The organism is Xanthomonas sp. LF06-19 (assembly GCF_034105425.1).
In the GTDB taxonomy this organism is placed as follows: domain Bacteria; phylum Pseudomonadota; class Gammaproteobacteria; order Xanthomonadales; family Xanthomonadaceae; genus Xanthomonas_A; species Xanthomonas_A sontii.
This window is the reverse complement of sequence record NZ_JAXGGH010000012.1, coordinates 1-99,260: the sequence shown is the minus strand read 5'-3', so window position 1 is coordinate 99,260 and position 99,260 is coordinate 1. Positions and strand designations below refer to the sequence as shown.

70 protein-coding genes, 2 pseudogenes and 1 riboswitch are annotated in these 99,260 nt (G+C 68.4%); of the genes and pseudogenes, 45 read left to right on the top strand and 27 right to left on the bottom strand.

What is annotated here, in order from left to right:
* Positions 1-105: 105 nt before the first annotated feature.
* The gene (locus tag SLW55_RS19445; RefSeq protein WP_320745577.1) at positions 106-3,708 is read right to left on the bottom strand and encodes an ATP-binding protein; all 3,603 of its coding nucleotides are present in this window, start codon (positions 3,706-3,708) and stop codon (positions 106-108) included.
* Positions 3,709-3,776: 68 nt separating this feature from the next.
* The gene (locus SLW55_RS19440; RefSeq protein ID WP_320745576.1) at positions 3,777-7,343 is read right to left on the bottom strand and encodes an ATP-binding protein; all 3,567 of its coding nucleotides are present in this window, start codon (positions 7,341-7,343) and stop codon (positions 3,777-3,779) included.
* 231 nt (positions 7,344-7,574) lie between these two features.
* Between SLW55_RS19440 and SLW55_RS19435 the strand changes: the two genes are divergently transcribed.
* From SLW55_RS19435 to SLW55_RS19425, 3 genes are read left to right on the top strand one after another with little or no spacing between them, the layout of a single operon-like run.
* Positions 7,575-8,243: a YceI family protein gene (locus SLW55_RS19435; protein ID WP_320745575.1), complete on the top strand. Its 669-nt coding sequence runs from the start codon at positions 7,575-7,577 to the stop codon at positions 8,241-8,243.
* Positions 8,240-8,806 (top strand): cytochrome b, encoded by a 567-nt coding sequence (locus SLW55_RS19430; protein ID WP_320745574.1) that lies wholly within the window; start codon positions 8,240-8,242, stop codon positions 8,804-8,806. The genes SLW55_RS19435 and SLW55_RS19430 overlap by 4 nt, the downstream gene beginning before the upstream one ends.
* A gap of 12 nt (positions 8,807-8,818) precedes the next feature.
* Positions 8,819-9,388, top strand: coding sequence for a YceI family protein (locus SLW55_RS19425; RefSeq protein ID WP_320745573.1), 570 nt, complete (start codon positions 8,819-8,821; stop codon positions 9,386-9,388).
* Positions 9,389-9,465: 77 nt separating this feature from the next.
* Here SLW55_RS19425 and SLW55_RS19420 read toward each other — a convergent pair whose 3' ends face one another.
* Positions 9,466-9,705 carry a glutaredoxin family protein gene (locus tag SLW55_RS19420; RefSeq protein ID WP_017913647.1) on the bottom strand — a complete coding sequence of 80 codons (240 nt, stop codon included), beginning with the start codon at positions 9,703-9,705 and terminating at the stop codon, positions 9,466-9,468.
* Between the two features lie 86 nt (positions 9,706-9,791).
* On the opposite strand from SLW55_RS19420, the gene SLW55_RS19415 reads away from it, so the two are divergent.
* The 5 genes and pseudogenes from SLW55_RS19415 to SLW55_RS19395 all read left to right on the top strand — a co-directional run bounded on the left by SLW55_RS19415 (position 9,792) and on the right by SLW55_RS19395 (position 17,932).
* Positions 9,792-11,174 carry an L-serine ammonia-lyase gene (locus SLW55_RS19415; RefSeq protein WP_017913648.1) on the top strand — a complete coding sequence of 461 codons (1,383 nt, stop codon included), beginning with the start codon at positions 9,792-9,794 and terminating at the stop codon, positions 11,172-11,174.
* A gap of 195 nt (positions 11,175-11,369) precedes the next feature.
* Entirely contained in the window at positions 11,370-14,375 is a 3,006-nt protein-coding gene (locus SLW55_RS19410; RefSeq protein WP_320745572.1) for a two-component regulator propeller domain-containing protein, read from the top strand.
* Positions 14,376-14,443: 68 nt separating this feature from the next.
* Positions 14,444-15,448: pseudogene (locus SLW55_RS19405) on the top strand (alpha/beta hydrolase).
* Between the two features lie 432 nt (positions 15,449-15,880).
* Positions 15,881-16,342 (top strand): annotated as a pseudogene (locus SLW55_RS19400) (Ig-like domain-containing protein); the annotation flags it as partial.
* A 270-nt stretch (positions 16,343-16,612) separates the two neighbouring features.
* Positions 16,613-17,932, top strand: coding sequence for a glycoside hydrolase family 18 protein (locus tag SLW55_RS19395; protein WP_320745581.1), 1,320 nt, complete (start codon positions 16,613-16,615; stop codon positions 17,930-17,932).
* A 155-nt stretch (positions 17,933-18,087) separates the two neighbouring features.
* On the opposite strand, the gene SLW55_RS19390 is transcribed toward SLW55_RS19395, so the two are convergent.
* The 3 genes from SLW55_RS19390 to SLW55_RS19380 are packed head-to-tail and all read right to left on the bottom strand — an operon-like array spanning position 18,088 to position 21,421.
* Positions 18,088-19,137, bottom strand: a complete 1,050-nt coding sequence (locus SLW55_RS19390; RefSeq protein ID WP_320745580.1) for a homoserine dehydrogenase — start codon at positions 19,135-19,137, stop codon at positions 18,088-18,090.
* A gap of 32 nt (positions 19,138-19,169) precedes the next feature.
* On the bottom strand, positions 19,170-20,387 hold the full coding sequence (locus tag SLW55_RS19385) for an O-succinylhomoserine (thiol)-lyase (RefSeq protein ID WP_160946433.1): 1,218 nt from the start codon (positions 20,385-20,387) through the stop codon (positions 19,170-19,172).
* Positions 20,384-21,421 carry a homoserine O-succinyltransferase gene (locus SLW55_RS19380; protein WP_026144514.1) on the bottom strand — a complete coding sequence of 346 codons (1,038 nt, stop codon included), beginning with the start codon at positions 21,419-21,421 and terminating at the stop codon, positions 20,384-20,386. Before SLW55_RS19380 ends, SLW55_RS19385 begins: the two co-directional genes overlap by 4 nt.
* A 70-nt stretch (positions 21,422-21,491) precedes the next feature.
* A riboswitch (SAM riboswitch) is annotated at positions 21,492-21,610 on the bottom strand.
* Positions 21,611-21,854: 244 nt separating this feature from the next.
* On the opposite strand from SLW55_RS19380, the gene SLW55_RS19375 reads away from it, so the two are divergent.
* The 6 genes from SLW55_RS19375 to SLW55_RS19350 all read left to right on the top strand — a co-directional run bounded on the left by SLW55_RS19375 (position 21,855) and on the right by SLW55_RS19350 (position 27,785).
* On the top strand, positions 21,855-22,589 hold the full coding sequence (locus SLW55_RS19375) for a M23 family metallopeptidase (RefSeq protein WP_320745579.1): 735 nt from the start codon (positions 21,855-21,857) through the stop codon (positions 22,587-22,589).
* Between the two features lie 67 nt (positions 22,590-22,656).
* A complete protein-coding gene (locus SLW55_RS19370; RefSeq protein WP_320745571.1) occupies positions 22,657-23,046 on the top strand; it encodes a GntR family transcriptional regulator in 390 nt (129 codons plus the stop codon).
* Entirely contained in the window at positions 23,012-23,953 is a 942-nt protein-coding gene (locus SLW55_RS19365) for an ABC transporter ATP-binding protein (RefSeq protein WP_320745570.1), read from the top strand. Before SLW55_RS19370 ends, SLW55_RS19365 begins: the two co-directional genes overlap by 35 nt.
* Positions 23,950-25,323 (top strand): hypothetical protein, encoded by a 1,374-nt coding sequence (locus SLW55_RS19360; RefSeq protein WP_320745569.1) that lies wholly within the window; start codon positions 23,950-23,952, stop codon positions 25,321-25,323. Before SLW55_RS19365 ends, SLW55_RS19360 begins: the two co-directional genes overlap by 4 nt.
* A gap of 76 nt (positions 25,324-25,399) precedes the next feature.
* Entirely contained in the window at positions 25,400-27,004 is a 1,605-nt protein-coding gene (locus SLW55_RS19355; RefSeq protein WP_152237441.1) for a peptide chain release factor 3, read from the top strand.
* Positions 27,005-27,113: 109 nt separating this feature from the next.
* Positions 27,114-27,785 carry a hemolysin III family protein gene (locus SLW55_RS19350; protein WP_152181821.1) on the top strand — a complete coding sequence of 224 codons (672 nt, stop codon included), beginning with the start codon at positions 27,114-27,116 and terminating at the stop codon, positions 27,783-27,785.
* 140 nt (positions 27,786-27,925) lie between these two features.
* Here the strand turns inward: SLW55_RS19350 and SLW55_RS19345 are convergent, their stop codons facing one another.
* On the bottom strand, positions 27,926-28,270 hold the full coding sequence (locus SLW55_RS19345; RefSeq protein WP_320745568.1) for a hypothetical protein: 345 nt from the start codon (positions 28,268-28,270) through the stop codon (positions 27,926-27,928).
* A gap of 382 nt (positions 28,271-28,652) precedes the next feature.
* On the opposite strand from SLW55_RS19345, the gene SLW55_RS19340 reads away from it, so the two are divergent.
* Positions 28,653-30,608: an AsmA family protein gene (locus SLW55_RS19340; protein WP_320745567.1), complete on the top strand. Its 1,956-nt coding sequence runs from the start codon at positions 28,653-28,655 to the stop codon at positions 30,606-30,608.
* A gap of 151 nt (positions 30,609-30,759) precedes the next feature.
* Here SLW55_RS19340 and SLW55_RS19335 read toward each other — a convergent pair whose 3' ends face one another.
* From SLW55_RS19335 to mtgA, 3 genes are all read right to left on the bottom strand, one after another.
* Positions 30,760-31,188 carry a CBS domain-containing protein gene (locus SLW55_RS19335; protein WP_043090869.1) on the bottom strand — a complete coding sequence of 143 codons (429 nt, stop codon included), beginning with the start codon at positions 31,186-31,188 and terminating at the stop codon, positions 30,760-30,762.
* On the bottom strand, positions 31,148-32,170 hold the full coding sequence (locus SLW55_RS19330; protein WP_320745566.1) for a glycosyltransferase family 2 protein: 1,023 nt from the start codon (positions 32,168-32,170) through the stop codon (positions 31,148-31,150). The genes SLW55_RS19335 and SLW55_RS19330 overlap by 41 nt, the downstream gene beginning before the upstream one ends.
* A gap of 189 nt (positions 32,171-32,359) precedes the next feature.
* Positions 32,360-33,103 (bottom strand): monofunctional biosynthetic peptidoglycan transglycosylase, encoded by a 744-nt coding sequence (mtgA, locus tag SLW55_RS19325; protein ID WP_152237444.1) that lies wholly within the window; start codon positions 33,101-33,103, stop codon positions 32,360-32,362.
* Positions 33,104-33,184: 81 nt separating this feature from the next.
* Between mtgA and SLW55_RS19320 the strand changes: the two genes are divergently transcribed.
* The 3 genes from SLW55_RS19320 (at position 33,185) to SLW55_RS19310 (ending at position 38,201) form a co-directional block, all read left to right on the top strand.
* A complete protein-coding gene (locus tag SLW55_RS19320) occupies positions 33,185-34,078 on the top strand; it encodes an Hsp33 family molecular chaperone HslO (protein ID WP_026143742.1) in 894 nt (297 codons plus the stop codon).
* 115 nt (positions 34,079-34,193) lie between these two features.
* The gene (locus tag SLW55_RS19315; protein WP_148827644.1) at positions 34,194-35,054 is read left to right on the top strand and encodes a hypothetical protein; all 861 of its coding nucleotides are present in this window, start codon (positions 34,194-34,196) and stop codon (positions 35,052-35,054) included.
* 219 nt (positions 35,055-35,273) lie between these two features.
* The gene (locus tag SLW55_RS19310) at positions 35,274-38,201 is read left to right on the top strand and encodes a TonB-dependent receptor (RefSeq protein ID WP_267083633.1); all 2,928 of its coding nucleotides are present in this window, start codon (positions 35,274-35,276) and stop codon (positions 38,199-38,201) included.
* A 380-nt stretch (positions 38,202-38,581) separates the two neighbouring features.
* Here the strand turns inward: SLW55_RS19310 and SLW55_RS19305 are convergent, their stop codons facing one another.
* Complete coding sequence (locus SLW55_RS19305; RefSeq protein ID WP_017910473.1) at positions 38,582-39,193, bottom strand: TetR/AcrR family transcriptional regulator; 612 nt, start codon at positions 39,191-39,193, stop codon at positions 38,582-38,584.
* Between the two features lie 139 nt (positions 39,194-39,332).
* Here SLW55_RS19305 and SLW55_RS19300 point away from each other — a divergent pair, with 139 nt between their 5' ends.
* From SLW55_RS19300 to SLW55_RS19290, 3 genes are all read left to right on the top strand, one after another.
* The gene (locus SLW55_RS19300) at positions 39,333-40,253 is read left to right on the top strand and encodes an alpha/beta hydrolase (RefSeq protein WP_320745565.1); all 921 of its coding nucleotides are present in this window, start codon (positions 39,333-39,335) and stop codon (positions 40,251-40,253) included.
* A complete protein-coding gene (locus SLW55_RS19295) occupies positions 40,250-42,736 on the top strand; it encodes an acyl-CoA dehydrogenase (protein WP_320745564.1) in 2,487 nt (828 codons plus the stop codon). Before SLW55_RS19300 ends, SLW55_RS19295 begins: the two co-directional genes overlap by 4 nt.
* Before the next feature lie 67 nt (positions 42,737-42,803).
* Complete coding sequence (locus SLW55_RS19290) at positions 42,804-43,286, top strand: hotdog fold domain-containing protein (protein ID WP_295847248.1); 483 nt, start codon at positions 42,804-42,806, stop codon at positions 43,284-43,286.
* Between the two features lie 28 nt (positions 43,287-43,314).
* On the opposite strand, the gene SLW55_RS19285 is transcribed toward SLW55_RS19290, so the two are convergent.
* Both SLW55_RS19285 and SLW55_RS19280 read right to left on the bottom strand, forming a co-directional pair.
* Positions 43,315-43,668, bottom strand: a complete 354-nt coding sequence (locus tag SLW55_RS19285; RefSeq protein ID WP_295847250.1) for a DUF1304 domain-containing protein — start codon at positions 43,666-43,668, stop codon at positions 43,315-43,317.
* An 82-nt stretch (positions 43,669-43,750) separates the two neighbouring features.
* A complete protein-coding gene (locus SLW55_RS19280) occupies positions 43,751-45,097 on the bottom strand; it encodes an MFS transporter (RefSeq protein WP_017910468.1) in 1,347 nt (448 codons plus the stop codon).
* 209 nt (positions 45,098-45,306) lie between these two features.
* Here SLW55_RS19280 and SLW55_RS19275 point away from each other — a divergent pair, with 209 nt between their 5' ends.
* A complete protein-coding gene (locus SLW55_RS19275) occupies positions 45,307-46,905 on the top strand; it encodes a choline dehydrogenase (RefSeq protein WP_295974350.1) in 1,599 nt (532 codons plus the stop codon).
* A gap of 327 nt (positions 46,906-47,232) precedes the next feature.
* Positions 47,233-48,621, top strand: coding sequence for a serine hydrolase domain-containing protein (locus SLW55_RS19270; protein WP_026143743.1), 1,389 nt, complete (start codon positions 47,233-47,235; stop codon positions 48,619-48,621).
* A gap of 1,618 nt (positions 48,622-50,239) precedes the next feature.
* Here the strand turns inward: SLW55_RS19270 and SLW55_RS19265 are convergent.
* The 11 genes from SLW55_RS19265 to nudE form a co-directional block, all read right to left on the bottom strand.
* A complete protein-coding gene (locus SLW55_RS19265; RefSeq protein WP_010344200.1) occupies positions 50,240-50,695 on the bottom strand; it encodes a hypothetical protein in 456 nt (151 codons plus the stop codon).
* A 323-nt stretch (positions 50,696-51,018) separates the two neighbouring features.
* Positions 51,019-51,468, bottom strand: coding sequence for a hypothetical protein (locus SLW55_RS19260; RefSeq protein WP_152237215.1), 450 nt, complete (start codon positions 51,466-51,468; stop codon positions 51,019-51,021).
* 466 nt (positions 51,469-51,934) lie between these two features.
* Positions 51,935-52,330, bottom strand: a complete 396-nt coding sequence (gcvH, locus tag SLW55_RS19255; protein ID WP_017910465.1) for a glycine cleavage system protein GcvH — start codon at positions 52,328-52,330, stop codon at positions 51,935-51,937.
* Between the two features lie 92 nt (positions 52,331-52,422).
* Positions 52,423-53,529 (bottom strand): glycine cleavage system aminomethyltransferase GcvT, encoded by a 1,107-nt coding sequence (gene gcvT / locus SLW55_RS19250; RefSeq protein ID WP_267099170.1) that lies wholly within the window; start codon positions 53,527-53,529, stop codon positions 52,423-52,425.
* A 309-nt stretch (positions 53,530-53,838) separates the two neighbouring features.
* Positions 53,839-54,270, bottom strand: coding sequence for an NfeD family protein (locus SLW55_RS19245; protein ID WP_026144669.1), 432 nt, complete (start codon positions 54,268-54,270; stop codon positions 53,839-53,841).
* A 3-nt stretch (positions 54,271-54,273) separates the two neighbouring features.
* The gene (locus SLW55_RS19240; protein ID WP_267083793.1) at positions 54,274-55,239 is read right to left on the bottom strand and encodes an SPFH domain-containing protein; all 966 of its coding nucleotides are present in this window, start codon (positions 55,237-55,239) and stop codon (positions 54,274-54,276) included.
* Positions 55,240-55,304: 65 nt separating this feature from the next.
* The gene (locus tag SLW55_RS19235) at positions 55,305-55,607 is read right to left on the bottom strand and encodes a DUF962 domain-containing protein (RefSeq protein ID WP_017910461.1); all 303 of its coding nucleotides are present in this window, start codon (positions 55,605-55,607) and stop codon (positions 55,305-55,307) included.
* Positions 55,608-56,214: 607 nt separating this feature from the next.
* Entirely contained in the window at positions 56,215-56,538 is a 324-nt protein-coding gene (locus tag SLW55_RS19230) for a YnfA family protein (RefSeq protein WP_017916569.1), read from the bottom strand.
* Complete coding sequence (mazG, locus tag SLW55_RS19225) at positions 56,535-57,311, bottom strand: nucleoside triphosphate pyrophosphohydrolase (RefSeq protein ID WP_267099204.1); 777 nt, start codon at positions 57,309-57,311, stop codon at positions 56,535-56,537. Before mazG ends, SLW55_RS19230 begins: the two co-directional genes overlap by 4 nt.
* 129 nt (positions 57,312-57,440) lie before the next feature.
* Positions 57,441-58,241 (bottom strand): 3'(2'),5'-bisphosphate nucleotidase CysQ, encoded by an 801-nt coding sequence (cysQ, locus tag SLW55_RS19220; protein WP_017912917.1) that lies wholly within the window; start codon positions 58,239-58,241, stop codon positions 57,441-57,443.
* Positions 58,238-58,780: an ADP compounds hydrolase NudE gene (gene nudE, locus SLW55_RS19215; protein ID WP_295946885.1), complete on the bottom strand. Its 543-nt coding sequence runs from the start codon at positions 58,778-58,780 to the stop codon at positions 58,238-58,240. Before nudE ends, cysQ begins: the two co-directional genes overlap by 4 nt.
* Positions 58,781-58,866: 86 nt before the next feature.
* Between nudE and bioA the strand changes: the two genes are divergently transcribed.
* Both bioA and SLW55_RS19205 read left to right on the top strand, forming a co-directional pair.
* The gene (gene bioA / locus SLW55_RS19210) at positions 58,867-60,258 is read left to right on the top strand and encodes an adenosylmethionine--8-amino-7-oxononanoate transaminase (protein WP_295946785.1); all 1,392 of its coding nucleotides are present in this window, start codon (positions 58,867-58,869) and stop codon (positions 60,256-60,258) included.
* The gene (locus SLW55_RS19205; protein ID WP_152237210.1) at positions 60,249-60,980 is read left to right on the top strand and encodes a 16S rRNA (uracil(1498)-N(3))-methyltransferase; all 732 of its coding nucleotides are present in this window, start codon (positions 60,249-60,251) and stop codon (positions 60,978-60,980) included. Before bioA ends, SLW55_RS19205 begins: the two co-directional genes overlap by 10 nt.
* Positions 60,981-61,138: 158 nt before the next feature.
* Here the strand turns inward: SLW55_RS19205 and SLW55_RS19200 are convergent, their stop codons facing one another.
* Entirely contained in the window at positions 61,139-62,161 is a 1,023-nt protein-coding gene (locus tag SLW55_RS19200) for a glucokinase family protein (protein ID WP_295966061.1), read from the bottom strand.
* 873 nt (positions 62,162-63,034) lie between these two features.
* On the opposite strand from SLW55_RS19200, the gene SLW55_RS19195 reads away from it, so the two are divergent.
* The 20 genes from SLW55_RS19195 to SLW55_RS19100 all read left to right on the top strand — a co-directional run bounded on the left by SLW55_RS19195 (position 63,035) and on the right by SLW55_RS19100 (position 97,414).
* Positions 63,035-65,695, top strand: coding sequence for a TonB-dependent receptor (locus SLW55_RS19195; protein WP_026144664.1), 2,661 nt, complete (start codon positions 63,035-63,037; stop codon positions 65,693-65,695).
* 99 nt (positions 65,696-65,794) lie between these two features.
* Positions 65,795-67,489, top strand: coding sequence for an alpha-L-fucosidase (locus tag SLW55_RS19190; protein WP_320745563.1), 1,695 nt, complete (start codon positions 65,795-65,797; stop codon positions 67,487-67,489).
* On the top strand, positions 67,486-68,541 hold the full coding sequence (locus tag SLW55_RS19185) for a glycosyl hydrolase family 18 protein (protein WP_267119017.1): 1,056 nt from the start codon (positions 67,486-67,488) through the stop codon (positions 68,539-68,541). The genes SLW55_RS19190 and SLW55_RS19185 overlap by 4 nt, the downstream gene beginning before the upstream one ends.
* Positions 68,542-68,660: 119 nt before the next feature.
* A complete protein-coding gene (locus tag SLW55_RS19180; protein WP_295965938.1) occupies positions 68,661-71,153 on the top strand; it encodes a family 20 glycosylhydrolase in 2,493 nt (830 codons plus the stop codon).
* 16 nt (positions 71,154-71,169) lie between these two features.
* Positions 71,170-73,869, top strand: coding sequence for a glycoside hydrolase family 2 protein (locus SLW55_RS19175; RefSeq protein WP_295965935.1), 2,700 nt, complete (start codon positions 71,170-71,172; stop codon positions 73,867-73,869).
* Positions 73,869-76,598 carry a glycoside hydrolase family 3 C-terminal domain-containing protein gene (locus SLW55_RS19170; RefSeq protein ID WP_320745562.1) on the top strand — a complete coding sequence of 910 codons (2,730 nt, stop codon included), beginning with the start codon at positions 73,869-73,871 and terminating at the stop codon, positions 76,596-76,598. Before SLW55_RS19175 ends, SLW55_RS19170 begins: the two co-directional genes overlap by 1 nt.
* 632 nt (positions 76,599-77,230) lie before the next feature.
* The gene (locus SLW55_RS19165) at positions 77,231-80,203 is read left to right on the top strand and encodes a TonB-dependent receptor (RefSeq protein ID WP_295923631.1); all 2,973 of its coding nucleotides are present in this window, start codon (positions 77,231-77,233) and stop codon (positions 80,201-80,203) included.
* 616 nt (positions 80,204-80,819) lie between these two features.
* Entirely contained in the window at positions 80,820-82,739 is a 1,920-nt protein-coding gene (locus SLW55_RS19160) for a beta-galactosidase (RefSeq protein WP_320745561.1), read from the top strand.
* Positions 82,736-84,112, top strand: a complete 1,377-nt coding sequence (locus SLW55_RS19155) for an APC family permease (protein ID WP_320745578.1) — start codon at positions 82,736-82,738, stop codon at positions 84,110-84,112. The genes SLW55_RS19160 and SLW55_RS19155 overlap by 4 nt, the downstream gene beginning before the upstream one ends.
* A complete protein-coding gene (locus SLW55_RS19150; RefSeq protein ID WP_320745560.1) occupies positions 84,109-85,044 on the top strand; it encodes a carbohydrate kinase family protein in 936 nt (311 codons plus the stop codon). Before SLW55_RS19155 ends, SLW55_RS19150 begins: the two co-directional genes overlap by 4 nt.
* Positions 85,019-86,461 (top strand): 6-phospho-beta-glucosidase, encoded by a 1,443-nt coding sequence (locus SLW55_RS19145; RefSeq protein WP_152237200.1) that lies wholly within the window; start codon positions 85,019-85,021, stop codon positions 86,459-86,461. The genes SLW55_RS19150 and SLW55_RS19145 overlap by 26 nt, the downstream gene beginning before the upstream one ends.
* 170 nt (positions 86,462-86,631) lie before the next feature.
* Entirely contained in the window at positions 86,632-88,074 is a 1,443-nt protein-coding gene (locus SLW55_RS19140) for a glycoside hydrolase family 125 protein (protein WP_267101096.1), read from the top strand.
* 130 nt (positions 88,075-88,204) lie between these two features.
* Positions 88,205-90,547 (top strand): GH92 family glycosyl hydrolase, encoded by a 2,343-nt coding sequence (locus SLW55_RS19135; RefSeq protein WP_320745559.1) that lies wholly within the window; start codon positions 88,205-88,207, stop codon positions 90,545-90,547.
* Between the two features lie 134 nt (positions 90,548-90,681).
* A complete protein-coding gene (locus SLW55_RS19130; protein WP_320745558.1) occupies positions 90,682-92,532 on the top strand; it encodes a beta-galactosidase family protein in 1,851 nt (616 codons plus the stop codon).
* Between the two features lie 302 nt (positions 92,533-92,834).
* Complete coding sequence (locus tag SLW55_RS19125) at positions 92,835-93,335, top strand: hypothetical protein (RefSeq protein WP_320745557.1); 501 nt, start codon at positions 92,835-92,837, stop codon at positions 93,333-93,335.
* Positions 93,336-93,430: 95 nt separating this feature from the next.
* On the top strand, positions 93,431-94,960 hold the full coding sequence (locus tag SLW55_RS19120; protein WP_320745556.1) for a TIR domain-containing protein: 1,530 nt from the start codon (positions 93,431-93,433) through the stop codon (positions 94,958-94,960).
* Between the two features lie 114 nt (positions 94,961-95,074).
* Positions 95,075-95,593, top strand: a complete 519-nt coding sequence (locus SLW55_RS19115; protein ID WP_320745555.1) for a hypothetical protein — start codon at positions 95,075-95,077, stop codon at positions 95,591-95,593.
* A 167-nt stretch (positions 95,594-95,760) separates the two neighbouring features.
* Positions 95,761-95,961, top strand: a complete 201-nt coding sequence (locus tag SLW55_RS19110; protein ID WP_320745554.1) for a hypothetical protein — start codon at positions 95,761-95,763, stop codon at positions 95,959-95,961.
* 408 nt (positions 95,962-96,369) lie between these two features.
* A complete protein-coding gene (locus SLW55_RS19105; protein ID WP_152245103.1) occupies positions 96,370-96,618 on the top strand; it encodes a SymE family type I addiction module toxin in 249 nt (82 codons plus the stop codon).
* Between the two features lie 622 nt (positions 96,619-97,240).
* Complete coding sequence (locus tag SLW55_RS19100) at positions 97,241-97,414, top strand: hypothetical protein (RefSeq protein ID WP_267099153.1); 174 nt, start codon at positions 97,241-97,243, stop codon at positions 97,412-97,414.
* A 17-nt stretch (positions 97,415-97,431) separates the two neighbouring features.
* Here SLW55_RS19100 and SLW55_RS19095 read toward each other — a convergent pair whose 3' ends face one another.
* Both SLW55_RS19095 and SLW55_RS19090 read right to left on the bottom strand, forming a co-directional pair.
* Positions 97,432-98,148 (bottom strand): transposase, encoded by a 717-nt coding sequence (locus tag SLW55_RS19095; protein ID WP_267101099.1) that lies wholly within the window; start codon positions 98,146-98,148, stop codon positions 97,432-97,434.
* 279 nt (positions 98,149-98,427) lie between these two features.
* Positions 98,428-99,018 (bottom strand): hypothetical protein, encoded by a 591-nt coding sequence (locus SLW55_RS19090; protein WP_267099151.1) that lies wholly within the window; start codon positions 99,016-99,018, stop codon positions 98,428-98,430.
* Between the last annotated feature and the right edge of the window lie 242 nt (positions 99,019-99,260).

Sequence of the window (99,260 nt, the reverse complement as noted above, 5' to 3'; positions counted from 1 at the left end):
CCGGGTCCCGGGACCCGGGACCCGGGACCCGCAAAAGCCTAGAACGGAGCGCTTTCGGCTGTAAGGGCGAAGCCGTTTCTGTAGCGAAACCGCACCACGCACCGCCTACGTGCGGTCGCCGTTGCCGTCGCTCTCTCCGGGTCCCGGGTCCCGGGTCCCCGGTCCCGGCTTTCCCTCCACCGCATCGGCCAGCATCTCGCCCGTCACCGGCTTGCGCAGGAACCCGCTGAAACCGGCGGCACGCGCCTGCGGCTCGGCGTCGGCGTCGGCACGGGCGGTGACGGCGATCAACGGCATGCCGTAGCCGAAGGCGCGCAACTGCCGCGCCAGCGCCAGGCCGTCCAGGCCGGGCAGGTCCAGATCGAGCAGGGCGATGTCGAACGTGCTGGCCGCCGCTTCGGTCAGCGCGGCCAGCGCGTGCGCGGCGTGGGTGACGTGGTGGCCGCGTGCGCGCAGCAGGCCGCCGACCACTTCGGCCACGGTCGGATCGTCTTCGACCAGCAGGATCCGCCGCGGCGCCGCGGCACTGGCGGACGCGCGGGCGTCGCGTGGCGCCTGCGGCAGCGGCTCGGGCACCCACGGCAACGGCAGGTCGACCACGAAGCGGGTGCCGGCGCCGAGGCGACTGCGCAGTTCGATGCGCCCGCCCATCGCCACCGCCAGTTCCTGGCTGATCGCCAGGCCCAGGCCGCTGCCGCCGTAGCGTGCGGCGGTGCGCGGCCCGTCGGCCTGCTCGAAGCGCTGGAACAATCGCGCCTGCTGTTCGGCATTGATGCCCGGCCCGGTGTCGGCGACCTCGAAGCGCACGCCCTGCTGCGGCTGCAGCGGCGCCACCCGCAACTGCACGCTGCCGTGCTCGGTGAACTTGATGGCGTTGTTGAGCAGGTTCAGCAGGATCTGCCGCACCCGCGTGGCGTCGCCGCGCGCGGTGACCTGCGGCGGCATGGCGTTGTCCAGGGCGAACACCAGCCCGCGGCTGCGCGCCATCGGCCCCATCATCGCCTCCAGTTCGGCGATCAGCCGGCCCAGGTCGAACGGCTGCTGTTCCAGTTCCAGGCGCCCGGCCTCGATCCGCGCCAGGTCCAGCGCATCGTTGACCAGGCGCAGCAGGTGCGAGCCCGCGTCACGGATCGATTCGGTGTAGCGGCGCTGCCTGGTGTCCAGCGGCGTGGACAGCAGCAGTTCGCTCATGCCCAGCACCCCGGTCATCGGCGTGCGCACCTCGTGGCCGAGCGTGGCCAGGAAGCGGGTCTTGGCCAGCGAGGCCTGCTCGGCCACCTCCTGCTTGTGCACCGCCAGCTGCCAGGCGGCGCGCCGGCGCAGCCGCCGCCGGTACAGGTACGCGAGCAACCACAGCGCCAGCACCGCCAGCACCGCCAGCCCGGCGATGCCCCAGGGGCTGCGCCACCACGGCGGCAGGACGCGGAAGTGCAGGCTGACCACGTTCGACCAGACCTTGTCGGCGGTACGCGCCTGCATCTCCAGGGTGTAGTGGCCCGACGGCAGCCGCGAGAACAGACGCTCGCCGCTGGCGCCCACATCGACCCAATCCGGGTCGTAGCCGCTGAGGCGGAAGCGGTAGGTGTTGGCGTCGGTGTCGGAGAACGACAGCAGGCGCGCGACCACGTGCAGATCGCGGTCGCCTTCCTGCAGCACGATGCGGTCGGCGTGCAGCAGGTCCAGGCCGCGCTCGCCGCGGCGCACGCCGATGCGCTCGATCACCAGCGGCGGCTGCCGCCGCGACGGCACCACCTGCGACGGCTCGAACAGCACCACGCCGTCCGGGGTACCGCCGAGGATCTGCCCGCTGCGCGCCTGCACCAGGGTACGGATCTGGAACTCCTGGTTGGGCAGGCCATCGTGCACGCCGTAGGAGCGGATCGCCTTGCTCGCCGGATCGACCCGGATCAGCCCGCGCACGCTGCTCAACCAGGCCACGCCGCTGGCATCGACCACCAGGCCGTTCGGCGCCAGCGCCGGGAACTCCTGTTCGGCGTCGATGCGGTCGAGCAGGCTCAGCCGGCTGCCGTCCCACAGATAGCGCTCCAGGCAGCCGACGCTGGCCAGCCAGACCACGTTGCCGTCGCTGATCGCCAGGGCGCTCAGCGGGCGCTGCGGTGCACCGGGCACCGCTTCGAACCGCGCGCGCTCCGGGCTCCAGGCGAGCAGGCCGTGCTGCCCCAGCAACCAGGGCTGGCCCTGCGGCCCGAGGCTGGCCTCCTGCACGGTCAGATCCGCAGGCAGGCCGGCGCTTCCCGGCGCCATGGTGCGCAGCACGTGGCCATCGAGGTCGCGCACCTGCACGCCGGTGATGTCGCTGAAGATCCAGACGTGGCGGTCGCTGCTGAAGACGATCCGATCCACCTGGTCCATCATCGGCGCATCGGCCCCGGCGTCCTTGCCCCAGCGCCGGACCTCGCCGCTGGCCGGGTCGTAGCGCAGCACCGCCCCCGCGGCCGCCGCCCACAGCCGGCCCTGCGGGTCTTCGGCGATCGCGCGCGCCCAGTCCAGACCGAACATCGCGCGCATGTGCCGATGCACGGCGCCGGTGGCCGGATCGAGCTTGTCCAGCACGCCACGCGTGCCGGCCAGCCACACGCCGCCGTCGCGGGAAGCGGCGGTGGCCAGCACGTAGGGGTTGCCCATCGACTCCGGGTCGTCCACCCGATAGGACAGCACCGAGAACTGCTGCCAGTTGGCCGGCAGGTGCCACAGCCCGGCATTGCCGCTGGCGAACCACAGGCCGCCCTCGCGATCCTCGAAGGCCAGCGACCAGTTCGGCTTGACCAGTCCGTGCGCGGAGTTGCTGTACAGCGGCACGTTGCGGATCACCCCGGACTCGCTCTCGCGGCCCAGCCCGTCCATGGTGTCGAACCAGCGCGTGCCGTGGCGGTCGTGGACCAGCATGCCCAGCACGCTGTCGCCGGGCATGTTGCGCCAGTACGGCTCCACCACGCTGGCGTCGGCGCGCAGCAGGCGCACCCCGCCCAGGGTGGAGACCCACAGCGTATCGTCGCGCTCGGGCGTCAGCCCCTGCACCTCAGGTCGCGGCAGCGCGTCGGCGGCGACGCGCCGGAAATCGTGGCCGGTCCAGCGCGCCAGGCCGCCGCGGGTGCCCACCCACAGGGTGCCGTCCGGCGTGGTCGCCAGATGGGTGACGCTGGCCGAAGGCAGGCTGCGCGCGTCGCCGGGGATCGGCATGAAGCGGCGCAGGCGGCCGTCCGGCTGCAACTGGTGCAGGCCGCCGGCGGAGGTCCCGAACCAGACGCTGCCGTCCGGCGTGGACGCGATGGACCACACGGTGGTGGAGCCGATCTGCGGGTAGGTGCTGCGATCGTAGTAGCGGAACTGCCGACGATCGGCCGAGAGCATGCCCAGGCCGGCGCCGTCGGTCCCGAACCAGACCCGGTTCTGCGCATCGACGTGCACCGACCAGATCTTGTTGTGGTGCAGGCCGTCCTCGATCCGCCAGATGCGGTAGCCGCGTCCGTCGAAGCGCGCCAGGCCGTCGCTGCTGGCCAGCCACAGGTAGCCGAGCTTGTCCTCGGCGAAGCCATTGATGCTGTTGGACGGCAAGCCGTCGGCCACGGTCAGTTGGCGCGGCTGCGGCGTCGGCGGCACCGCCGCGCCGGCGACCGCGGACCACGCCAGCAGCAGCCATCCCAAGATCCGTCTCGACCGCATCGCCTCTGTCTCCCCGACGGGCATCCGTCCCGCGCCACCGACGCCATCGTCGGCGATAAGCGCCGGCGCTGGCAACCGCGTCCCGCATCGACTCAGAGCGGCGGTGGCGCCCCGTCCAGCACCGCGTCGATGGCCCCTTCCAGCATCTGCCCGGTGACCGGCTTGCGCACGAATCCGGCGAATCCGGCAGCGCGCGCGGCGGCCTCGGCCTCGCCGTCGGAGCGCGCGGTCACCGCCAGCAGCGGGAAGCCATGGCCCAGCGCACGCAACTGCCGCGCCAGCGCCAGGCCGTCGAGCGCCGGCAGGTCCAGGTCGAGCAGGCCGATGTCGAAGCTGCCCTGGCTGGCTTCGGTCAGCGCCTCCAGGCCGTGCGCGGCCCAGGCCACCTGGTGGCCGCGGCCGCGCAGCAATTCGACCATCACCTGCGCCACGGTCGGTTCGTCCTCGACCAGCAGGATGCGCAGCGCGGTGCGCGCGCGCGGTGCCGGCACCGGGACCGCCGCCGGTTCCTGCGCCGGACGCCAGCGCAGCGGCAGGCCCACGCGAAAGCGCGCGCCATGCCCCAGCCGGCTCTCGACCTGGATGCGCCCGCCCATCGCCATCGCCAGTTCCTGGCTGATCGCCAGGCCCAGGCCGCTGCCGCCCTGGCGCACCGCGGTGCGCGGGCCGTCGCCCTGTTCGAAGCGCTGGAACAGCCGCGCCTGCTGCTCGCTGCCGATGCCCGGGCCGGTATCGGCCACCTCAATGCACAACCCCTGGCCGTCCTGTCCCGGCGCCACCTTCAGCGCCACCGAGCCGCTGCTGGTGAACTTGATCGCGTTGCCGAGCAGGTTCAGCAGGATCTGCCGCACCCGCAGCGCATCGCCTTCCACCGTGGTCGCGCCGGGCATGCCGTCGTGCAGATCGAAGCGCAGCCCGCGCGCCTGCGCCAGCGGCGCCATCAGGTTGACCACTTCGGCGATCAGCGCCTGCAGCGCGAACGGCTGCGACTCCAGGCGCAGGCGCCCTGCCTCGATCCGCGCCAGGTCCAGCGCATCGTTGACCAGGTGCAGCAGGTGGGTGCCGGCGCGGCGGATCGACTCGGTATACCCGCGCTGCTTCGGATCCAGCGGCGTGGCCAGCAGCAGTTCGCTCATGCCCAGCACCCCGGTCAGCGGCGTGCGCACCTCGTGGCCGAGCGTGGCCAGGAAGCGGGTCTTGGCCAGGGAGGCCTGCTCGGCCAGTTCCTGCTTGTGCAGGGCCAGTTCCCAGGCGTGCTGGCGGCCCAGGCGGCGCCGGTAGGCGCGCAGCGACATCAGCAGCAGCAGGCCGGCCGCGGCGAGCAACCCGACGATGCCCCAGACGCTGCGCCACCACGGCGGCTGCACCCGGAACGGCAGGCGCAGCGTCGGCGACCAGACGCCGTTGCGGGTGCGCGCCTGGATCTCCAGCACCTGCGCGCCGTCGGGCAGCTGCGGCAGGGTGCGTTCGCCGCTGGCGCCGGTGCTGACCCAGTCGCGGTCGTAACCCGGCAGGCGGAACCGGTAGACGATGTGTTCCGGATCGATGTAGGACAGCAGCCGCACCGCCACGCGCAGGTCGCGGTCGTCCGAGCGCAGGGTGAAGTCGCCGCGCGTCGGCAGCGTCAGCAGTTGTGGGCCGCGCCGCACCTGCACGCTCTCCATGCTCAGCGCCAGCGGCACCGGCACCGGATCCGGCTGCTGCGTGTCCAGCAGCGCCACGCTGCCGTCCGCGGCGGCCGCCACCAGCACGCCGTCGGCGGTCATCAGCAGGCCGCGCCGCACCAGTTCCTGGCTGCCGAGTCCGTCGCGGGTGCCGAACGCGCGCACCGCCGGCGTGCGCCGCGGATCGACCCGGAACAGGCCACGGCGCATGCCCAGCCAGGCGCGCCCCTGCGAATCGGCGACCAGCGCGCTGGACTCGGTGGCCGGCAGCCCGTCGGCCACCGCGTAGCGCTGGCTGCGCTGCCAGTGCGCACCGGTGCGCCGCCACAGTTCCAGCCCGGACAGCCGGTGCACCCACAGCGTGCGCGCGTCGGCGAAGGCGAACGACTGCACCTTCTCGCCGGCCAGCTCCGGCGGCGTGCGGAACTGCCCGGCCGCGCCGTCCCAGTGCTGGAACTGTTCGGCGGCGACCCACGGCGTGCCGTCCGGCGCCATCGCGAATGCCGCGATATCGGTGCCGGCCAGGCCGTGCTGGCCGCCGGGGAGGTTCTGCAGCACGTGGCCGTCGCCATCGCGCACCTGCACGCCGTAGCCCGGCGCGGCGATCCACAGCCGCTGGCGTGCGTCCAGTTGCAGCCAGGCAAGCGTGCCGTCCGGGATCGCGTCTGCCTCGCCGGCGGCGCGGGTCCAGCGCTGCAGGGGGCCGCCGTCCAGCGGGCCACGCAACAGCACGCTGCTGCCGCCGATCCACAACGCGCCGCGCGGGTCGTCCAGCACCGACAGCGTGCGTCCGCTGGGCGCGCCGTTGGACCAGTGCGGCGCGCTCAGCGCACCGCTGGTGGTATCGAGGCGGAACACGCTGGCGCCGGCGCCGAGTAGCCACACGCCGCCGGCGCGCGCCGGCGCCAGGCCGACGTACTGGTCGGCGGGCAGCCCCTGCGCGGTGCCCAGCACCGCCAGGCGGCGCCAGTCCGGACGCAGGTAGCCCAGGCCGCGGGTCGGCAGCGGCACCCACAGGCCGCCCTCGCGATCGCGCAACAGCGTTTCCACCACGCTGGCGCCGGACACCGCCGCGCCGCCGGTGTCGACCCGCCGCGCCGGCCCGTCGGCTGGCTTGTGCCACAGGCCTTCGCCGTTGCCGAGCCAGTAGCCGCCGGCGCCGTCCTCGGCGATCGCGCTGGCCGCGCGATGCAGCGCGCCGATCCAGTCCGCACGCAACCAGCGCCCGGCACGGTCGCGCCGGAACAGGCCGGTGTTGCCGCTGAACCACAGGCCATCGCTGAGCCGGGTGATCGACATGATCACCTGCTCCTCCTGCGGCAAGCCGTCGTCGATGCGGTAGGCGCTGGCGTGGCGGCCGTCGTAGCGCACCAGGCCCTTGAAGGTGCCCACCCACAGCACCCCGGCATCGTCGAAGGCCAGGGTCAGCACGGCGCTGTCGAGCAGCGCGTCCACCGCCGGATCGCCGGCGCGGATGCGCTGCACGCGGCCGTCGCCGCCCAGCCGGTACAGACCGCCGCGGTAGGTGCCGAAGTACACCGCGTCGCCGCGGCTGGCGATGGCGAACACGTCGTCGCTGCGCATCGCCGGCTGCGTGGCCATGTTGAAGTGGCGGAAGCCGCGCCGGTCCGCGCCAAGCATGCTCAGGCCGCCGCCCTCGCAGGCCACCCAGATGCGGTCGCGCGCGTCGATGTGCAGGTCCTGCACGTAGTTGCAGCGCAACGAGGCTGGATCGGCCGGATCGTGGCGCCAGACCCGGAACTCGCGCCCGTCGTAGCGAGCCAGGCCGTCGCCGCTGGCGATCCACAGATAGCCGTCGCGGTCCAGCTGCAACCTGGAGATATCGCTGGACGGCAGCCCCTGCTCGCCGGAGAACACCCGGAAGCGCGGCAGTTCCGGCACCCCGGCGCTGGCATCGGCGCACACGGCGGCCAGCGCCAACAGGCAGGCCAGCCCCCAGCAGCGCCACCGGCGTGGGGGATGCGGGATGGGCATGGACATCGGCTCCGGCAAAGGACGTCGGCGGATGAACACCGGCGCACTGCCGGGGCCGGACGCGCGGCGCGCCCGCTCCGTGTGCCGCTCGCCGCGGCAGCGTTCTTATACCCCGCGGCCGCGGAAAAATCACACCTGCCACCGCGCGCAACGAACCGTTACGCGCCGCAGGTACGCAGCCGGCCCGGACTGTGACTAGAATCCGGCGACCTCCCAGCGCGGCCCCGCTCCATGTTCAGACCCTCTCTCGTGGCCCTCCTGCTGGCCTTGCCGGGCGCCGCCCTGGCCGCGCCGGCGCAGTACGCGCTGGACCCGGTACACACGCGGGTGCTGTTCGCGATCGAGCACGCCGGCTTCTCCAAGGCGCTGGGCACCGTGTCCGGCAGCACCGGCACCCTGGTGTTCGACCCGGACGACTGGCGCAGCGCGCGGCTGCAGGCGCGGGTGCCGTTGCAGCGGCTGGACCTGGGCGATGCCAAGTGGAACCGCGCCGCGCTGGCGCACAACCTGCTCGACGGCGACCGCTACCCCGAGGCGCAGTTCGTCTCCACGCGCGTGGAGCCGATCGACGCGCAGCACGCCAAGGTGATCGGGCAACTGACCCTGCACGGCGTCACCCGCGAGGTGACCCTGGACGTGACCCTGAACGCGGTCAAGCGCCATCCGCTGCCGCCGTTCCGCCGCACCGCCGGCTTCTCCGCCACCACGACCCTGCAGCGCGCCGACTTCGGCATCAGTGCCTGGCCGTCGGTGATCGGCGGCACGGTCGAGTTGCGCATCGAGGCCGAGGCCACCCGCGAAGGCGGCGCCAAGGCCGAGCCGGATCCGGCACCGGGCACCGCGCCCGCCACTCCCACCGACACCACCACCGCGCCGAATGCGCAGGACGGCACGCCATGAGCGCCCGCAACACCCCCGACCGCTGGGGCAGCGTCAGCCAGACCCTGCACTGGCTGATCGCCGCCCTGATCCTGCTGCTCGGCGTGGTCGGCCTGACCATGGGCGAGCTGCCGAAGACGCCCAAGTATTTCTGGGTCTACACCGCGCACAAGTCGCTGGGCCTGACCGTGCTGGCGCTGGTGATCGTGCGGCTCGGCTGGCGCCTGTACGCCGGTACGCCCAAGCCGGTGCCGGGCACGCCCGGCTGGCAGGAGCGCATCGCCGACGCCACCCACGCCTTGCTGTACGTGATGATCTTCGCCATCCCGCTGTCCGGCTGGCTGTACGACTCGGCCAGCGGCCTGCGCCCGTTCCGCTGGTTCGGCCTGGTCGCCGTGCCCAAGCTCAGCGCCCCGAACGAGCATCTGCGCGACCTGTCGCACACGGTGCACGAATGGGGCTTCTGGCTGCTGATCGCGGTGGTCCTGGCGCATGCCGGCGCCGCCTTCTACCACCACCTGTTCCAACGCGATGCCACCCTGGCGCGGATGTTGCCGCGCGGCTGGCTCACCCCCAAGTCCTGAGGAGCTGTTTCGATGTCCACCCGTTTCGCGTCCCCCGCCGCCGTCGCCGCCAGCCTGGTGGCCCTGCTCGCCGCCGCCCCCGCGGTACGGGCCGCCGACTATGTGCAGGCCCCCGGCTCCACCCTGGTGTTCGCCAGCAAGTACGACGGCGAAGTGTTCACCGGCCAGTTCCCCGGGTTCGACACCAAGCTCAGCTTCGACCCGGCCAACCTGGCCGGCGCCAAGCTCGACGTCACCATCCCCCTGGCCGGCGCCAAGAGCGGCAACAGCGACCGCGACTCCACCCTGCAGGGTGCGGATTTCTTCGACGTGGCCAAGTTCGCCACCGCGCACTACCGCGCCGACAAGTTCCGCGCGCTGGGCAACAATCAGTTCGCCGCCGACGGCACCCTGGAACTGCGCGGCGTGTCCAAGCCGGTGACCCTGACCTTCACCTGGACCCCGGGCGCGCAGCCGGTGCTGGCCGGCAAGGCCACGGTCAAGCGCCTGGACTTCGGCGTGGGCGGCGGCGACTGGGCCGACACCAAGACCATTCCCAACGAAACCGCGATCAGCACCAAGGTGGTGTTCAAGGCGAAGTGATTCGCCACAGGCCGCGGGCGCGCGGCCGCTGAGCGGCGGATTTCCTCGTCGGGTCCGCCGCTTTTTTTATGCGCGGCTCACGCGCATTCGGCCGACGCCGCCAGCCAGGCGCGCACGCCGGCAACATCGAACGGCCAGTCCAGCTCGCGCCCGTCCGCAGCGCGCAGCACCGGCACGCGCACCCCGTAGCGCGCCTCCAGCGTCGCGTCGTCGTCGATGAACACGCTGTCCGGCTCGGCCACGCGCGCCTGCGCCAGCACCTGCAGAGCCTGGTCGCACAGATGGCAGTCGTCGCGCTGGTACAGGGTCAGGGACATGCTCGCGTCCTATGCTGCGCTGCGGACCTGGGCCGCGCGCCGGAAGCATAGAATAGACGGTCTTTCGCCCACCCCTCGGCACGCGCATGGCTGTCAGCACCTTCGACCTGTTCAAGATCGGCATCGGGCCGAGTTCCTCGCATACTGTGGGGCCGATGCGCGCCGCCGAGCGCTTCGTGCACCGCTGGCTGTTCGACCAGGGCCGCCTGCAGGACGTGGTGCGCCTGCGCGCCGAAGTGTTCGGCTCGCTGGCCCTGACCGGACGCGGCCACGGCACCGACAAGGCGGTGCTGCTGGGCCTGGAAGGCCAGCGCCCGAACCTGATCGATCCGGACATCATCCCCGGTGCGCTGGAGCGGATCCGCAGCAGCAAACGCATCAACCTGCTCGGCCGGCACGAGATCGCCTTCGACGAGAAGCGCGACCTGGCGATGAACAAGCGACAGAAGCTGCCGTACCACACCAACGGCATGCGCTTCACCGCCTACGCCGCCAACGACGAAGTCATCGCCACGCGCGACTACTACTCGGTCGGCGGCGGGTTCGTGGTCAACCAGGACGACGCCGCCGACGACCGCATCGTCGCCGACGAGACGCCGCTGCCCTACCCGTTCAAGAGCGGCGACGAGTTGCTGGCGCAGGCCGCGCGCAGCGGCCTGAGCATCGCCGCGCTGATGTTCGAGAATGAGAAGTGCTGGCGCAGCGAGGACGAGATCCGCGCCGGCCTGCGCGAGATCTGGGGCGCGATGCAGGCCTGCGTGACCCGCGGCATCCGCGAGGAAGGCACCCTGCCCGGCGGCCTGCACGTGTCGCGGCGCGCGCCGGCGCTGTACCGCGAACTGTCGTCCAAGCCGGAAGCGGCGATGCGCGATCCGCTGACCACGCTGGACTGGGTCAACCTGTACGCGCTGGCGGTCAACGAAGAGAACGCGGCCGGCGGTCGCGTGGTCACCGCGCCCACCAACGGCGCGGCCGGGATCATCCCGGCGGTGCTGCACTACTTCGACCGCTTCTGCCCCGGCGCCGACGAACAGCGCGTGTTCGACTTCCTGCTCACCGCCGCGGCGATCGGCATCCTGTACAAGGAAAACGCCTCCATTTCCGGCGCCGAGGTCGGCTGCCAGGGCGAGGTCGGCGTGGCCTGTTCGATGGCCGCCGGCGGCCTGGTCGCCGCGCTCGGCGGCAAGCCGGGACAGATCGAGAACGCCGCCGAGATCGGCATGGAGCACAACCTCGGCCTGACCTGCGACCCGATCGGCGGCCTGGTGCAGATCCCGTGCATCGAGCGCAACGCGATGGGCGCGGTCAAGGCGATCAACGCCAGCCGCATGGCGATGCGCGGCGACGGCAAGCACAAGGTGTCGCTGGACAAGGTGATCCGCACCATGCGCGACACCGGCCGCGACATGCAGGACAAGTACAAGGAAACCAGCCGCGGCGGGCTGGCGGTGAACGTCATCGAGTGCTGAGCCAGCCCGATGGACGCTGGCCCGGGTGATCACCAGCGTCCTCGCTGCCGCGCGCATCAAGATCCGCGTGGCGTTGCCGCTAACGACAGAGACGTCGGCCGATCCGGCATGGGCATGCGATTGCGGTTTCCACACGCCTCCTGGCGCCTGCTGGCGCTACAGCTGGCCATGCTCTCGACGGCGTGGAGCGCATGTGTGCCGCAGGCGCGGGCACTGCAGCCGGACAAGCAGTTCCATCACTACGAGCGCGAAGGCTGGGGGCTGGACCAGGGCCTGCCGCAGCTGAGCGTGCAGGCGTTCGCCCAGGACCGCCAGGGCTATCTGTGGATCGGCACGATGGGCGGGCTGACCCGCTTCGACGGCGTGCGCATGACCTCGTTCAACGAGGGCGCGCCGGCGCACCTGCCCGGCAACCTGATCAAGGCGCTGCACGCGGACGCCGCCGGCACGCTGTGGATCGGCACCTACCGCGGCCTGTCGCGCTACCGCGACGGACGCTTCTCCACGCTGCTGCCGCAGGACCCGCAGGCGCCGTTGCTCAATATCGAAGCGATCGCGACCGACGCACACGGCAGCGTGCTGGTCGCGGCGCAGGATGGCGTCTACGCGGTGCAAGGCGATCGCCTGCAGCTGCGCCACCGCATCGCCGGCGGCGCCTACACGCTGCTGCCGCGCGCCGACGCGCTGTGGGTGGGCACGCGTGGCGCGGTGCTGCGCTTCGTCGCCGGCCAGGACGCGCCGGTGTCGCTGGCACTGCCGCAGGAGGCCGGCGCGACGCCGGTGCAGCACCTGCTGGAGGCGCAAGGCACGCTATGGGCCGGCACCCGCGACGGACTGCTGTTGCGCCGCGACGGGCGCTGGCAATGGCTGCCCGACCCGATCGGGACCAGCCGGCGCGCGGTGCAGGCCCTGTTCGAGGACAGCGACCGCAACCTGTGGGTGGGACAGCCCGGCGCGCTGCTGCGCGTGCGCGATGGCGCCATCGTTGAACGCACCCCGGAAAACAAGCCGAACGTCGGCGTCAACGCGATCTTCGAGGACCGCGAGCGCAACCTGTGGCTGGGCAGCAGCTGGAACGGCGCCACCCGGCTGTGGAACGGCTGGACCCGGCGCTACAGCACCCACGAAGGGCTGGACGACGCGCTGGTGTGGACCCTGGCGCGCGATCCGGACGGATCGCTGTGGGTCGGCACCGACAGCGGCCTGTCGCAGCTGCGCGATGGCCGCTACCAACCGCGCCTGAGCCTGGCGCAGTTGCACAACGAGGCGCCCTATACCTTACTGACCGAACCCGGCCAGCTGTGGATCGGCACCCGCCATGGCGCCGCCCTGTACCGCGACGGCCGGCTCAGCCAGCCGGACTGGCTGGCGCCGCTGCGCGACCTGCAGATCAGCGGGATCGTCCGCGATCGCGCGCAGCGGCTGTGGTTCGCCAGCACCGACGGCCTGTTCCGCGCCGACGGCACGCGGCTGCGCCGCTACGGCACGGCCGAGGGCCTGCGCGATCCGCGCGTGCGGCTGATCCACGAGACCCGCGACGGGCGCCTGTTGATCGGCGCGCAGTCGGGCCTGTACGCGCTGCGCGGCGAGCGCCTGGTCGCGCTGGCGCCGCCGGGCTCGGCGCTGGCCAGCGCCGACGTCACCGCGATCCACGAGCTGCCCGGCGGGCAATGGCTGGTCGGCACCCTCAACGAGCAGTTGTGGCTGTTCGACGGCGCGCACTGGTACGCGTTCGGGGAACAGGATGGGCTGCCGGTGAACGCCGCGTTCTTCATCGCCGACGACGGCCGCGGCGCGATCTGGGTGGCCGGACTGCGCGGGGTCTACCGCGTGCGCCTGGCCGACCTGCTGCGCCATGCGGCGTCGCCACAGGCGCCGCTGAACGCCGAACTGATGCTCACCGAGCGCGCGCAGCGCCATGGCGGCGTGCAGGGCATGTGCTGCAACGGCGCCGGCAACGGCAAGGGCTTCATCGAGCACGGCGCGCTGTGGCTGCCCAGCCGCGACGGCGTGGTCGCGCTCGACACCGCCGGCATCGTCAAGAATCCGGTGGCGCCGCAGCCGGTGGTGGAGCGGGTGCGTGCGCTGGGCCAATGGCTGACACCGCAGGCGCTGCCCGCACCGCTGCCGGAAGGCGCGCGCGACCTCGACTTCGAGTTCACCGCCGCCTCGTTCCAGGCGCCGCAGAACGTCGAGCTGCGCTACCGCCTGCTCGGCTACGACCGCGGCTGGCGCACCCTCGACGACATCCGCCAGCGCGCGGTCAGCTACACCAACCTGCCCGGCGGCGACTACGTCTTCGAAGTCACCGGCAGCAACAACGCCGGCGTGTGGGCGGCCGCGCCGGCGCGGCTGCCGCTGCGGATCGCGCTGCGCTTCCAGGAAACCCCGTTCTACAGGCTGCTGCTGACGCTGGGCGCGTTCGCCCTGCTGCTGTGCGCGGTGGCCCTGGCGCGGCTGCACAACCGGCGCCAGCGCGACATCCTCGAACGCCAGGTGCGCGAGCGCACCCAGGCGCTGCAGGCGGCCAACCAGCGCCTGCAGGAGGCCAGCTTCACCGACGAACTGACCCAGTTGCGCAACCGCCGCTACCTGTCGCTGCACATCCCCAGCGACATCGCGCTGTACCGGCGCATGGCCGCCAACGACGAGGACATGCTGTCCTCGGGCATGCTGTTCGCGCTGATCGACATCGACCACTTCAAGTCGATCAACGACAGCGGCGGCCACCACACCGGCGACGCGGTGCTGCAGCAGATGGCGCAGTTGCTGGTGCGGCTGACCCGCGAAAGCGACTACGTGGTGCGCTGGGGCGGCGAGGAGTTCCTGCTGGTGCTGCGTTCGGCGCCGCGCGAGAACCTCACCATGGCCGCCGAACGGCTGTGCCGCTCGGTCGCCGCGCACCCCTTCGTGCTCGACCACGGCCGCCAGGGCCGGGTCACCTGCTCGATCGGGCTGGCGGAATTCCCGTTCGTGCACGACCCGGACAACCTGCTCGGCTGGGAACAACTGCTGGTACTGGCGGACCGTGCGCTGTACCAGGCCAAGGCCAAGGGCCGCAACGGCTGGGCGGCGTACCGGCCGGTGCTCGGTGCGCAGGCCGAACAGGTGCTGGCCGCGCTGCAGGAACCGCTCGCGCGGATGCAGCACCACGCCTGCCTGACCCTGGTGCACAACGGCGGCAGCCTGCCGCCCGTGTAACGCGTTGACGCCTGGCAAGCGCAGGCCGGGCTAAGGTCGTGGTCCATCACGCCTGCCGCCCTGCTCCCATGCGCCACTGCCTGCTGCTCGCCGCCCTCGCCCTGTCGCCGCTCGCCTCCGCCACCGATGCGGCGCCGCGCTACGGCGCGCAACTGGAAGGCTTCGCCTATCCCTATCCGGTGCACTGGTACCGCTTCGACTCGCAGCGCCAGCCGCTGCAGATGGCGTACATGGATGTGGCCCCGACCGGCACGCCGAACGGCCGCACCGTGGTGCTGCTGCACGGCAAGAACTTCTGCGCGGCGACCTGGGAATCGACCATCGCCGCGCTGGTGGCACAGGGCTACCGGGTGCTGGCGCCGGACCAGATCGGCTTCTGCAAGTCGAGCAAGCCGCAGGCCTATCAGTTCAGCTTCGCGCAACTGGCGGCCAATACCCATGCGTTGCTGCAACAGGCCGGCGTGACCCGCGCCGCGATCGTCGGCCATTCGATGGGCGGCATGCTCGCCGCGCACTACGCGCTGCAGTACCCGCAGGACGTGAGCCAGCTACTGCTGGTCAACCCGATCGGGCTGGAGGACTGGAAGGCCGCCGGCGTGCCGTGGCGCAGCGTCGACGACTGGTACGCCAAGGAGCGCAAGACCGACGCGGCTTCGATCAAGCAGTACCAGCAGACCGTCTACTACGGCGGACAGTGGAAGCCCGAGTGAGACCGCTGGGTGAGCATGCAGGCCGGCCTGTACGCCGGTCCCGGCGGCGACCGCGTGGCCTGGAACCAGGCGCTGACCTCGGACATGGTGTTCAACCAGCCGGTGGTGCAGCGCTTCCCGCAACTGCGCGTGCCGACCACCCTGTTCATCGGCCAGCGCGACCGGACCGCGATCGGCAAGGACCTGGCGCCACCGGCGCTGGCGGCCACCCTGGGCGACTACCCGGTCTTGGGCAAGCGCGCGGCTGCGGCGATTCCCGGCGCGCGCCTGGTCGCCTTCGACGACCTCGGCCATTCGCCGCAAGTGGAAGCGCCACAACGCTTCAATGCGGCCTTGCTCGAGGCGCTGGACACGGCGCCCTGAGCGCGCGCACCCGCGACAGGTCCGGTCACTGACCTTGCACGGCGGCGCGAACGCGTCTTGCCGCGGAATCTCTCGGGTCGTCGCGGCAGCATCGACAAGCAGCGCGCGCTGCACGCATCCGCTCGGCGGTGTGCCTCACGCCCTGCACCACGCACGCTTCGGTACCTCGACACACCCACACTGCACCGCAGCATCGAACAATCATGAAAACGTTGTCATCGCAGCAATCCTGGATCTGTCTCGCATTCGTCGGATTTTTCGGTTGACAACGTTGTCTTCTCATTCGGACCCTGCGTGTGCCCGGTCCGCGTGCGAGTCAAACGACGTCGGCGCCACGCGTCTCCAAGCCCCCGGGTGATCGGACTCAAGGAACCAGATAGCGGCTCACCGCCGCTCCTCAGTCGCGCTACCTACCGCATCGGAGGCGTCACCATGAACACGAAATCCGCTGGATCGTGGTTGCTGTTCTGTTGTCTCGTTCTGGCCGGCCTCGCACCCGGCCAGGCCAGGGCCGCCGCGTGCACCGGCGTCGCCGCCTGGAACCCGGCCACCATCTACGCCGCCGGCGACACCCTGACCTACGCCGGCCACCTGTACCGCGCCAACGGTCCGATCTGGAACACCGCGCCGACCTACTGCACCAGTTGCGGCTGGTACCAGGACCTGGGCACCTGCGATGGCAGTTCGAGCAACCAGCCACCGAGCGTGGCGCTGACCGCGCCCACGACCGGCACCCGCTTCGTGGTCGGCACCACCATCGCCTTGCAGGCGTCGGCCAGCGATCCGGACGGCAGCGTGGCGCGGGTCGAATTCTTCCGCGGCAGCACCTCGCTGGGCAGCGTCAGCGGCGCGCCGTACACACTGGCCTGGAGCGGCGCGGCGGCCGGCGACTACAGCCTCACCGCCGTGGCCACCGACAACGCGGGCGCGCGCACCACCTCGGCCGCCGTCACAATCACTATCGCGGCGGCGTCCACCGACACCACCGCGCCGAGCGTGCCGACCGGCCTGGCCGCCGCCACGCGCGCCAGCAACGCCATCACCCTGACCTGGAATGCCGCCTCCGACAACGCCGGCGGCAGCGGCCTGGCCGGCTACGACATCCTCCGCGACGGCAATCGCGTGGGCACCTCCAGCACCACCGGCTACACCGACTCGGCACTGATCGCCGACACTGCGTACGCCTACGCGGTCCGTGCCCGCGACAACGCCGGCAACGTCTCGGCCAGCAGCGCCACGCTGAACGTGCGTACCCTGCCCGCCAGCGCCGGCGGCGGCAAGCGCGTGATCGGCTACTTCACCCAGTGGGGCATCTACGGCCGCAACTACCAGGTGCGCGACATCCAGACCAGCGGCGCCGCTGGCTACCTGACCCACATCAACTACGCCTTCGTCAATGTCCGCAACAACCGCTGCGAAGTCGGCGTCACCCAACCCTCCGACAGCAGCACCGGCGCCGGCGGCGATGCCTTCGCCGACTACACCAAGGCGTTCTCCGCCGCGCAGAGCGTGGACGGCGTGGGCGATACCTGGGACCAACCGCTGCGCGGCAACTGGAACCAGTTGAAGAAGCTCAAGGCCGCGCATCCGGGGCTGAAGGTGCTGATTTCGCTGGGCGGCTGGACCTGGTCGCGCGGCTTCTCCAGCGCCGCGCGCGCCGAGAACCGCCAGGCCTTCGTCGCCTCGTGCATCGATGCCTACATCCGCGGCAACCTGCCGGTCACCGACGGCGCCGGCGGCGCAGCGGCCGCGGCCGGCGTGTTCGACGGCATCGACATCGACTGGGAATACCCGGTGGCCTGCGGCATCGCTTGCGGCAGCGCCGAAGACCGGCAGAACTTCACCGCGCTGCTGGCCGAGTTCCGCCGCCAGCTCGACCAGGTGCGGCCGGGGCTGCTGCTGACCGTGGCGGTCGGCGCCGGCATCGACAAGATCCGCGTCACCGACCCGAACCTGTACGCGCAATACCTGGACTACCTCAACGTGATGACCTACGACTTCCACGGCGCCTGGGATCCGCAGACCAATCACCACTCCGCGCTGTTCGAGTCGCCGGCCGATCCGTCCAGCGGCGACCAGCGTTACTACAACAGCAACGACGCCATCCAGGCCTTCCTCGACCGTGGCGTGCCCGCCGCCAAGCTCAACCTCGGCATCGGCTTCTACGGGCGTGGCTGGACCAACGTGCCCAACGTCAACCATGGCCTGTACCAGAGCGGCAGCGCCGCACCGGGTACCTACGAGGCGGGCATCGAGGACTACAAGGTGCTGCGCGGCCGCGCCGGCACCAGCTACGTCGACGCGCAGGCGCATGCGCACTGGAAGTACGACGGCAGCACCTTCTGGAGCTACGACAACCCGGCGCTGGTCACCGAGAAGATGAACTACGTCAAGACCCAGGGCCTGGGCGGCGCGTTCTTCTGGGAATTCAGCGGCGACTACCAGGGCGAGTTGCTGAAGACCATGGGCCAGGGCCTGCAATGAGCTGCGGCGCGGCCGTCGTGCAACGCGCGACGGCCGTGCCGCGTGACCCGCACGCATCGGCGTGTAGGCGCGTTGCCTACACGCCGACTGCCGTCGGGATCGCCCCAGTCCGAACCGCGATGCCCGCACGTGATGGCGGGCGTCGTTCGCTTCGCTCAGCGCACCGCGATCCGCAGCACGTCGTCGAGCAAGGCCGCCGCGGTGACATCGGCGCCCGCACCCGGCCCCTGGATCAGCAGCGGCTGCTGCAGGTAGCGGTCGCTGTGGATGGCGACGCGGTTGTCGGTGCCGGCGCCGCTGGCCAGCGGATGCGTCAGCGGCAGCGCGCGCAGGCCCACCGAGGCGCCATGTGCATCGAAGCGACCGACGAAGCGCAGGCAGGCACCGGCGGCCTGCGCCTGCGCCAGGCGCGCCGCCAGCGGCGCGTCCAATTGTTCGAGTGCGGCATCCAGTTGCGCCAGCGGCATCGTGGCCAGCGCAGCCGGCACCAGCGACTCCACCTGCACCTGCTCGGCACGCAACGGCAGGCCGGCGGCGCGGGCCAGGATCAGCAGCTTGCGCCGCACGTCCTCGCCGGACAGGTCCTCGCGCGGATCGGGCTCGGTGTAGCCGGCGGCCGCGGCCTCGCGCACGCACGCGGAGAAGGCGCGGTGGCCGTCGTAGCGATGCAGCAGCCAGGCCAAAGAGCCGGACAGCACGCCTTCCACCGCATGGATATGGTCGCCGCCGGCAACCAGCGCGCGCAGGCTGCTCAGCAACGGCAGCCCGGCACCGACCGTGGCGCTGTCGCCGTAATGGGTGCTGGCGGCATGGCGGGCGGCCTGGATCTGTTCGGCCCGCGCCAGCGCGGCGCCCTGACCGAGCTTGTTGGCGGTGACCACGTGCACGCCGCGCCGCAGCCACTCGGCATGGCGCTGCGCCACCGCCTCGCTGGCGGTGGCGTCGACCACGATGTCGCCACGGCCCAGATCCTCCGGCAACGTCACCGCCTGCGCCGTGCGCGCGGCGGCATTGGCCGCGGCCAGCGCCTGCGCCGGCGTCACCGCGCAATCGGCAACGGTGCGCGAATTGGCCAGCCAGGCGAAGGTCGGCAGGCCAGGCCGGCGCTGCTGCAACGCTTGGTAGCGCGCGACGAAGGCGCGGCCGACGGTCCCGGTGCCGAGCAGGCCCAGCCGCGCGGTTGCCACGGCGGGCGCCGCACGCAGCGGCGCCGACGGCGCATCGGCCAACCCGCTGCTCACGCGTCCACCCGTTTGCGTGCCAGCGCCTCGCCGGCGCGCTGCGCGCGCTGCAGGCCGGCCTGCAGATCGGCGACCAGGTCCGCACTGGATTCGATACCCACCGACAGACGCAGCAGGCCGTCGGAAATGCCGGCCTTGGCGCGCGCCTCGGCGGTCATCGCCGCATGGGTCATGGTCGCCGGATGCGCGATCAGGCTCTCCACGCCGCCCAGCGATTCGGCCAGGGTGAAGTAGCGCAGGCCGTCGACGAAGGCGCGCACCTCGGCCTCACCGCCGGCCAGTTCGAAACTGATCATCGCGCCGAAGCCGCGCTGCTGCCGTGCCGCCACCGCGTGGCCCGGATGCGAGGCCAGGCCGGGGTAGTACACCTGGCGCACCGCGGCGTGCGTGGTCAGCAGTTCCACCACCGCCTGTGCGTTTTCCTGGTGCGCGCGCAGGCGCGCATCCAGCGTGCGCAGGCCGCGCAGGGTCAGGAACGCGTCGAACGGCGAGCCGGTCAGGCCCAGCGCATTGGCCCACCACACCAGTTGCTGGTGCAGCTCGGGATCGGCGGCGATCACCGCGCCGCCGACCACGTCGCTGTGGCCGTTGACGTACTTGGTGGTGGAGTGGATCACCAGGTCGGCGCCGAAGGCGATCGGGGTCTGCAGCGCCGGCGACAGGAAGGTGTTGTCGACCACCGCCAGCGCGCCGGCCTTGTGCGTGGCGTCGATGACGAAGCGCAGGTCGGTGATGCGCAGCAGAGGGTTGGACGGGGTCTCGATCAGCACCAGCTTCGGCGCCTGCGCCAACGCATCGGCCAGCGAGCGCGGATCGGTCAGGTCGGCGGTGATCAGTTCGAAGTGGCCCTTCTTCGCCAACGCGTTGAACAGGCGCCAGCTACCGCCGTACGCGTCGTGCGGCACCACCAGCTTGTCGCCTGGCTGCAGCAGCGCATTGAGCACCAGGTTGATCGCGCCCATGCCGGTGGCGGTGATCACGCCGCCGGCGCCGCCTTCCAGTTCCGCCAGCGCTTCGCCGAGCAAGTCGCGGGTGGGGTTGCCGCTGCGGGTGTAGTCGTACTGGCGCTTGTTGCCGAAGCCGTCGAAGCTGAAGTTCGACGACAGCACGATCGGCGGGGTCACCGCACCGTAGGCGGTATCGCGGTCGATGCCGGCGCGGACCGCGGCGGTGGCGGCACTACAGGGCAGATCGGTGTCGTGGGCAGTGCTCATGCGGCAACTCCGGTGGGGCGAAGGGCGGTGGCGAGAATCGCGTCGATGCGATCGGTTTCTTTCAGGAAGGCGTCGTGGCCGTAGGGCGAACGCAGCACGCGCAGGCTGCCGCGCGGGCCCAGGCCTTCGACCAGGGTGACCAGGTCCGACAGCGGCACCAGGCGGTCGCCCTCGACCGCCACCACCACGGTGGGCACGGCGACGGCAGCCGGCTCGATGCGATGCAGGTCGATGGATTCGGACAGGCGCAGGTAGGCGTTGACCTGGGTGCGCGCCACGTACTGCGCGCCGGCGGCGTCCAGGTAGTCTTCGGCGGCGACGCGGACGCGGCCGTTGATCACTTCCGGCGCCGCGTCGAAGCGTTCGCCGAATTCCTCCGGAGTGCGGTAGCTGAGCATCGCGAACTGCCGCGCCAGCGACAGCCCGTGGCTCTCGGCGCATTGCAGCTGGCCCAGCGCCACGGCGCGGCGCTGCAGCGCGCGCCAGGCGGCGGCATACGGATGCGCGCGGTGCGCGCCGCTGACCGCAATCAGCTTCTGCAGGCGCTGCGGATGCCGCACCGCCAGTTGCAGGCCGACCAGCGCGCCGTAGGAGTAGCCGACGAACCCGTGCAGTTGCGCGATGTCCAGCGCGTCCAGCAGCGCGGCGATGGCATCGGCCTGGTCGGCGCTGTCGATCGGCGCGTCCAGGCTGCCGTCGGCGCCGACGAAATCGAACGCCAGCAGCCGCCGCTGGGTGGGATCCAGCGCCCGCCCCGGCCCGACCAGGCCTTCCGCCCAGCCCTTCTCGGGAAAACTGGCGTTGGCGGCGAGATGGCGGTGCGCGGAGATGCCGCCGGCGACGAACACCACCGGCGCGGCAGCCGGGCCGCTCAGTTCGTAGCGCAGGCGCAACAGTTGCACGCCGGCATGGCGCAGCGGCAGCGCGACCGCGATCTCGCCACGCATCGCGTGCACGCCGTCGGCCGGCGCGGCAACGCGGTCGTGGGACGGAGTGGCGGAGGTGGGGCGATCAGGCGAGTTCACGAGGCGCATGGCGGTATCCGGAGAGGAACGGCCATCGAGCTTCGCGGAGCTCGCGTTCGCCATGCAGAAGGCATGGATCGAACCATCTTTCGGCGGACGCGGTGGTCCCCGCAGGATTTGGCACCTACACGGGCGCTTGCGCGTCCGCTGGCTGCCCCGGCATCAAAGGGCCTGTCCCTCCGCCGGTCTCGATGGTGGAGCCACGATGCCAGCGATTTTCGGCCATGTCAATCTCTTTATTCGGATGAAGCGATATGATTTTTCGATCCCTGGCCTCGGCCATACTCCGCTTTCCCCATCGCTGCCCCTGTCCGTGCGCCGACGCCGCTCCCGCCGCTGGCTTGCCGTGATCCTGTCGCTGGCACTGGCGACCGGCACGCCTGCGCAACCGCTGCTGCGCTGGAATGCTCCGCGGCCCGAACCACAGCCACCGCCGGCGTGGCTGCAGGTGACCGCCCGCGACAGCGGCCTGCGCGAGGTCGCACTGGGCAATCCGCTTGGCGGCCCGGTGCAGATCCGCCTGCTCGGCGACAGCGCCGGCTTCACCGCCGTCCCCGCGCTGCCGCTGACGGTGGAGCTGGCCGCCGGCGAGCGCCGCGTGGTCGCGCGCCTGTATCCCTCCGGCGACCTCGCCGAGACGGGCGGCGACGGCGCCCGGCTGCGCATCGAGGCGGTGCCCGGTTCGCCGCGCGCCCATGCCGACGCGGTGCTGTATGCCCTGCCCTTCGCCGATCGCCCGGTGCGCATCGACCAGGGCTTCGGCGGCGCCTTCAGCCATCGCGACCCGGCCAACGCCTATGCCCTGGATTTCGCCCTGCCCGACGGCACGCCGGTGCTGGCCGCGCGCGCGGGCGTGGTGATGGAGGTGCGCGACGACTTCCGCGAGTCCGGCACCGACCCGCGCCTGGGTCAGGCCGCCAATCTGGTGCGGGTGGTGCACGCCGACGGCAGCATGGCGATCTACGCGCACCTGGCCCCCGGCGGCGTGCAGGTGCGGGTGGGCCAGGCGGTGCAGCGTGGCGACCGCCTCGGCCTGTCCGGCAACACCGGCCTGAGCAGTGGCCCGCACCTGCATTTCGCCGTCCAGCTCAACCGCGGCCTGCGCCTGGAATCGGTGCCGTTCCGGATGGCCGGCCCGCTGGGCGAATTGCGCTTCGCCCACCCCGCCCCACCCTGAGCGCGCCGCCTACCGTTCGTCGGCAAACGCATTGACATTCGCCAAGTGTATTGATGTATTAATACACATGGATGCAACCCACCTCCACGTGCAACCCAGCGCCCCCGAGCCGATCTACCGGCAGATCGCCGAACAGATCCGCCGCCTGGTCGCCGCCGGGCAATTGCGCCCAGGCGACGGTCTGCCTTCGGTACGCGAGGTCGCCGCCGCCCACGCGGTGAACCCGATGACGGTCTCGCGCGCCTACAGCCAGCTCGAGGCCGAGGGCGTGCTGGAACGCCTGCGCGGCCGCGGCATGGCGGTGGCTGCGACCGCCGCCGCACCGCAACGGCAGCGCCTGGAGTTGATCGAACCCCGGCTGCAGGAACTGGTCCGGCATTGCCGCGAACTGGGCCTGCCGGTGCCTCCCGTGATCGAACGTCTTGAACAGTTGTTTGGAGAACCTGGCGATGAGTAGCGTGGCGATGCAGAGCGCAATCCAGACCGACCTGGACATGGACCTGCCGCTGGCGGCGCACGACCTGCACCTGGCGTTCGGTGCCAGCGACGTGCTGCGGGGCGTGGGCCTGCAGATCGGGCGCGGCGAGGTCGTCGGGCTGATCGGCCGCAACGGCACCGGCAAGAGCACACTGTTGGCCTGCCTGCTCGGCCTGCTGCAGCCGCAGCGCGGCCAGGCGCGCGTATTCGGCGGTCCGGCGCTGCGCCTGGACGACGCGCGCAAGGCGCGCATCGGCTTCGTGCCCCAGCAGCCCCAGGCCTTCGGCTGGATGCGCGTGACGGAACTGCTCGCCTTCGCCGCGCAGCTCTATCCGCACTGGGACCCGCAGCGCGCCGACACGCTGCTGCAGCGCTGGGAACTGGACCGCCGCCAGCGCATCGACACGCTTTCGCCCGGCCAGGCCCAGCGTCTGGCCCTGGTGCGGGCGCTGGCGGCGCGGCCGGCGCTACTGGTGCTCGACGAACCGGCCTCGGCGCTGGATCCGGTCGCGCGCCGCGACCTGATGCGCGAGATCGTCACCGAAACCTGCGATGCCGGTACCACCGTGCTGTTCTCCAGCCACATCGTCAGCGACCTGGAACGTGTGGCCTCGCGCGTGGCCTTCCTGCACCAGGGCCGGCTGCTGCTGGACCAGCCGCTGGACGAACTCAAGGACAGCGTGTTGCGACTCACGCTGCCGTCGGCCGCCGCCGCGCTGCTCGGCGACGCCGTGCTGCGCGGCGAACTCGCACGGCGCCGCAGCGCCGACGGCGGCACCGCCGTACTGCTGCACGCCAGCGAACCGCCTTCCGCCCTGCTCGGCGTGCCCGGTCTGCGCATCGACCGGCTCGGCCTGGAGGACCTGTTCATCGAGGTGGCGGGATGAAGCGCCTGCTCGCCGATGTGCGCCTGCTGTACGCGGCATCGGGCAGGACCCGATGGGTCTACCCCTGGGTGATCGCCGCGGCATTGGCCCTGACGTGGGTCGACAATCCGCCATCGCCGCTGGTGCTGACCTGTCCCATCGTGCTGCTGCTCTGGGCACGACTCGGCGCACGCTTGCTGAGCCTGCTCGAGCAGGCGCATCGCCTGCGCCTTCCGGGGCTACGCAAGCGCTTCGCGCGCCTGTTCGCACTGGCGGTGGCCGGCACCGTGCTGTTGCCGGTCCTGCTTTACACGCCGCGCGGCAGCGATCCCAGTCTGACGGCACCGACACTGCTGCTGTGCGCGTCCGGCGGGCTGCTGCTGGCGACAGCGCCAGCGTGGTCCAGTACCGCACTGCTGTGTCTGCCGCCCCTCGGCTTCATGCTGCACTACTGGGTCGGCGTGCCATTGGACGCGTACCCGCGCAGCACCATGCTGGTCATCGCTGCGGCGTGTGTGGCGGGCGCGACGTGGGCGTACCGCCGCGCCAGCACGCCTCGGCCCGTCGCGCTCGCGCCGTGGCTGCGTCCGCTGTGGATGAACCTGCAGCCGCGCCTGCCCAGCGATGGCGCGATCAGGCAGGTGGTCGCATCGCAAACCGGGCGCCGTGGGTGGATGCAGGGCATCGCGCGCCCCAGCGTTCCCTCGGACCTGCACGGCGCACCGGAACGCGCCATGCGCTTCGCACTCGGTCCAGGTTTCGCTCCCGGCAGCGCGGCCGGCACCGCGCTGGCCGTCCTCGTCATGCCGTCGCTGGTGTTGCTGTGGACGCTGCTGCTGGTGGGCACGCAATCGCCGACGCTGCCGCTGATCCTGGCCAACGTCATGGCCAACCTGTCCAGCGCGAAGTTCCTGCAACGACTGTGGCTGTGGCGCAAGCACGGCAACCTCGGCCTGATGGAAAGCGCCCTGCTGCCCGGCCTGGGCGCACCCGGGCAGATCGGCACGCTGTTCAACCAGGTGGTGCTGAAATGCGCGATCGCGGCGATGCTGCCGTGGCTGGGCCTGTCCTGGCTGCTCGGGCTGCTCAGACACGCCCCGACCGCCTACTACCCACTGACGGTGTCGATCACCCTGACCGGGACCCTGCTTGCCAGCACCATCCTGCTGGCCTGCCTGCGCTGGCCGCGCAGCGTGTTGGCGCTGGTCGTGGCGCACTGCGCACTGACGCTGCTGGGCGCCATCAGCATCGGCCAGGTCGGCCTGCCCCGCGCGGTGGCGCCGCACTGGCTGGCGCCGGCCTGGAGCCTGCTGCTGCTCGGCATGGTCATCGTCTACAACCTGGTGGCACGCCAATCCAGCAAGCGCCCGCACCCCTGGCTGCTCAACTGAACGGCCGCCGCGGGAAGCCCGCTATAATCGGCGGCTTCCTCCGTTGCCGATGACGCCCCTTGCGGGCGTGCCGCCCATGTCCGAAGTCGCCACCGAAGCTGCGCGCCGCCGCACCTTCGCCATCATTTCCCATCCCGACGCCGGCAAGACCACGCTGACCGAAAAGCTGCTGCTGTTCGGCGGGGCGATCCAGATGGCCGGCTCGGTGAAGGGCCGCAAGGCCGCCCGCCACGCCACCTCGGACTGGATGGCGCTGGAAAAGGAGCGCGGCATCTCGGTGACCTCGTCGGTGATGCAGTTCCCGTACGAAGGCAAGATCATCAACCTGCTCGACACCCCCGGCCACGCCGACTTCGGCGAGGACACCTACCGCGTGCTCACCGCGGTGGACTCGGCGTTGATGGTGATCGACGTGGCCAAGGGCGTGGAAGAGCGCACCATCAAGCTGATGGAGGTGTGCCGGCTGCGCGACACGCCAATCATGACCTTCATCAACAAGCTCGACCGCGAGGGCAAGGATCCGATCGACCTGCTCGACGAGGTCGAGACCGTGCTCGGCATCGAATGCGCGCCGGTGACCTGGCCGATCGGCATGGGCCAGCGCCTCAAGGGCGTGGTGCACCTGGTGACCGGCGAAGTGCACCTGTACGAGCCCGGCCGCAACTTCACCCGCCAGGACTCGACCATCTTCCCGTCGCTGGACGCGCCCGGCCTGGCCGAGAAGATCGGCGCACAGATGCTGGCCGACCTGCGCGAGGAACTGGAACTGGTGCAGGGCGCCAGCCACGCCTTCGACCTGGACGCCTACCGCGCCGGCAAGCAGACCCCGGTGTTCTTCGGCTCCGGCGTCAACAACTTCGGCGTGCAGCCGCTGCTGGACTTCTTCGCCGAGCACGCGCCGCCGCCGCAGCCGCGCGCCACCACCGGCCGCCAGGTGCAGGCCGGCGAGGACAAGCTGACCGGCTTCGTGTTCAAGATCCAGGCCAACATGGATCCGCAGCATCGCGACCGCGTCGCGTTCATGCGCATCTGTTCGGGCCGCTTCGCCGCCGGCATGAAGACCCTGCACGTGCGCACCGGCAAGGAGGTCAAGCTGGCCAACGCGCTGACCTTCATGGCCAGCGACCGCGAGATCGCCGCCGAGGCCTATCCCGGCGACGTCATCGGCATCCACAACCACGGCACCATCTCCATCGGCGACACCTTCACCGAAGGCGAGTCGCTGTCGTTCACCGGCATTCCCAACTTCGCCCCGGAACTGTTCCGCCGCGCGCGCCTGCGCGACCCGCTCAAGCTCAAGCAGTTGCAGAAGGGCCTGGCGCAGCTGTCCGAGGAAGGCGCCACCCAGTTCTTCCGCCCGCTGATGAGCAACGACCTGATCCTGGGTGCGGTCGGCACGCTGCAGTTCGACGTGGTCGCCTACCGGCTCAAAGACGAGTACGGCGTGGACGCCAGCTTCGAACCGGTGGGCGTGGTCACCGCGCGCTGGGTGCACTGCGACAACCCCAAGAAGCTGGAAGAGTTCCGCGAGAAGAACGCGATGAACCTCGGCATCGACGCCGCCGGCGAACTGGTCTACCTGGCGCCGACCCGGGTCAACCTGCAACTGGCGCAGGAACGCGCGCCGGACGTGCGCTTCGCCGCCACGCGCGAACACGCGCACAGCGTGGCGGTGGAATGACCGCCATGTGACCGCGGGCGTGCGCCGGCTGAGCGCACGCCCAACCGGCGGCGCGGTGTTGCGCCGCAGCGGATGCGAACCGCTCGCAATTGCGGTACCGTGCGGGCCCATGGATGCAGACCGGTCGCCCGCCTACTCGAACGCCGACGCGCAGCCTTCCACGGACTGGCGCGACGAACTGGCCAGCGCCCTGACCCACGGCCTCGGCGCCATCGCCGCGCTGGCCGGCGGCTCGGTGCTGATCACCCTGGCCGCCATCTACGGCGACGGCTGGCAGCTCGCCACCGCCATCGTGTTCAGCGTCACCTTGCTGCTGCTGTATGTGGCCTCGACGCTGTACCACGCCATCCCGCATCCCGGCGCCAAGGCGCGCCTGCAGATCTTCGACCACTGCGCGATCTACCTGCTGATCGCCGGCACCTACACGCCGTTCACCTTGATCGGCCTGCGCGGCCCGTGGGGCTGGGGCCTGTTCGCAGCGATCTGGACCATCGCCGTGGCCGGGGTGATCTTCAAGCTGTTCTTCACTGGTCGCTTCCGCCTGCTGTCGACCATCCTCTACATCGCGATGGGCTGGCTGATCGTGGTGGCGATCGAACCGCTGCTACGCTCCGTCGACGCCTGGACCCTGGGCTGGCTGCTGGCCGGCGGTCTGTTCTACACCCTCGGCACGTATTTCTACCAGCGCGACACCGTGCGCTACTTCCACGCCATCTGGCATCTGTTCGTCCTCGCCGGCAGCGTCTGCCACTTCGTGGCGGTGACCAGCCAGGTGCTGTAGGCAGACCATCGGCCGTTCGCCGGCGTCCCGAACACCCGCCATCCCAGGGCGGCATGACGGACCGCTCTGCCATCGCAACACCTATTCACGCACTCGCTTGGAATGTCGAGCGCATGGCGTGCGCTCTGCATCAACGCCGATCAGCTCTTGCGCTTCTGACACGCTCCAGCAGAGACGATCATGTGCGATGGATGCTGGTTGACATAGCGGTGCTTCGTCGCGAACGCCCCATCCGGTTCCGTTTCGAGGTTGTCGGAGACATGGATCGTGAAGGTTCCAACTTCCGAGAATGCGGCGACCACCTGCTCCTTGCCTTCCGCATCCCAATACATCCCGGCCGCGATGGCAGGCGTAATAACCACGCGCCCACCGGTTGCCGAAACGCCCTCGCACTGGGTCTCGCTGTCCATCAAAACAAGGAATCTTCCGCTCGGCGCCAGAATGCCCACTTCAATCGGATCGATGTTCCCGACGTCGATGCGCACAACCTGCGCCGGATCCACATCCGCCTGAGACGCGCCACCCAACGGCGACACGAGACAAAAGGCAGCGACGACGAGTGGAAACCTGCCGAAGCGCTTGGCTGACTCTCTCACACGCATCCCCTGTCAAATACACCGACGACCGCTGATTGACCGGGACCAAGGGTGATGCACTGCGCTGCAATAGGCAGCCAGAACGCCACCTTCCACATCCAACAAATTGGAACCGCAGCCAGCGATCTCTGACTCATGAGCGGCAGCGTTTGATCCCGCGGCCAGCCCACAGGCATCATGCATCCATGGTGTGGACGCGGACAACGCCCATCGGGCCCGCCATCCCGTCCGCTTTCGCACCCCGTGCACGGCGTCTGCCTAGGATGGCCGCATGGCTCGCGACCCCGCTTCCGCATCCCGCTCCTGGCCCTGGCGGCGCAACGACGGCCGCCTGCGGCGCTGGCCGTTCGTGCTCGGCGCGCTGGTGCTGCTCCTGCTCGTCATCATCCTGATCTTCGACTGGAACTGGTTCAAGGCGCCAGTGGAACGCGCGGTGCAGGCGCGTACCGGCCGCGCCTTCCATATCGACGGCAACCTGGACGTGGATCTGGGCCGCATCGTCACCTTGCGCGGCGATCGCCTGCGCTTCGCTAATGCCGATTGGTCGAAGCAGCCGCAGATGGCCAGCGCCGACCGCGCCGAACTGGATATCGCGCTGTGGCCGCTGCTGCGCGGCCGCGTGCGCATCCCCGAGATCCGCCTGACCAAGCCCGATCTGCTGCTGGAGACTGGACCGAACGGACAGCCCGGCAACTGGGTGTTCGGCCAGTCCGACGGCGGCCGTCCGGTCGTGCTCGGCGCCCTGCTGGTACAGCAGGGACACCTGCGCTTCCAGGATCCGGCCGGGCGCACCGAGATCGACATCGCCGTCGATAGCCAGGTCGGGCAGCGCCGCCGTGGCGATGCCGCCCCGCCGATCGCGGTCAGCGGCGATGGCCGCTGGCGCGGCAATCCCTTCACCCTGAAAGGCAGTACCGCCTCACCGCTGGAATTGAGCGAGAGCGACCACCCGTTCCGCGTCGACCTGCGCGGCAGCGCCGGCAGCACCCGCGCGCACATGCGCGGCACCCTCACCAATCCGTTCCAGTTGCGCGTGTTCGACCTGCAACTGCAACTGGCCGGCACCGACATGGCCCACCTGTATCCACTGCTGGGCATCGCCATTCCCTCCACACCGCCCTACCAGTTGGACGGACGCCTGCAGCGCGACGGCGATCGCTGGCACTACCAGGACTTCCGCGGCCGCGCCGGCGACAGCGACCTGGCCGGCACGGTGCAGATCGACACTGCGGGCCAGCGCCCGTTCCTGCGCGCCGACCTGCGTTCGCAGCGGCTGGATTTCGACGATCTGGCCGGCTTCGTCGGCGCGCCGCCGCGCACCGGCGCCGGCGAGACCGCCAACGCCGAGCAGAAGGCGCAGGCGGCCAAGCTCGCCGCCACCGACAAGGTGCTGCCGTCCACCCCATACGACCTCGGCAAGCTGCGCGCGATGGATGCCGACGTGCGCTGGAAGGCGCAGCGCATCAATGCGCCGTCGCTGCCGCTGGACGACATGGACGCGCACCTGAAGCTCGACGACGGCGTCCTGCTGCTGCAACCGCTGAACTTCGGCGTGGCCGGCGGCGACCTGCGCTCGGACATCCGCATGGATGCACGCAAGCCCACGCTGTTCACCCGCGCGCAGGTGTCGATCCGCGGCGTGCAGCTGGGCAAGCTGTTCCCCGACGGCAAACTGGCCAAGGAAGCGGCGGGCGCGATCGGCGGCGAGATTGCGTTGGCGGGCAGCGGCAACTCGATCGCGCAGATGCTGGGCAACGCCGACGGCAGCGTCGCCATCGGCATGGGCAAGGGCCGAATCAGCAACCTGGTGATGGAGCTGGCCGGGCTGGATATCGCCGAATCGTTGAAGTATTTGGTGACCAAGGACCGCGAGATCCCGGTGCGCTGTGCGTTCGGCGACTTCGGTGTCCAGCACGGGGTGATGACCTCGCGCGGCCTGGCCTTCGACAGCACCGACACCCTGCTGGTCGGCAGCGGCACCATCGACCTGGGCCAGGAACGCCTGGACCTGCTGCTGAAAGCGCAACCCAAGGACCACAGCATCCTCGCCCTGCGCTCGCCGCTGCGCGTCGGCGGCACCTTCAAGGACCCCAGCTTCCGCCCCGACCTCAAGGCCCTGGGCCTGCGCGGCGCGATCGCTGTCGCCCTGGGCAGCATCGCCCCGCCAGCGGCGCTGCTGGCCACCATCGAGACCGGGCCGGGCAAGGATATTCAGTGCGGCCGTTGAAGCCGGGAGTGGGGAATCGGGGATAGGGAATCGCGAGAGCAAAAGCGCGTTCCGCGTATCGATCTTGTCAGGCGACGATGCACGGATGGCTGCAGGGGATCGTTGCTTTTGACTTCCTATTCCCGATTCCCCACTCCCGATTCCCAGCCCCTCAGCTCCTGATGTATTCCTGCAACTGATCCAGCTCCTCGCGCTGCTCTTCGATCACCGCCTTGACCAGGTCGCCGATCGAGATCACGCCGATCACGGTGCCGGCGTCCACCACCGGCAGGTGGCGGATGCGTTGCCCGGTCATCAGTTCCATGCACTGCTGCACGCTCTGCGAAGGGTCCACGGTGTGCACCCTGCTGCTCATGATGTCGCGCACCGGCGTGGTCGCCGAGGAGCGGTCCTGCAGGACCACCTTGCGTGCGTAGTCGCGCTCGGACAGGATCCCGGACAGCTGTCCGTCCTGCAGCACCAGCACCGCGCCGATGCCCTTGGCGGCCATCAGCCGCAGCGCCTCGATCACCGCCGTGTCCGGCGCGACCGCGTGGATCTCATTGCCCTTTTCGCTCAAGACCTGCCGTACCGTCCGCATCGCTGCCTCCCGGTTCGCTGGATCGCACGGCCGAGCATACTCCTTCGCCCGGTGCACGCCAGGTCTCCACCAGGTACAGCGGACGTTGCTTGGATTCCTCGTACAGCCGGCCCAGGTATTCGCCGATCAGGCCCAGCGCGATCAGTTGCACGCCCCCCAGGAACAGGATGACCGCCATCATCGTCGGCCAGCCGGCCACCGGGTCGCCCCACAGCGCCGCCTTGACCACCACCCAGATCGCGAACAGGAAGGCGCCGACCGCGGTCGCCAGCCCGAGATAGGTGGCCACCCGCAATGGCGCGGTGGAGAAGCCGGTGATGCCGTCCAGGGCGAAGTTCCACAACCGCCACAGGCTGAACTTGCTGCGCCCGGCCAGGCGGGGCGCACGCCGGTACGGCACCGCCAGGCGGCGGAAACCGATCCAGCCGAACAGGCCCTTCATGAAGCGGTGGCGCTCGCGCAATTGCCGCAGCGCGGCCAGCGCGCGCGGCGACAGCAGGCGAAAATCGCCGGTATCGGCGGGGATCGGCGTCTTCGACAGGCGCCCGATCACCCGGTAGAACAGCGCCGCGGTGCCGCGCTTGAGCCAGCCCTCGCCTTCGCGCACCAGGCGCGTACCGTAGATATCGTCGTAGCCGGCGCGCCAATGCGCGACGAACTGTCCGATCAGTTCCGGCGGATCCTGCCCATCGGCGTCCAGCAGCATCGCCGCGCCGCGATCGACGCAGTCCAGACCGGCGGTCAGCGCCAGTTCCTTGCCGAAATTGCGCGACAGACGCAGCGCGCCGACCCGCGGATCGGACGCGGCCAGCGTCTGGATCGTCTCCCAGGTCGCATCGCGGCTGCCGTCGTCCACGTACAGCACCCGCCCCTCCAATCTCGGCACGGCGTCGAGCGCAGCGACGATGCGCGGGTGCAACAGCGGCAGGGTCTGCGCCTCGTTGAACGCAGTGACGACCACGGTAAGACGTTCGGATTCCATCGGCGGATGGTACGGAGCCGCCTGCGGGTTCACCAGCGGCGCGCGGCGCCTGACGAACTCCTCCCTTCTCCCACTGGGAGAAGGTGTCACGAAGGGGCGGATGAGGGTACGGGTACCGCCGAGCCCAATTCGCGCGCGCCGCCGTACCCTCACCCCAACCCCTCTCCCGGTGGGAGAGGGGCTTCAAGCCTATGGCGCCTGCAGGTAGGCGGGCCCGCCGAGTTGCCGGGTCTGGCGCTGGATCCAGTTGGCGCGTCCCTGCACGTACGGGCCGGGACGCGCGACGTTGTAGCGCTGCGGCGCCGGCAGCACCGCCGCCAGCAGCGCGCTCTGCGCCGGCGTCAGCTGCGCCGCGTCCTTGTTCCAGAAGCTGCGCGCCGCCGCCTGTGCGCCATACACGCCGTCGCCGAACTCGGCGACGTTGGCGTACACCTCCAGAATGCGCTGCTTCGACCACAGCGCCTCGATCAGCACCGTGTACCAGGCCTCCAGGCCCTTGCGCAACCAACTGCGGCCTTGCCACAGGAACACGTTCTTGGCGACCTGCTGGCTGATGGTGCTGGCGCCGCGCAGACGGCCGCCGCGCGCGTTGTGGTCGCGCGCCTTCTCGATCGCATCCAGATCGAAACCGTGATGGCTTGGGAAGCGCTGGTCCTCCGCGGCGACCAGGGAGATCGGCAGGCTCGGCGCGATCTGCGCGGTGTCGCGCCAGTCGTACGCGATGCGGTACGACCAGTCGCCACTGGCCCAGGCGCCAAGCTGGTGCTCCAGCATCATCGCCGAGAACGGCGGGTCGACGAAGCGCAGCAGCAACACCTGCGACACGCTCGCCAGCACGAACAGCAACGGCGCCAGCAGCAGCCAGCGCCGCCAGCGCCTGGCCCGTGGACGCGCCGGAAGGGCGCCACTTGCATCGCGGCGCCCCGCCCCCATTCCTATGCTTTCTTCGATCTGGTCCACCGTGACGATCCACTCTCGTGCGGTCGCCATCTTCCCATGCGCAGCGAGGCCGCAATGCATTCTTCCGACGATCGTCTGACCCGCTTCCTGCTCCCCGGCGCCGGCGTGCGCGGCGTGCACGTGCGCCTGCACGACACCTGGCGCGAGATCCTGGCGCCGGCCAGCTATCCCGCCGCGGCCACCGAACTGCTGGGCGAGGCCTGCGTCGCCGCGGCCCTGTTCACCGGCCATACCAAGGTCGACGGGCGCCTGTCGGTGCAGTTGCGCAGCCAGGGCGCGCTGCGCACCCTGTTCGCCGAGTGCACCGCCGCCGGCACGCTGCGCGGCATCGTCCAGCTGGGCGAAGGCCAGGACGCGCCGCGCGACCTGCGCGTGCTCGGCGACGATGCCCTGCTGGCGATCACCATCGAGAACCCCGGCCTGGACCCGCGCGAACCGCAGCGCTACCAGAGTCTGGTGGCGATGTCCTCGGCCGAGCTGGACGAAGCCTTCGAGGACTACTTCCGCCAGTCCGAGCAGTTGCCGACGCGGCTGATCCTGGCCGCCGACGGTACGCACGCCGCCGGCCTGCTGCTGCAGAAGCTGCCGGGCGACGCCGGCGACGAGGACGGCTGGAACCGCGCCGGCGCGCTGTTCGAGACCGTCGGCGAGGCCGAACTGCTGGCCACGCCGGCCGAAACCCTGCTGCACCGGCTGTTCCACGAGGAGACCCCGGAACTGCTCGGCGACCGCCCGCTGCGCTTCGGCTGCTCGTGCTCGCGCGAGCGGGTCGCGGCGATGCTGCGCTCGCTCGGCGAGGAAGAAGCGCGGGCGGCGGCCGAGGCGACCGGCCAAGTTGAGATCCGCTGCGAGTTCTGCGGCCGCCACTATGACTTCCCCTTGACGGAATTCGGAGTATTGTTTGCCGTAACGCAGGCTGAACCGACGTCCTCGGAGCGCTTGCACTAGCTGAAACGCGCGTCGCGACCGGGGAGTCCGACTTGTTAAAGAAACATAAACCCTCTAGCATCGACCACCCTGTCCGGCGGGAACTTTCGTGCCCGCCCCAAGTCTCAGATTGCTGATGCGACCCTTCCTGCGCCTACCGCTCGCCCTGCTGATCGCCCTCGCGGCGAGCACGGGTGCGCACGCGCAGAGCAAGCCCGCCACTGGTCACGACCGCACCGTGTTGCCGGTCTGGAACAAGGGCAGCGGCAAGGTCGAGGCGCTGCTGTACCTGGAGCCCACCGGCGAACAGGCGGTCGGCGCGCGCTGGCATTTCGGCCGCAACTCCCTGGATGCCGCGTTCGGCCTGTCCTCCGGCGACTCGCTGGGCCTGCTGTGCAACAGCGCCAGCGGCGGCAGCATCAGCGGCTTGGCCAGCCACTGCATGCTGGCCAGCCTGGGCGACGACGACGGCACCACCGGCCACCATGTCGCCGCCACCACCACCTTCAACCGCCCCGGCGGGCGCCTGTCGCTGTCGGCGGGCACCGGCCGCGAGAACCTCCCCGCCTGGCTGGCCGGCGCCAACAAGACGCCGTCGATGCGGATGGAGCAGAACGACCTGACCGTCTTCGCGCAGCAGAACATCGGCCGCGAGGGCTTCGTCTCGATCGGCGGCACCTACGCCAAGGCGCGCCTGGTGCCGATCGCCGACGCCACCCCGGCCATGCTCGACCGCTGGGACAGCAAGAGCCTGAGCATCGGCGGCGGCTACGGCTCGTTCAGCGCCAACGTGATCGGCCGTGTCGTCGACGCCCCCGGCCAACCCGGCAAGTGGACCGGCCTGGGCGTGGGCCTGACCTGGCGTACCCCGTGGAGCGGCCAGCTGACCGTGGGGGCCGAGAACGTCATCACCCGCGGCAAGAACCCGTTCTCGCCGAACAACATCAGCACCGAAGAGGGGACCATCCCCTACGTGCGCTACGAGCAGGATCTGTAGCGACCACTTGCGGCAAGCGCCGCCTCATCACACCGCATTTTGTGATGGATACGTGATTTTTACTCCAATTCACGTCAAAACACCGCTTTGTTAACGGGACTTTAATTCTTCCTCCGACCGGGATACCATCCAGGCACCCTGAAGGGATTTGGAATCGCATTTTCGATTCCGCCCACAGGCAAACCTTGGGCTTTACCCAATCTTTCGGAGAGAGAGCTAATGAATTGCAAGACCAACACCCTGCGTGATGCAGTGGTGCTCGCGCTTGTCGTGGGCGCCGGTGGCACCGCGGGCGCAGCCGTCGCTCAGGACGCGAGCGGCAGCGGCGCCACCAACCTGGATCGCATCGAAGTCACCGGTTCGCGCATCCGCCAGGTCGACACCGAGACCGCGCAGCCGGTCCTGCTGATTAGCCGCGACCAGATCGAGAAGCAGGGCTTCAAGTCGGTCGCCGACATCCTGCAGAACATCCCCACCGCCGGCTCCCCGGCCGTCAGCCGCACTTCTCCGCTGTCCTCCGGCGAAGCCGTCGGCGGCTACTACATCGATCTGCGCAACCTGGGCGCATCGCGCACGCTGGTGCTGGTCGACGGCAAGCGCCTCGGCAGCACCAACGGCGGCCTGCAGGACGTGTCCTCGATCCCCGCAGTGGCGGTCGAGCGCATCGAAGTGCTGAAGGACGGCGCCTCGAGCATCTACGGTTCCGACGCCATCGCCGGCGTGATCAACATCATCACCCGCAAGAACTTCGACGGCGCCGAAGCCAACGCCTATGTCGGCCAGTGGGGCCAGGGCGACGGCCAGCGTCAGGTCTACGACTTCATGATCGGCAGCACCGGCGAGCGCGGCTCGCTGACCGCCGGCGTCGAGTACACCAAGGAAGATCCGGTGTGGGCGCGCGACCGCTGGTTCAGCCGCACCCGCTTCCCGACCGGCGAAGATTCCGAGTCGCGGCCGGGCGGCCTGTCCGGCACCAGCCAGTACGGCCGTTTCGCCTATCGCAACGGCGCGGGCCAGACCGTCACCCGTACCCTGCGTCGCGATGTCCCGGGCCTGGATCCGGCGAACATCAACAGCTACCGCGCGCTGGACAGTTCCGACGTGTCCAACCCGGCGCTGGCCTCGACCGTGTACAGCGGCATCGAGCGCAAGTCCGCGTTCCTGAACGGCACCTTCAACTTCACCGACAACATCCGCTTCGACACCAGCGTCCTGTACACCGATCGTGAGTCGTTCGCGCAGAACTCCGGCTATCCGTTCAACAGCGCCAACTTCGTGCTGTCGCAGGACGGCCTGTCGGCCGACAGCGTGTTCAATCCGGTCGGCAACAAGGCCACCGGCGGCCTGCCTCCGGGCACCGCGCCGCAGGCGGTGCAGTACGTGCGTCGCGGCTGGGAAGTGCCGCGCGAAGTGCGCAACAACCTCACCACCTACCGCTTCACCGGCGCCTTCAGCGGCAGCTTCGAGCTGGGCGAAGGCAAGTTCTGGGATTGGGACGCGGGCTATCTGTACAACCAGAACAAGGGTGTGCAGGTCAGCACCGGCAACCTGAACACCTATGCCGTCGGCCTGGCCACCGGCCCGTCCTTCATCAACGGCAGCGGCGTGGCGCAGTGCGGCTCGGCCGCCAATCCGATCGCGCTGGGCACTTCGGGCGGCAACTGCACCCCGTGGAATCCCCTGCTGCCGGAAGGCTACAAGGGCGCCAACGGCCTGAGCGATCCGAACGTGCGCGCGTTCCTGTACCAGGACGGCCAGGCGATCTCGAAGACCGAGACCAAGAACTTCTTCGCCAACATCTCCGGCAGCATCGTGACCCTGCCGGCAGGCGACCTGGGCGTGGCGGTCGGCGTCGAGCACCGCCAGGAAAGCGGCAGCTTCTCTCCGGATGCGATGGCGCAAACCGGCATCTCCACCGACCTGGCTGCCGGCCCGACCCGCGGCAAGTACAGCCTGGACGAAGTCTATGCCGAGTTCCAGGTGCCGCTGCTGGCCAATGTGGCCTTCGCCAAGGAACTGAGTCTGTCGCTGGCCAGCCGCTACTCCGACTACGACAACTTCGGCGACACCGTGAACAGCAAGTTCGGCTTCAAGTGGAAGCCGATCGATTCGCTGCTGGTCCGCGGCACCTGGGCACAGGGCTTCCGCGCGCCGACCATCGCCGACCTGTACGGCGGCCTGTCGCAGAGCTTCGAGTACTACACCGATCCGTGCGATACCAAGTTCGGCACGGCGGCGGGCAATGCGCGCTGCGCGGCAGTGGTGCCGGCGGGCTTCCGCCAGCTCAATGCCTCGGGCACCGCGCCGGCCAACGGCCCGGGCGAGCAGAGCAACGTCCCGTTCGCCTCCGGCTCGACTCCGACCCTGACCCCGGAAACCTCCACCTCCAAGACCCTGGGTCTGGTGTGGAGCCCGGAATTCGTCACCGGCCTGAACGCGTCGCTGGACTGGTGGAAGGTGCGCATCGAGAACACCATCGTCTCCGATGACCCGACCACGCTGCTGGAAGACTGCTACCTGCGCGGCATCGCCTCGCGTTGCACCGGCTTCACCCGCAACGCCGCCGGCAACATCACCGCGCTGGCCTTCGGTCTGCGCAACGCCGGTTACCAGGAAACGGAAGGCTACGACCTCGACGTCACCTACCGCTTCGAGACCGCGTACGGCAACTTCACCGCGGCGTGGCTGAGCAGCTACGTGGCCAAGAACGAGCTGAAGCAGGACAACTCGGATACTCCGCCGAGCCAGCAGAACGGCTACCAGAACAAGAACGGCAGCTACTTCCGTCTGCGCTCGAACCTGAGCCTGACCTGGCAGATGAACGACTGGGCGGTCACCTGGAGCACCCGCTACTACTCCAGCACCAAGGAGCAGTGCTACTTCGACGACCGTTGCAGCGAGCCGAACTTCACCGCTCCGGAGTACGCGGGCGCGACCTACCCGGTCAACCGCATCGGCGCCAACGTCTTCCACGACGTGCAGGTGAGCTACAACACCCCGTGGAACGCGACCATCGCCGTCGGCGCGAACAACGTGTTCGAGCACTACGCCGCTCCGTCGTACTCGCAGCCGGCCTCCGGCTACTCGTACTACGGCGGGTACGACATCGGCCGTTTCATCTACATGAAGTACCAGCAGCGCTTCTGATCGCCTGGCGATCGGTAAACGTGTCACCACAACGGCTCCGCAAGGAGCCGTTGTTTTTTGCGAGTTGCGTAACGGGAAGCGACAGCGCACGCGCTTGGCGCACGCATGAATCTGTGGAGATGCTGCAGCGCCCGCCGCGACATGGGCAGCACCCCGCAAACGGCAGCGACATTCGCACACGGCAATGGCATGCGCGGAACTTCAATGCGCCGCGCGCCGGACTGGCACAAGCGCGATGCGCGTTGCGCACATATGACGATGCATGCATAACGTCCCTGCATCGTTGGACGATTCCAGGGCCCAAGCGTTTTCGGAGTCCTACAGCGCACTGATCCATCGCGCCAGCCGACTGGCGCGATGCGTCGGTACGACGAACTGGATCAGCCGGGAATCAAGGTCACGATGACGTGTTCGACGTAGGCCTCGAAGTCCTCGCGCGCCTGCTTGGGCTGGTGCAATTGCAGCGACAGCTGCAGGAAGCCGACGTAGGCGGCATAGGCCAGGCGTGCGCGATGTTGCGCATCGGTCCGGCTGAGCCCGGCCTGGCGGAACGAGGCGATCAGATACTCCATGCGCCGCTGCGAGACCCGGTCGATCACCGGCCGCACCGCGGGATGATCGAGCGCCTTCAGCAACTCGCTGTAGATGATGTGCGGCTTGACCTCGTGCGCGACCAGTTGGAACAGCGCGCGCAGCCGCGTGCGCGGATCCGGCACCTCTTCCAGGCTGCCGAACACCTGCTGCTGCTCGACCAGTTCCCAGCGCTCCAGCGCGGCCTGCAGCAGCGCATCGCGCGAGGGGAAATGCCAGTAGAAGCTGCCCTTGGTGACGCCCAGGCGCCGCGCCAGCGGCTCCACCGCCACCGCGCTGACGCCCTGTTCGGCGATCAGGTCCAGGGCGGCCTGCGCCCAGTCTTCGGCGCTGAGCCGGTTGTTACGGCCACCGCCAGAAGCGGCGCCGTCGTCGGAGGAGGGAGCGGGCGCGGTATTCATCCGTGGATTTAACCATACGGGGACGTCGGTTGCAGTATGTGGCCTTCACGAAGGCGGCGCAAATGCCCGGCAGCATTGGCTTTTCGCACCCATACTGCATCGTATTGACATGCCGCGCAGAGCAACCATACTATCTCGTATGGTTTCCGCTTCCGCCACCGTCCCGCATGCCGCCTCGGCTACCCTCTCGGGTGCCGGCGAGCTGGCGCTGGCCGCGACCGTCACCGGTCCCGGCGAAGCGGGATCGGTGCTGTTCGCGCATGGCTTCGGCCAGACCCGGCATGCCTGGTCGGCGACCGCCACGGCGCTGCAGGCGCATGGGTACCGTAGCGTCGCCTACGACGCGCGCGGCCATGGCGACTCCGCACGCAACCCGGCGGACCTGCCCTATCGCGGCGAGCAGTTCACCGACGACCTGATCGTGGTCGCCGGCGAGATGTCGCCGCCACCGGTGCTGGTCGCCGCCTCGATGGGCGGGCTGTTCGGGCTGATCGCCGAATCGCGCTGGCCGGGCCTGTTCCGCGCGATGGTGCTGGTGGACATCACCCCGCGCTGGCAGCCGGCCGGGGTCGAGCGCATCCTCGCTTTCATGACCGCGCATCCGCAGGGCTTCGCCAGCCTGGACGAGGCCGGCGACGCGATCGCCGCCTACCTGCCGCAGCGCGCGCGCAAGTCGCCCGAAGCGCTGCGCAGCGTCCTGCGGCAACACGCCGACGGCCGCTGGTACTGGCACTGGGACCCGCGCCTGGTCGAAGAGCTGGCGCGCGACAGCGACCAGCACCAGGGCGCGATCGCGCAGGCCGCCGCACACGTGCAGTGCCCGCTGCTGTTGATCAGCGGCGGCCGCAGCGACCTGGTCACGCCACAGACCATCGAAGAGTTCCTGTCGCTGGTGCCGCATGCGCAGCATGCGCATCTGCCTGAAGCCACGCATATGCTGGCCGGCGACGACAACGCCGCATTTACCGCCACTGTGTTGCACTACCTGGACGCCCTGCCACCGGCCTGCGCCGGCGCACCGTCCGCCGTCACCGAGTACCTCCCCGGAGCACGCCCATGAGCATCATTGCCCCCTTCCTCGTGTTGTTGCTGGCCGGCGCGTTCGCCGCCTATCACCGCATGCGGCTCGCCGTCTGGGCCGCGTTGAGCGCCACGCTGCTGGTCGCGTGCTGGCTGCTCGGCGCCAACCACGTCGCCACCATCGTCGCGGCCGTCGTACTGGCCGCGGTCGCGGTACCGCTGCTGTTGCCGTTCGTGCGCAAGCCGCTGCTCACCGCGCCGATGCTGAAGGTGTTCCGCAAGGTGCTGCCGCCGCTGTCGCAGACCGAGCGCATCGCCCTGGAGACCGGCTCGGTCGGCTTCGAAGGCGAGTTGTTCACCGGCGACCCGGACTGGCAGAAGCTGCTGAACTATCCCAAGCCGCAACTGACCGCCGAAGAGCAGGCCTTCCTCGATGGCCCGGTCGAAGAACTGTGCCGGATGACCAACGACTGGGAAATCACCCACGTCCACGCCGATCTGCCGCCGGAGATCTGGAGCTTCATCAAGAAGAACAAGTTCTTCGGCATGATCATCCCGAAGGAATACGGCGGCCTGGGCTTCTCCGCGCTGGCCCACCACAAGGTGATCCAGAAGATCGCCTCGGTCTCGAGCGTGGTCAGCTCCACCGTCGGCGTGCCCAACTCGCTGGGCCCGGGCGAACTGCTGCTGCATTACGGCTCCAAGGAGCAGAAGGACTACTACCTGCCGCGTCTGGCGGTGGGCCAGGAAGTGCCCTGCTTCGGCCTGACCGGTCCGTTCGCCGGCTCCGACGCCACCTCGATCCCTGACTACGGCATCGTCTGCAAGGGCGAGTGGAACGGGGCCAATGTGCTCGGCGTCAAGCTGACCTTCGACAAGCGCTACATCACCCTGGCCCCGGTGGCGACCCTGGTCGGCCTGGCTTTCCGCATGTACGACCCGGAAGGCCTGATCGGCGACACCAAGGACATCGGCATCACCCTGGCGCTGCTGCCGCGCGAGACCCCCGGGGTCGAGATCGGCCGCCGCCACTTCCCGCTGAACTCGCCGTTCCAGAACGGCCCGATCCATGGCCGCGAGGTGTTCATCCCGCTGAGCCAGTTGATCGGCGGCGTGGAAATGGTCGGCAAGGGTTGGAACATGCTCAACGAGTGCCTGGCCGTTGGCCGCTCGATCACCCTGCCCTCCACCGCCAGCGGCGGCGCCAAGTTCGGCGCGGTCGTCACCGGCGCGTATGCGCGCATCCGCAAGCAGTTCGGCCTGTCGGTCGGCCGCTTCGAAGGCGTGGAAGAGGCGCTGGCGCGGATCGGCGGCAAGGCCTATGCGATCAGCGCGCTGTCGCAGGCCACCGCCGCGGCGGTGGACCGCGGCGACGTGCCGTCGGTGCCGTCGGCGATCGCCAAGTATCACTGCACCACGATGAGCCGCGAGGTCATCAGCGACGTGATGGACGTGGTCGGCGGCAAGGGCATCATCCTCGGCCCGCGCAACTTCGCCGGCCGCAGCTGGCAGGCCGCGCCGATCGCGATCACCGTGGAAGGCGCCAACATCATGACCCGCAGCCTGCTGATCTTCGGCCAGGGCGCGATCCTGTGCCATCCGTGGGTGATGAAGGAGATGAAGGCCGCCGGTAATCCGGACCACAAGGCCGGCGTCGACGAGTTCGACCGCAACCTGTTCGGCCACATCGGCTTCGCCATCTCCAACGCGGTGCGTTCGCTGTGGTTCGGCCTGACCGCCGCACGCATCGGCGCCGCGCCGGGCGATGCCTACACCCGCCGCTACTTCCGCAAGCTGGACCGCTACTCGGCGAACCTGGCGCTGATGGCCGACGTGTCGATGCTGATGCTCGGCGGCAAGCTGAAGTTCAAGGAGTCGCTGTCCGGACGCCTGGGCGACGTGCTGAGCCACATCTACATGACCAGCGCCATGCTCAAGCGTTACCACGACGACGGCGCGCCGGCCACCGACCAGCCGCTGCTGGCCTGGGCCTTCCACGACAGCGTGCACAAGATCGAGCTGGCGCTGTCGGCGGCGCTGCGCAACTTCCCGATCCGTCCGGTCGGCTGGCTGATGTGGGCGCTGATCTTCCCGTGGGGCCGCCGCGCCGAAGCGCCGGGCGACCGCCTGGGCCACCGCGTCGCCGCGCTGCTGATGACGCCGAACGAAGCCCGCGATCGCCTGGGCCAGGGCGTGTTCCTGACCCCGTGCGAGAACAACCCCGGCGGCCGCATCGCCAGCTACCTGACCAAGGCGGTGCTGGCCGAGCCGGTGGAGCGCAAGTTCCTGAAGGCGCTCAAGAGCAAGGGCATCGAATCGCTGGACTTCGCCTCGCAGTTGGATGAGGCGGTGCGCCAAGGCGTGCTGTCGGCCGACGAGCGCCGTCAGCTGGAGGAGCTGCGCGAGATCACCATGGACACGATCAGCGTCGACGACTTCGACACCGACGAACTTCGCTCGGCGAGCTACTACCAGCGTGCCGCGGCGGCGGCCGACGACGGGCATTCGCGCGAAGCGGCCTGATCGTCCTGGCCATGCGACACCCACGACGGCGGACTTCGGTCCGCCGTCGTGCGTTCGGGGAACTGCAATGAGCCGACTGCTCTCGCTCTACCGCCGCATGCAAGGCTGGCCCGGGGGATCCTGGCTGTTCTCGCGTGCGGTGTGCTTCAAGGCGCCCTACTTCGCCAGCATCGCCCCGCGCATCACCGTCCTGGAGCCGGGCCGCTGCGAGGCGCGCATCGCGCACCGGCGGCGGGTCAGCAACCACATCGGCACGGTACACGCGATCGCGCTGTGCAACCTGGCGGAACTGGCCGGTGGAGTGATGGTCGACGCCAGCCTGCCGCCGTCGATGCGCTGGATCCCCAAGGGCATGCAGGTGGAATACCGCAGCAAGGCGCTCGGCCCGATGCATGCGGTGGCCACGCCGGACGTGGCGATCGTCGCCGCCGAGCGTGGTTACGACCTGCCGGTCAGCGTGGAGATCCGCGATACGCACGAGCACGTGGTGTGCTTCGCGCGCATCGCCATATGGGTGTCGCCACGCGTGCCGGCCACGGCCTCGCCCTGATCGCAGCGTCGCGTGTGCGGTGCGTGGCTCAATACGCCAGCAGCAGCGCCGCGATCGCCAGCGCTGCCGGCATCGCCTGCACGAACACGATGCGGCGGCTGACGCTCCAGCCGCCGTACAGGCCGGCCACGACCACGCAGCCGAGGAAGAACAGCATCACGTCGACCCGCTGCGCGACCAGGCCCCAGGCCAGGCCGGCGGCGAGGAAGCCGTTGTAGAGCCCCTGATTGGCCGCCAGCACGCGCGTGGCTTGCGCCTTCTCCGGCGAATTGCGGAACACCTTCATGCCCAGCGGACGCGTCCACAGGACCATCTCCAGCACCAGGATGTACACGTGCAGCAGCGCGACCGCGCCGACCAGGATCGAAGCCAACAGGATCATCGTGCTATCCGGCACAGGAGACAGGGCGTCAGCATAGCCAGCGGCCCGATGGGCGGCCAGTCCCCCGCCACGCGGCGCCGGCTCAGCGCGTTGGCGGCGTGCGTTCCGGCGGCAGCTTGGCCGCCTCGCGCAGCAGCCGCCACGCGCCCAGGGTCATGCCGGAGGCGGCCAGCAGGCCCGCGACGAACACCACCTGCGAGCCGAACCCCGACAGCAGCTTGTACAACCATGCGAAGCTGAGGTCGCTGCCACGGTAGATCACCGTATCGATCGCCGCGCCGGCCTTGTAGCGCCATTCGCGGCCGACCCGGGTGTACAGGGTCTCGCGGGCCGGCTTGGCCAGAGAGAACTCGCCGGCGCGGGTCACCACCTGCACCACCGCCACCAGCATCGGCAGCGGCGACACCGCCAGCACCGAATAGCCGAGCAGGATCGCGCAGCCGGGGATCAGCAGCGCCGGCCCGATGCCGAAGCGCGACAACAGCGCGCGGGTGACCAGCAACTGCAGCACCAGGGTCACCGCGTTCACCGCCAGGTCGATGTTCGCGTAGAAGGCGGTACTGGCCGCCGCATCGGTGTACAGGCGGCGCACGATCGCCGCCTGTTCGTTGTACAGCAGGGTGCCCACGCCCACGCCGAACACCGACATCAGCGCCAGCCAGCGCAGCAGCGGCTCGCGCGCGATCAGCTTCAGCCCGGCCAGCACGTCGCCGCCCATCGGCGCCTCGCCGCCGACCACGCCACGCTCGCGTTCGCGGGCGACCGCCCACAGCCGCAGGCGCAGCAGGCACACCACGCTGACCACCAGGAAGCCGGCCGACACCAGCATCAGGTTGGCGATGCCCACGCGCTCGACCAGGCTGCTGGCGATCACCGGTCCCAGGAACGCGCCGAGCGTGCCGGCGGCGCCGATGTAGCCGTAGCAGGCGCGCGCTTCGGCGTTGCTGAAGACATCGGCCATGAAGCTCCAGAACACCGCCACCGCGAACAGGTTGAACACCGAGATCCACAGGAAGAAGGCCATGCCGCGCCCGGGCACGCCGCTGTCGAACAGCACGTAGAACAGCAGCAGCGTGGCGATGAAGAAGCCGTACACCACCGGCAGGAACACCCGCCGCGGATAGCGGCTGACCAGCGCCCCGTAGATCGGCTGCAGCAACAACATGATCAGGAAGGTGCAGGTGAACAGCACCTGCAGCGCGAATTCCTTCAGCGGCATGCCGTGCGCCGCGAAGAACGCGATCATCGCCGGCGGGAACACCGCGGCCACGTCGGCGGAGGCGCCCATCGCCTCGCGCACCGGCCGCAGCACGTAGTAGCCGCTGAGCAGCGAGAAGAAGTACAGGAATGCCCACGCCAGCGGCGGCGAATCGCGCAGGGCACCGCGCAGCCGCGCCAGCGCACCGGGGGCATGCGGGGTGGCGCTCATTGGCGACGGACCCTGGTGCAAAAACGGGACATGGCGATTTTCGGGGGGCGGAAAACGCGCACGGTAGCTGATGCACCGCAACACCGCCAGCGCGTGCGCGATCCACAGCCCGCGCCGTACGCGCATCGCGCGCGGCGAACGGCCGCGCCGAGCATATGCTCTATCCTCGGCGACTAGCGTCGGCGCCAGGAACTCAGGGGACACCGCGGGTGTACGACTACATCATCATCGGCGCAGGCTCGGCCGGCTGCGTGCTCGCCAACCGCCTGAGCGAGGACCGCGACTGCAAGGTGCTGCTGATCGAGGCCGGGCCGCGCGACCGCAATCCCTTCATCCACATGCCCGCGGGCCTGGCGCGCCTGGCCAGCAACCGCCGCATCAACTGGAACTACCTGACCGAGGCCGAGCCGGCCTTGAACGACCGCCGCCTGTGGTGGCCGCGCGGCAAGGTGCTGGGCGGCTCCAGCTCGATCAACGCGATGTGCTACGTGCGCGGCGTGCCCGCCGACTACGACGACTGGTCGGCCGACGGCGCCGACGGCTGGGACTGGCGCGGCGTGCTGCCGTACTTCCGCCGCAGCGAATGCAACAGCCGCGGTGGCGATGCGCTGCATGGCGGCGACGGCCCGCTGCACGTCTCCGACCTGCGCTACCACAACCCGCTCTCGGACGTGTTCGTGGCCGCCGCGCAGGAAGCGGGCTTCCCGCACAATCCCGATTTCAACGGTCCGCAGCAACAGGGCGTGGGCCTGTACCAGGTCACCCAGAAGGACGGCGCACGCTGCTCGGCCGCGGTCGCCTACCTGGCGCCGGCGCGCGCGCGGGACAACCTGCATGTGGTCACCGACGCGCTGGTGCTGCGCCTGCTGATCGAGGGCGGCCGCGTGGTCGGCGTCGCCTATGCGCAGGACGGCCGCGAGGTGCAGGCGCGCGCCGCGCGCGAGGTGCTGCTCAGCGCCGGCGCGGTGAACTCCCCGCAGCTGCTGATGCTCTCGGGCATCGGCCCGGCCGATGCGCTGCGCCGCCACGGCATCGCGGTGCAGCTGGACCAGCCGCAGGTCGGCGCCAACCTGCAGGATCACCTGGACGTGTGCACGCTGTACCGCACCCGCCCGGGCATCAGCTACGACCGCCGCAACCAGGCCAAGATCGCCTTCGACTATTTCCTGCGCGGGCACCGCGGCGCCGGCAGCAGCAACATCGCCGAGGCCGGCGGCTTCATCCGCTCGCCATTGGCGCCGGACGCGCGCGCCGACATCCAGTTGCACTTCGTGCCGGCCATGCTCGACGACCACGGCCGCAACCGCCTGCCCGGCGACGGCTTCACCTTGCACGCCTGCCACCTGCAGCCGCGCAGCCACGGCCGCATCGCGCTCAACGACGCCGACCCGCGCACGCCGGCGCGGATCCAGGCCAACTATCTGAGCGATCCCGACGGCTTCGACCTGCGCATGCTGGTGGAATGCGCGCGCCTGGCGCGGCACATCCTGCAGCAGCCGGCGTTCGATGCATGGCGCGGCGCGCCGCTGCTGCCGGCGCGGGAGGACCTGGACGAGGCCGGGCTGGTCGCCTTCATCCGCGCCAAGGCCGAAACCATCTACCACCCGATCGGCACCTGCCGGATGGGCAGCGATGCGCAGGCGGTGGTCGACCCGCAGCTGCGCCTGCGCGGTCTCGACGGCCTGCGCGTGGTCGACGCCTCGGTGATGCCGCGCCTGGTCAGCGGCAACACCAACGGCCCGACGATGATGATCGCTGAGCGTGCTGCGGATCTGATCCGTGGGCGGGCTGTGCTGCGGGAGGGGTGAGGCGGCGGCTGCGCGCCGCTGCGCGGAGGGGGCGAGCGCACGAGTATCGCGGCGGTAGATCCGCTGCTGCGTGACCTACCCTCACCCCAACCCCTCTCCCGGGGGGAGAGGGGCTAGGCAAGCCGTGCGCGGCACGGCGATTGCATGTCCGTGGGTATCGGCCGCAGTCCCCGCCACCGCTCCGCCGGCAGGCCTGCAAACCCCCGTCCGAGGCGGGAAATCCCCAGCAGGATCAAGGCGATGCCTATTCATCTTCTCCCAGTTTGTGCATTCGAGAAATCCAGCGCTAGAATCGTGGCCGGCAGCACCTCACAGGCCTCAGGCGCAATGACACAGAACAGCAGGCACCGGCTCCTTCGACCGGTGGCAACCGGGTTGCTCGGGGCATTGCTGCCCTTTGCGATGTCCTCCACCGCACAGACGCCGGCGCCCGCACAACCGCTGCCGCCGCCGCTGCACACCGAAGCCACGCGCTACACCTCGCCGACCCAGCCGCTGCCCTACCGCGCTTCGCTCACCCAGAGCCAGGTGCTGCCGCTGGCCAAGGACTTCGATGTCGCCGCGCTGGAGTCGGTGGCCGAACAGTTGACCTATGGCGAGCGCGTGCCCGGCCTGGCGATGGCCATCGTGCACAACGGCCAGGTGCTCAGCGCGCGCGGCTACGGCGTCACCGACGTCAATCGCCCCGAGCAAGTCGATGCGCACACCGTGTTCCGCCTGGCCTCGCTGTCCAAGGCGTTCGCCGGCACCATGGCCGGCCTGCTGGTCAACGACGGCACCCTGCGCTGGGACAGCAAGGTCGTCGACTACGTGCCCGGCTTCCAGCTCAGCGACCCGGTCGCCACGCGCCAGTTGAACGTCGCCGACCTGCTCAGCCACCGCGTCGGCCTCACCTACAACGCCTACGACCGCGACGTCGAATCCAACATCGACTACTACACGCTCAGCCACAAGCTGGCCTATGCGCCGCTGAAGTGCGCGCCGGGCGAGTGCTACGCCTACCAGAACGTCGCCTTCAGCCTGATCGGCGACGTGGTGTTCGCCGCGTCCGGCAGCTTCTACGAGCAGTCGGTGGAGCGGCGCATCTTCAAGCCGCTGGGCATGAACGACGCCAGCATGGGCCTGGCCGGCATCCAGGCCAGCCCGCGCTGGGCGCGCCCGCATGTGCGCAGCCGCAACGGCTGGGTCTCGCTGACGCCCAAGCCGACCTACTACCGCCTGGCGCCGGCCGCCGGCGTCAACGCCAGCATCAGCGACATGGCGCAGTGGTTGATCGCGCAGACCGGGCATCGTCCCGACGTGCTGCCGGAGCCGCTGCTGGCGACCCTGCACGCGCCGCTGATCCTCACCCCCGGCGAGATGCGCTCGGGCTGGCGCCGCGCCCGCGTCAACTCGGCCAGCTACGCGCTGGGCTGGCGCGTGTTCGACTACTCCGGCCACCAGGTGATCTTCCACGCCGGCGCGGTGCAGGGCTACCGCGGCCTGATCGCGCTGGTGCCGGAACGCGACCTCGGCGTGGCCATCCTGTGGAACGGCGAAAGCGGCCTGCCCTCGGGCCTGCTGCCGACCGTGCTCGACCGCGCGATCGGCCTGCCGGCGCAGCGCTGGCTGGACGTGGACACCGACTTCGGCAGCGACAACCTGATGGCCGAGCGTCCGGACCCGAAGGACAAGAAGGGCGCCTCCTCGTCCAAGTCGGTGGCCTCGCCGCACTGAGCGCGGCTTCCCGCAGCATCCTCGCAGAAGGCGGCGCAAGCCGCCTTTCTGCTGTCTGCAGCGCTGACCTGCACTGCGTGTGCCCCTTCCCGGCTGGGACGCGGTGCCATTCCCGCAGCAACGACACGGCGCGGTCTCCGCCGCACTGACCGCGCGCTCGCGCAGCATCCTCGCGAACGGGCGCGCGAACCGCCTTTCTGCTGTCTGCAGCGCTGACCTGCGCTGCGTGCGCCCTTCTTCCAGGCGCGGGGACGCAGTCCTGTCCCGGCTGCGGCGATGCGCCGGAACGAGCGGACCATAAAAGTGTGGCCGCAACGCCGACGTCATGCCTGGACGAACGATCGGCGACTGCGTCCCCCAGCGGCAGCAGGCGCTCGGAGCGCCCGCGTACGGCCGCGGTGAGGGTGGTGGCGCACCGCCGCTTCCAAGATCGCGCACAGGGCACACGCCGCGCCCTCTCGGCATTGATCGCGATCCGGCATCTGGTGTCGCTGCGCCCCGCATCGCCGCAGGCTGCCGTTGGCGTGCTGGCAACCCGGTGCACCATCGCCGACGTGCGCGGGACAGCGCGCAAGGTGCGACTGCAGGACGCCTCCGATAACGACCGACGAGAAGCCTCCTGCGGAAGTCGACTGTCGTGCAACCGCGACGCGCGAAGTGGTGGGTACTTTCCGATGGCCCAATGCGTCGGGACTGAAGTCCCTCCCACAGCCACCCGGCGAGCTCGCAAGCCACTGTGGAAGTCGCTTCAGCAGCGACGGGCATTCCAGACAAAGCCCGTCGTGGCTGAATCCGCTCCCACAGGGGCTTGCGGCGAACCTACCGGATGCACTGTGGGAGGGACTTCAGTCCCGACGACGGAGGGTGTCGGCCGGCTTTCGGCTTCGCTTGTCGCGGCTGCACGACAGTCGACTCCCACAGGACAGACTGCATCCGGCGGGAGTGTGGCGAAAGCAGGCGGCCGGAGACTCCCCTCAGTCCACGGATACGCCGGAAAAACCCGTGATGCGGAGTGGAGGCGGGCAAGGCGCGCTGACGCGCTGCAAGTGCGCACGCAACGCCTTGGCTGGGTCGGCAAATGCCAGGCGTTCCGGCTGCTGTGGCGGCCCCGATCCCGACGGTCGGTTCAGGCCAGGGGCGATCATTGCGCGCGATATGACGGCCTTTGCTGCCGCCTACCGTCGTGTCGTTGCCGGCGTAGCTGTCGCGTAAATGCACGCCGACGATAACTGCCCGCGCCTCCCTCCCGGTACTCGCGTGGCTGCCCAGGCCGCACGTGCATGCCAGGGAGATCAGGTGGATGCGTTGCCCTGCCCGCAGGCGCTGACCGTGGCACGGAGACGACGCGGCTTGCCGCGTCGGTTGCCGATGCGACAGGCACAGGCGCGATGTCCACGTGGCAGCCTGGCAAGCAGGGCACAGGGAACGGGCAGCGTGGATCGGGAAGACGGACGCCGCGGGATCGTCGGACGAAGGCACCACGGGGGTACTCTCCGGTCGGGACTGAAGTGCCTCCCACAACCGGGACTGCGAGCACGCGCGGCAGGATGCCGCACATAAAAAACTCCCTCCCCGCTGGGCACCGGGGAGAGAGTCTAGGAACAGCGATCGGGATGGATCAGATCAGCGGCGCGGGCGTGGCCGGCAGCGCGACCGGAGCGGCCTTCTTCTTGCGAGCGGCCGGCTTCTTCTTCGCCACGGTCTTCTTGGCGGTGGCCTTCTTCGCAGTTGCCTTCTTCGCGGCCGGCTTCTTGGCAGCCGACTTCTTCACCGTCTTCTTGGCAGCGGTCTTCTTGGTCGCAGCCTTCTTCGCGGTCTTCTTCACCGCCTTCTTGGCGACGGCCTTCTTCGCGGTCTTCTTGGTGGCGGCCTTCTTCGCCGTCTTCTTCACTGCCTTCTTGGCAACGGCCTTCTTGACCGCCTTCTTCACCTTGGCGACCTTCTTGGCCACCTTCTTGGCGACCTTCTTGACCGCCTTCTTTACCGAAACCTTCTTCGCTGCCGGCTTCTTGGCGGCAGTCTTCTTGACCGCCTTCTTAGCGGCCGGCTTTTTCGCAGCTTTTTTCGTCGCCATGGGATGGCTCCTCGTCAGTGAACTATGGATTGAAAATGCCCAGTTAAAGCAACCTCGCGGCGATGCTCCGCCTGCGGGAACCGCCGGCGCGCGCTGCGGGCCGGATCGGATACAGAAACACCCGTACCGGATAGCGATACGGGTGCGATGCCAGGGGAGACGTTGCGTTTCTCGGAGGGAAGCGACTCCAACTCCACCATCTTCGGGTTCCTGGCGGATGTCCAAGTTGTGCTTCGCGTTTTGATGTCGATCCGATTCACTCGCTTGCGCAGCAACGTCTGCTGGGCGAAACCTAATCACGGTTTTTTTTACTGTCAACACTTCTACGCAATTTTTTTTTCGATGGCGCGCGCGCCACCGACGCCGCATGCCGCACTGGCCGCCTTGCCGACGCCGCCGATCGCCGACGCCGACGCCGCGAGGAAAACGGCGCATGCAAAAAAAGCAGGGAAATTTCCGTGTTTTCTGTAACGACACACTGCCTCGATCGCGTTGCGGGCAGGCAGCGGCGAAGCGTCGGCGGGAACCGCGGCGATGCACGCCAGCCTGTCCGCTAGCTGAAAAAAAATTTCGCGACCGCACGCGGTTCCGGCATCGCACAAGTGCAAATGCGCAAAAGTGCGCAAACTTTTTTGCGTCGTGCGGCGCTCACGACGCGCGCGATGCATGCGTGCCGCGTCGCCGGGTGGCGCCGCATCGCGCCACCGCGACACGACCTGCACGCACGTCGCCGACACACCGCGACGCGCACGACTGCCCTCGCCCACCTCCATGCCAAGTCGCCAACGCGTCCTCCGGCGATGCCGTTGCACGGTCGTGTCGACCGACGCAGCTCGCAGAGGTGATCGACTGGCGCTGGCACGCACCGCGCCGCCATGCGTCGGCGAAGCGAGCAGCGCGCACCGCATCGCCGATGCCCCCGCGTCGCCGACCCACGTTGCGTCTCCATGCCACGCTGCCCTGCGCCGCGTCGGAAAACCGGCGCCGGCCGACGCGCCGATCGTCGGCATCGGTCACCGCCAGACGCGACGGACACGCTGCGCTCGCGGTGCACCCGGCAGCGACCTCACATGGTCTTCGCAGCGACGCACGCAGCGACGCAGGCGACGCGCGTTCCGGGATCGCCATGCCGAGAATGGCGCTGCCGACGCGCGAACGCTGGCGAGCTCGCCGAGCCGCGCCCAAAAAGAAACCGGCCGCACTGGGCGGCCGGTTCGGGTATCGCGATGGGCGGTCGGCTCAGTGGCCGTCGTCCTCGAGCAGTTCGGCGTACTCGTCCGGCGACAGCAGTTCGTTCAACTGCTCGGCATCGTCCGCTTCCAGCACCAGGATCCAGCCTTCGCCGTAGGCGTCCTCGTTGATCGTTTCCGGCTTGTCGCTCAGCGCAGTGTTGACCTCGACGACCTTGCCGCTGAGCGGGCTGTACACGTCCGAGGCGGCCTTGACCGACTCGACCACGGCCACGCCGTTGCCGGCTTCGACGTGATCACCGACGTTCGGCAGCTCGACGTAGACCAGGTCGCCGAGCAGGCCCTGGGCGTGGTCGGAGATGCCGATGGTCACGCGACCGTTACCTTCGACGCGGGCCCACTCGTGGGACTTGAGGAATTTGAGGTCGCCAGGGATCTCGCTCATGGGGCTGCTCCGGAAGAAGACGGTATCGAGGATGGGAGTCTAGTGTAGCGAACCGCGCGCTTGGGAAAGAAGTCGCGCGCGGCGGACAGGACTCAGCCGAGCACGCCGGGCTGGACCTGGCCTTCGCGCACGAACGGGAACTTGACCACGCGCACCGGCACTTCCTTGCCGCGGATGTCCACGCGCACCGCACCCGGCTCGCCGGCCGGCACCCGCGCGAAGGCGATCGCCTTGCCCAGCGTCGGCGAGAAGGTGCCGGACAGGATCTCGCCGTCGCCGTTCGCGGTCAGCACCTTCTGCCCGTGGCGCAGCACGCCCTTCTCGTCCATCACCAGGCCGATCATCTGCCGCGGCGCGCCACCGGCCTTCTGCGCTTCCAGCACAGCGCGGCCGATGAAGTCGCGGCCCTCGTCGAGGGTCACCGTCCAGGCCAGCGCGGCCTCGTAAGGCGAGACGCTGTCGTCCATGTCCTGACCGTAGAGGTTCATGCCCGCCTCCAGGCGCAGCGTATCGCGCGCGCCCAGGCCGGCCGGCTTCACCCCCGCACCGATCAGCGCCTCCCAGAACGCCGGCGCCTGCGCTTGCGGCAGCACGATCTCGAATCCGTCTTCGCCGGTGTAGCCGGTGCGCGCGACGAACAGCGGCACGCCTGCGTCCGAGGTCGCCTCGATCGCGGCGAAGCGGCCGAGCTTCTGCGCCGCGGCACGATCCTGCTCGCGCAGCAGGCCGATCGCCTTGGCGCGCGCGTTCGGCCCCTGCACCGCGATCATCGCGAAGTCGTCGCGCTCGCGCACCTGCACGCCGAACGCCTGCGCCTGCTCGCCGATCCAGGCCAGATCCTTGGCGCGGGTGGCGGCGTTGACCACCAGGCGGAAGAACGCATCGGACATGTAATAGACGATCAGATCGTCGATCACCCCGCCCTGCGGGTTGAGCATGCAGGTGTACAGCGCCTTGCCCGACACCTTCAGCTTGTCCACCGAATTGGCCAGCAGATGGCGCAGGAACGCGCGGACCTGCTCGCCGTGCAGATCGACCACGGTCATGTGGCTGACGTCGAACATGCCGGCGTCGCGGCGCACCTGGTGGTGCTCGTCGATCTGCGAGCCGTAGTGGATCGGCATGTCCCAGCCGCCGAAGTCGACCATCTTGGCGCCGAGGGCGCGGTGGCTGTCGTTGAGGATGGTCTTCTGGGTCATGGCACGGGTCCGTGAGAAAAGTCCCCCATTATCGCTGGGGCGGAGCCGGGATTGGGGAATCGGGAATGGGGATTCGTAAGAGCGGCTTTCCTGGATCCGAAGGACTGGCGCTCGATCGCGCAGTGCCGTGGGAGCGGCTTCAGCGAAGACGGGGATCGGGGAGTTGGGATTCGGGATTAGCAAGAGCGGGCGTCCTGAGCCGAAGGACGCGCGCTTGATCGCTGCTCCTACGCGCAGGAAGATTGGGAAGGTGGAGGTACCGCGCACTCGCGGCACCAATCCCCAATCCCGACTCCCCAATCCCGGCTTTCAAACCGCCTGGACCAGCAGCGTCATCCCGTCCACGCCGACGATGCGCACCGTGCTGCCGGCCGGCAGGTCGGGGCCGCCGACGACCCAGAAGGCGTCGTCGACCTTGGCGCGGCCGCGGCCGCCGTGGATCGGCTGATCCAGGGTCACCATGCGGCCGATCAGTTGCTCGGCGCGGCGATTGAGCAGCGGCTGGTCGCTGGTCCGGCCGCGGTTGCGGAACCAGGTGCGGTACACCTGGATCGAGACGAAGCTCAGCACCACGAACGCGCCGACCTGCAGCAGCAGGGAGATGTCCGGGAACACCAGCACGGCGAGGAACACCGCCGCGGCGGCGAAGCCCATCCACAGCATGAAGGCGCCCGGCGCCAGCGATTCGGCCGCGAACAGCAACAAGGTCAGGGCACCCCAGGCCACTACCTCAATGCGCATGGCTCAGACTCCGTTGCGCGGCGGCACGCGCGGCACTGCCGGCGGGGTGGCCTGCTTGTTCAGCGCCTCGCGCGCCAGTTCGGCGATGCCGGCGATCGAGCCGATGATGCCGCTGGACTCCATCGGCATCAGCACGAACTTCTGGTTCGGCGCGGTGGCCAGTTCCTTGAACGCCTCCACGTACTTCTGCGCGACGAAGTAGTTGATCGCCTGCACGTCGCCTTCGGCGATCGCCTTGGACACCATCGCCGTCGCCCGCGCTTCGGCCTCGGCCAGGCGCTCGCGCGCCTCGGCGTCGCGGAACGCGGCCTCCTTGCGGCCTTCGGCCTCCAGCACAGCCGCCTGCTTCTCGCCGTCGGCACGCAGGATCTCCGACTGCCGCGAGCCCTCCGCCTCGAGGATCTGCGCGCGCTTCTCGCGCTCGGCCTTCATCTGCCGGGCCATCGCATCGACCAGGTCGCGCGGCGGCTGAATATCGCGGATCTCGATGCGGGTGACCTTGATGCCCCACGGATTGGTGGCATGGTCGACCACGTTCAGCAGCTGCGCATTGATGGTCTCGCGCTGGCTCAGCGATTCGTCCAGGTCCATCGAGCCGATCACGGTGCGGATGTTGGTCTGCACCAGCGCGATGGTGGCGATCTCCAGGTTGGAGACTTCATACGCGGCCTTGGCGGCGTCCAGCACCTGGAAGAACACCACGCCGTCCACGCGCACGACCGCGTTGTCCTTGGTGATGACGTCCTGGCTGGGCACGTCCAGCACCTGTTCCATCATATTGACCTTGCGGCCGACGCCATACACCCACGGAATCAGGAAGTGCAGGCCGGGCGACAGCGTGTGGGTGTAGCGGCCAAAGCGCTCCACCGTCCACTGGAATCCCTGCGGCACCATGCGCACGGTCTTGAACAGCACCACCACGCCGAAGAACAGGATCACCAGCGCAAGGAAGAAGGAAGACGGCATCAGGTCGCTCCATTAACCAGAAGAAGGAATCGAATCCGCAGTATAGCCAGCGCACGCGCACGTGCCGGTCACCAGCGGATGCGGCCCAGCAGCATGTCCTTGAACATCACCCAGTCGCCGGCAAGCGAGTACAGCGGGTGCTTGAAGGTGGCGGGACGGTTCTTCTCGAACACGAAATGGCCGATCCAGGCGCAGCCGTAGCCGCAGACCGGTGCGGCCCATAACCAACGCGGCTGGCCGGTGCACAGCGCCAGCAGCAGGCTCGCCAGCACGCCGAGGCTGCCGACGAAATGCAGCCGTCGCGACACCCGATGCCGGTGCTCGCTCAGATAGAACGGATAGAACTCGCGAAAACTGGAGAAGCGACGCATGCGATGGCCCTCCCGAGGCGACGCAGGCGTCCAGCATACGCTGGGAGAGCGGGCATGGTGCGCAGAGCCCGGACGCGACGCGCAGTTGCCATGCGGCCACGACGCGTAACGTGGCGCGGCATCCGATGATGCAATGCATCGGGACTGAAGTCCCTCCCACCGTGCACCCACCGCATTCGCCGCAAGCGCCTATGGGAGCGGCCGCCGTCGTGCCGTGGTGCGACGATGACCTGTATCGCGACCACAAGGCACCGCCCATCGCGCCGTGACGTGTCCTGCGGAAGTCAACTGTCATGCAGCCAAGACGCGCAACCTGGCGTGCTTTCCGATGATCCAATGGGTCGGGACTGAAGTCCCTCCCACCGTGCACCCGCCGCATTCGCAGCAAGCGCCTATGGGGGCGGCCTCCGTCGTGCCGCGGTGCGACGATGACGTGCCTCGTGGCGGCAAGGCACCGCCCATCACGCCGTGACGTGTCCTGCGGAGGTCAACTGTCATGCGGCCACGACGCGCAACCTGGCGTGCTTTCCGATGAGCCAATGCGTCGGGACTGAAGCCCCCCACAGTGCACCCACCGCATTCGCCGCCAGCGCCTGTGGGAGCGACCTCAGCCCTGCCGCGGCGCGAACATGATCACCGCCATGCCGGCCAGGCACAGGCCGGCGCCGAGCAGGTCCCAGCGCGTGGGGCGCATGCCCTGCACAGTCCACAGCCACAGCAAGGCGACGGCGACATAGACGCCGCCGTAGGCCGCATAGACGCGGCCGCTGGCGGCAGGATGCAGGGTCAGCAGCCAGACGAAGGCCGCCAGGCTGCCCGCGGCCGGCAACAGCAGCCAGGCGCTGCGCTGTTCGCGCAGCCAGAGATAAGGCAGGTAGCAGCCGACGATTTCCGCCACGGCGGTCAGCACGAACAGCAGCAGGGTCTTCATCCGGCCGCGGCGCGTTCTTCGTCCTTGGCGCGCTGCCAGTACGCCTCCTGCTGTGCCAGGGCCAGGCCATCCAGCGCGCCGCCGTCCTGCTGCGCCAGCCGTTCCATCGTGCGGAAGCGACGCTCGAACTTGAGGTTGGCGTGGCGCAGCGCCGCAGCGACGTCGACCTTGGCATGCCGCGCCAGGTTGGCGCAGACGAACAGCAGGTCGCCGATCTCGTCCTGCAGCCGTGCCGGATCGACTGCGGCGCCATGCGCCAGTTCCGCGCGCACTTCCTCCAGTTCTTCCTGCACCTTGTCCAGCACCGGCGCGGGGCCGGGCCAGTCGAAGCCGACCCGCGCCGCGCGCGACTGCAGCTTCAGCGCGCGCTGCCATTCCGGCAGGCCGCGGGCGATGCCAGCCAGTGCCGAGCCGTCGCGCTCGCCGGCGGCGGCGCGCTCGGCGCGTTTGATCTCTTCCCACTTCAGCGTCTGCTGTTCGGCATCGGCCACCTGGCTGTCGCCGAACACGTGCGGGTGGCGGCGCACCATCTTGTCGCAGATCGCCGCGACCACGTCGTCGAAGCCGAACGCGCCCTGCTCGCGCGCCATCTGCGCATGGAACACCACCTGCAGCAGCAGATCGCCGAGTTCGTCCTTCAGCCCGGCCAGGTCCTGGCGGTCGATCGCGTCGGCCACTTCGTAGGCCTCTTCGATCGTGTACGCGGCGATGCTGGCGAAGTCCTGCTCCAGGTCCCAGGGGCAGCCCTGCGCGGGATCGCGCAGGCGCGCCATGATGTCGAGCAGGGCAGGAAGGTCGTAGCGGGCTGGAGTCACGGGCGGGTTCCGGTGCGACGGCACCGCTGCCGCCTGCCGCCTAGTGTGGCAGAGCGCGCGCCGTGCGGCGCGCGCGCGTGGCGCGGCTCAGCCCAGCCAGTCGCGCCAGGGCAGCGCCGCATCGCCCAGCGCCACGAAGTCGCCGTTGAGCAGCGATTCGCGGCGGTTGTAGCGGAACGGCTTGCCGGTCGCGGCGGCCAGCAGCGCGCCGCCGGCGGCCTGCAGCACGCACTGCCCGGCGGCGGTGTCCCATTCGGAGGTCGGGCCGAAGCGCGGATACACGTCCAGGTCGCCATCGGCGATCCGGCAGAACTTCAGCGACGAACCCTGCGCGACCAGTTCGATCTCGCCCATGCGCTGCAGCAACGCGTCGGTACGCGCGTCACGGTGCGAACGGCTCGCCGCCACCCGCAGCGGCGCGGTGGCCGGACGTCGCGTATTCAGCGCGGTGTCGCGGAAGCCCTCGCGGCGGTACGCCTGCTCGCCACGCACCGCATGCCAGACGCGGCCATCGACCGGCGCCTGGACCACGCCGAACACCGGCGCGCCCTGGTGGATCAGCGCGATGTTGACGCTGAACTCGCCGTTGCGCTTGACGAACTCGCGGGTGCCGTCGAGCGGGTCGACCAGCCAATAGGTGGTCCAGTGCTCGCGCACCTCCCACGGAATCTGCGCCGATTCCTCGGACAGCACCGGCAGGTCCGGGGTCAGCCGCTCCAGGCCTTCGACGATGATCTGGTGCGCGGCCAGATCGGCCTGGGTCAACGGGCTGGTATCGGCCTTGTGCTCCACCTCGAAGCCGGTGGCATAGACGGACATGATGGCCGCGGCGGCATCGATGGCGATGGCGATCACGGTTTCGCGCAAATCACTGGTGAGACGGATCATTCGGCGCGACCCAGCCACTCGCGGGCGATGAACAGCGCCGCCAGCGAACGCCCCTCGGAAAAATCTTCACGCAACATCAGTTGATCCAGTTCAGCCAGTTTCCAGGGCACCACTTCCAATTCCTCCGGCTCGTCGCCGGTCAGTCGTTCGGGATAGAGATCTTGTGCAAGCACCAGCCACGACTGGTGGCTCATGTAGGTCGGCGCCAGGGTCATCGCGCGCAGTACGCGCAGTTGCCGGGCGCCGTAGCCGGCCTCTTCCTTGAGTTCGCGGTCGGCCGCCTGCAGCGGGGTCTCGCCGGCGTCGATGCGGCCCTTGACCAGGCCCAGTTCGTAGCGGTGCACGCCGGCGGCGTATTCGCGCACCAGCAGCACGGTCTGCGCATCCAGCATCGGCACCACCACCACCGCGCCATGGCCCGGCGCCGTGAGCCGGTGGAACACGCGGCGTTCGCCGTTGCTGAACTCCAGATCCAGTTCCTCGACCCGGCGCTCGGCAGCCGTTTCGCTGCGCTCGCGCACGGCATGAATGACCGGCAACCGACGGGTCACGCCGGCACCCTGCGGCGCCGGACGGCGTCGATCGATAGAATGCACGGAGCGAAGAACCTGTTCATGAGCGCGAAATGCTATCAGACCTGACCGCAGCACAGATGGCCGACGCGTGGCGCCAGCGCGACCTCGCCGTGCTCTGGCACCCGTGCACGCAGATGCGCGAGCACCCCGACACCCTGCCCCTGGTCCCGATCGCACGAGGCGAAGGCGCCTGGCTGATCGACCACGGCGGCCGCCGCTACCTGGATGCGGTGAGCAGTTGGTGGACCAACCTGTTCGGCCACGGCGAGCCGCGCATCGCCGCGGCCATCGCCGCCCAGGCCACGCAGCTGGAGCAGGTGATGCTGGCCGGCTTCAGCCACGAACCGGCGGTGCTGCTGGCCGAGCAGTTGTTGGCGCTGGCACCGCGCCAGGAGGGGCGCGCGCCGCTGTCCAAGGTGTTCTATGCCGACAATGGCTCGGCCGGCGTGGAAGTGGCGCTGAAGATGGCCTTCCACTATTTCCAGAACCGCGGCGAGACGCGGCGCACCCGCTTCGTCGCGCTGGAGAACGGCTACCACGGCGAGACCATCGGTGCGCTGGCGGTCGGCGACATCCCGCTGTACCGGCGGGTGTATGCGCCGTTGCTGGCGGAGGCGTTGTTCGCGCCCTCGCCCGACGCCTACCAGGCCGCGCCCGGGCAGAGCGCGCGCGAACGCGCCGATGTCGCCGCCGATGCGCTGGCCGACCTGTTCGACCGTCATCCCGGCGAGATCTGTGCGGTGATCCTGGAACCGCGCCTGCAGTGCGCCGGCGGCATGCGCATGCACGATCCGGCCTATCTGCGGCGGGCGCGCGAACTGTGCGACGCCAACGGCGCCTTCCTGATCGCCGACGAGATCGCCACCGGCTTCGGCCGCACCGGCACCCTGTTCGCCTGCGAGCAGGCCGGGGTGATGCCGGACCTGCTGTGCCTGTCCAAGGGCCTGACCGGCGGCTTCCTGCCGCTGTCGGCGGTGCTGGCCACCCAGCATCTGTACGACGCCTTCCTCGACGACAGCCGCGAACGCGCCTTCCTGCATTCGCACAGCTACACCGGCAACCCGCTGGCCTGCGCGGCGGCGCTGGCGTCGCTGCGGATCCTGCAGGAGGACGACGTGATCGCGCGTAACCGCAGCACCGCCGAGACCATGCGCGCGCTGTCGGCGCCGTTCGCCGAGCATCCGCACGTGGCCGACGTGCGCCAGGCCGGCATGGTGGTGGCGTTCGAACTCACCCGCACCGGCGACAAGCGCACGCCCTTCCCTGCGTCCGCACGCGTCGGCCTGCACGCCTACCGTGCCGCGCTGCAACGCGGGGTGGTGCTGCGCCCGCTGGGCGACGTGCTGTACTGGATGCCGCCGTACTGCGTGGACGCCGAGCAGTTGACGCTGCTGGCCGAGACCACGCTGGCGGCGATCGACGAGGCGGTGGCATGCGCCTGACCCGCTGCCATGTGGAGCTGCCGCTGCACGCCGGCGCAGAGTTGAGCCTGCCGGAAGACGTCGCCAACCACCTGCTGCGCGTGCTGCGGCTGCGCGAGGGCGATCCTTGCGTGCTGTTCAACGGCGACGGCTGCGATTACCCCGCCGAACTGCTGCAGGCCGGCAAGCGCAACGCCAGCGTGCGCATCGGCGCGGCGCAGCCGGTCGACAACGAGTCGCCACTGGCGATCACCCTGCTGCAGGGCGTGGCGCGCGGCGAGAAGATGGACCTGATCCTGCAGAAGGCCACCGAGCTCGGCGTCGCCGCGATCGTGCCGGTGTGGGCCGAGCGCACCGAAGTGAAGCTGGATGCGGCGCGGGTGGACAAGCGCGTGGCGCACTGGCGCAGCGTGGTGATCTCGGCCTGCGAACAGTCCGGCCGCGCGCGCGTGCCGCAGCTGAGCGCGCCGCTGGCGCTGGCCGATGCGGCGCGCGCCGCGGCGGACAGCCCGTGCCGGTTGATCCTGGATCCGCAGGGCGAACACCGCCTGCGGTCGCTGGCCATCGGCGGCGCTGCGGCGACGATCGCGATCGGCCCGGAAGGCGGCTGGTCGCCGCGCGACCGCGCCACGCTGGAGGCGGCCGGCTTCGTCGGCCTGCGCCTGGGGCCGCGCATCCTGCGCACCGAAACCGCCGGCCTGGCCGCGATCGCGGCGCTGCAGGCGCACCACGGCGACCTGTGAGTTCAGGCAAGCGATGACGCTGTAGACAGCGGCGCCGCAACGCAGGCGCCGCAGGCATGGGACATATATATGTGTCGACGCGCTACGGCACGCCAGGCACGCCGCGCCGGCGTTGCGGGACGCCGCCCATCGGCGCGGCCATCGCCGCGCCGGGCCGCTCAGTGGCGCTGCTGCAGGAACCAGTTCGCCGCGCCGATCACCCCGAGCTGGCCATGCTCGACCAGCTTTACCGGGATCTGCTCCAGCGCAGGACGCATCGCGCCCTTGTTCAAGTAGCGCTCGACGAAGCTGCTGGCGGACAGGAACGCGCCGATCTGCGGCAGGAAGCCGCCGGCCAGGTAGACGCCGCCCTGCACGCCGTACAGCAGGGCCATGTCGCCGACCACGCTGCCGAGCAGGCCGCAGAAGGCGGACAGTGCCTCGTGCGCGAGCGGATCGTCGCCGGCCAGTGCAGCCGCGGTGATGTCGCTCGGTGCGGCATGCGCAGGCGTGGCGCCACGCAACTCGCACAGTGCGCGATAGAGATTGAGCAACCCGGGGCCGGACAGGAAATGCTCCATCGGCACATAGGAGCGATCGCGCAACAGCCGCTGCGCCAGCGCCAGTTCCAGATCGTTGCCGATCGGCAGCGCGGCATGGCCGGCCTCGGTGGCCAGCACCATGGCGCCGCCCTGGGTCGGAATCCACACCGCGGCGCCGAGGCCGGTGCCCGGACCGATCACCAGCGCAGGCCCGCGCTGCGCCTTGCGCGGCCCAGTTAGATGCAGCACTTCGCTGGCGTCCATCGACGCGGCCGCATACGCCACCGCTTCGAAATCGTTGACCAGATGCAGTGCCTTCATGCCCAGGCGCTCGCGAATTTCCGGCGGCGACAGCGTCCACGGCAGATTGGTGGTGATGACGCGACCATCTTCGAGCGCGTAACCGGCGCTGGCGATCACCCCACGGGTCGGCTTCGGCCCCTGCACCTGGCCCAGGAACTCGCCGATGATCTCGGCCAGACCGGGATAGTCGGCGCAGCGGTATTTGCGATAGTCCAGCACATCGACGGACGGCGCCGGGCCGGCACCGGCAGCGCCTGCGACCAGGCCGATCCGGACATGGGTTCCGCCGACATCGGCAGCAATGAAGGGCTCGGCGCGCGGCACGGCCGCTGCCACTGATGAACTGCTTGCGGACACATCTTCTCCCGTTGCGCCAGAGCAGGCGCACGCCGATTCGGCAGATTGATCGATCGAGTGTCGGACCACCTTGACAACGTTGTCAAGGTGAATTTCACCCGCTTGTCGTTTTGTCTTCACCACTGCGACTTCATCGGCCGGATCGCCCGGCCGTTCGAGTGGTCGATCGCATGGCGCGTTGCATGGGTGAACATCCGTCGCAAAATTTCGCCGCATTGCACAAATTTCTGCCACACGCCCAGCCAACCGGCAGCGCTTGCCACACCAGGGCCTCGCGGCCAACGCAGGCCCGCTGCCCCCATCCGCGGGCATGTTTTCTTTTGTAGACAAGCACCTAGGAGACGCGACGGAAGGGCCGCGAAAGCCTCCGGAAAGATGCCGCGGCGAGCCTTGCTTGCATTCGTCAAAACCACGTGAAACGGGTGTTGACAACGCTGTCAGCGCTACGACAGACTCGGCTCACACAAGTTTTACAACTTCAAGACATGCCACGTTCAGGGGATTCAGACACAGCGACGCATCGCCGCTCCTCCCGCGCCAAGTGGCAGGACGCGCGCTGACGCTGCGACCGGCATCCCCGAACCGACGAAACCACGCCCCGAGCCGGGCCGGACGCAGCGGCGTCCGGATCAGGCGACAAGGTGCACTGCTGTATTGCTGGACTTGGTTGTTACCTGCAGGAACACAGGAAGGACTGGCGCCCTCGATGCCGCCGGTTGGCTACTTCCGCGTCAGCGACCGGACGACGCGCATCGAGATGCGATCCGCGCAGCGCCACCAGGCGCGGCGCCATCCACAAGGCCGGGCAGCGGCCAGCACGCCGGAACATCGGTTGGCACCTCATGCCCAAGTACTCACCCAGAGGTTTAGCCAATGAATAGCCGCACCACTACCTTAGCCCTCAGCATCATGGCCGCGCTGTACCTGTCCGGTAACGCCGCCGCGCAGGAAGCGCCCGCTTCCGCCAACGCGGATTCCAAGAACGTCCAGCAGCTGGATGCCATCACCGTCACCGGTTACCGCGCCTCGCTGGAGAAGAGCCAGTCGGTGAAGCGCTCGGCCAACTCCATCGTCGATGCGATCAGCGCCGAGGACATCGGCAAGTTCCCGGACACCAATGCCGCCGAGTCGCTGGCGCACCTGCCGGGCATCAGCGTGGACCGCCAGTTCGGCGAAGGCGAGAAGGTCAGCATCAACGGCACCGACCCGGCGCTGAACCGCGTGCTGCTCAATGGCCAGACCATCGCCTCGGGCGACTGGGGCGGCAACCCGACCGACACCAGCGGCCGCACCTTCAACTACACCCTGCTGTCGCCGGAAATCATCGGCCTGATGGAGGTCTACAAGACCCCGGAAGCCCGCATCGACGAAGGCTCGATCGGCGGCACCGTGATCGTGCACACCCGCAAGCCGCTGGACCTGCCGAAGAACACCATCCGCGGCTCGATCGGCTACAACTACAACGACCGTTCGGAAGAAGGCAATCCGCGCGGTTCGGCGCTGTGGAGCTGGAAGAACGACGACGAGACCTTCGGCGCGTTGATCTCCGCCACCCACGACAAGCAGGATCTGTCGCGCGCCGGCATCGAGTTCTTCGGCTACAACACCGGCGCCGGCATCCCGCCGACCGCGCGCATCTCCGGCGACGGTGGTAACGTCGCGACCGCCAAGATCCCGGTGGGCATCAATAGCGCCTTCTTCCAGCAGACCCGCGAGCGCAACGGCCTGCAGGGCGCGCTGCAGTGGAAGCCGAACGATCAGAACGAATTCAACCTGACCGGCATCTACATCAAGGGCAAGTACAACAACTTCAGCGAATCGCGCTACGTCTGCCCGGGCTGCGGCGACCAGGACAAGATCACCAGCGCGACCGTGCAGAACGGCTACATCACCCAGGCCACGGTCACCGACGGCGCCGGCAACGGCAAGCAGCCGTATGCGCAGCTGGACACCAACTACCGCGAAAGCACCGTCACCACCAAGAGCCTGAACCTGCGCCACGACTTCTACGGCGACAAGTGGGTGTTCACCTCGCAGGTCGGCACCACCGAGGCCACCGGCGGCAAGAACCCCGAATACCTGATGAAGTTCCTGCTGAAGGACGGTGGCTACAACTTCGGTTACGACGGCAGCCACACCGACGTCAACTACGACAACGCCAGCGCCGCCAACTGGGGTCTGGTCGGTTCGCCGGCCGGCCTGGCGCCCGGTTCCACCGCCGCTTCGGCGATGCAGGCCGGCGGCATCTACTACGCCAAGAGCACGGACAAGGAGAAGTACTTCCAGTTCGACGCCGCCCGCGATCTGGACTGGGGCCCGCTGAACAAGCTGCAGCTCGGCTACAAGTACATCAACCACGACAACGGCGTCGACGCCCGCGGCAACCGCATCAACACCACCAATGCGATTTCGCTGACCGACTTCAGCCCCGGCACCACCCCGAGCGGTCTGTACGACGGCCTGGGCGCCAGCGGCGACCTGACCAACTGGCCGACCGCCAACCTCAACTCGGTGATCAGCTACCTGCGCGGGCAGCCGCAGGGTCCGTACAACCGCGACTACGGCTCCTCGTTCGACGTCAAGGAAATCACCAGCGACCTGTACGCGCAGCTGAACTTCGAGTCCGGCGCGTGGCGCGGCAACCTGGGCGTGCGTTATGTCGACACCAAGGACAAGTCGCTGTACTGGCAGAGCGCCGATGGCGGCGCCACCTACAACCAGACCCAGGTGAGCAAGCAGTACTACAAGCCGCTGCCGAGCTTCAACCTGGCCTACGATCTGGATACCGACAAGGTGCTGCGCTTCTCCGTGGCCAAGGTGATGGCACGTCCGCGCTACGGCGACCTGGCCGGCTCGTTCACCATCAACAGCAGCAACGGCAACCTGACCGCAAGCGGCGGCAACCCGGACCTGAAGCCCTACGAGTCGACCAACTACGATCTGGCCGCCGAGTGGTACTTCGCCCCGTCCAGCATGCTGTCGGCGGAACTGTTCTATCGCGACATCAGCTCGTACATCGTCACCACCACCTCGCAGCAGCAGCTGACCGATGCGGTGAGCGGCGTGAGCGGCCTGTTCACGGTGACCTCGCCGATCAACGCCTCCGACGCCAAGGTCAAGGGCGCCTCGCTGAACTACCAGCAGGCCTTCGGCTACGGCTTCGGTCTGCAGGCGAACTACACCTACGCCACCGCCGACGCCAGCACCGGCCTGAACCTGCCGTACCTGTCGAAGAACACCTACAACGTGATCCCCTACTGGGAAAACGGTCCGTGGATGGTGCGCCTGAATTACAGCTACCGCTCCAAGTACTTCACCCAGGTCGGCCGCCTGAACTCGCAGGTGTTCACCGACGAGTACAAGCAGCTGGACCTGACCGCCTCGTACGAGATCAACGACTGGATGAGCGTGAGCTTCAGCGCGACCAACCTGCTCGACTCGACGTACTACTGGTACAACGAGGTCAAGTACGCGCCGATCGGCATGTACAAGAACGGCCGCGGCTACCAGGCGCAGCTGAACTTCAAGTTCTGATGTAGCACCGGCGCGCCACCGTCCCTCCACGGTGGCGCGCTTTTTCGTGTCCGGCGCGGCGGCGCCGGCATCGTCTTCTGCAACAAGGAGTGCCGTTCCATGACGACCGAGACCCGCCCCAGTGCGGACCGATCCCGCCACGCCGGAGCCGCACGCCAGACCCTGGCCAGCGCGCTGGCCCTCATGCTCGCGCTGACGGCCCTGCCCGCCGGCGCCGCGGATGCGCCGTCGCCGACCGCGCCCACCGCCACCACCCTCAGTCCGGAACAGATCGACCAGCAGTGGCTGCAGGCCACCGCCAAGTACGCGCCCGAACGCGCGCGGCTGGTGCGCGAAGCCAACGATGGCGCGCGCGGCGGACCGTTCCGACCCGACTGGACCTCGCTCAAGCAGTACCGCTCGCCGTCCTGGTACGACAACGCCAAGTTCGGCATCTTCATCCATTGGGGCGTGTTCTCGGTGCCGGCCTTCGGCAACGAGTGGTATTCGCGCAACATGTACCAGCAGGGCAGCAAGGACTACCTGCACCATCGGGAAACCTACGGCCCGCAGTCGCGCTTCGGCTACAAGGACCTGATCCCGCTGTTCACCGCGCCCAAGTTCGATCCGCAGGCCTGGGCCACCCTGTTCCGCGATGCCGGCGCCCGCTACGTGGTGCCGGTGGCCGAACACCACGACGGCTTCGCGATGTACGACTCGCAGCTGTCGGACTGGACCGCGGTCAAGATGGGCCCCAAGCGCGACGTGCTCGGCGAGCTGTCCAAGGCGATCCGCGCACAGGGCCTGCATTTCGGCCTGTCCTCGCACCGCGCCGAGCACGACTGGTTCTTCGACGGCGGCCGCCAGTTCGACTCGGACGTCAACGACCCGCGCTACGCCGGCCTGTACGGCCCGGCGCAGATCCGCCTGCCGGGCAAGGACGACGCCGACGTCACCAACGACTGGACCCCGGTGTCGCAGGCCTGGCTGGACGACTGGCTGGCGCGTACCACCGAGCTGATCGACCGCTACGACCCGGACCTGATCTATTTCGACTGGTGGATCGCGCACCCGACCTTCCGCGGCACCCTGCCGACCATGCTGTCGTACTACTACAACCACGGCGCGGCCAAGGGCGGCGTGGTGGTGAACTACAAGCTCGGCGCCTTCCCCGAAGGTGCCGGCACGCTCGATATCGAGCGCGGCCAGCTCACCGGCATCCATCCCACGCACTGGCAGACCGACACCTCGGTCAGCAACGCCTCGTGGGGCTATGTCGAGAACGACACCTACAAGACGCCGACCTTCATCATCCACATGCTGGTGGACGTGGTCAGCAAGAACGGCAACCTGATGCTCAACATCGGTCCGCGCGCCGACGGCTCGATCCCGGACACCGAACGCGCGATCCTGCTGTCGATCGGCAAGTGGCTCAAGACCAACGGCGAGGCGATCTACGACAGCACGCCGTGGCGCAGCTACGGCGAAGGCCCGACCGAAGTGGTCGGCGGCACCTTCCAGGACACCAAGACCAAGCCGTACACGCCCGAGGATTTCCGCTTCACCACCGGCCACGGCGCGCTGTACGCGATCGAGCTGGGCTGGCCGGCCGACGGCCAGGCGCTGATCCGCTCGCTGAAGCCGGCCGATGGCGTGCGTGGCGTCACCCTACTCGCCAACGGCAAGCCGGTGCCGTTCGAGCAGCGCGCCGACGGCCTGCACCTGCGCCTGCCGGCCAAGCCGGTGGGCGAACACGCCTACGTATTCCGCATCAACCTGTCCTCCCCCACTCCGCCAACGGATCCCTCCCGATGATCAAGCGTTTCGCCGGGCTGCTGTTCGCCCTCGCCCTGGCCTGCGGGCCGGCCATGGCCAAGAACCCGACTGCGCTGTTCTATCTGATGAACACGCAGAAATCGACCAATTCGTTCCTGGCCCACCTCGACAAGATCGACGTGGTGGTGCCGACCTGGTACGGCGTGGACCAGAGCGGCCTGGTCAACGGCACCCCGAACATGTACCTGTACGAGATCGCCAAGCAGCACAAGCTGCGGGTGATGCCGATCCTGTCGATGACCGCCGGCCGCGAGGGCTTCCACAAGCTGCTGCACGACGAGGACGCCAAGCAACGCATGATCCAGGCGCTGCTGATCCACGGCCGCAAGCACGGCTACTACGGCTTCCAGTTCGATTTCGAGAGCATCGCCTGGACCGACCGCGACGCCTACTCGCTGATGGTCAAGCAGACCGCCGAGGCGCTGCACAAGGCCGGCTTCAAGCTGTCGGTGGCGGTGGTGCCGAACGCACCCGGCTATGCCGAGGGCGGCGCCTTCGCCAAGTGGATGTGGGAGTACTGGCGCGGCGCCTACGACCTCAAGGCGCTGAGCGCCTCGGCCGACCTGATCAGCCTGATGACCTACGACCAGCACACCCGCTGGACCGCGCCCGGCCCGGTGGACGGCATGGTGTGGATGAAGAAGCACCTGGACTACGCGCTGACCCAGGTGCCGAAGGACAAGCTGTCGCTGGGCATCGCCACCTACGGCTACCGCTGGTACACCGGCAATCCGGTCAAGCCCGACGGTACCGAAGCCTCCAACATCACCGCCGACTACATCGATGCCGACGAATCGTTCCCGCTGGCGGAAGAGCAGCACGCCACCGTGCAATGGGACCCGGTGGAGCAGGAGTCGTGGTTCTACTTCTACCGCGACGACATGCGCGAATGGGTGTTCCGCCCGGATGCGCGCAGCTTCCGCGCCCGCTACGAGCTGACCAAGCAGTACGGCCTGGAAGGCTTCAGCTGCTGGGTGCTGGGCGCCGAAGATCCCAAGGTCTGGGACGAACTGCCGACCGCGGCGCGCTGAGCGGCCGCACGACCGAGATGCGACACGAGGGGCACGCGGCGCGCAGCGAACGCGCCGCGCTCACCCCAGGCTACCTCACAGCCTCTACGATACGCATCTCGATCGCTTGAGGTAGACCGATGACTGCAGTGGGTGCACACCCCCGATTGCCGCACCGCCCGACGCCCGCCGCCGCGCGCATCGCGGCGGCCTCCCGCAACGCCTGGCTGGGGTTGTCCCTGCTCGCCTGTGGCAGCCTGCTCGGCGGCTGCGACCGCGCTCCGCCGCCAGCGCCGGCACCCGCGGCCAAGCCTGCCGCAGCGCCGCCGCCGGCCCCGAGACACGATGACGACGACGACAAGACGCCGCTGCCGTTGATCCCGGCGCCGGCCAAGGCCGAGCGCGACGGCGGCACCCTGACCATCGGCACCGGCGCCGTGCTGTCGGTGCCCCTCGACGACGCCGGCGCGCAGCGCGTGGCGCAGCAACTGTCGCAATTGCTGAGCAAGACCCGCGGCCTGTCGCTGGAGGTGCGTGCGGAGACCATCCCCGCCGACGGCAGCATCCGCCTGCAGCTCAATCCCAATACCGAGGTCGCGCAGGCCGAGGGCTACACGCTGGACGTGGACCCGCGCACCATGCTGATCCAGGCGCGCGAGGAGCGCGGCCTGTTCTACGGCGCGATCAGCGCCTGGCAGTTGATGACCCCCGACGCCGGCAAGGGCGAGGTGGACGTGCCGCAGGTGCATATCCGCGACTGGCCGCGCTTCGGCTGGCGCGGCGTGCTGCTCGACGTGGCGCGGCACTTCCACAGCCCCGACACGGTCAAGCGCCTGCTCGACGCGATGGCCCAGCACAAGCTCAACGTGCTGCACCTGCACCTGACCGACGACCAGGGCTGGCGCATCGAGATCAAGCGCTATCCCAAGCTCACCGAGATCGGCGCCTGGCGCACCCCGCCCGGCGCGGGCACCCACGGCCTGCCCGATCGCTACGGCGGCTTCTACACCCAGGACCAGATCCGCGACCTGGTGGCCTACGCCGCCGAACGCCACATCACCATCGTGCCGGAACTGGACATGCCCGGGCACGCGCAGGCGGCGGTGGCGGCGTACCCGGAACTGGTCGGGGTGACCCGGCAGCGGCCCAAGGTGTCGGTGGACTGGGGCGTCAATCCCTACCTGTTCAACACCAACGACAAGAGCATGACCTTCATCCGCGGCGTGCTGGATGAAGTGCTGCAGCTGTTCCCCTCGCCGTACATCCACATCGGCGGGGACGAAGCGGTCAAGGATCAGTGGGAACGCTCGCCGGCGGTGCGCGCGCAGATGCGCAAGCTCGGCATCAAGGACGCGCATGCGCTGCAGGGCTGGTTCAACCAGCAGCTGGCCGACTACCTGACCCAGCACCAGCGGCGCCTGATCGGCTGGGACGAGATCCTGGAAGGCGGGCTGCCGGCCAGTGCGTCGGTGATGTCCTGGCGCGGCGTGGACGGCGCGGTCGCCGCCGCCAAGCAAGGCCACGACGTGGTGCTGGCACCGGCCGGCTGGATGTACCTGGACAATCTGCAGAGCGCACGCAACGACGAGCCCAACGGCCGCCTGGCCACGCTGCCGCTGCAGAAGGTCTATGGCTTCGACCCGGTGCCGGCCGCGCTCAGCCCCGAGGAGAGCAAGCACGTGCTCGGCGTGCAGGCGGCGCTGTGGAGCGAGTATATCCCCTCCACCTGGCATATCGACCATGCGCTGTTCCCGCGACTGAGCGCGGTGGCCGAGGCGGGTTGGTCGCCGATGGCCGCACGCGACTGGAACGGCTTCCTGCAGCGCATGCCGGCGCAGCTGGACCGCTACCGCCTGCAGGGCATCGCCTACGGCGACGGCGCCTTCGCCCCGGGCATCGCCGTGCAGGGCGGCGACGACGCCGCGCTGGACAGCGGGAAGGCCACCGTGGTGCTGGGCAACCAGGCCAAGTTCGGCAGCTTCCGCTACACCACCGACGGCAGCGAGCCCAAGGCCGATTCGCCGCGCTACACCGCGCCGTTCGCGGTGACCCTGCCGGTCACCGTGCGCGCGGCCACCTTCGCCGACGACGGCCGCCTGCTGGCCGCGCCGCGCAGCCGCATCCTCGACCGCGCCAACCTGCTCAGCCGCGATACCCAGGGCCTGGCTTCGTGCGAAGGCGGCGAGCTGGGCCTGCGCGTGCCGCTGCTGCCGGACCTGGCCGACCAGGACACGCCGGTGTTCAACATCGACCTGTTCACCAGTTGCTGGCGCTACGCCGACGCTCGACTGGACGGCATCGACCGCATCCGCATCGACGCCGCGCGCCTGGCGCGCAACTACGGGCTGGCGCACGACCAGGCCAAGGTCAAGCGCTACCCGGCGCACAGCCCGCGCGGCGAGTTCGAAGTGCGGCTGGGCGACTGCAAGGGCAAGCTGCTGGCGCGGCTGCCGCTGCCGGCCGGCAAGACCCTGGGCGACCAGTTCGCGCTGGAAGCGCGTCTGCCCAAGCAGACCGGCGTGCACGACCTGTGCCTGCGCTCCACCGCGCCCATCGCCGGCCCGTACTACGCCATCGGCGCCGTCCATCTGATCGACACCGCGGCGCAGGCGCCCCCCGCCGCCGCGCACTGACCACGGAGACCCTCGCATGACCCAGCCGCCCCGCCGCCCCCGTTCCGCGTCGCGCACGCGCCTTCCTGCCCGCCTCGGGCTGCTGCTGGCGCTGGCCTTGCCGGCGCTGGGCCAGGCGGCGGCGCCGGCGACACTGTCGCTGCAACAGGGCTGGCAGGTGCGGCTGGCGCCGGGCGATGCCAACGCCAAGGCGCACCCGAAGGCCGCGCAATGGCTGCCGGCGCAGGTGCCGGGCACGGTGCAGACCGACCTGATCGCCGCCGGGGTGGTGCCCGATCCGTTCTATCGCGACAACGAAGCGCAGATCCAGTGGGCCGGGCTCAGCGACTGGCAGTACCAGACCCATTTCCAGGTCGACGCGGCCCTGCTGGCGCGCCCGCACCTGGAACTGGTGTTCGACGGGCTGGACACCTTCGCCGAGGTCTACCTCAACGGCAAGAAGCTGCTCGCCGCCGACAACATGTTCCGGCAGTGGCGGGTCGACGCAAAACCGCTGCTCAAGCGCGGCGACAACGTGCTGGAAGTGCGCATCGCCTCGCCGATCAAGAAGATCCAGCCGTGGCTGTCCAAGCAGCCGTACGCGCTGCCCGGCGCCTACGATTCGGCGTTCGGCGACGAGCCGGTGGCGCGGCACAGCTCCACCTACGTGCGCAAGGCGCCGTACAACTTCGGCTGGGATTGGGGCCCGCGCATCGTCACCGCCGGCATCTGGCAGGGCGTGCGCCTGGAAGCCTGGGACGACCTGCGCGTGGACGGCCTGCGCATCGCCCAGCAGCGCGTCGACGCCGACGCGGCGCAGCTGCTGGCGCAGCTGCAGGTGCAGGCCGGCCGCAGCGGCGAGGTGCAACTGGACCTGGACGTGCTCGGCCCCGACGGCCAGCGCGTCGGCCAGTTCAGCCAGCGCGCGGTCGTCGATCCAGGTGCCAACACCCTGACCGTGCCGGTACGCATCGCCAAGCCGCAGCGCTGGTTCCCGGCCGGCTACGGCCGCCAGGACCTGTACACGTTCAAGGCGCAGCTGCGCGATGCCGCCGGCGAGCGCCTGGACGTGCAGCGCGTCACCGGCCTGCGCAGCGTCGAGTTGCGCCGTGAGAAGGACCAGTGGGGCAAGAGCTTCGCCCTCGTGGTCAACGGCATCCCGGTGTTCGCCAAGGGCGCCAACCTGATTCCGTTCGACAGCTTCCCCACCCGCGTCGACGCCGCGCGCATGCGCGGCTTCCTGCAGTCCGCACGCGACGCCAACATGAACATGCTGCGCATGTGGGGCGGCGGCCATTACCAGCCGGACAGCTTCTACGAAGACGCCGACCGCCTGGGCATCATGATCTGGCAGGACTTCATGTTCGGCGGCGCGATCCCGCCCTACGACGTCGCGTTCCGCGAGAACACCCGCGCCGAGGCCGAGGAGCAGGTGCGGCGCCTGGGCGATCACCCCAGCATCGTCATCTGGTGCGGCAACAACGAAGTGCAGACCGGCTGGGAGAACTGGGGCGACCGCATCAAGTTCAAGCAGTCGATCGACCCGGAAGAGCGCGAACGCATCGTCCGCGGCATGACCACGCTGTTCGGCACGGTGCTGCGCGAGGCGGTGCAGAAGTACGATAGCGACACCCCGTACTGGGCGACCTCGCCGGGCACCGATTTCGACGGCGCCGCCGACCAGCCCGACGACGGCGACATGCACTACTGGAAGGTCTGGGGCGGCCCGGCGCTGCCGGTCACCGAGTACCTCAACGTGACCCCGCGCTTCATGTCCGAATACGGCCTGCAGTCGTTCCCCGAGATGCGCACCATCCGCGCCTTCGCCGAACCCGGCGACCTGCAGCCGGAATCGCCGGTGATGCGCGCGCACCAGAAGTTCGACAAGGGCAACGGCAACCAGCGCCTGCTGCTGTACATCCGCCGTGCGTTCGGCGAGCCCAAGGACTTCGCCAGCTTCGTCTACCTGAGCCAGATCATGCAGGCCGAGGGCATCACCCTGGCCGCCGAACACCTGCGCGCCTCGCGGCCGCAATCGATGGGCTCGCTGTACTGGCAGCTCAACGACGTGTGGCCCGGCGCGTCGTGGTCGAGCCTGGACTACTTCGGCCGCTGGAAGGCGCTGCAGTACCATGCGCGCCGCTTCTACGCGCCGGAACTGATCGCCGCACTGCGCGACGACAAGGGCCAGACCACCGTGTCGCTGGTTTCCGACCGCACCACGCCGCTGGCCGCGCGCTGGCGCATGCGGGTGATGGACCTGTCCGGCAAGGTGCTGAGCAAGACCGAGAAGCCGGTGACCCTGGCGCCGCTGTCCAGCGTGCGCGTGGGCAGTTTCAGCGATGCGCAGTTGCTGCGCCGCGCCGATCCGCGCCGCAGCGTGGCGGTGTTCGAGTTGCTCGACGGCGAGCGCGTGCTGTCGCGCACCCTGGTGTACTTCGACGCGGCCAAGCGCCTGCAGTGGCCGCAGGCCGACATCCGCAGCGAGCTGCGCGCCGATGGCGACGGCTACGCGCTGACCCTGAGCAGCGCCACGCTTGCGGCGCAGGTGTGGCTGAGCTTCGGCGACCTCGACGTGACCTTGTCCGACAACGCCTTCGACCTGCTGCCGGGCGAGCCGCTGACCGTGCGCGTGCATAGCAGCGCCACCCTGGAGCAGGTGCGCGCGGCGCTGCAGGTGCGCGATCTGGGCGGGACGATGGCTGGCGCGCCGGCCGAACCGGCGGAGGCGAAGTGATGGGCAAGCCGATGTCGCGGGCGGGCGTCACCTTGTGGGAGGGACTTCAGTCCCGACGTGGCATTACCGGTAAAGCGTCGGGACGGAAGTCCCTCCCACAAAAGCGCCTCTACCTGGCGCTGTGTGCGATCGGCCTGCTCGCCACCCCGCTCGCCCATGCCGACGAGGCCGAGGACCGCGCCGCCGCGCTGGTGGCGAAGATGACCCGCGCCGAGAAGATCGCGCAGGCGATGAACGCTGCGCCGGCGATCCCGCGCCTGGGCGTGCCGGCCTACGAGTGGTGGAGCGAGGGCCTGCACGGCATCGCCCGCAACGGCGAGGCCACGGTGTTCCCGCAGGCGATCGGCCTGGCCGCGACCTGGAACGCCGAGCTGCTGCACGACGTCGGCACCGTCACCTCCACCGAGGCGCGGGCCAAGTTCAACCTCGCCGGCGGCCCCGGCAAGGACCATCCGCGCTACGCCGGGCTGACCATCTGGTCGCCCAACATCAACATCTTCCGCGACCCGCGCTGGGGCCGCGGCATGGAGACCTACGGCGAGGATCCCTACCTCACCGGACGGCTGGCGGTCGGCTTCATCCACGGCCTGCAGGGCGACGATCCGGCGCATCCGCGCACCATCGCCACGCCCAAGCACCTGGCCGTGCACAGCGGGCCGGAACCGGGCCGCCACGGTTTCGACGTGGACGTGTCGCCGCACGATTTCGAGGCGACCTATTCGCCGGCGTTCCGCGCCGCCATCGTCGACGGCCAGGCCGGCTCGGTGATGTGCGCGTACAACTCGCTGCACGGCACGCCCGCCTGCGCCGCCGACTGGCTGCTCGACGGCCGCGTGCGCGGCGATTGGGGCTTCAAGGGCTTCGTGGTGTCCGATTGCGATGCGATCGACGACATGACCCAGTTCCACTACTACCGCGCCGACAATGCCGGCTCGTCCGCGGCCGCGCTCAAGGCCGGGCACGATCTGAACTGCGGCTACGCCTACCGCGACCTCGGCATCGCCTTCGACCGCGGCGAAGCCGACGAAGCCCTGCTCGACCGCTCGCTGGTGCGCCTGTTCGCCGCGCGCTACCGGCTCGGCGAACTGCAGCCGCGGCGCAACGATCCGTATGCGCGGCTGGGCGCCAGGGACATCGACAGCGCCGCGCACCGCGCGCTGGCGCTGCAGGCCGCGCAGCAATCGCTGGTGCTGCTGAAGAACGCCGACGCCACCCTGCCGCTGCGCCCGGGCCTGCGCCTGGCCGTGCTCGGCCCCAACGCCGACGCGCTGGCCGCGCTGGAAGCCAATTACCAGGGCACCTCGGTGCAGCCGGTGACGCCGCTGCAAGGGCTGCGCACGCGCTTCGGCGCCGCCCAGGTCGCCTATGCGCAGGGTGCGCCGCTGGCCGCCGGCGTGCCCGGCATGATCCCCGAGACCGCCCTGCGCAGCGACGGCAAGCCTGGGCTGCGCGGCGAGTACTTCGACAACCTGGACCTGGCCGGCACGCCGCGCGTGCAGCGCCAGGACCGCGTGGTCGGCTTCAACTGGGACCACGTGGCCCCGGCCAAGGGCGTGGACAAGGACCGCTACTCGGTGCGCTGGAGCGGCGAACTGCTGCCGCCCGGCCCGGGCGACTACACCCTGGCGGTACGCGTGGCGCGCTGCTTCGATTGCGCCGGCCACGACCCGGTGCGCCTGTACATCGACGACCAGCTGGTGGTGGCCGGCAACGCCGAGGACAAGCACGTGCCGGCCGGCATGCACAACGCCGACGGCCGCAACGTCGAGACCGTGCTGCATTTCGACGACGCGCGGCCGCGGCGGATCCGCCTGGAGCTGGAACACCGCGGCCAGGACCAGGGCCTGCGCCTGGAGTGGCTGGCGCCGCCGGCGCTGCAGCTGGCCGAGGCCGAACGCGCGGTGGCACAGGCCGACGCGGTGGTGGCCTTCGTCGGCCTGTCGCCGGACGTGGAAGGCGAGGAACTGCGCATCGACGTGCCCGGCTTCGACGGCGGCGACCGCAACGACCTGGCCCTGCCAGCCGCGCAGCAGGCGTTGCTGGAACGGGCCAAGGCCAGCGGCAAACCGCTGGTGGTGGTGCTGATGAGCGGCAGCGCGGTGGCGTTGAACTGGGCCAAGCAGCATGCCGACGCGATCATCGCCGCCTGGTATCCCGGCCAGTCCGGCGGCACCGCGATCGCCCAGGCACTGGCCGGCGACATCAACCCCGGCGGGCGCCTGCCGGTGACCTTCTACCGCTCGACCAAGGACCTGCCGCCCTACGTCAGCTACGACATGAAGGGCCGCACCTACCGCTACTTCAAGGGCGAGCCGCTGTTCCCGTTCGGCTACGGGCTGAGCTACACCCAGTTCGCCTACGACGCGCCGCAGCTGTCGACCGCGACGCTGCAGGCCGGCCAGCCGCTGCAGGTGAGCGCCACCGTGCGCAACACCGGCGCGCGCGCCGGCGACGAGGTGGTGCAGGTGTACCTGCAGTACCCGCAGCGCGCGCAGTCGCCGCTGCGCAGCCTGGTCGGCTTCCAGCGCGTGCACCTGCAGCCGGGCGAGGCGCGCACGCTGAGCTTCGCATTGGATGCGCGCCAACTCAGCGATGTCGACCGCAGCGGACAGCGCGCGGTCGAGGCCGGCGACTACCGGCTGTTCGTCGGGGGTGGTCAGCCGGGCACCGGCGCACCTGGCGAGGACGCGGCGTTCTCGATCAGCGGGCGCATGGCCCTGCCGAAGTGAGCGACGGGGCCGCCCACGGCCCCTGTCTACGAAATGCGCCAGCGCATGCGGCGGTGCAGCGTAACGGCCCGGCGCGCTGCCGCCGCCGGGCGCCATCCCCGCACGTTGCAGCGTCCTGCTAATTTATTTTTCACGACCTATTGACAGTCTTCCGGGACAGAGGTATCGATAACACGTCGGTGCCACGCATCGACGATGCCAGACGCGCCGAACGCCGCAGCATTTGCGGCGTTTTCCAGGGCAGTTCCAGGGGTGATGTGCCATGTCATGCAGTCGTCGCAGCCAGGATCGATGCCTCGCCGGAGTTCCGGCGCCCTGCCTGTCGTCCGCGTTCCGCGCGGGCACGCATGGGGGCCGCTGCGCATGACCCGTCGCTACAAGCTGAGCGCGCTGCGTTCGCGCTCCAAGTGCATCGCCGGCTACTCGCCGCCACGCCACTGATCGCCATCTAACGGTCCGCCCAGCCGGCAGACGCCTCGCGTCGGTCGCCGTTCGCTCTGTCCTGTTCGCACGCCGCCCGGCGTGCGGTTCGAGCGCGCGCGCCTTCCGTCCACCGTGTCTGCCATCCAGGAACGCAGCGGCGCGTCGCCTTCGGCGCGTGCCCGCACCGATCACGATCAGCGAGGTGTCACGTGGCAACCCATCCCCATTGCAAGCGCAAGGCGCTGTGCGCCGCCATCCTGGCCATCACCGGCCTTGCCGCCACCGCACCGGCGCTGGCCGGCACCGTGCAGGGCGAACTCAAGGAGCGCAGCAGCGGCAAGCCCGCCGCCCATGCGAAGGTGGCCATCGCCGGCACCGCGCTCAGCGCCGTCACCGACGCCCAAGGCCGCTTCGTCATCGCCGACGTGCCGGCCGGGCAGTACGCACTGCAACTGGACTATCCCGGTTTCAGCGCGCCGGAAACCACCGTGCAGGTCGCCGACAGCGGCGCCGCCACGGTGTCGATCGCGCTGGACGAGGCCAAGCAATTGCAGACCATCAGCGTGGCGGCCAACCGCTACGACGCCAGCACGCTGAAGATGAATTCCTCGAACACGGTGGACGTGCTCTCGGCCAACGATCTCGAGCACACCGCCGTGCACAACGTCGCCGAGGCGCTGGGCCTGATCGCCGGCATCAACATCACCTACAGCGGCTCGGGCTACTTCGGCGGCGTCGACGGCGCCGCGCGCGGCGAAGGCATGTTCGCCTCGGTGCGCGGCCTGCCCTCCGAGTACAACGTCAACCTGATCGACGGCGTCACCGTCGCCCAGGGCATGCCGTACAGCCGCAGCGTGCAGTTGAGCCTGCTGCCGCCTTCCGGCCTGCAGACCATCGTCGCCAACAAGACCTCCACCGCCGACATGGACGGCGACGCGATCGGCGGCACCCTGGATTTCCGCACGCCCACCGCCTACGACTACAAGGACGCCACCAGCGGCAGCGTCACCGTCAGCGGCCGCGTCGAGAGCCGGGCGCGCGACTACGGCGGCGACGGCCTCGGTGGCGGCCTGGCCGGCGAGTTCCAGCACAAGTTCGGCGACGAGCAGCAGTTCGGCTTCTACGCCAGCGCCTACTACGACTACCGCACCTCGACCAACAGCGAGGTGGCCGCGGCCACCAGCGCGCTCAACGACGGCTCCTGGAAATTCCTGCACGCCAACGCCGACGGCAGCAACGCCGCCGGCTACGCGCCGCAGGACAACTTGACCAGCACCGGCATGAACGTCGGCGTGGTCGCCGGCTGGGAGCGCCGCTACGGCGGCAACGCCGCCTTCGACTGGAACGTGGACGACACCCTGTCGGTGTACGCACGCGCCACCTACGCCTACGCCAAGACCGACCAGGGCACCACCTTCGTGCAGTTGCTGCCGCAGGACGTCAGCTTCGTGCCGACCGCCACGCCCGGCGTGTATTCGCCCAACATCAACCGCATCGCCGCGCGCTTCTGGTACGAGACCAACCCGGAAATCGCCGACCTGGCCACCTTCCAGGTGGGCGCGCGCAAGACCGCCGGCAACTGGACGCTGTCGCCGAACCTGTTCTACAGCTTCGGCGACAACGACCGCCCCGACCACATCGAGATCGACGGGCGCGAGGACAAGTTCAGCCAGGCCAATTTCGCCTACTCCGGCAGCAGCCTGATGCGCTACGGCAGCGGCGCCTTCCCCTACCCGCAGCTGACCCCGGCGCTGCTGGCGCAGGTCAACAACATCCCCTCGCTGTACGCCAGCAGCTACGGCGAATCGACCAAGATCTACTCCGGGCAGAAGAAGGGCGGCGCCAAGTTCGACGCGCGCTACGACTTCGCCGACGGCGCGCTGACCGCGCTGCAGTTCGGCGTGAAGTACAGCAAGAGCAGCCGCCACTACAGCAATCGCGACTGGTGGACCGGCCCGGTGCCCGACACCAGCACGCTCGGCGACCTGGGCATCTTCAACGGCGGCTACGCGGCGATCTTCCCCGGCAAGTACCACTGGGCCACGCCGCGGGTCAGCGAAGGCGCGGTGGCGCAGGTCATCGCCAACCACCTCACCGACGACGACCTGGATACCTGCGGCAGCGCGTTCTACGTCAACAACTACAACTGCAACACCATGCGCGGCACCGAGGCGGTCAGCGCCGCCTACGCGATGGCGACCTTCTCCTTCGGCAGCCTGGAAGTGGTGCCGGGCGTGCGCTTCGAGCACACCAGTATCCACAACACCTTCTGGACCACGCCCACCGACAGCGACGGCAACCAGCAGGTCGGCTATTTCGCCGCCAACAGCACGCATTACGACCAGCCGCTGCCGAGCGTGTTCCTGACCTGGCGCCCGGACAGCGCCACCACCTACCGCGCGGCGCTGTGGACCAGCTATACGCGGCCGGCGTTCGTGCAGTTGGGCGGCGGCAGCCAGATCAACATCTCCAACGGCATCACCACCATCAGCCAGGGCAACCCGGACCTGAAAGCGATCACCTCGACCAACCTGGACCTGTCCGGCGAGTGGGCGACCGACCATGGCGGGTTCTTCTCGGTGGCCGGTTTCTACAAGCGCCTGCATCACTACATCTACGATGCGGGTTCCGGCCAGGCCAATTCGGGCACCAGCGGCAGCGGCACGGTGTTCTACCAGATGCCGACCAACGGCGGCGACGGCCGCGTCTACGGCGTGGAGGTCAGCGCGCGGCAGCGCTTTCAGGATCTGCCGGCGCCGTTCGACGGGCTGGGCGTGAGCGCCAACGCCACGCGCCAGCATGCGCACGCCGATCTGGGGATGGTCGGCTTCGAGGACGAGCAGATGCAGTCGGCGCCGAATGCGATGGCCAATCTGGAGTTGTTCTACGAGCGCTCGAAGTTCTCGGTGAACCTGAGCTATCACTTCAGCAGTTCGTATCTGCTGAACTACGACTTCCTGCACCAGAACGCGCCGTGGGACGATCTGTGGGCGCGGCCGACGCGGCGGGTGGATCTGCACGCGGGCTATCGGTTCGACAACGGGGTGAATGTGGATCTGTCGATCTCCAATCTCACCAAGGAATACAGTTACTGGGGCCATGTGGGCCGGCACAATCTGGCGGTGTCGGACATCGTGGATGCCGGCATGATGACGTTGTTGACCGTCAAGTACGCGTTCTAGGCCGCGGCGGCGTGCGCACTGGGATGCCATCGCGGAGCGTTGCCAGGGTCTTTGCGGGAGCTTCTTCAGTCCCGACGGGACTTATCGACTTAGCCTCGGCCACGCTTTTTGTGGGAGGGACTTCAGTCCCGATGGGCTTTCCCGATGCGGCCTGGACCAGGCTGCATCGGCAGCCCGCTCGCGCAGCGCGCACCCCGCTTGTCGTAGGAGCGGCTTCAGCCGCGACAGGCTCTACCGACAAAGCCTGGACTATGGCTCTTGTGGGAGGGACTTCAGTCCCGACGGGCTTTACCGGTACTGCGTGGGTAGGCAAGCAAGAGCAAAAGCTTTCGCCTGGCGGCGAGTCACTTTTCTTTGCTTGTGCAAAGAAAAGTAACCAAAAGAAAGCACACCCCGCCTTCGCGCCCGCTACGCGGGTCCGCTCCGCTGACGGGATTTTCGGACGGGGCATCCTGCCCCGGCCGAAAACGGCGCACATCCTTGTGCACCGCCCCCCTACGGGGGGTTTTACCCGCCAGCTCCGCCGCTGCGGAGGGGGCCCGGGAAAGGCAAAAGCTGAGGAGCAACAGCAACAGCAACGGCAACGGCAACGGCAACGCTCCGGCTGGAGCGTGCATTGAAACGCCGCGCATTCTGTCGGTTCGGTTTGCTGGCGCCGTTGGGCTTGGCGGCGATGCCGATGCTGCGTGCGGCGGTGCCGGCATTAGCGCCGGTGCCGGACGGGCGGCCGCACGCGTTCGGCTTCGCGCAAGGATGCTTCACGCTTGACGGGCAACCCTGGCAGATCCGCAGTGGCGAACTGCATCCGCTGCGGATCGCGAAGGCGGATTGGTTGCATCGGATTCGCATGGCCAAGGCGATGGGGTTGAACACCATCGCGCTGTACCTGATGTGGAATGCGCTGGAAACGGCGCCGGGTCAGTTCGATCTGGACAGCGACGAGCGCGATTTCGTCGGGTTCATCCGGCTGTGCCAGCAGGAGGGGCTGTGGGTGTATCTGCGCCCGGGTCCGTATGTATGCGCGGAGTGGACGCTGGGCGGATTGCCGCCGTATCTGCTGCGCGAGGCGAACATCCGTCTGCGCGATCGCCGCGATGCGCGCTACATGGCGGCGGTGGAGCGCTACATCGGGGCGATCGCGTCGCGCATCGCGCCGTTGATGGCCAGTGCTGGCGGGCCGGTGCTGATGCTGCAGATCGAGAACGAATACTCGATGCACGGCAGCGACGTCGGCTATCTGCAGGCGCTGGCCGCGCTGTGGCGGGCGCATGGGGTCGAGGGGCCGTTCTCGCTGGCCGAAGGGCTCAAGGATCTGCGGCGGCGCCAGGCGATGTTGCCCGGCGCCGCGCTAGGCCTCGATGGTCCCGATCTGCACGATCTGCAGGCGGCCACGGCCTTTGCCGGGCAGGCGCCGGTGTGGGTGTCCGAGGGCTACCCCGGCTGGCTCACGCACTGGGGCGAGCCGAAGTTCGCGCGTCGCGACTATGCGCCGCTGCTGCGCCGCATCGCCGCCGCCGGCTATTCGTTCAATCTGTATGTCGTGCACGGTGGCACCAATTTCGGTCTCAGTGCCGGGGCCAATGCCGAGGACGACGGCTCGCAGTTCCAGCCGGCGCTGACCAGCTACGACTATGGCGCGCCGATCGACGAGGCCGGCCGTGCCACGCCGGCGTACTTCGCGCTGCGCAAGATCATCGCCACGCAGGCCGACACGCCCGCACCGCCGGTGCCCGCCGCACCGCGACGTGCGCACTTCGCTGCGGTGCAGGCCACGCCCGTGGCCGCGCTGTGGGACAACCTCGGCCCCGCGCTGCAGACCGACACCCCCATCGACAACCAGCGCCTGCTGGGCCAGGACCAGGGCCTGGTGCTGTATCGGCGCCGGATCGGTGCGGGCCAGTCGCTGCACCTGGGGCAGGTTCACGACTACGCGGTGGTGCATCTGGACGGGCGCGAACTCGACCACGTGTCGCGAGTGCGGCATCCGCACCTGCACAGCGCGCTGCAGTTGCGCCTGCCCGATGCAGCGCAGGACACGCGCGATCTGGAAGTGCTGGTCGACAGTTTCGGCCACATCAACTTCGGCCCGGCGTTGGGCGATCGCAAGGGCCTGCTCGGTCCGGTGCGGCTCGATGGGCAGGAGCTGCACGGCTGGGAGGTGCGCGGGCTGGCGCTGGACATGGATCCGACGCCGTCGCTGCGCCCGCTGCAGGCGCCGCCGCAGCGCCCGAGCCTGTTCTTCGCCACCGAGTTCACCCTCGACCAGCACGGCGACGTGCACCTGGACATGCGCGACTGGCGCAAGGGCTATCTGTGGGTCAACGGGCGCCTGCTCGGCCGCTACTGGGACATTGGCCCGCAGCAATGCCTGTATTGCCCCGGCGCCTGGCTGCGCGCCGGGGCCAACCAGGTGCTGATCCTCGATCTGCATCGCCTGCAACCCGGCCTGGTGCGTTGCGCCGACGGTCTCGTCCCCACGCCTGCCACGCAGCCCGTCGCATCCCTTCCCTCCCCACAGGATCGCGCATGCACATGACATCGCTCGCCGCACCCGTCGCGTCCTCCTCGTCCGCCGCCGACCAGGGCGCGCCGCCGCGCACGCTGGGATTCTGGAGCGCGCTGTCGGCCAACCTGCTCAACATGATCGGCATCGGCCCGTTCATCACCATCCCGCTGGCGCTGTCGGCGCTGGCCGGGCCGGCGGTGCTGCTGGGCTGGGTGGTCGGCGCGCTGCTGTGCCTGTGCGACGGCCTGGTGTGGGCCGAACTGGGTTCGGCGATCCCGCGCTCGGGCGGGCCGTACCACTACCTGCGCGAGGCCTATGGCCGCGACCGCGCCGGGCGTCTGTTCGGTTTCCTGTACCTATGGCAGACGCTGCTGACCGCGCCGCTGTCGGTGGCGGCGGCGGCAGTCGGCTGCGCGCAGTACCTGGCCTACCTGATGCCCGGGCTGAGCCACACCGCGCTCACCGGCATCGCCATGGCGCTGTGCCTGTTCAACACCGCGCTGCTGTACCGGCAGGTGCGCTCGGTGCAGTTGCTGTCGCTGCTGGTCAGTGCGATGGTGATCGCCGCCTGCGTGTGGATCGTGCTCAGCGGCGCGCTGCATTTCGACATGGCGCTGGCGCGGGAGTTCCTGCAGGCGCGGCCGGCCTCGCCGCACGGCTTCTGGCTGGGCTTCGGCGCGGTGGCACTGATCGCGGTGTACGACTACGGCGGCTACAACAACGTGTGCATGCTCGGCGGCGAGATCCGCAAGCCGCGCCGCACGATTCCGCGCGCGGTGCTGTGGTCGATCCCGATCGTGGCAGTGCTGTACCTGGGTTTGAACGTGACCCTGCTCGGCGTGCTGCCGTGGCAACAGGCGGCGCAGTCCAAGGCGGTGGTGGCCGACTTCATGCAGGCCATCTACGGCCCGGTGGGCAGCACCGTGGCGGTGGCGCTGATCGTGCTCGCCAGTTGGGGTTCGGCGCTGGTGGTGCTGCTGGGCTATTCGCGGGTGCCGTATGCGGCGGCGGCCTCCGGCCAGTTCTTCGGCGTGTTCGCGCGGCTGCATCCGCGCGGCCGCTTCCCCACCGTGTCGCTGCTGTTCGTCGGCATCACCTCGGCGCTGGCCTGTCCGCTGTCGCTGGACGACCTGATCGCCACGCTGATGATCATCCAGATCCTGTTCCAGTTCCTGGCGCAATGCCTGGCGGTCGTGCTGCTGCGGCGGCAGCCGCGGCGCCGCGCCAGCTTCGCCATGCCGCTGTATCCGTGGCCGCTGCTGATCAGCGTCTGCGGCTGGCTGGCGCTGCTGGCCACCAGCCCGCTGCCGCGGCTGCTGGCGGCGGTGCTGGCGCTGTGCGCGGGCACCGCGCTCTATCTCATCCAGGCCAAACGCGAGGCAGCATGGCCCTTCCAGCAATGAAAACCCATGACGTCGCGGTGGTCGGCGAGGTCTATCTCGACCACATCTTCAGCGGCTTCAGCACCTGGCCCGGGCCGGGCGAGGAAGCGATGGCGCGGCACTACCATCGCGACCTCGGCGGCGGCACCGTCAACACCGCCTGCGGGCTGGCGCGGCTCGGGCGCAAGGTCGCGCTGATCGGCGCGATCGGCGCCGGCGACCGTGACTGGTTCGCGCAGCGCCTGGGCGCGTTCGGCGTCGGCACCGAGGGCCTGGTCGACCACCCCGCCGGCACCGGCGTCACCGCCAGCGTGTCGCTGCACGACGACCGCTCGTTCTTCACCTACCACGGCGCCAACGCCGAGCTGGAACCGCTGTTGCGCAGCGCGGCTGCGCTGGAGGCGATGTGCGCCGCGCGCCATGTGCACTTCGCCCTACCGCTGCCGGCGACGCTGGCGCGCACGCTGCTGCCGGCGTTGCGCGCGGCCGGCTGCAGCACCTCGCTGGACGTGGGCTTCAACCCGCCCTGGCTGGCCGATCCGGACAACCACGCCACCTGCCGCGCGGTCGATCACTTCCTGCCCAATCAGAAGGAGGCGGCACTGGCCGGTTGCATGGGCGACGACGCCGCGTCCTGCGCCGCCTGGGCGCAGGCGCTGGGGCTGGCGCAGGTGACGATCAAACTCGGCGGCGCCGGCGCCTGCGTGGTGGATGCGGCCGGCGCGCGATTGGTTGCCGCGCCCGTCGTCGCCGTGCAGGACACCACCGGCGCCGGCGATGCCTTCGATGCCGGCTTCATCGATGCGCTGCTGGACCACCTTTCCCTCGACGCCTGCGCGCAGCGCGGCTGCCTGTGCGGCGCCGCCTGCTGCACCGCGCTCGGCGCGCTCGACGGCCTTCCCGATCCCCCACGTCTCAGGAGTCTCCATGAGCAGTTCCTTTCCCAACCGTAAACTCGCCCTGATCGGCGGCGGCGGCGTGCGTGCGCCGCTGGTGGTGTACGGCGTCAACGATGCCGCCGAAGCGCTCGGTGCGCGCGAGATCGTGCTCTACGATCCCGACCAGGAGCGGCTGGCGCTGATGGTCGCGCTGGGCCGCGCGGTGGTCGCCGAGTTCGGCGGCGACCTGCAGGTCAACGCGGCCAGTTCGGCGGAAGCGGCGATCGACGGCGCGCATTTCGTGCTCAACAGCATCCGCATCGGCGGCATCCGCCAGCGCGCCACCGACGAGCACACCATCATCCGCCACGGCTACGCCGGGCAGGAGACCACCGGCCCCGGCGGCGTCGCCAAGGCGCTGCGCACGGTGCCGGTGGCGATCGAGCAGGCGCGGATGGTGGAGCGGCTCAGCCCCGACGCCTGGCTGGTCAGCTTCACCAACCCGGCCGGGCTGATCACCCAGGCCATCAGCCGCCACACCCGCGCGCGCGTGGTCGGCATCTGCGACACGCCGGTGGAGCTGTTCCACAACATCGCCCGCGCACTCGGCGAGCCGCCCGCGGACGTGGACTGCGAGTACGTCGGCCTCAACCACCTGGGCTGGATCCGCGCGGTGCGCGTGCGCGGCGAGGACGTGCTCGACCGCATCCTGGCCGACGACGCGATCCTGCGCCAGCTGTACCTGGCGCCGCTGTTCGACTTCGACATGCTGCGCACGCTGCGGCTGATCCCCACCGAGTACCTGTACTTCTACTACGAGCGCAGTCGCGCCCTGGAGAACCAGCGCGCCAGCGGCGCCAGCCGCGGCAGCGAGATCGAACGGCTCAACCACACCCTGATCGCCGACCTGCGCAGCCGCCTCAACGCCGGCGACGGCAGCGGCGCGGTGCAGACCTACGCCGCCTACCTGCAGCAGCGCTCCGGCTCGTACATGCGGCTGGAGGCCGAGGCCGGCTCGGCCTTCGCCGACGACCTCGCGCCGCAGCCGGACCCGTTCCGCGCCAGCACCGGCTACCACCGCATCGCCGTGGACGTGATGAGTTCACTGACCGGCGCGCTGCCGGGGCGGCACGTGGTCAACGTGCGCAACCAGGGCTGCATGCCGGAACTGGCCGACGACGACATCGTCGAGATCTCCTCCACCATCGAGCGCGACCGCATCACCCCGCTGCCGGCGCGGCCGATGCCCGAGGCGATCCAGGGCCTGGTGCGCACGGTCAAGGCCTACGAACACGCCGCCATCGACGCCGCGCTCAGCGGCAGCCACCTGGACGCCTGCAAGGCGATGCTGATCCACCCGGCCATCGGCGAGTGGAGCCCGTCGCGGCGACTGCTGGAGGCCTTGTTCGGCCATGCCGGCAACGGCGACGACGACGGCGAGTGCGTGTGCTCGGGACCGATGCACTGGCACGGCGCGCATCACCACCACTGAGCCGGCCGGTTGTGCGGTCGCAGGATGCAACGGACGGCCACACGTTGTAAGGTCGTCGCAAATTGGTCCGTCATAGGTACCATCAACCTGCCCTCCCGGCCGCGGCCGGCGCCTCCCCGGCGCCGGCCCGTGCCGGGAGCGTTTGTCGATTCCACGGAGCGTTCCAGGCCATGCCCACCCGCCGCGACATCCTCCACTTCCTCGGCGCCAGCGCCGGCGCTGCGCTGCTGAGCGGGGCGCTGCCGGCCGCCGCCGCGGCGTCGGCTTCTGCCGCGCTGCCCAGCAAGCGGCCGCCGCCGGGCAAGCGCCGCTTCGTCAGCGCCGCGGTCGAGCGCCAGTTGCGCACGGTCAAGGCCGGCATCGCCGATCCGCGCCTGGCCTGGCTGTTCGAGAACTGCTACCCCAACACCCTCGACACCACGGTCGAGACCGGCACCCGCAACGGCAAGCCGGACACCTTCGTCATCACCGGCGATATCGAGGCGATGTGGCTGCGCGACTCCTCCGCGCAGGTGCACCCCTACGTGCCGCTGGCCAAGCGCGACCCGGCGCTGCGGCGCATGTTCCATGGACTGATCCAGCGCCAGGCCGCCTGCATCCGCCTGGATCCCTACGCCAACGCCTTCCTGCCCGACGGCACCAGCCAGCGCCTGAAGTGGTCGGTGGCCGACATCACCGAGATGAAGCCCGGCGTCGGCGAGCGCAAATGGGAAGTGGATTCGCTGTGCTACCCGATCCGCCTGGCGCACGAATACTGGCGCGCCAGCAGCGATACCGCGCCGTTCGACGACGACTGGCGCGAGGCCATGCACGCGGTGGTGCGCACCTTCCGCGAGCAGCAGCGCCTGCACGGCCGCGGCCCGTACAGTTTCCAGCGGCCCTCGCCGCTGGCGACCGAAACCCTGGTGCTGGACGGCTACGGGCAGCCGACCCGGCCCAACGGCATGATCCACTCGATGTTCCGCCCGTCCGACGACGCCTGCCTGTACCCGCTGTTCGTCCCCGCCAACCTGTTCGCGGTGACCTCGCTGCGGCAACTGGCGACGATGAGCGAGGCGCTGCATCACGACGCCGCCTTCGCCGGCGAGTGCCGCGCCCTGGCCGACGAGGTCGAGACCGCCACCCGAAAGTTCGGGCAGATGCGCGACGCCGACGGTCAGCCGTTCTGGGCCTACGAGGTGGACGGCTACGGCAACCAGTTGTTCATCGACGACGCCAACGCGCCCGGCCTGCTGAGCCTGGCCTACCTGGGCTGCTGCGATCGCCGCGATCCCGTGTTCCTGCGCACCCGGCAACTGGCCTGGAGCGAGCGCAACCCGTACTTCTATCGCGGCCGTGCGGCCGACGGCGTGGGCAGCCCGCACAGCGGCCTGGGCACGATCTGGCCGATGTCGCTGATGCAGTACGCCCTGGCCAGCGACGACGACACGCAGATCCGCCAGTGCCTGCAGTGGCTCAAGACCACCGACGCCGGCAGCGGCTTCATGCACGAGGCCTTCGACAAGGACAACCCGAGCACCTTCACCCGCGACTGGTTCGCCTGGGCCAACACCCTGTTCGGCGAACTGATCATCGACCTGCACCAGCGCAAGCCGCAGTTGCTGAAGGCCTGACGCGATCACTGCATCTGTGGGAGGGACTTCAGTCCCGACGGGCCTGACCGACAACGCGTCGGGACGGAAGTCCTTCCCACAACAGCAAACACACCCCCACCGCACCGCCGCACACCCCGAGGACAGCACCATGGCCACACGACGCGGTTTCCTGCAGGGCGCCATCGCCCTGGCCCTGTTCGGCAGCAGCGGCATCGCGCGCCTGGCGCAGGCACGCGCCGGCAGCTACGCGCTGCCGGCCGATGCGCGCGCCAAGGCCGAACTCACCCGCAACGTCGACGTGTTCATCGGCACCGGCGGCCACGGCCATACCTTCCCCGGCGCCACGCTGCCGTTCGGCATGGTGCAACTGAGCCCGGACACCTACAACGCCGACTGGGACGCCTGCTCCGGCTACCACGCCGACGACGGCTCGATCATGGGCTTCTCGCACACCCACCTGTCCGGCACCGGCATCGGCGACATGCTCGATTTCCTGGTGGTGCCGGCCACCGGCCCGGTGAAGCTGCAGCCCGGCACGCGCGAGCACCCCGAGACCGGCTACCGCTCGCGCTACGACCATGCCGACGAAGCCGCCTCGCCCGGCTACTACCGCGTGCGCCTGAAGGACAGCGGCGTGCATGCCGAACTCACCGCCACCGCGCGCGCCGGCCTGCACCGCTACCACTTCCCCAAGGGCAAGCCGGCGCACCTGCTGCTGGACCTGTGCCACGGCATGCAGGACAAGCCGGAGATCCCCGCCCGCGTCGAAGACGCCAGCCTGCGCCTGGTCGACGCGCAGACCGTCACCGGCGGCCGCCGCGTCTACCAGTGGGCCAAGGGCCGCTACATCTACTTCGCCATGCGCCTGTCGCGGCCGTTCACCAGCGCGCAGCTGTATGCCGACGACCAACCGCTGGCCGCGAGCGCGCGCAGCGCCGACGGAAACCGGCTGAAGCTGGCCCTGCACTACCCCGATGCCGCCGACGCGCCGCTGCTGGTCAAGGTCGGCATCTCCGCGGTCAGCGCCGAGAACGCCCTGGCCAACCTCGACGCGGAACTGCCCGACTTCGACTTCGCCCGCGTGCATGCCGCCGCCGTCGCCGAATGGGAAAAGGAACTGGGGCGGGTGCGCATCGACAGCGACGACGAGGCGCAGCGCCGCATCTTCTACACTGCGCTGTACCACAGCCTGATCGCGCCGACCCTGTTCAGCGACACCGACGGCCGCTACCGCGGCATGGACCTGCAGGTGCACCAGGCGCCGGCCGGCTACCACAACTACAGCACCTACTCGCTGTGGGACACCTACCGCGCCCTGCATCCCTTGCTGACCCTGGTGCAGCCCGAACGCGTGCCCGACCTGGTGCAGTGCCTGGTGCGCGGCGCCCACGAATGCCCGCAAGGCGTCGCCATCTGGCCGCTGCAGGGCGTGGAGACCGACTGCATGATCGGCTACCACTCCGCCGTGGTGCTGGCCGAAGCGCACGCCAAGGGCTTCACCGGCATCGACTGGAAAGCCGCCTACCCGGCGTGGCGCAAGCGCGCGATGGACGACGACGTGCACGGCCTGGCGCTGTACCGGACGATGGGCTACATCCCCTGCGACAAGGTCGACGAATCGGTCAGCCGCACCCTGGAATTCGCCTACGACGACTGGGCGGTGGCGCATCTGGCGCAGGCGGTCGGCGCCGACGACGATGCCAAGCACCTGCGCGAACGCTCGCGCCAGTACCGCAACGTGTTCAACCGCGAAAGCACCTTCGTGCAGCCGCGCCTGAGCGACGGCCAGTGGGCCACCCCGTTCGATCCGCGCGCGATGGGCCACAGCGCGCAGTGGCGCGACTTCACCGAGTCCAACGCCTGGCAGGCCACCTTCCTCAACCAGCACGACCTGTACGGCTACATGGACCTGTTCGGCGGCCGCGACCACTTCGTCGCCAAGCTCGACGAACTATTCACCACCAGCTCCGAACTGCCGGCGGACGCGCCGCCGGACATCGACGGCATGGTCGGCCAGTACGCGCACGGCAACGAACCCAGCCACCACGTCGCCTACCTCTACGCCTACGCCGGGCAGCCGTACAAGACCCAGGCGATGGTGCGGCGGCTGTTGCGCGAGCAATACCACGACGCGCGCAACGGCCTGTCCGGCAACGAGGACTGCGGGCAGATGAGCGCCTGGTTCGTGCTCAGCGCGCTGGGCCTGTACGCGGTGGACCCGGTCAGCGCCAACTACGTGCTGGGCAGCCCGCTGTTCAAGCGCGCCGAACTGGACGTGGGCAATGGCCGCACCCTGCGCATCGTCGCCCACGGCAACAGCGCGGCCAACGTCTACATCCAGAGTGCACGCTGGAACGGCAAGCCCTACACCCGCAGCTGGCTGCGCCATGCCGACCTCGCCGCCGGCGGTACGCTGGAGCTGGAGATGGGGCCCAAGCCCAACACCGCGTTCGGTGCGGGCAAGGACGATCTGCCGCCATCGTTTAGCTGACGGCCGGGAATCGGGATTGGGGAATCGGGATTGGTGGTTCCCCACATCCGCGCCTGTGCGTGACCCGATCCAATTTGGCGCGCGCCCCGGTCGTCCTACTGTCGCACTCGCATCGCTTTTTTCGAGAATCCCCCATGCCGCGTAAGACCCTCGCCGCTCTCGCCCTCGCCCTGGCGTTCGCCCTGCCCGCCACCCACGTGCGCGCGGCCGACAGCGGCACCGCCTGGCCCGCCTTCGCCACCCAGGGCGATCACTTCATCCGCGACGACAAGCCGTACCAGGTCATTTCCGGCGCCATCCACTTCCAGCGCATTCCCCGCGCTTATTGGAAAGATCGCCTGCAGAAAGCGCGCGCAATGGGCCTGAACACGGTGGAGACCTACGTGTTCTGGAACCTGGTGGAACCGCGGCCGGGCCAGTTCGACTTCAGCGGCAACAACGACATCGCCGCCTTCGTCGACGAAGCCGCGGCGCAAGGCCTCAACGTGATCCTGCGCCCCGGCCCCTACGTGTGCGCCGAATGGGAAGCCGGCGGCTATCCCGCCTGGCTGTTCGCCGAACCCGGCATGCGCGTGCGCAGCCAGGACCCGCGCTTCCTTGCCGCCAGCCAGGCCTACCTGGACGCCCTCGCCGCCCAGGTCAAACCGCGGCTCAACGGCAACGGCGGCCCGATCGTCGCCGTGCAGGTGGAGAACGAATACGGCTCCTACGGCGACGACCACGCCTACATGCGTCGCAACCGCGCCATGTTCGTCCAGGCCGGCTTCGACAAGGCCCTGCTGTTCACCGCCGACGGCCCCGACGTGCTCGCCAACGGCACCCTGCCCGACACCCTGGCCGTGGTGAACTTCGCCCCCGGCGACGCCAAGAACGCCTTCGAGACCCTGGCCAAGTTCCGCCCCGGGCAACCGCAGATGGTCGGCGAATACTGGGCCGGCTGGTTCGACCAATGGGGCGAGAAGCACGCGGCCACCGATGCCACCAAGCAGGCCAGCGAATTCGAATGGATCCTGCGCCAGGGCCACTCCGCCAACCTCTACATGTTCGTCGGCGGCACCAGTTTCGGCTTCATGAATGGCGCCAACTTCCAGAAGAACCCCAGCGACCACTACGCCCCGCAGACCACCAGCTACGACTACGACGCCGTGCTCGACGAAGCCGGCCGCCCCACCCCCAAGTTCACCCTGTTCCGCGACGCCATCCAGCGCGTCACCGGCATCGCCCCACCGGCGCTGCCCAAGCCGATCCGCTTCGTCGAACTCCCCGCCACGCCGCTGCGCGAATCCGCCTCGCTCTGGGACAACCTGCCCGCCCCGGCCGCCACCACCGACACCCCGCAGCCGATGGAGCGCTACGGCCAGGCCTACGGCTACATCCTCTACCGCAGCACCGTCACCGGCCCGCGCAAGGGCAGCCTGTACCTGGGCGACGTGCGCGACGACGCCCGCGTCTACGTCGACCGGAAGCTGGCAGGCAGCGCCGAGCGCCGCCTGCAGCAAGTGGCGGTGGACGTGGACATCCCCGCCGGCCCCCACACCCTCGACGTGCTGGTGGAGAACACCGGCCGCATCAACTACGGCGCCCACCTGCCCGACGGCCACGCCGGCCTGGTCGACCCCGTGCTGCTCGACGGCAAGCCCCTCACCGGCTGGCAGACCTTCCCCCTGCCGATGGACGACCCGAGCACGCTCACCGGCTGGACCACCGCCAAGGTCGATGGCCCCGCCTTCCACCGCGGCACGGTGAAGATCGGCACGCCTGCCGATACGTTCCTGGACATGCGCACCTTCGGCAAAGGCTTCGCCTGGGCCAACGGCCATAATTTGGGCCGGCACTGGAATATCGGGCCGCAGCGGGCGTTGTATTTTCCGGCGCCTTGGCAGCGGAAGGGCGAGAACAGTGTGATTGTGTTTGATTTGGATAGCACGCCTGATGCGAGCGTGCGGGGAGTTACGGGGCAGGTTTGGAGTACCCCCAATAACTGACTTCTCCGCGGAGGGTGCCGTCCGGTAAATTCGGATGGCGCGGGATCAAACAACTTGTCTACAAATTAAGGCCGCCGGCGGTTCGCCGAGCGGCCTTTAACTTGTGACGGCCGTCAACAAGTGATAGCGTCGGCCTTGTGTGGGGATGCACGGGGAATGCGGCGGGTTAGACGCAAGGATTATGCGATAGCAGGAAGGGTGAAAAATCGAATTCGGGGTGCGTGCTACTCCGAACGGAGCGGTATCGGTGCGCCACAGACCTACTTCACACGTCGTTTTATTCTAAATAGTAGTTAAAACGCATGGAGATTGATCACGGCGATCAGTTCAAAGAGCTATGTGCCAACTACGGCGCAGCCATGTACTTCGCCCAGGTTCTGGAACACGGAATTGCTAATGCACTGATGTTTCTTGACCTTATCCCAAGGACATCTGCCAAATACACACCAGAAGAGCATGATGCTTTTTTTGAGGGTCAGTTCGCGAAGACCCTTGGCAACTTAATTCGAGCACTGAAATCCGTTGCCCTGCTTCCCAACGACCTTGAGAACGCGCTAGTTCAAAGCAAGGAGCGAAGATCCTATCTTGCTCACCATTTTTTTCGTAACGCCGTGGAAGATGTTCACCTTGGCAGATATGACAAGCTGCTACTGCAACTTGAAGAGCATCGATCATTTTTCCAAGACGCAGATGCCAAGCTTCAAGAATTTATAACGCCTGTCATGCTGCGGCACGGCTTCACAGATGAAACTTTAGCGCAGGCCATGAAAGCGTACTCGGAGCACCTTGGCAATGGACCGTAACAATTCATTCAAGCCAAACTCGCTTCGCGAGCCATCTTAATTCAGTCGTGAGCCCCACAATCCGACCAATCGCAAACCAACAACTGAGATGAAAAATGCTAGAAATTCCATCGCTTGATTTGGAAGCTGTGTTCAACGAGGCGGCCTTTCCAGAGTACACCTATGTGGATCCGAAGGAGTATCCCTTCATCAAGTCCGCGCTCCGCGCGAAGGGAAAGCACGTCACAATAGCGGGAGCCTCTGGGTCGGGCAAGACTACTGTTGTAAACAAAATTCTTCGCGACCTTGATATCAAGCCCACAGACATCTTGCTGATTAATGGTCGCGAGTATAAACACCATACGCAGTACTTGGAGATGCTCGGTTCGATCATCGGAGTCGATCCAACGTATGATGAGGTAGCTCCCTACCTCTCATCTCAACGACTGGCAATTATTGACGACTTTCACCATCTGAGCGAGACAGTGAAAGATGGCCTGTCGGAGGACTTGAAGCTTTGGCACGAGAAGGGCGTTCGCTTTGTCCTGATTGGTATCGCCTCCAGTGCTCGCGATCTTGCAGGAAACGACAAGGAAGTCGGCATTCGGAATGACGTCTTCGACCTGCGAACACAAGATGAGGATTTCGTGCGAAAGCTCATGGCTCAAGGAGCAGAACATCTAAAGCTGCGGTTCACCGAGCGCTTTGTTCAAGAAACTGCTGCCGGGTCAAAGGGTATTCCTTCGGTGGTGCAGGCTATCTGTCGAACTGCGTGCATCAAACATGGCATCGAGAAGACGCAAGCCACTGAGGTAGAAATCGACGAGTCGCTAGTGAACATCAGGCAAGAAGTCCTGCGCATCTTCGAGCATAAGTACTTTGACAAGATTGTGGCTCTATCAAAGGGGAAGCTCCAGGCCAAGTCAGTTCACAACACATATTTTGACATCGTAGCGGCGATCGCCAAGGACGAGAGATCGGACATTCCAACTGAGTATCTCTATCGCACAATCGTCGCGCCGATTTCGGATACTAAGAAGAAGAACCAAAAATCAACCTCCTACTACAATTGCCTCAACTATTTGGGCGACGTGATTAAAGACTCCAAACTAGATGATGTGATCATGTATCGAAAGGGAAAGTCGATCTCAATTGAAGACCCCACCTTCCGCTTTTATTTAAACCTCTTAGACCTGGATGATATCCGCCGACGGATTCACATCCGAAACGATGAATACCCTTGGGATGTAGCAGTATCGTTCGCTGGCGAAGACCGCCCCACAGTACTGGAGTTCGTGAAGGGCTTGGAAGAAAAGGGAATATTTCCCTTCTATGACTTCAACTACCAAGCTCAACTCTGGGGTGTTGACCTTCAGAAGCGCCTTGCAGACATCTACGCAAACGATGCGCTCTACATGGTAATTTTCATTTCGTCAAAGTATCCTGAGAAGGATTGGACACGATTTGAATTTGAGATCGGAAAAACAGCTGGGGCAAAGCGTCCAGAGGCTTACATCTTGCCGATCATCATTGAGGATGTGCCAATGGTAGGGTTGGCGAACACTCTCGGCAAGGTCTTCCTGAAGGACCATGACATCGCGTATTGCGTCGACCTGCTGACAGCGAAGTTAACTGCGGAACGCTAGCTGCCACGCTGCTAACATGTTGCTCAACGGGGCGTCCTATACCAAGCCGCGGTTATTAACCGGTTGATGCTAATCGGGAGAGCGTGGGGGATACATCACGGACAGAGGAACGTCGTGGACATTATAGCAGATTGGCTTGACACCGAAAAGTTATTGGGCGCTGCTGAAACTGAAGACGAAATCGGCGTCGTGCTACGTATGCATCTCGCACTGGAGAAGATTCTCAATCACTTCTTGCGCTCTCGGATCACAAGCGACCTTGTCCCATACATCAAGGTGCCAAGCTTCACGGCGCAGAAAATCGCGCTGGCAGCGGCCTTTGGCATGCCAGTTCCTTTCTTGGCGTCTGCTCATGAGGTCAACCGCATTCGTAATGGCATGGCCCATGATGGAGATCCACTTTCCAAAGATAAGGTTGCTCAGCTTTCTAGGCAAGTTGACTCTATTTCAAGAATTAACATTCATTTCCATCCACTCGCCAAACGTTACGTTGAGTTCTCGCAAAATCAACCCGGAAAAATGTTCACTTTCGGAGCTTCCGGCGCAAGAATCGACTTCCTAATAGCTTCATTTGTTCTAGTCACAGAGATGGCGCAATGGCTGGCAAACGAAAGATCGCCGGATGTTACCTAACAGTTAATTTAAGCCGAGACGGCTTCGCCGGCCGGCTTAATTCACGCGTTAGCGCCACAAGGGCAACCGTTCCACACTTAAAGTACAAGCCTTACTACTATTAGAACGGACCGACGCTCGCGGAGCCGCTCAGGGAGGAGCTGAGTGATAATGAAATGAGTCGCAACATGAGCCACTTCTTTGGTGTGATCGGCCAATACTTCTCAGATGTGGGAGCAGTAGTTGAGCCAGTTGGGGATGGCGTCGTTGGCATTACCGCGCATATGACAGAAAAAGACTGCGACTCACACGTCAAGGACAGCCTCAACAGCTTAGACCTGTACCCTTCAAAATTCGCACGTGGTCATGCCAACAATTTATTCGAATAACCGGTTCTGGTTCACTTACAAGACTAATGTTCGCACTTCAGCCAAAGCCGTTGACATCCCCAAAAACCAGTAGCACAATCTTTCCAAGGAGCGTAGAAACTCCTCACAGAGCGGCACCCACCTCCGTCAAACCGGTGGGTTTTTTGTGCCTGTTCGTAGGCACACTCCGACGCGCTGTCTGCGTCGGGAGGGCGGTGAATACAACACCCTTCGGGGAAATAAGCCCGCCGGCTCTGTGCGGTTTCTAACCTCCCGACATCCCGTCGCCGTTCGGCGCGGGTTTCTGTCTGCCAAGGAGGCTGTGCCATGCGTCAACCGTCACCCCGCCCCGCCGCTCCCTGCAAGCGCAAGTCGCACAAGCATCGCCACTGCCCGCAGTGGACGATCGTCGAGTCGTCGCTCATCCCCATGCTGACACCCGAACAGGTCGCCGCCGCCAACGCCGCCGATCTTGCCCGCGCCTCGCGACCGCCCCGCCGCCCACGCCCGCCACAGCAGTGCACCGTCGGCTGCGGCCACTCCGCCAACGGCAAGCGCACACCCGCGCTGCGCCTGGGCGGCCGCTGGATGGAAGAACTGGGCTTCACCATCGGCAGTACGCTGCGCGTGCAGGTGCGCGACGGCGAACTGGTGGTTAGCGTGGCCAGCAAGGGCTGACACGGCAGTCGCACACCACGCGTATCAAAAGATTGCTGAGATGGCGACCAACCACTTTGTTTCAAGACAGAGAAAATTGCACTTACCCCGTCAGCTTCCCTAGATCGACAACCACAGCTTCCCCGGGAACGCGGTCAGGTTGACTTCATAGCCATAGTCTCGCCTGGTCGATGGCAGTCTACGCGCTGGCTGGCCTGGGCAATGGCCAGATAGCTGCAGTTATCATGTATTCTGAATGACTATGGACGACGCCAAAAACCCGATCGCGTGCCCCAAGTGCTTGAGCAGTTCTCACATTCGCGAGAAGACGCTTCTCATTGGATCCGCAAGTCCGAGAAAAATTTTTGGGGACGGTGAGGAGCGAGTCGGGTATCGACGAAAAGATCAACTTGCCGTGGATGAATGCAAGAGCGAAAAGTTGCAACCAGAACCACTACAGCAGTTCGTGGCTGGATATTATTGTGGAGTCTGCGGAATTGGCTTCCTGCCCGACGATATTGTCGAAAGCTCAATCTGGCCCGCTCCCGTTTTGTTTCGAGAATAAGCACGGAAATCGGCCACTCACCGACCGACCCGAGGCCGCATCCTTAACGCGCCACCCACATCGCATCCCAGCCACCGCATGATCGCGCTCCTGCTTCCCCTGCTGGTGCTCGCCGCCCTCGGCTTCGTCCTCAGCCTCATCGTCCACCTGATGGCGCTTGCCGGGTATGTGCCGCCAGGCGGCGAGGCCGTCTTCGCCATGCACTTCGGCGTCTTCATCGTCTGGTTGCCGACCGTGCTGCTTTCCCAGTAAACAGGAGTAAACAGGGGTCAGAGTGCACTTCCATCTTCTTCTACTACCGATCTGATCTTCGGCGGCCGCCCGATTCGCGCAGGGCCGGCTCGACGGCCAAGCTGGCGTTCAATCGCCTCGCGGAAACGGTCGTTGCCCAGCGCGTATTGCCGCTGCACGTTGAGGCGGATGGCCGCTGTCTCGTCTGGGTCGATCGCATCCAGCACGAAGCGGCGATAGTGGTCTGCGCGCTGGCCGGCCGGGGCAATGGCTAGATAGCTCACATGGGGTTGTACCAGCGCGTTAGCCTGTCCGAGGCCATTGCAGGAATGGCTCGACCACCGGTAGTCCGCTGGATCGGCAACCATGCCAGCGCGAACAGGATTGAGTTCGACGTACCGATAGCAGCGAAGCAGATAGATGTCGTCTTGCACTGGACACGACTTGTAGCGGCCTTCCCACAATGTACCGGTGCGATGGTATTGCGTGTTGATGTAGCGCACGTAGCGGCGACCAAGCGACTGCATCAGCGTCGGTGCCGTATCGGGCTGTTGGCTGGTGAGCAACAAATGCACATGATTGGTCATCAACACGTAAGCATGTATGGCAATGCCGAACTTGAGTGCCAGTTCGTGCAGATCCTGCAAGTAGCGTATACGATCAATGTCGGCGAAGAAGCATGGTTGCCGATCATTGCCCCGCTGCACGATATGCTGAGCGACGTATGGAAAATCCAAACGGGGACGACGTTGCATGTGCGATCCTTCCCGCTGATGTGGGATCAGCTTCGTGCGTTCGAACGCCCCTTCCCATCGGGCAACGTCCAGACTCTGTGTAGGGAAAGTGCACTCTGACCCTGGTTTTCCTGGTTTTCTGCCGGCCCTTCGACGTTTCTCCGCTCTGAACCAGAGCCAGCGTGGCGCTGCCCAATGAGGCTCTAGTCGACTACACCTTTGTGCTGGAACAGGATAAGTGCACTCGATAAGTGCACTTTACCTCTGATTTTACGTTGTCACGACCGGCAACAAAGCGGCCTATTCGTCGCTACATTCCTTCGCGTCTTTGAGTTCGACCGGAGCCAGCGCGACGCCGTCGCTGGTTTCGCTGATCCTGGAGATGGTGAGATGGCAGGTTTGGCGCGAGAGATCCAGGGAAACTTCGTAGTCCTGGCCTTTTTCGGGAACGAAGGACACGCCGAAATCCTTGCAGCGGCTCGAAATGCCGATCGGGCCCGTGGTTTCGTAATACGAGGCGTGAATGGCGATGGGCTCGCCGGCGGCAATGGCGTATTCACGATAGAACGCCTTGGCCAGGATGCCGCTACGTTGTTTGAGGGTGGTGACATTGGGAGTGACCGCCATTCCCAGGGAAATGTTCTTCTTGCTGCCGAAGGCACCGCTGAAGCCTCTACTGGAGGGCGTTTCGGTTTCAGCCTCACCGCCATAGCACATGGCGTTGCGATAGAACTCCAGGCCAATCGCGGCCTGCCCGAAGAAACGGATCCGCGCCTGGTTGTCCGGGTTGACCCCTGCCTGCTCGCCCTCGTCGTCGTAGGGGATGGCTGCGGCAGGACAAGCTGCCGCGAAAAGCGCCGTCAGCATAAAAAGTTTGGTGAGGAGTTCCATTCTGACCATCATCGTAGCTTCAGATGGCAATAGCGGCGGCTGGCGGAGTTTCTGAAGCTGTTTGATCGTTCCGGAACAAGAGTCCGAAGCAGAGCGCGGGGGCGCACCCGACGTCCCCCCGGTTTTGAGTAGTAAGGCGATTTGGAGTCCAATCCCCAACAAGACGGAGATTGGACGTGAAGAAGCGCTTTTCCGAAGAGCAGATCATCGGCTTCGTGCGTGAGGCCGAAGCCGGCGTGGCG

What these genes read in the sequence shown, in the direction of transcription:
- SLW55_RS19445 (WP_320745577.1), bottom strand. Translation starts at nt 3,708, where the DNA reads ATGCCCGTCGGGGAGACAGAGGCGATGCGGTCGAGACGGATCTTGGGA.
- SLW55_RS19440 (WP_320745576.1), bottom strand. Translation starts at nt 7,343, where the DNA reads ATGCCCATCCCGCATCCCCCACGCCGGTGGCGCTGCTGGGGGCTGGCC.
- SLW55_RS19435 (WP_320745575.1), top strand. Translation starts at nt 7,575, where the DNA reads ATGTTCAGACCCTCTCTCGTGGCCCTCCTGCTGGCCTTGCCGGGCGCC.
- SLW55_RS19430 (WP_320745574.1), top strand. Translation starts at nt 8,240, where the DNA reads ATGAGCGCCCGCAACACCCCCGACCGCTGGGGCAGCGTCAGCCAGACC.
- SLW55_RS19425 (WP_320745573.1), top strand. Translation starts at nt 8,819, where the DNA reads ATGTCCACCCGTTTCGCGTCCCCCGCCGCCGTCGCCGCCAGCCTGGTG.
- SLW55_RS19420 (WP_017913647.1), bottom strand. Translation starts at nt 9,705, where the DNA reads ATGTCCCTGACCCTGTACCAGCGCGACGACTGCCATCTGTGCGACCAG.
- SLW55_RS19415 (WP_017913648.1), top strand. Translation starts at nt 9,792, where the DNA reads ATGGCTGTCAGCACCTTCGACCTGTTCAAGATCGGCATCGGGCCGAGT.
- SLW55_RS19385 (WP_160946433.1), bottom strand. Translation starts at nt 20,387, where the DNA reads ATGAGCACTGCCCACGACACCGATCTGCCCTGTAGTGCCGCCACCGCC.
- SLW55_RS19380 (WP_026144514.1), bottom strand. Translation starts at nt 21,421, where the DNA reads ATGCGCCTCGTGAACTCGCCTGATCGCCCCACCTCCGCCACTCCGTCC.
- SLW55_RS19370 (WP_320745571.1), top strand. Translation starts at nt 22,657, where the DNA reads ATGGATGCAACCCACCTCCACGTGCAACCCAGCGCCCCCGAGCCGATC.
- SLW55_RS19360 (WP_320745569.1), top strand. Translation starts at nt 23,950, where the DNA reads ATGAAGCGCCTGCTCGCCGATGTGCGCCTGCTGTACGCGGCATCGGGC.
- SLW55_RS19355 (WP_152237441.1), top strand. Translation starts at nt 25,400, where the DNA reads ATGTCCGAAGTCGCCACCGAAGCTGCGCGCCGCCGCACCTTCGCCATC.
- SLW55_RS19350 (WP_152181821.1), top strand. Translation starts at nt 27,114, where the DNA reads ATGGATGCAGACCGGTCGCCCGCCTACTCGAACGCCGACGCGCAGCCT.
- SLW55_RS19340 (WP_320745567.1), top strand. Translation starts at nt 28,653, where the DNA reads ATGGCTCGCGACCCCGCTTCCGCATCCCGCTCCTGGCCCTGGCGGCGC.
- SLW55_RS19335 (WP_043090869.1), bottom strand. Translation starts at nt 31,188, where the DNA reads ATGCGGACGGTACGGCAGGTCTTGAGCGAAAAGGGCAATGAGATCCAC.
- SLW55_RS19330 (WP_320745566.1), bottom strand. Translation starts at nt 32,170, where the DNA reads ATGGAATCCGAACGTCTTACCGTGGTCGTCACTGCGTTCAACGAGGCG.
- mtgA (WP_152237444.1), bottom strand. Translation starts at nt 33,103, where the DNA reads ATGGGGGCGGGGCGCCGCGATGCAAGTGGCGCCCTTCCGGCGCGTCCA.
- SLW55_RS19320 (WP_026143742.1), top strand. Translation starts at nt 33,185, where the DNA reads ATGCATTCTTCCGACGATCGTCTGACCCGCTTCCTGCTCCCCGGCGCC.
- SLW55_RS19315 (WP_148827644.1), top strand. Translation starts at nt 34,194, where the DNA reads ATGCGACCCTTCCTGCGCCTACCGCTCGCCCTGCTGATCGCCCTCGCG.
- SLW55_RS19310 (WP_267083633.1), top strand. Translation starts at nt 35,274, where the DNA reads ATGAATTGCAAGACCAACACCCTGCGTGATGCAGTGGTGCTCGCGCTT.
- SLW55_RS19305 (WP_017910473.1), bottom strand. Translation starts at nt 39,193, where the DNA reads ATGAATACCGCGCCCGCTCCCTCCTCCGACGACGGCGCCGCTTCTGGC.
- SLW55_RS19300 (WP_320745565.1), top strand. Translation starts at nt 39,333, where the DNA reads ATGGTTTCCGCTTCCGCCACCGTCCCGCATGCCGCCTCGGCTACCCTC.
- SLW55_RS19295 (WP_320745564.1), top strand. Translation starts at nt 40,250, where the DNA reads ATGAGCATCATTGCCCCCTTCCTCGTGTTGTTGCTGGCCGGCGCGTTC.
- SLW55_RS19290 (WP_295847248.1), top strand. Translation starts at nt 42,804, where the DNA reads ATGAGCCGACTGCTCTCGCTCTACCGCCGCATGCAAGGCTGGCCCGGG.
- SLW55_RS19285 (WP_295847250.1), bottom strand. Translation starts at nt 43,668, where the DNA reads ATGATCCTGTTGGCTTCGATCCTGGTCGGCGCGGTCGCGCTGCTGCAC.
- SLW55_RS19280 (WP_017910468.1), bottom strand. Translation starts at nt 45,097, where the DNA reads ATGAGCGCCACCCCGCATGCCCCCGGTGCGCTGGCGCGGCTGCGCGGT.
- SLW55_RS19270 (WP_026143743.1), top strand. Translation starts at nt 47,233, where the DNA reads ATGACACAGAACAGCAGGCACCGGCTCCTTCGACCGGTGGCAACCGGG.
- SLW55_RS19265 (WP_010344200.1), bottom strand. Translation starts at nt 50,695, where the DNA reads ATGGCGACGAAAAAAGCTGCGAAAAAGCCGGCCGCTAAGAAGGCGGTC.
- SLW55_RS19260 (WP_152237215.1), bottom strand. Translation starts at nt 51,468, where the DNA reads ATGGAGGTGGGCGAGGGCAGTCGTGCGCGTCGCGGTGTGTCGGCGACG.
- gcvH (WP_017910465.1), bottom strand. Translation starts at nt 52,330, where the DNA reads ATGAGCGAGATCCCTGGCGACCTCAAATTCCTCAAGTCCCACGAGTGG.
- gcvT (WP_267099170.1), bottom strand. Translation starts at nt 53,529, where the DNA reads ATGACCCAGAAGACCATCCTCAACGACAGCCACCGCGCCCTCGGCGCC.
- SLW55_RS19245 (WP_026144669.1), bottom strand. Translation starts at nt 54,270, where the DNA reads ATGCGCATTGAGGTAGTGGCCTGGGGTGCCCTGACCTTGTTGCTGTTC.
- SLW55_RS19235 (WP_017910461.1), bottom strand. Translation starts at nt 55,607, where the DNA reads ATGCGTCGCTTCTCCAGTTTTCGCGAGTTCTATCCGTTCTATCTGAGC.
- SLW55_RS19230 (WP_017916569.1), bottom strand. Translation starts at nt 56,538, where the DNA reads ATGAAGACCCTGCTGCTGTTCGTGCTGACCGCCGTGGCGGAAATCGTC.
- mazG (WP_267099204.1), bottom strand. Translation starts at nt 57,311, where the DNA reads ATGGCGCGCCTGCGCGATCCCGCGCAGGGCTGCCCCTGGGACCTGGAG.
- cysQ (WP_017912917.1), bottom strand. Translation starts at nt 58,241, where the DNA reads ATGATCCGTCTCACCAGTGATTTGCGCGAAACCGTGATCGCCATCGCC.
- bioA (WP_295946785.1), top strand. Translation starts at nt 58,867, where the DNA reads ATGCTATCAGACCTGACCGCAGCACAGATGGCCGACGCGTGGCGCCAG.
- SLW55_RS19205 (WP_152237210.1), top strand. Translation starts at nt 60,249, where the DNA reads ATGCGCCTGACCCGCTGCCATGTGGAGCTGCCGCTGCACGCCGGCGCA.
- SLW55_RS19195 (WP_026144664.1), top strand. Translation starts at nt 63,035, where the DNA reads ATGAATAGCCGCACCACTACCTTAGCCCTCAGCATCATGGCCGCGCTG.
- SLW55_RS19190 (WP_320745563.1), top strand. Translation starts at nt 65,795, where the DNA reads ATGACGACCGAGACCCGCCCCAGTGCGGACCGATCCCGCCACGCCGGA.
- SLW55_RS19185 (WP_267119017.1), top strand. Translation starts at nt 67,486, where the DNA reads ATGATCAAGCGTTTCGCCGGGCTGCTGTTCGCCCTCGCCCTGGCCTGC.
- SLW55_RS19180 (WP_295965938.1), top strand. Translation starts at nt 68,661, where the DNA reads ATGACTGCAGTGGGTGCACACCCCCGATTGCCGCACCGCCCGACGCCC.
- SLW55_RS19175 (WP_295965935.1), top strand. Translation starts at nt 71,170, where the DNA reads ATGACCCAGCCGCCCCGCCGCCCCCGTTCCGCGTCGCGCACGCGCCTT.
- SLW55_RS19170 (WP_320745562.1), top strand. Translation starts at nt 73,869, where the DNA reads ATGGGCAAGCCGATGTCGCGGGCGGGCGTCACCTTGTGGGAGGGACTT.
- SLW55_RS19155 (WP_320745578.1), top strand. Translation starts at nt 82,736, where the DNA reads ATGACATCGCTCGCCGCACCCGTCGCGTCCTCCTCGTCCGCCGCCGAC.
- SLW55_RS19150 (WP_320745560.1), top strand. Translation starts at nt 84,109, where the DNA reads ATGAAAACCCATGACGTCGCGGTGGTCGGCGAGGTCTATCTCGACCAC.
- SLW55_RS19145 (WP_152237200.1), top strand. Translation starts at nt 85,019, where the DNA reads ATGAGCAGTTCCTTTCCCAACCGTAAACTCGCCCTGATCGGCGGCGGC.
- SLW55_RS19140 (WP_267101096.1), top strand. Translation starts at nt 86,632, where the DNA reads ATGCCCACCCGCCGCGACATCCTCCACTTCCTCGGCGCCAGCGCCGGC.
- SLW55_RS19135 (WP_320745559.1), top strand. Translation starts at nt 88,205, where the DNA reads ATGGCCACACGACGCGGTTTCCTGCAGGGCGCCATCGCCCTGGCCCTG.
- SLW55_RS19130 (WP_320745558.1), top strand. Translation starts at nt 90,682, where the DNA reads ATGCCGCGTAAGACCCTCGCCGCTCTCGCCCTCGCCCTGGCGTTCGCC.
- SLW55_RS19125 (WP_320745557.1), top strand. Translation starts at nt 92,835, where the DNA reads ATGGAGATTGATCACGGCGATCAGTTCAAAGAGCTATGTGCCAACTAC.
- SLW55_RS19120 (WP_320745556.1), top strand. Translation starts at nt 93,431, where the DNA reads ATGCTAGAAATTCCATCGCTTGATTTGGAAGCTGTGTTCAACGAGGCG.
- SLW55_RS19110 (WP_320745554.1), top strand. Translation starts at nt 95,761, where the DNA reads ATGAGCCACTTCTTTGGTGTGATCGGCCAATACTTCTCAGATGTGGGA.
- SLW55_RS19105 (WP_152245103.1), top strand. Translation starts at nt 96,370, where the DNA reads ATGCTGACACCCGAACAGGTCGCCGCCGCCAACGCCGCCGATCTTGCC.
- SLW55_RS19100 (WP_267099153.1), top strand. Translation starts at nt 97,241, where the DNA reads ATGATCGCGCTCCTGCTTCCCCTGCTGGTGCTCGCCGCCCTCGGCTTC.
- SLW55_RS19095 (WP_267101099.1), bottom strand. Translation starts at nt 98,148, where the DNA reads ATGCAACGTCGTCCCCGTTTGGATTTTCCATACGTCGCTCAGCATATC.
- SLW55_RS19090 (WP_267099151.1), bottom strand. Translation starts at nt 99,018, where the DNA reads ATGGAACTCCTCACCAAACTTTTTATGCTGACGGCGCTTTTCGCGGCA.